The sequence below is a fragment of the Actinomadura meyerae genome, assembly GCF_900188445.1.
In the GTDB taxonomy this organism is placed as follows: Bacteria; Actinomycetota; Actinomycetes; order Streptosporangiales; family Streptosporangiaceae; genus Spirillospora; species Spirillospora meyerae.
The window spans coordinates 1-92,644 of the sequence record NZ_FZOR01000035.1; the positions used below are offsets into that span (position 1 = coordinate 1).

A 92,644-nucleotide genomic window follows, 5' to 3' on the forward strand; every position below is an offset into this window, starting at 1 on the left:
GCAGGGTCGGCAGATCCCGTTGAAGGCACCAGGCCAGTCAGGCGTTGGGCCAGACCCCAGCGGGAGGCGCTCACCTACATCATCACTGTCAGGCGTAGACGCCCTCCAGCCAGGACCGCCACGCGTCCTGCGCCGCGTCCCGCGTCGCGGCGGCGTCCGGCGCGAACCGGTGCAGCGCGATCCCGACCGGCCCGCCCCACGCGTCCCGGCCGAACAGCCGGTACATCGCGTCGTCCGTGCGCAGCCCCGCGAAGTACTCGGTGCGGTAGTCGAGCACGGCCTCGACCGGGCCGGTGCCCGGCGCGTCCACCCGCACCGTGTCGCCCTGCGCGGCGCCGTCGATCCCGAGCGCCTTGACCGCCGCCGCGAACGACCCCTTCTGCATCGACGCCGCCGGGCCCTGGACGTCGGAGTGCACCGCCGTGCGGCCGGTGAAGTGCTCCAGGTACTGGCGCAGCGTGTGCAGGTAGAAGTCGGTGTGCCTGGCGGCGCCGTCGTACTGGTCGTCCCAGTCGCCGGTGAAGATGCCGCTGTGCACGTACCGGACCCACGCGCCGCCGCCCTCGCGCGGCTCGATCCGGTGGTCCAGGACGTTCAGGGTCTGCGGCATGCCGCCGAGGCCGGCGGGGTCCTCCGCGCGGGTGGTCAGCCGCCGCGGCGGGTCCCAGGCCGTGACGGTGCCGACGCCGCCGGCCGCGCCGCCCACGCGGGGCTCGAACTCCATCGGCCACAGCCACGCGCCGGTGCCGGTGGTCACGGCCTCCCACACCTGCTCGGGCGACGCGCCGGTCTCGTACTCGCGGACGATCTCGAATTCCCTGCCCATGGTCCCTCTCCCTGTCCTCAGTTCTCGGTACCGGTGGTCTCGATGCCGGTGGTCTCACCACTGCTCTCGCCGGCGCCGCTCTCGCCGGCGCCGGCCGTCTCGATGCCGCTCTTCAGCGCCGGGTGGAGGGCGATGACGACGCGGTGCGCGCGGCCGCCCTCGGCCGACGCGTCGTGGTACTTGCGGACGAGCGCGGCCACCCCGGCGGCCAGCTCCTCGGCGAACGCGGCCCGGTCGGCCGCGGAGGCGAACCGCACCTCGCCGTCCAGCGCGAACGTCGCCAGCCGCCGGTTCGCCCGCGCCGCGCCCGTGATCAGCGCGCCGACGTCGCGGACCAGCCGCGCCGCCAGGGCCAGCAGCCACCGCGCCGACAGCGCGTCGCGGTGCCGCTCCGGGTCGGGCTGCAGCGTCGCCAGCGCCAGCGGCGAGATGACGTAGGACGCCGCCGTCGCCCGCACCAGCCGCTCGGTCATGTTGCCCTTGCGCCGCTCGCCGACCAGCTCCACCAGGCCGTGCCGCTCCAGCGTCCGCAGGTGGTAGTTCACCTTCTGGCGGGGCAGCCCCACCCGGGCCGCCAGCGCCGCCGCCGACATCGGCTCGCCCAGCTCGGCCAGCAGCCGCGCCCGCATGGGGTCCAGGGAGGCGGCCGCGGCCTCCGGGTCCTCGATCACCGTCACGTCCAGCATGCCTCCATTATGGCTACCGACAAATAGATTTGTCAAGACAGAATCGATTGTCGGACGGGCCGGGGTCGCGGACGATTGCGGGCGTCCTCCCGGGTATCCGTCGCACCATGGCGGTTTCAGCGAAGGACAAGGAGCGGGACGCGCTGCGGCACGCCCTCGAGGAGCGGGTGGACGGAGAGGTCCGGTTCGACCCCGGCTCGCGCGCGGCCTACGCGCACGACTCCTCCAACTACCAGCGGCCCCCCATCGGGGTGGTGGTGCCGCGCGGAGTCGAGGCCGGCGCCGAGGCCGTCCGCGTCTGCGCCGAGCACGGCGCGCCGGTGCTGTCGCGCGGCGGCGGCACCAGCCTCGCCGGGCAGTGCGTCAACACCGCCGTCGTCATCGACTGGTCGAAGTACTGCCGGCGGCTGGTGTCCCTCGACACCGGGGCGCGGCGCGCCATAGTCGAGCCGGGCGCGTGCCTGGACGACCTGAACGCCGAGCTGTCCGGGCACGGGCTGATGGTGGGGCCCAAGCCGTCCACCCACGACACCTGCACGATCGGCGGCATGATCGGCAACAACTCGTGCGGTGCGTCCGCGCAGGCGTACGGGAAGATGGTCGACTCCGTCGTCCGGCTGGAGGTGCTCACCTACGACGGCGTGCGGATGTGGGCGGGGGAGACCGGCGAGGAGGAGTACGCCCGCATCCAGGCGGAGGGCGGGCGGCGCGCGGAGATCTACCGGGCGCTGCGCGAGCTGCGCGACGACGGGCTGGAGGCGATCCGCACCCGCTACCCCGCGATCCCGCGCCGGGTGTCCGGCTACAACCTCGACTCGCTCCTGCCGGAGAAGCACTTCGACGTCGCCCGCGCCCTCGTCGGGTCGGAGTCCACGCTCGTCACCGTGCTGCACGCCGAGATCGAGCTGGTCCCCGTCCCGGCGCACCAGTCGCTGGTCGTCCTCGGCTACGACGACATCGCCCTCGCCGGCGACGCCGTGCCGCGCGTCCTGCCGTCCGAGCCGCTCGCCCTGGAGGGCATGGACGAGCGGCTCCTCGACCTCGCCGAGCGGGACCACCTGGCCGGGCCGCGCGAGGTCGAGGAGATGCCCGGCGGCGGGGGCCGGCTGATGGTCAGGTTCGGCGGCGACACCAAGGACGCCGCGGACGCGCGCGCCCGCGACCTCATCGAGCGGATGGAGAACGGCCCGAACCCGCCGCGGTACACCTTCGTCAGCGACCCCGCCGAGGAGGAGCGGCTGTGGAAGGTCCGCGAGGCCGGCCTCGGCGCCACCGCCTACCCGCCCGGCCGCCCCGACACCCACGAGGGCTGGGAGGACTCCGCCGTCCCGCCCGACCGGCTCGGCGACTACCTGCGCGACTTCCGCGCCCTCGTCCGCGAGTACGGCTACTGGCCCATGGCCCTCTACGGGCACTTCGGGCAGGGCTGCGTCCACACCCGCATCCCGTTCGACCTGGAGGACCCCGAGGGCGTCGCCGCCTACCGCCGGTTCGTCGAGCGCGCCGCCCGGCTCGTCGCCTCCTACGGCGGGTCGCTGTCGGGCGAGCACGGCGACGGGCAGGCCCGCGGCGAGCTGCTGCCGCTGATGTTCGGCGACGAGGTCGTCCGGCTGTTCGAGCGGTTCAAGGCGGTCTTCGACCCGGGGAACCGGATGAACCCCGGCAAGATCGTCCACCCGCGGCGGCTGGACGACGACCTCGACCACCTCGCCTACGGCCCCGCCGAGCCGCGCACGCGCTTCGCCTTCCCCGACGACCACCACCGGTTCACCCACGCCGCCGCCCGCTGCGTCGGCGTCGGCAAGTGCCGCGCCTCCTCCGGCGGCGTCATGTGCCCGAGCTACCGCGCGACGGGGGAGGAGGAGCACTCCACCCGCGGCCGCGCCCGCATCCTGATGGAGATGATGCGCGGCATGCCCGGCGGCACCGGCCCCGGCGGCGGTGAGGCCGCCGTCATCACCGACGGATGGCGCTCGCGGGAGGTCCGCGACGCCCTCGACCTGTGCCTGGCGTGCAAGGGCTGCCGCAGCGACTGCCCCGTCAACGTCGACATGGCCACCTACAAGGCCGAGTTCCTCGCCCACCACTACGCGGGCCGCCTGCGGCCGCCCGCGCACTACACGATGGGGTGGCTGCCGCTGTGGGCGCGCCTGGCAGCGGTCGCGCCCCGCGCGGCCAACACCGCCCTGCACCTGCCGGGCCTCGCCGGCGCCGCCAAGCGCCTCGGGGGCATCGACCGCCGCCGCGACATGCCGCGGTTCGCGGCCGAGCGGTTCACCGACTGGTTCAAGCGGCGGCCCGAACCCGGCCCGCCCGGCGGCGACCGGGTCGTGCTGTGGCCAGACACCTTCACCGACAACTTCCACCCGCACATCGGCGAGGCCGCCGTCCGCGTCCTGGAGGCCGCCGGGTACCGGGTCGAGGTGCCGCCCGTCCCGCTGTGCTGCGGCCTCACCTGGATCTCCACCGGCCAGCTCGGCATCGCCGCGCGGGTCCTGCGCCGCACCGTCCGGGCACTGGCGCCCCGGCTTCGCGACGGCGTGCCCGTGGTCGGGCTGGAGCCGTCCTGCACCGCCGTGTTCCGCGCCGACGCGCCCGAGCTGCTGCACGACGGCCCCCTCGCCGGCGAGGCCCGGCTGCTGCGCGACCGGACCAGGACGCTCGCCGAGCTGCTCGACGAGCGCCAGGTGGAGGCCGGCGGGCCCGCGCCGGGCGCGGCGCACGGCGTCGTCGCCGGGCTCGACACCCCGAAGGTCCGCGCCCTCGCGCAGCCCCACTGCCACCAGCACGCCGTCATGGGCTTCGACGCCGACCGGCGGGTGCTGGCGCGCGCCGGCGTCGACGTGGACGTCCTCGACGCCGGATGCTGCGGCCTGGCCGGCGACTTCGGGTTCGAACGCGGCCACTACGAGGTCTCGGTGAAGATCGCCGAGCAGGGGGTGTGGCCCGCCGTCCGGGACGCCCCGCCCGGCACCGAGGTGCTCGCCGACGGGTTCTCCTGCCGCACCCAGATCACCGCCGGCACCGCCGCGCGGCCCCGCCACCTGGCCGAACTCCTCGCCGAGCAGCTTCCCGCGCGGCGGCGCGGTTGACCGCGCGCGGCGGTCCGGGACGTGTTGGCGCCGCCCGGGCCCGGCCCTGTAGAAAGTGGTCATGGACGAGGACGCCGGCGGGGGCGCGGAGGTCGACGAGGTCACCTCGGCGCTGCTCACCGCCTCCCGGCTGCTGGTGGCGGTCTCGGCCCGGTCGCTGGCCGCCGTCGAGGACGCCGTCACGCTGCCGCAGTTCCGGCTGCTCGTCGTGCTGTCCTCGCAGGGGCCGTCCAAGCTCGTCACGCTCGCCGGGCTGCTGGAGGTCAACCCCTCCACCGCGATGCGGATGGTGGACCGGCTCGCCGCCGCCGGGCTGGTGCGCCGCGAGGCCAGCCCGCGCAGCGGCCGCGAGGTCCGCATCCAGGTGACCGGCGCCGGCCGCGGCATCGTCGACGACGTCACCGCGCGCCGCCGCGCCGAGATCGCCGCGGTCGTCGCCCGCATGCCGGCCGGGCAGCGCCGCGCCCTCGTCGCCGCGCTGCGCGCCTTCACCGAGGCGGGCGGGGAGCCGCCGGTCGGCACCGTCGCGCAGCTCGGCTGGACCTGACCGCCCGGAACGCCGCCCCGACGTCGCCCCGCCCCCGCCGCGCGGGGCGTGCCGCCGGATCCCGTCCCGCCCCGATCGAACCCCGCCGCCGCGACGCGCGTACTGCTGCCGTAACGCCGTTGACCCCGACCGGAAGGCGGTACCGGATGCTCCGCCCCCGACCGCCCGCCGCGGCACCCGCCTGCGTCCTCGCCTGCGTCCTGGCCGCCGCCCTGCCGCTCACCGCCTGCCAGCCCGCCGGCCGCCAGGCCACCGACGGCGCCGCGGTGGCGCCGAAGGCCGGTGACGAGGCCGCGGCCCGGTCCACCGTCACCACCGACTGGGGCCCGCTCGGCCCCGCCGACCGCGACGTCCTCGTGCGGGTCCGGCAGGCCGCGCTGTGGGAGATCCCCGTCGCCCGCCAGGCGCAGCGTCGCGCCGCCCGGCCCGCGACCCGCCGCGCGCTCGCCGCGTCCGCCGCCCGGCACGCCCGCCTGGACCGGCTGAACCGGCAGGCCGCCGCCCGGCTGGGCGTCCCGCTGCCGGACCGGCCCAGCGGCGACCAGCAGAGCTGGATGTCGGAGATCACCGGCAAGTCCGGCAACGACTACGACAAGACGGCCGTCGCGCGGATGCGGATGGCGCAGGGCCTGCTCTACACCCAGCTCGGCGCCGTCCGCGCCGCCACCCGCAACACGCTCGTGCGGCGCTTCGCCGAGCAGGCGCAGCCGCTGGTCAACGAGCAGATGCGGCAGCTGGAGGGCACCGGGTTCGTGACCGGCGACACGCTGCCCGACCCGCCCGCCGTGACCGACCCGCCGCCGCCCGCCCCGCCCGGCGCGAAGGCGTCCGCGGCGCCCGCGGCGACGGCGCTGCCCGGCGCCGGAGGCTGACCGCCTACCGGCCCGGCGCCCCGAGCCGCGCCGGTCCGCCGAGCCGGCCCGTCCCGGGCGGCCCCGGCTCGTCCAGGCGGCCCGGCTCGTCGAGGCGGCCCAGTTCGTCGAGTAGGGCGGTGAGCGTCGCGCCGAGCGGCGCGTCCACCCGCACCAGCGCGTCCGCGTCGCCGCGCGTCGCGCCCCGGTTCACGATCGCCACCGGGACGCCGTGCCGCGCCGCGTGCCGGACGAACCGGTACCCCGACAGGACCGTCAGGGACGACCCGAGCACCAGCATCGCGCCCGCGCCCTCGGTCAGGGCGTAGCAGTCCCGCACCCGGGCCGGCGGCACGTTCTCGCCGAAGAAGACCACGTCGGGCTTGAGCGGGCCGCCGCACCGCTCGCAGCCCACCAGCCGGAACTCCTCCACCGCGGCGTCCTGCAGGACCGCGTCGCCGTCGGGGTTGATCGCCTCCGCGCGCGCCTCGAAACCGGGGTTGGCGGCCCGCAGCCGCGCCTCCAGCGCGGCGCGCGGGCTCCGCGCGCCGCACTCCAGGCACACCACCCGGTCCAGCGCCCCGTGCAGCTCGATCACCCCGTCCGCCCCGGCCGCCTGCTGGAGCCCGTCGACGTTCTGGGTGATGATCCCGGCGAGCAGGCCGCGCCGCTGCAGCTCGGCCACCGCCCGGTGGCCCGCGTTGGGGCGGACCGCCGCCATGTGCCGCCAGCCGAGGTGCCCGCGCGCCCAGTACCGGCGCCGCGCCGCCTCGCTGCCGGTGAACTCCTGGTAGGTCATCGGATGCGCCGGCCGCCGCCGCCCCGTCTCGCCGCGGTAGTCGGGGATGCCCGACTCGGTGGACAGGCCCGCGCCGCTGAGCACCACGACCTCGCCGTCCGCGACCAGATCGGCCAGAAGCCGCAGCTCACCGCCCGCCGTACCCGCCGTGTTCTCCACTACCTCCGTCACCCCTCCATGGTGCACGACCGGGACGGGTGGGGCCGGGGCGAGCGGGGGAGGGGCGCCCGGTGCCGCTGTGGCCCGTGTCACCCGGGTGACAAAAACCGCCGGGAGAATGTGCACGGGGTGGCAAGTTCCCGCGCGCGCCGCCGCGCTAGCTTCCGAACCCCGCGCCCCCCGCGGGAACCCCCCAGACCGCGAGGTGACGGATGACGGCTGAGCAGCGCGCGGACGGGACGCCCCGCGTCGTGGTGACGGGGTTCGGCGTGAAGAGCCCCGCCGGCGGGACGCCCGCCGAGGTGCTCGCGACGGTCCTCGCGGGCAAGTCGCAGGCCGTCCACCTCCCCGAGCTGCTGGAGGCCGGGACCGCGGTGTCGTTCGGCTGCCCCGCCCGCCCGCTGGACGAGGACCGCTACTTCACCCGCCCCGAGCGCCGCCGCCTCGACCGCATGACCAAGCTCGGCGCGGCCGCCGCCGCCGACGCCTTCGCCGACGCCCTCGGTGACGCCGAAGGCCCCGGCGGTGATCCCGCCCGCCGCGGCGTCTACGTGGGGACCGCCGCCGCCGGGCTCGCCTCCACCGTCGCGCTCGGCGGCCACGAGCACGCCGGGACGCTGGAGCGCGTCCCCGTCCCGGCCGTCCCGAGGATCATGCCGAACGCCGTCGCCGCGAACGTGTCCATCCGGCACGGCTGCGAGGGCCCCTGCCTCACCTTCTCCACCGGCTGCGCCAGCGGCGCCACCGCGATCGGCGAGGCCGTCCTCGCCATCCGCGCCGGCCGGATCGACACCGCCGTCGCCGGGGGCGTCGACGCGATCCTCACCCCGTTCGCGATGGCCGCGTTCGCCCGCATCGGCGCGCTCGCCCGCCGCGACCCCTCGCCGCACACCGCCGGCCGCCCGTTCGACGCCGAGCGCGACGGGTTCGTCGTCGGGGAGGCCGCCGCGTTCCTCGTCCTGGAACGCGCCGACCGCGCGGCCGCGCGCGGCGCCCGCGCCTACGGGGAGGTCGCCGGGTACGCGTGCGCCTCCGACGCCGCCCACCTGGTGGCGCCCCGCCCGGACGGGGCCGTCGCCGCCCGGTGCATGGCCGCCGCGCTCGCCGACGCCGGGCTCGACCCCGCACGCGTCGGGCACATCAGCGCGCACGCGACCGGGACCCGCGGCAACGACGGCGCCGAGGCCCTCGCGATCGACCGCTGCTTCGGCGGCCGGACCCCGCCCGTCACCGCCACCAAGGGCGTCACCGGGCACGTCCTCGGCGCCGGCGGCGCCCTGCAGGCGATGGTGGCGCTGCTGAGCGCGGCGGACGGGCTCGTCCCGCCCACCGCCAACTTCGCCGCCCCCGACGCCGAGACCGCGCTGGTGGACGTCGTGCACGGCGAGCCGAGGGCGATCGCGCCCGCCGCGCCCGCGCTGTCGAACTCGTTCGGGTTCGGCGGGCACGACGCGACGCTCGTCCTCACCCCCGCCTGAGCGGCGGCCCTCCGCGCCGGGACGCGCGGCCGGTCAGCCGCCGTCGCCGCCGTGCGGGTTCTCCAGCTGGAAGAAGTTGCTCTGCGAGCCGTCCTTCCTGTGCTCCTGGTAGATGAAGTTCAGCCCGCGCTCGTCGAACGTGCGGAACCAGTCGTCCCAGGAGATGTGCTCCAGCCGCTCCCCGCCGTAGCCGGGGAAGTCGAACAGCAGCCGCCCCGGCCGGCCGCCGTAGTCGCTGCCCGGCACGGTCGACGGCTCGGCGCCGCGCTCGTCCGCCCACCGGCGGATCGCCTCGTGGTCGGTGGTGACCAGGCTCCTGCCGGGCCGCTCCTCGTGCTCGCGCGCCGAGCCGACCTCCTGCTCGTAGCGGTGCTCGCCCTGCACCGGACGCCGCTGCGACTCGCCCATCGCGCTACCCCCTTCATCGCGGACGGTTCTGGCCTGTCCACCCGTCCTACCCGCCCGTCCGGGGCCTAACGGGCGGCGGTGCGGCGGCGGCCGGCGAGCAGCAGCCCCGCGGCGGCGAGCAGGAGCCCCGCGCCGGCGGACACCGGCGGCAGCACGGTCCGCAGCAGCCGGATCTTCGCGGCGCCGTCCGCGGACCGGGCCCGCAGGTCGCGCCGCGACTCCGGGGTCATCCGCAGGGTCATGTCCGCCACGACGAGGCGCCCCGGCCCCCGCCTCGGGCGCAGCGTCGACACGACGTGCTGCCGCTGGTCGATCGGCGCGCCCGTCCGCGGGTCCACCCAGAACGTGCCCTCGGCCCGGTAGTAGCGGTCCACCGGCACGGCCGGGCCGCCCCCGGGACGGCCGAGCAGCTCGGGCGGCACCGCGGGCAGCTCCCCGGCGATCCTCGTCTCGGGGATGCGCTCCGCGAAGCGGTAGACGCGCATTCCGCCGGCGCGCTCCTCGCCCTCGAACTCGACCGGCCAGGCGAGCCGCGTCGCGGTGTCGAACAGCTCCAGGCCCCGCTTGCGGGCCTCCACCGGCCAGAACAGCCCCACGCCCGACTGCCGGACGCCGGTGTCGCCCTCGATCGCCGCGCCGCAGCAGTCGCGCAGCTCCCCGGTACGGCGGTCGAACGCGTACCGCTGCCGCTGCAACTCGATCGTGGTGCCGCGGTCCACGTCCTGAACGACCGTCGTGGAGTCCCACACGACGACGCCGTCATGGGTGGAGCCGGGGTCGCCGCGGACGGTGTTGGTCGCCACGATCGTCGCGCCGGTGCGCGGGACGCCCGCGGGAGCGTCGAAGTAGGAGGCGTTCTCGGCCCTCAGCCGGGTCACCTGGTACACGTCCGCCGGCGCGCCGATCAGCGCCGGGGCGACGTAGAAGCGGGTGAGGGCGCCGGCGCCGAGCAGGAACGCGCCGAGCGCGAGGAGCGAGGCACCGATGATCCGCCGCACTGCCGCCACTGCCGCCTCCCGGCCCGCCGGTGGGACCCGCGATCCCATTCGTCCCGAGTGTCCCGCCGCGCGCCCCTCAGGGGAACAGGCCCGCGCCCTGTCCCGGAAAGGCTGTGCGCCCGCCCGGTGCGGACCGCTCCAGGCGGGGCCAACCCCCTATGACGTGGCGAAGTGAGCTCCAGTTAACGCGCGGGTGACACCCGGGATCCCTTCGGGAAATACGGGCCGCCGAGCATCGGGGTTCATGGGAGCCGACAGCACACCGGACAAGCGGCTGGTCGTCGCCGGGCACGGGCCGGCCGCGCACCGCCTCGTGGAGGCCCTGCGGGAGCGCGACGCCGCCGGGACCTGGACCGTCACCGTGATCGGCGAGGAGCACCGGACCGCCTACGACCGCGTCGCGCTGACGTCCTACCTGGAGGGCGCCGACCTCGCCTACCCGGAGCACGGCGGCGAGGTCGCCGTCCGCACCGGCGAGCGCGTCACCGCGATCGACCGCGCCGCCCGCACGGTCGCGACCTCGGCCGGGGACACCGTCCCCTACGACGCGCTCGTCCTGGCCACCGGGTCGGCGCCGTTCGTGCCGCCGGTCCAGGGCGCGGACCTGCCCGGCGCGTTCGTGTACCGCACGATCGACGACCTCGACGCGATCCGCGCCTACGCCCGCGGCCGGAGCAGCGGCGCCGTCGTCGGCGGCGGGCTCCTCGGCCTGGAGGCGGCCCGCGCCCTGCAGGGCCTCGGGCTGCGCGCCGGGGTGGTGGAGGTCGCGCCGTGGCTGATGCCGCGCCAGCTCGACGAGGGCGGCGGCGCGATGCTGCGCCGCCACATCGAGGGCCTCGGCCTGGAGGTGCGCACGGGCGTCCCCATCCGCGCGCTGGAGCCCGGCGAGGACGGCGCCGTCCGCCGCGTCGTGCTCGAGGACGGCACCGCGGTCGAGGCGGAGGTCGTGGTGTTCTCCGCCGGCATCCGGCCGCGCGACGAGCTCGCCCGCGGCTGCGGCCTGCCGGTGGGGGAGCGCGGCGGCGTCGCGGTGGACGCGTCCTGCCGCACCGAGGACCCCGCCATCTGGGCGATCGGCGAGTGCGCCAGCGTGGGCGGCGCGGCCGGCGGCATGGTGTACGGCCTGGTCGGGCCGTGCTTCTCCATGGCCGAGGTCGTCGCCGACCGGCTCCTGTCGGAGTCGAGCACCGCCGTGTTCGAGGGCGCCGACATGTCCACGAAGCTGAAGCTGATGGGCGTCGACGTCGCCAGCTTCGGCGACCCGGCCGCCGGGCCGGAGTCCGGCGCGCTCGGCGTCACCTACACCGACCCCGTCGCCGGCGTCTACAAGAAGCTCGTCGTCAGCGACGACGCGCAGACCCTGCTCGGCGGCGTCCTCGTCGGCGACGCCGAGTCCTACGGCACGCTGCGCGCCCTCGTCGGCGGGAGCCTGCCGGGCGCGCCCGAGCAGATGCTGTTCGGCGGCACCGAGACCGCCGGCGGCGACCTGCCCGGCGCGGCCGTCATCTGCTCCTGCAACAACGTCACCGCCGAGACCATCCGCTGCGCGATCTCCGAGCACTCCCTGGCCGACGTGCCCGGCGTCAAGGACTGCACCCGCGCCGGGACGAGCTGCGGCAGCTGCGTCCCGCTGGTGAAGCGCATCCTGGACGCCGAGCTGACCGCCGCCGGGATCGAGGTCAGCTGGGCGATCTGCGAGCACTTCCCCTACAGCCGCGCCGAGCTGTTCGACATCGTCCGCGCCGGCCGGGTCACCAGCTTCACCCAGCTCGTGGAGGAGCACGGGACGGGCCGCGGCTGCGACATCTGCAAGCCCGCCGTCGCGTCCATCCTCGCCAGCCTCGGCAACGGCCACATCCTGGAGGGCGAGCAGGCCGCGCTGCAGGACACCAACGACCACTTCCTGGCCAACCTGCAGAAGAACGGCACCTACTCGGTGGTGCCGCGCGTCCCCGGCGGCGAGATCACCCCGGAGCGGCTCATCGTGATCGGGGAGGTCGCCCGCGACTTCGGCCTCTACACCAAGATCACCGGTGGGCAGCGGATCGACCTGTTCGGCGCCCGCGTTGAGCAGCTCCCGGAGATCTGGCGGCGGCTCGTCGACGCGGGGTTCGAGTCCGGCCACGCCTACGGCAAGGCGCTGCGGACGGTGAAGTCGTGCGTCGGGTCCACCTGGTGCCGGTACGGCGTCCAGGACTCGGCCGCCATGGCGATCCGGCTCGAACTGCGGTACCGGGGCCTGCGCGCCCCGCACAAGCTGAAGTCGGCCGTGTCGGGCTGCGCCCGCGAGTGCGCCGAGGCGCAGAGCAAGGACTTCGGCGTCATCGCCACCGAGAACGGCTGGAACCTCTACCTCGCCGGGAACGGCGGCATGCGGCCCCGGCACGCCGACCTGTTCGCCACCGACCTCACCGACGACGAGCTGATCCGCTACATCGACCGGTTCCTGATGTTCTACATCCGCACCGCCGACCGGCTGCAGCGCACCGCGACCTGGCTGGAGTCCCTCGACGGCGGCCTGGACTACCTGCGCGAGGTGATCGTCGACGACCGGCTCGGCATCTGCGCCGAGCTGGACGCCGCGATGGAGCGCCACGTCGCGTCCTACGCAGACGAGTGGCGCGGCATCCTCGACGACCCCGAGCGGCTGCGCCGCTTCGTGTCCTTCGTCAACGCCCCGCGCACCCCCGACCCGAGCATCGCGTTCGAGGTCGAGCGCGACCAGATCAAGCCCCTCCCGCTGGAGGTGAAGCGATGACCGGCACGACCACCGCGCCGAGCGGCGCGAGGACCGGTAGCAGCGGCGGCGGCCGCGTCGTCGTGGTCGGCAACGGGATGGCCGGCTCCCGGCTCGTCGGCGAGCTGCGCGCCCGCGACCCCGACGTCCCGATCACCGTGTTCGGCGCCGAGACGCAGGCCCCCTACAACCGGGTGCTGCTGTCGAACGTCCTCGCCGGGGTCACGCGGCCCGACCACATCGGCCTGGTCGACGCCGCCTGGTACGCCGCCCACGGCGTCGACGCCCGGCTCGGCGTCGAGGTCACCCGCATCGACCGCGCCGCGCGGACCGTGCACGCCTCCGACGGCACCGCCACCCGCTACGGGACGCTGGTCCTCGCGACCGGCAGCACCGCGTTCATCCCGCCGATGCCCGGCCTGCGCGACGGCCTGCCCGAGGGCGCGCAGGTGTTCCGCACGCTGGACGACTGCCGCCGCATCACCGAGCTGGCCGACTCGGCGCGCCGCGCGGTCGTCGTCGGCGGCGGTCTGCTCGGCATCGAGGCCGCCCGCGGGCTCGCCGGCCGCGGCCTGGAGGTCACCGTGCTGCACCTGGCCGGGCACCTCATGGAGCGCCAGCTCGACCCCGCCGCGGGGAAGGTCCTGGCCCGGACCCTCGCCGCGCTCGGCATCGGCACCCGGCTGGAGGCCGACGTCAGGGCCCTGCGCACCGATGGCGGCGCCGTCACCGGTGTCGAGCTGGCGCGGCCGGGCGGCGGCACCGAGATCCTCGGCGCGGACCTCGTCATCCTGTCCTGCGGGGTGCGGCCCGAGGTGTCCCTCGCCCGCGACGCCGGGCTCGCCGTCGGCCGCGCCGTCCTGGTGGACGACGAGCTGCGGTCGGTCACCGACCCGGACGTCCGCGCCATCGGCGAGTGCTCCGAGCACCGCGACGAGGTGTACGGGCTGGTCGCGCCCGCCTGGGAGCAGGCCGGGGTGCTCGCCGGGCTGCTCGCCGGCACCGACCCCGCCGCCCGCTTCACCGGCGCCCGCCAGATCACCCGGCTGAAGGCCGCCGGGATCGAGCTGGCCTCGATGGGGGAGACCCACTTCGGCGACGACGACGAGGACGTCGAGGTCGTCCGGTTCACCGACGCCGCCCGCGGCACCTACAAGAAGGCGGTGATCCGCGACGGCCGGCTGATCGGCGCGATCCTGCTCGGCGAGACCTCCGCGGCCGGGACGCTCACCCGGCTCTACGACCGCGCCGCGCCGCTGCCCGCCGAGCGCCTCGGGCTGCTGTTCCCCGGCATGTCCGCGGCGGCGGAGGCCGAGTCGCCGGTGCGGATGCCGGACGCCGCGACCGTCTGCCAGTGCAACAACGTCAGCAAGGGGGAGATCCGCGCCTGCTGGCAGGCCGGCGCCCGCACCGCCGCCGGCGTCGCCCGCGCGACCCGCGCCGGCACCGGCTGCGGCGGCTGCAAGGACGCCGTCGAAGGCATCCTCGACTGGCTGGACGGCCAGGAGTCCGCCGACGTCGCCTAGCCGGCGCGGCCGCCACGCGGCACGGCGCCGCGGCACAGGACCGTCCCGCCGCGGGCCGCCCGCCGGCGGGACGGGACGCGGCGGGTAGGCTCCGCCGCATGCTCGACGGACGTCCGCTGATCGACGCGCACGTGCACACCGCCCGCCTCCCCACCCTGCCGGCCGCGTGGCGGCGCTGGGCCGAGGAGTTCGGCGCCTCCCACCCCTGGCAGGACCTCTACGACGCCGACGGCGCCCTCGTCCCCGAGCGCGTCGACGCCCACTTCGAAGGGGAGGGCGTCGACATCGCCCTGCTGCTGTGCGAGTACAGCCCGCGCACCACCGGCACCCAGCCCATCGAGGACCTGGAGCCCCTGCTCAAGCACAACCCGCGCCGCTTCAAGCCGATCGCCAACGTCAACCCGCACCTGCACTACCCGATCGACGCCGAGGTGGCCCGGCAGCTGGAGTTCGGCGCCGCCGCGCTGAAGCTGCACCCCGTGCACGGCCGGTTCAGCGTCGCCGACCCCGAGCTGTACCCCGCCTACCAGATCTGCCGCGACGCGGGCGTGCCCGTCGTCGTCCACTGCGGCACCAGCTCCTTCCCCGGCTCCGCCAACCGGTACGCCGACCCCGCCGCCGTCGACGACGTCCTGCGGCTGTTCCCCGGCCTGACGGTCGTGCTCGCGCACGGCGGCCGGGGCTGGTGGTACGACGCCGCCGCGTTCCTCGCGCTGTCCCGCGAGGAGGTGTGGATCGAGCTGTCCGGCCTCCCGCCGCGCCGGCTCCCCGAGTACTACGCCCGGCACGACCTGCGCCGCCTGGCCCGCAAGTTCATCTTCGGCACCGACTGGCCCGGCGTCCCCGGCGTCGCCCGCAACGCCCGCGCCATCGCCGGGCTCGGCCTCGACGAGGAGACCCTCGGCCTCGTCCTCGGCGGCAACGCCCTCCGCGTCTACAAGGGCCTCGCCCTCTGATCTGTCCGTTTCAGCCCATGCTTATCGGAAAGGACCGTTTCATGACCGACCCCGGGCCGTTCACCGAGGACGTCGTGCGGCAGATCACGCGGCACATGAACGACGACCACGCCGCCGACTGCCTCACCATCTGCCGGGCGCTCGGCGGCCGCCCCGGCGCCACCGCGGCCCGCATGACCGGGCTGGACGCCGCCGGGATCGAGTTCGCCGTCACCGACGGCGGGGTGGAGCAGCCCGTCCGGATCCCGTTCAGCGAGCGGCTCACCGAGCGGCCCCAGGTGCGGCATGAAGTCGTCCGGATGACCGAGGAGGCCCGTGCCGCCCTCAGCGGCTGACGCCCGGCGGCTGGACGTTCCCGACGCCCTGTCGGTAAAGTAGCCGACATGGCGTCGGAAAACGAGCTCTTCTCCGCGCGGCTGCGCGCCGCCACCTGGGACGACCACGGCGACAACGAGGGCTCCGCCTACATGAGCGCGCTGGCCGGGGGCCGCCTCGGCCGCGAGGAGTACGCGGCCCTGGTCGCGCAGCTGCACCCCGTCTACGACCTGCTGGAGGAGGCCGCCGACCGGATGGCCGCCGACCCCGTCGCCGGCCGGTTCGACCTGCCCGGCCTGCGCCGCCGCGAGGCGCTCGAGGCCGACCTCGGCTACTTCTACGGGCCCCGCTGGCGCGCCCGCGTCGAGCCGTCCCCGGCCACCGAGCGGTACTGCGCGCGGCTCCGCGAGGTCTGCTTCGACTGGCCCGGCGGGTTCGTCGCCCACCACTACACCCGCTACCTGGGCGACCTGTCCGGCGGGCAGTACATCGGCGTCCAGGTCCGCCGCGCGCTCGACCTCGCCGCCGGCGACGACGGCGTCCGCTTCTACCGCTTCCCCGGCAAGCCCAAGGGCTACAAGGACCGCTACCGCGAGCTGCTCGACACCGCGCCGTGGGACGCCGCCGAGCAGGACGCCGTCATCGGCGAGGTCAAGGCCGCCTACCGGCTCAACGTCGCCATCACCGCCGAACTCGGCGAGCGGCTCCGCCTCAGCGCCGCCTGACCCGGCCCGCGCTCAGTCGCACAAGCCCACCCCACCCGCGAGACACACCGCCCGGGGCCGTTCGGAATCTACAATGTAAAGGCGCCGTCCGCGAACGCCCGCAGCCCCGGCGGATCCAGCACCGTGATCCGGCGCCGGCCGGTGCGCACCAGCCCCGCGTCCCGCAGCACCGCCAGCGCCCGCGCCACCGTCTCGCGGGAGGCGTCCATCCAGCTGCCGAGCTCCTCCTGGGACAGCGGCGGCCCGATCGGCACCGCCCCGCCGGCGCCCGTGGCGCCCTGCCGCGCCGACATGTCCGCCAGGTCCGCCAGCAGGATCGCAAGCCGCCGCGGGCCCTGCGCCGACACGTGCGCCTGAAGCCGCCGGCCGGCGTCGTCCAGCCGCCGCACGAACGTGCCGCTGACCAGCATCCACACTCCGGGATGGGCGTCCAGGAACGCGGTGAACCGCGCCGCGGGCACCAGCAGCGCCCGCACCTGGTCGAGCGCCTGCACCGTCGCCGACCGCTCCCGCCGCCCGAGCACCGCGCTCTCGCACACCAGGTCCCCGGGCCCGCGCACCGCCAGCACCACCGCGTGCCCGTCCGCGCTGGACGCCACGACCTTCGCCCACCCCGACTCGATGACGATGATGTGGTCGGAGTCGTCACCCTGGTAGCACAGCGGCGCCCGCGCCCGGTAGACCCGGGACCGGCCCGCCTCCCGCAGCGCCGCGCGCTCCCGGCCGTCCAGCGCGTCCCAGAACCGGCCGCCGCGCGCCTCGGCCCGCTCGCTCACGGCTCGCGCGCTCACCGCGCACCCTCCCCGGCGCACGCCCGGGTGAACCGGCACCCCCGGCACATGGGGGGAGTGGGGCGGTGAGGCCCAGTGCCGCGGGTACCGGTCGTCTGCATGCGCCCATGACAACCCGTCACCGTCTCGCATGCTGCACGCCGGAGAACGCCGTGTCTGCGTCTTATGACACTTTTGGCGAAACTTGCAGCGAAACCCGCCCGCGCGTTTCGTCGTGGCGGCACCCGAGCCCCCGCAGGGCACGTCGCCCCGCCGCCCTCCGCCCTCCGCCCCCGCCCGGACCGCGCGGATCAGCGGGCCAGGGCGTTCAGCAGGCGGTTGACGGGGCTGCCGAGGTTCCAGCGGTCGGCGAGCTCCACCAGGGCCTCGGCGTCGCGGGGCTCGGCGGGGAGGCGGTCGTCCAGGGCCGCCAGCTCCGGCGCGTCGATGTCGGTGACCACCCGGACCACCGTCTCGGCGGCGGCCAGGTAGTCGCGGGCCGCCGCCATGCGGCGGCGGGCGCCCGCCGGGAAGCCCGCGTCGGTGCCCGCGTCCAGCGCGGCGAGGATGCCCTCGACCGAGCCGAAGCGGGTGACCAGCGCGGCGGCCGTCTTGTCGCCGACGCCCGGCACGCCCGGCAGGCCGTCGCTGGGGTCGCCGCGCAGCGTCGCGTAGTCGCCGTAGCCGCGGCCCGGGATGCCGTACTTGGCCGCGACCTCCTTCTCGCCCATCACCTGCAGGTTCCGGATGCCGCGCGCGGTGTAGAGGACGACCACGGGCCCGCTGTCGTCGACGAGCTGGAACAGGTCGCGGTCGCCGGTGACGATGTCGACCGGCCCCGCGGCGGCGCCGCGCACCGCGAGCGTCCCGATCACGTCGTCGGCCTCGTAGCCGGGGACGCCGGCGCGGGCCAGGCCGACCGCGTCCAGGACCGCGTCGATCACCGGGAGCTGCGCCTCCAGCGCGTCCGGGGTCTGGTCGCCGCCGTCGTCGGCCACCCGGTGCGCCTTGTAGGACGGCAGCGCCGCCACCCGGAACGCCGGCCGCCAGTCGGCGTCCATGCAGCAGACCAGGCGGTCGGGCGCGCGGTCCTGGACGAGGCGCGCGATCATGTCGATCAGCCCGCGCACCGCGTTCATCGGCGTCCCGTCCGGCGCGGTCACCGACTCGGGCACCCCGTAGAAGGCGCGGAAGTACAGCGACGGCGTGTCCAGCAGCATCAACCCGCTCATGGCGCCATGCTCCCACGCGGGTCCGACGCCGCGCCGCCGCGCCGCTCCTGGGATCCTGGTACCGGCCATCGGACAGGACACTGAGAATGGAGACGGGTGTGACAACGGAGTTGTATCCGCCGGAGCGCATCGCCCGGGTGCGGGAGGCGACGGCGGAGGCGGGCCTCGGCGCGGTGCTGCTGACCCCCGGCCCCGACCTGCGCTACGTCACCGGCTACGAGGCGAAGGAGCTGGAGCGCCTCACGTGCCTCGCGGTGCCCGCCGAGGGGGAGCCGTTCCTGGTCGTTCCCCGGCTTGAGCTGCCCGCCGCGCAGGAGTCCCCGGCCGGGGCGCTCGGCATCGAGCTGGTGCCGTGGGACGAGACCGAGGACCCGTACGCGCTGACCGCCGCCCGCCTGCCGAAGGCGGGCAGGGTCGGCGTCGCCGACCGGATGTGGGCGGTCATGGCGCTGCGGTTCCGCGCCGCGCTGCCCGGGGCCGAGCAGGTCGCGGCCGGGCCGGTGCTGCGCGAGCTGCGGATGCGCAAGTCCGCCGCCGAGGTCGCGGCGCTGCGCGAGGCCGGCGCCGCCATCGACCGGGTGCACCGCCTCGTGCCCGGCCTGCTCAAGGCCGGCCGCACCGAGCGCGAGGTCGCCCGCGACATCGCCGACGCGATCATCGCCGAGGGGCACGCCCGCGTCGACTTCGTCATCGTCGGGTCCGGCCCCAACGGCGCCAACCCGCACGCCGAGCCGTCGGACCGCGTGATCCGGCCCGGCGAGCCCGTCGTGGTCGACATCGGCGGGACGATGCCGAGCGGCTACTGCTCGGACTCCACCCGCAACTACTGCGTCGGGGAGCCGCCCGCCGACTACCGCGCCTACTTCGCGGTGCTGGAGGAGGCGCAGCGCGCCTCGTGCGCGGCGGTCCGGCCGGGCGCGACGCCCGAGGCGGTGGACGCGGCGGGCCGCGACATCATCGCCGCCGCCGGGCACGGCGAGCACTTCTTCCACCGCACCGGCCACGGCATCGGCCTGGAGTCCCACGAGGACCCCTACATCGTCGCCGGCAACCGGGAGCCGCTGGAGCCCGGCATGGCGTTCTCCATCGAGCCGGGCATCTACCCCGGCCCGCACGGCGCCCGCATCGAGGACATCGTCGTGTGCACCGAGGACGGCTACGAGCCGATGAACGTCACCGAGCGGGGCCTGGTGGTCGTCGACTGAGCGGTGGTGGCCGACCCGCGCCGTGGCGCGGCGCGGTCAGGCGAGGCGAGGGTGCGGACGGGTTTGCGTCCGCACCCTCGCGGCGTTTCGGACGAGGCGAATCGGGGCGGACCACGGGTCGGTAACGATCTCTGCACCAAATCCGTCAGCGGGCACCGTGCGTGTTGCGGGCGGGGCGCTCCGCCCTGTACCACCTAGATGCATTGTTACGCGGGGGTAAATCGGGTTTCTCCCCCCTGCCGGAGCCGTGCCGTGAATGAAGAGGAGACGCCGTGGCAGAGGTCGACCTGACCAGCGTCGGGAAGGTCTATCCCGACGGCACCCGGGCCGTCACCGACCTGAACCTCCACATCGCCGACGGGGAGTTCCTCGTCCTCGTCGGGCCGTCGGGCTGCGGCAAGACGACCGCGCTGCGGATGGTCGCCGGCCTGGAGGACATCTCCGAGGGCGAGGTCACGATCGGGGGCCGGGTCGTCAACCGCGTCCCCGCCCGCGACCGCGACGTCGCGATGGTGTTCCAGAGCTACGCGCTCTACCCGCACCTGTCGGTGCGCGACAACATCGGCTTCGGGCTGTCGCTGCGCAAGATGCCGAAGGCCGAGATCCGCGCCAAGGTCGACCGCGCCGCCGAGATCCTCGGCCTCACCGACCACCTGTCGCGCAAGCCCCGCAACCTGTCGGGCGGGCAGCGCCAGCGCGTCGCGATGGGCCGCGCGATCGTCCGCGAGCCGCAGGCGTTCCTGATGGACGAGCCGCTGTCCAACCTCGACGCCAAGCTCCGCGTCCAGATGCGCGCCGAGATCGCCCGCATCCAGCGCGACCTCGGCGTCACCACGATCTACGTCACCCACGACCAGACCGAGGCGATGACGCTCGGCGACCGCGTCGCGGTGATGAAGAAGGGCGAGCTGCAGCAGGTCGCGCCGCCGCAGGAGCTCTACGACCGGCCGGCCAACCTGTTCGTCGCCGGCTTCATCGGCTCACCGGCCATGAACCTGATCCACGGCACGCTGTCCGGGGACGCGGCGAACCCGCGACTGGAGATCGGCGGCCAGACCCTGGCGCTGCCGGCCGAGGTGCTGACCGAGCGCCCGGCCCTGGCGTCCCGCCTCGGGAGCGACGTCGTCGTCGGCATCCGCCCCGAGGACATGGAGGACTCCGAGCTCGTGGAGACGCCCGAGGGGTCCCGGCTGTCCTCCACCGCCGACCTCGTCGAGGCGATGGGCTCGGACGTGCTGGTCCACTTCGCGATCGAGGCGTCCCAGGTCGTCACCGAGGACACCAAGGAACTCGCCCGCGACGCGGGGACCGACGTGCTGGGGCACCTGGAGAGCCCCCGCACGGACCTGGTCGCGCGGTTCAGCCCGCGCACCCGCGTGAAGGTGGGCGACCCGGTGACGATCCGCGTCGACACCGGCCGCCTGCACTTCTTCGATATCGAGTCCGGCGCGGCGATCTGGGGATCGGACGCCGCCGGTCCGTCCAGGGAGGATGAAGAATGAGGGTCAGCAGAGTGATGGGGGCCGCCGTCGCGGCGGGACTGCTCCTGTCGTCGGCCGCCGCGTGCGGCGGCGACGACGACGGCGGCGGCGACGGCGCGACGCCGGCCGGCGGGGGAGCCCTCAAGGGCACCACGATCGAGGTCGCCGCGAAGTGGACCGGCGCGGAGGAGACCAACTTCCGCAAGGTGCTGCAGGCGTTCGAGAAGAAGACCGGCGCCAAGGTCAACTACGCCTCCACCGGTGAGAACACCGACGCCTACCTCGGCCCGCGCATCGAGGCCGGCAACCCGCCGGACGTGGCGATCCTGCCGCAGCCCGGCCTGATGCAGCAGTACGCGCAGAAGGGCTCGCTGAAGCCGCTGGCCGACGACGTCGTCACCGAGGTCGGCAACAACTTCGCGCCGTACTGGAAGGAGCTCGGCTCCTCCGGCGGCAAGACCTACGGCGTGATGGTCAAGGCCGCCTACAAGTCGATCCTGTGGTACCGGCCGGACGCGTTCGACGAGGCCGGCGTGCAGCCGCCCGCGGCGTGGGCCGACCTCGTGAAGGCGTCCGGCACGCTGCAGGACGCGGGCAGCACCCCGTTCACCCTCGCCGCCGGCCCGCAGGACTCCTGGACCCTGACCGACTGGTTCGAGAACGTCTACCTGTCGCAGGCGGGCCCGGAGAACTACGACAAGCTCGCCAAGCACGAGATCAAGTGGACCGACCCCACGGTCGGCAAGGCGCTGGAGACCCTCGCGCAGATCTGGGGCAAGCCCGACTACCTCAACGGCGGCGTCGCCGCGGCGACCAAGACCAAGTTCGACGAGTCGGTCACCCAGGTCTTCGGCCAGCAGAAGGCCGCGATGGTCTACGGCGGCGACTTCGCCGCCGCGAACATCGCCACCACCAAGGCCAAGGTCGGCACCGACGCCAAGGTGTTCGCCTTCCCGAAGGCCGGCGACACCGCCCCGGCGATCCTCGGCGGCGACGTCGCGGTCGCGCTGAAGGACGGCAAGGGCGCGCAGGAGCTGATGAAGTTCCTCGCCTCCCCGGAGGCCGGCAAGGTCTGGGCCGGGCTCGGCGGCTACCTGACGCCCAACAAGAACGTCCCGCCGGACGCCTACTCCGACCCGATCGCCAAGCAGCTGATCGGCCAGCTGCAGCAGTCCGGCGACGCCGCCCGCTACGACATGTCCGACCTGGCGCCCGCCGCGTTCGGCGCGACCCCCGGCAAGGGCGAGTGGGAGGCGCTCCGCCAGTTCGTGATCAAGCCGACCGACGTCAAGGGCGCGCAGGCCAAGCTGGAGGCCGAGGCCGCCAAGGCGTACAAGTGACGCGCACGCACAGGGCCGACAAGTAGGGAACCCCCGGAATGAAGGCTCGCAATGAGGAGGTGCCGCCGGCCGCGACGGCCGGCGGCGCCGCCGCCGTCGACGTACCGGCCGCCCGGCGGCCCGGCGCCCGCCGGGGACGCGAGCGGCTGACCCCGCCGTCCTGGCTCGCCCTGACGTTCCTGCTGCCGGCGCTGCTGCTGCTCGGCTTCCTGGTCGTCTACCCGATCGTCTACTCGGTGATCCGGAGCTTCTTCGACGCCTCGGGCGACTCGTTCGTCGGCGTCGACAACTACACCGGGGTCTTCAAGGGGCACAACAACCTCGTCGCGGTCCGCAACACCGCGATCTGGGTGGTGGTGGCCCCGACCATCGTCACCATCATCGGCCTGGTGTTCGCCGTCCTCACCGAGCGGATCCGGTGGGCGACGGTGTTCAAGCTCGTGGTGTTCATGCCGATGGCGATCTCGTTCCTCGCCTCCGGCGTGATCTTCCGGCTGGTGTACCAGATGGACCCCGACAAGGGCGTCGCGAACGCGGCGCTCGTCGCGATCCACGACACCTTCGCGCAGGGCACCACCTACCCGGGCGCCGGGCCGCGCAGCGGCGGCGACGCGCCGGTCCGCGAGGAGGGCGGCGCGGTCGTCACCGCGAACCCCGTCCAGGCCGGGCAGAGCGCGCTCGTCCCGCTGCTGAAGGTCAAGCCGGAGTACCTGCCGAAGGACGCGAAGCCGGCCGCGCAGCCGCCGGCCGCCAAGCCGGGGCAGCTGACCGGGACGGTCTGGTTCGACTTCACCCGCGGCGGCGGAGGGCAGCAGAACACCCCCAACGCGGGTGAGTCCGGCCTGCCCGGCATCAAGGTCGAGGCGGTGCGGGACGGCAAGGTGGTCGCCAAGGCCACCACGGAGGCCGACGGGACCTTCACGATGAAGGACGTCCCCGACGGGACGTACACGGTCCGGCTGCCCAAGGACAACTTCACCGGTGCCTACCGCGGCGCCGAGTGGCTCGGCTCCACCCTGATCACCCCCGCGATCATCGGGTCGTACCTGTGGGTGTGGTCCGGCTTCGCGATGGTGCTGATCGCCGCCGGGCTCGCCGCGATCCCCCGGGACGCGCTGGAGGCGGCCCGGGTGGACGGCGCCACCGAGTGGCAGGTGTTCCGGCGGGTGACGATCCCGCTGCTCGCGCCCGTCCTGATGGTGGTGCTGGTGACACTGGTGATCAACGTCCTGAAGGTCTTCGACCTCGTCTTCATCATCGGCGGCGGCGATCCGAACGCCAACGTGCTGGCGCTGCAGATGTGGACGGTGTCGTTCGGCGGCGGCGGCGACCAGGGCGCCGGCAGCGCGATCGCCGTGCTGCTGTTCCTGCTGGTGCTGCCCGCCATGCTGTTCAACATCCGGCGACTGCGGCAGGAGCGCAAATGAGCACCGCGGTGGAGACCACGAAGGCGCCGGCGGAGGGCGGCGGCGCGGCGGGCGCGCCCCGCCGCGGCATCGCCGCCCGGATCGTCGGCCGGATCGGCGGCGGCGTCGCGCAGGCGCTGCTGGTGCTGATCGCGCTGTTCTGGCTCGTCCCGACGCTGGGGCTGCTGGTGGCGTCGCTGCGCTCCAACGAGGACAACAGCGCCGACGGCTGGTGGAACGTGTTCGCCAAGCCGACGCAGCTGACCATGGAGTCCTACAGCGCGCTGCTGGACAAGGGCGACTTCGTCGACTCGTTCTGGAACACGGTGCTGATCACCGTGCCGGCCACGCTGCTGGTGGTGGTGATCGCCGCGCTGGCCGCCTACGCGTTCGCGTGGATGGAGTTCCCCGGCCGGGACTGGCTGTTCATCATCGTGGTGGCGCTGCTGGTGGTGCCGGTCCAGGTCGCGCTGATCCCGGTCGCCAAGCTGTACGGGGCGATCGAGTTCGGCGGGTTCCAGATGTTCGGCTCGGTCACCGGCGTGGTGCTGTTCCACGTCGCGTTCGGGCTGCCGTTCGCGATCTTCCTGCTGCGCAACTTCTTCGCCGCGATCCCCCGGGATCTGCTGGAGGCGGCGCGGATGGACGGCGGCTCGGAGTGGACGATCTTCCGGCGGGTGATCTTCCCGCTGGGCGGCCCGGCGATCGCCTCGCTCGGCATCTTCCAGTTCCTGTGGGTGTGGAACGACCTGCTGGTCGCGCTGGTGTTCGCCGACACCGAGTCGCAGCCGATGACCAAGTGGCTGCAGTCCCAGATGCGGCAGTTCACCGGCAACATCGACATCCTGGCGCCCGGCGCGTTCCTCTCGCTGATCGTCCCGCTGGTGGTGTTCTTCGCCTTCCAGCGGTACTTCGTCCAGGGCGTCCTCGCGGGCTCGGTGAAGTAGCCGGCCGGGACACGGCGAAGCCCCCACGGCCCGCGCGGGCCGTGGGGGCTTCGCCATGTCCGGGACCGGGCGGCTACTTGCTCAGGTTCGCGGCGCCGTGCCGGGCCGCCGCGTCCGGGTGGCCGATGGCCAGGCCGCTGGACGGGTCGAAGAAGTGCAGCCGGCGGGTGTCGACGGCGAGCTCCACGTCCTGCCCCGGCCGCACGTGCGAGCGGGAGTTGACGCGCGCCGTCCACAGCGCCTTGTTGTCGACCAGGGGGATCGCCATGTCGCCGTCGGCCTCGGCGTCCTCGGCGAGGTCGGCGGTGTCCTTGTGCTCGACCGGCGGCGCGTCGATGGTGAAGATGACGTTGATCTCGCTGCCGAGCTCCTCGGTCACGCTGCTGCGCACCGGCATCGGCGCCCACTCGGGGTTGGCGTGCGCGGCGTCCTCGAAGTCGGACGGGCGGATGCCGAGGATGACCTTGCGGCCGAGGTAGTCCCGCAGGCCGGGCTTGCCGTCCAGGACCGCGGCGGGCACCGGCAGCGTGTACCCGGCGAAGGACACCCGCGCGCCGCCGTCGCCGGTGCCGAGGTCGGCGAGGACGAAGTTCATCGCGGGCGACCCGATGAACCCGGCGACGAACAGGTTGACGGGGCTGTCGAACAGCCGCTGCGGGGTGTCGACCTGCTGCAGGACGCCCTCGCGCAGCACGCACACCCGCGTCCCGAGCGTCATGGCCTCGATCTGGTCGTGGGTGACGTACACGGTGGTGACGCCGAGCCGCTCGTGCAGCTGGCTGAGGGAGGCGCGCATGGACACCCGGAGCTTGGCGTCCAGGTTCGACAGCGGCTCGTCCATCAGGAACGCCTGCGGCTCCCGGACGATCGCGCGGCCCATCGCGACGCGCTGCCGCTGGCCGCCCGACAGCGCGGCGGGCTTGCGGGACAGGAACTGCTCCAGGCCGAGCATCTTGGCCGCTTCGCGGACCTTCGTCTTGATCTCCGCCTTCGGCGTGCCGCGCAGCTTGAGGCCGAACGCCAGGTTCTGCTCGACGGTCATGTGCGGGTAGAGGGCGTAGTTCTGGAAGACCATCGCGATGTCGCGGTCCTTGGGGGCGAGGTCGTTGACGACCCGGTCGCCGATCGAGATCTTGCCGCCGCTGATCTCCTCCAGCCCGGCGATCATCCGCAGCGCGGTGGACTTGCCGCACCCGGACGGGCCGACCAGCACCATGAACTCCCCGTCCCGGATCTCCAGGTCGAGCCCGTCGACGGCCTTGACGCCGCCGCTGTACACCTTGTCGACCCGGTCCAGCACGATCTTGGCCATCGGATCCCCTTCATGGAAACGTTTCCATTACCCCCTGTCGAACAGGGGTTTCACAGCACTGAGAGGAGTAAACATCATGGAATCGTTTCCATGGGAGAACAGCTCCGGATAAGATCATCGAAAACCGGCGAAGCGGGAGGTGACGGGCGGTGCGGCAGGGGCTGGCGACGATCAAGGACGTGGCCGCGGCGGCGGGCGTGGGCATCGCCACCGTGTCGCGGGTGTTCTCCGGCGGCTCGGTGAGCGCGGCCACCCGGGAGCGGGTGCTGGCCGCCGCGGCCGAGCTGGACTATCGGCCGAGCGCCCTCGGCCGCGGGCTGAAGCTGCGCCGCAGCGGCGGCATCGGGCTGATCGTCCCGGACGTCACCGACCCGTTCCGCGCCGAGCTGGTCGCCGGGGTGCTCGCCTGCGCCCGCAGCCTCGGCGAGCACGTCATCGTCGACGCCGCGCACGGCGACCCCGCCCGCGAGGCCGAGATCGTGGAGCGGCTCGTCGCGCAGCGGGTGGACGGGATCATCGCGGTGCCCGCCGGGACCGAGGCCGACTGGCGCGGCGCCGCGCGGGTGTGCTCCAGCGTCGTGTTCGCCGACCGGGTCCTGCCGGGCATGGCGGACGTCCCGGCCGTGCTCGCCGACGACGCGGGCGGCGTCCGGTCCCTCACCGAGTACCTCGCCGGGCTCGGGCACCGGCGCATCGCCTTCCTCGGCGGCGCCCCCGGCACGCCCGCCGGGGTGCGCGAGCGCGCGTTCCGCGACACCCTCGCCCAGCTCGGCGTCCCGGTGGAGGAGGACCTGGTCGTCGCCGCCCGCCCGGCCCGCGACGCCGCCTACGCCGCCGCGGCCGGGCTGCTGCAGCGCCGCGCCGACGTCACCGCGATCCTGGCCGCCGGTCACCTGCTCGGCGAGGCGGCCGTACTGGTCGCCCGCGAGCTGGACCTGCGGGTCCCCGCCGACGTGTCGATCGCGATGGTGGACGACGTGGCGTGGGCGGAGCTGTGCGACCCGCCGCTGACCGCTGTCGCCCGCCCCGGCCACGACATCGGCTACCGCGCCTGCGAGCTGCTGCTGCGCGAGCCCGCCCGGCGGGGGAGGGGCGGCCCGGTGCTGCTGCCGACCGAGCTGGTGGTGCGCGGCAGCTGCGGCCCGCTGCGGCCCGCGCGCCGCTGACGCCCGGAAATCGGCCGATGACGGCCGATCCGTGATCTATGGGGACGCGCGGACGCCCTCCGGCGCGCTAGATTTCCCGGGTGGAGGAGATCGATCGTCAGATCATGGCGCTGCTCGCCGACGACGGGCGGATGAGCTTCACCGATCTGGCCAAGGAGACGGGGCTGTCGGTGTCGGCCGTGCACCAGCGGGTGCGCAGGCTGCAGAAGCGCGGCGTCATCCGGGGGTTCGCCGCGCAGCTGGACAGCGGGCAGATCGGGCTGCCGCTGACGGCGTTCGTGTCGATCAAGCCGATCGACCCGGCCGCGCCCGACGACGCCCCCGAGCGGCTGTCGCACCTCCAGGCGATCGAGGCGTGCCATTCGGTGGCCGGGGACGAGAGCTACATCCTCAAGGTGCGGGTCGCGTCCCCCAACGAGCTGGAGGACCTGCTCCAGAAGATCCGCGCCGCCGCGAACGTCGCGACCCGGACCACCGTGGTGCTCAGCACCCCGTGGGAGGCGCGCCGCCCGCCCCTCTAGCCCGTGCCCTCGCCTGCCCCGGCACGCGGTCGGTCCCGCGGCGCGAAGACCTCCAGGGCCTCCAGGGCGCGGTCGAGGGAGGCGCCCGGGTCGGCTCCGGGGCCGGTCACCTCGGGGTCGAAGTTCAGGTCGACGAACACCTCGGTGACGCCCTGCCCGGCGAGCGCCTCCAGGTCGGCGGCGATCTCCTCGTAGGAGCCGGTGAGGGGCCGCCGGCCCTCCCGGCCGCCGGGCCGCAGCCGCACCGCGCCCCGGCACACGAACCGCAGCGCGCCCGCGTCCCTGCCGGCCTCCTCGGCGGCCTCCCGGACGATGCCGATGGAGCGGCCGATCGCGGACAGGTCGGCGCGGCTGGAGCTGACCCAGCCGTCGGCGAGCCGCCCCGCGCGGCGCAGCGCGGGCTCGGCGGCGCCGCCCAGCAGCACCGGCAGCGGGGACTGCGCCGGCGGCGGCTCCATCACCACCGGCGGGACGCCGTAGAACTCGCCGCGGAACTCGGCCGGGGCGCCGCTCCACAGCGCGCGCAGCACGGCGAGGTGCTCCTCCGCGCGGGCGCCGCGCCGCGCCATCGGGACGCCTGCGGCGGCGAACTCCTCGGGCATCCAGCCGAGCCCGAGGCCGAGGTCGAGCCGCCCGCCGCTGACGCGGTCGAGGGTCGCGGCCTGCTTGGCCAGGACGGGCGGCGCGTAGAACGGCAGGTTCGCGACCGCCACGCCGAGCCGCGCCCGGGTGGTCAGCCCGGCCAGGTAGGCGAGCGTGACGAACGGGTCGGGGACGCTCCGGTAGGTCCGGTCGTCCGCCCCCGCGGGGTTGAGGAGGCGCTGCAGCGTCCACAGCGAGCGGTAGCCGAGCTCCTCGGCCCGCCGCGCCACCGCGGCCTGGTTGCCGGGCGTGGCCCACGCGCCCGATACCGGCACGGCGAATCCGATCAGCATGCCTCTGCCCTCCCGGCCGAACCTTACAACGTCAAGGCCAGCGGCGAGGGCGGCGGCCGCATGCGTCCGGTAAAGCCCCGGCCGCACGGGCGCGGGACGGTCAGGGGGCGGCGGCGATGAAGGCGGCGTTGCCGAAGCCGACCTCGTCGCCGGGCCGCAGCCGGGCCGGCCCGGTCAGCCGCCAGCCGTTCACCCGGGTGCCGTTCATCGACCCGAGGTCGGAGATCATCCACTGGTCGCCGTCCCGGTAGATCTCGGCGTGGAACCGCGAGACGGTGAGGTCGGCGAGGATGAACTGGCAGGCGGGGGCGCGGCCGACGACGATCCGCTTCAGCTCGGCGGGCGGCAGCACGAACCGGGGCAGCCGCGGCGCCCGCCAGGCCGCCTCGATCCGCGCGGTCACCTGCGACACCGACGACACGAGCCCGGTCAGCCGGTCGAGGACGCGGTTCTGCGGGGGGAGGTCGTGCACGATGTCGGCCAGCTCGGCCTGGCTGCGCGCCCGGAGCACCTGGTCGACGCGGCGCTCGAACGTCTCGTCCGACATGCGGCCCTCGGCCACGCGGTCGCTCAGGACGCGCAGGGCCCGGTCCCGCTGCGTGTCGGACGCTCTCACCGGGAATGAGCCCTGACGGTCCATGGCTGTGAGTATCCAGTCCCCATCGTCGGCTGTCCAGAAAGGGCCGCGGGCCCTGGGGGGCGGGCGATCGCCCTCACCCGCCCCCCACCTGTTCGATGGCGGGTCCGCCGCGGAAGTTCGCGGAAGTTCGCGGCGGATGCGGTGTTTCCGGCGCCGGACGCGCGGGGTCAGCGCGACAGCAGGTCGCGCGCGATGTGGGTCACCTGGATCTCGTCGGTGCCGGCGTAGATCTGGAAGGACTTGGCGTCGCGGGCGAGCTGCTCGACGCGGTACTCGCTCATGTAGCCGTTGCCGCCGAACAGCTGCACCGCCTCCTGCGCGACCTCGCTGGCGGCCTGCGCGGCGTACAGCTTCATCGCGGACGCCTCCGCGAGCGTCATGGCGCGGCCCGCCCGCTGCATCTCGATGTGCCGGAACACCAGGTTCTGGACGTTGAGCCGCGCGACCTCCATCTTGGCCAGCTTCAGCTGGATGAGCTGGAAGTCGCCGATGCGCTGCCCCCACAGCTCGCGGGTCCTGGCGTACTCGACCGACAGCTTCAGGCACTCCTCGATGACGCCGAGGGCCATCGCGGCGACGCCGGCGCGCTCGGTGACGAAGTTCTGCTTGGCCGACTCCTTGCCGCCCTGCGAGCCGGAGGTGAGCAGGCGGTCGGCGCCGGCCCGGACGTCGTTGAGGAACAGCTCGCCGGTGGGGGAGGAGTGCAGGCCCATCTTGCGCAGCGGCTTGCTCTGCTCCAGGCCCTCCATGCCCCGGTCGAGGACGAACGTCAGGATCTCCCGGTCGCGGGGGTCGCTCCCGTCGTCGAGCTTGCAGTAGAAGACGATGGTGTCGGCGTAGGGGCCGTTGGTGATGAAGGTCTTGCTGCCGTTGATGACGTACTCGTCGCCGACCTTCCTGGCCGTGGCCTGCATGCCGCCGAAGGCGTCCGAACCGGAGTTGGGCTCGGTGATGGCCCAGGCCCCGACCTTCTCCATGGTGAGCAGCGGCAGCGCCCAGCGCTCCTTCTGCTCGGGGGTGCCGCGCTTCATGATCGTTCCGGCGGCGAGGCCGAGCCCGACGCCCATCGCCGACACCAGGCCGGGCGCGACCTTGCACAGCTCGATGACCGGGATCATGGTCATCGCGGCGCCCCCGCCGCCGGACCGCTCCTCGCCCTCGGACTCGCGCGCCCCGCCCTCGCGCTCCTTGGCGATGCGGGCATGGAAGGACGAGCGCGCCATCTCGTCCATCCCGAACGTCTTGTACAGCCCGCGGAGCAGGTCGTAGGGCGGCAGCTCGCCCGACTCCAGCGCGTCCAGATTGGGCCGGACCTCGGCGTCGATCCAGCCGCGCACCGCGTCCCGGATCATCAGGTCTTCCTCGGACCACTCGATCATGCTCTCGTCCTGCCCCTTCGAACTCCTGCCGGTTGCAGGGCCATCCAAGCAGATGACGCAAGCGAGCGCTTATTGGGGTGGGCGCGGCACCGCGGAGGCTTCGGGGCTAGCCGAACGCGACGATGTCCGCGATCACGCCGCCCTCCGCCGTGAGGCGCTCGGGGGAGGGGCTGTCGTAGACGACGAGCATGCGGGTGCCCGGCTCGTCCAGGACGGCGATGCCCTCGGCGTGGTCGTCGCCGTCGCCGTGCGGCAGCTCGCCCAGCACCTCCAGCTCGGCGGCGGTGACGATCTCGGCGGCGTCGGCCTTCGCCGCGCCCCGCCACCGCACGACGCGCACCGGGCCGTCGAGGTCCATGCTCGGGCCGGTCAGGATGAGCAGGTCGTCGCCGTGCGGGCACAGGTCGCGGATGCCGAGGCCGCCGAGGTCGAGGAAGTGGGTGCGGTACAGGTCGCCGCCGTCGCCGACGGGCAGCGCCCTCAGCCGCCGCGGGTCGTCCGGGTCGGTGCCGGGGCGGATCTCCACCAGCACCGCCCAGCCGCGCAGCACCGGCCCGCGGAAGCCGATGTAGAGGCGGTCGCCGTGCGCGGCGATGCCCTCGATGTCGACGCCGTTGTCCTTGCTCGGGATGGACAGGAACGGCGCGAGGTGCGGGTCGCCCGCCAGCAGGTCGGTGATCGAGTCCTTGCCGAGGCCGAGCACGGCGGCGGTGCGGCCGCCGTCCTCGCGGACGACGCGGGGCAGGCCGTCCTCCCCGGTGACGAGGGGGAGCCGGACGAGGATGAAGCGGTTGTCCTCGCGGACGACGGTGGCCAGCCGCTTGCGGGCCTTGGCGTCGCTCTGCCCCGGCTTGATCTTCTTGCGCTTGAGGCTGTGCGACCCGACGGCCCACAGCCAGCCGTTGGCGCGGCCGAGGCCCTCGATGTCGGCCTCCTCGTCCGCGCCGGCGGGCAGCGGGACGAGGTCGGCGAGCGCGACCGTGAGCTGGTCGCCGTACCCGGTGACGCGCCCGGCGCCGTCCACGGCGGCGGTGAGCCGCTCGATGGTGGCCGTCTCGTCGCCCGCGACCCACAGGCAGCGGCCGTCCTGGCGTACGGCGGACAGATTGGTGTGCGTCTCCGCCTCCCGGCTCTCCAGCCCGAAGCGCAACTCGACCCGGCGTTCCACGATCATGGGGAAATGCTCCCATAACGGCGCGCCCCGACGGGCCGTCCGGGCGGTCCGCAACCGGCCGTCAGGCGTCCCACCTGACGTGCAGCCGCGGTGGCTTCCGGAAGACCAGGCCGTGCGGCCGGGCCGGGCGGTCCGGGTCGAGCCGCAGGCCGGGCAGCCGGTCCAGCAGCGCGGTGAGGGCGGTGCGGGCCTCCAGCCGCGCCAGGTGCGCGCCGAAGCAGAAGTGCGGCCCGTGCGCGAACGCCAGGTGCTCGGCGGCGTTCGCGCGGCGCACGTCGAACCGGTCGGGGTCGGGGAAGACCGACGGGTCGCGGTTGGCGCCCGCGATCGACACCCGGACGAGGTCGCCCGCGCGGACCGCCGCCCCGCCGAGGCGGGTGTCGCGGGTGGCGTACCGGTCGACGACCGACGCCGAGGGCTCCAGCCGCAGCGACTCCTCGATCGCGGCGGGCAGCAGGCCGCGGTCGTCCCGGACGAGCCTCAGCTGGCCGGGGTCGCGCAGCAGGTGCAGCGCGGCGTTGGCGATCATCCCCTCGGTGGTGTCGATGCCGCCGAACATCAGGATCGCGGCGTTCGCCACGACCTCGGCGGTGGAGAGGTCGCGGCGGGCGGCCTCGGCGAGCAGCGACCCGGGGCGGGACGCGGCGACGGCCTCCTCTACCGCGGCGCGCAGCAGCCGGTACGCCTCCCCGGCGCGCGGGGGCGCGGCCCCGCCCGCGGTGATCGCGGACACGGCGTCGACGAAGGAGGCGTACCAGGAGCGGACGGTCTCCGCGTCCACGCCGTACAGGCCGAGGGCCTCGGTGACGACGGCGACGGCGAGCGGGCCGGCGAGCTCGCCGCGCAGCTCCGCCTCGCCCGCCGGCGCCAGCGCGCCGACGAGCCGCCCGGCCTCGGCCTCGACGAACGCGGTGAACCGCTCGCGGGTCGGCGCCGGGCGGAACGGGCGGGAGAACGCGTCGCGGTGCCGGGTGTGGTCGGGCCCGTCCAGCGACAGCATGCTCGGCCCGACGACCTGCGCGGTGGAGAAGCGCGGATCGTCGACCGTGAACGCGGCGGAGTCGCGCATGACGGCCAGCGCGAGGTCGCGGGACGTCACGAGCCAGCCGCCGAGGGCGGGGACGAACGCGACGGGCTCCCTCTCGCGCAGCCGGGCCAGATGGGGGTGCGGATCGTCCTCCAGCTGGGCGATCGTCAGGTCGGAGGTCACCCGCCCGACCCTATGCGCGCCATACCTGATCTACAACGTAAAGGCGCCGGGCCGGTCGGCTCGCGGGACTCGACGGCTCACGCGGCCCCGGAACGTTCCCGCCACCACCGCCGTCCCTCCGCCGGGAGCGTGTAGATCGGGTCGTGGTACTCGTACCGGCGGGTCAGCGCGTCCGGGTCGGACAGCTCCAGGCCGGTGCGGTAGTTCTTCGTCCAGTAGGAGATGCCGCGCTCGCGGTCGTAGTCGGCGAGCTGGTGCACCCACCGCTTGCCGACGTAGGGGACGTCGCAGACGATGCGCGGGGTGGCGAACCCGGGCAGGTACCCCATGATCGCGTGCTGCAGCTCCTGCGCCTCCCAGACGGCGAGCCGCCAGTGCTCGCTGTTGGGGATCATGTCGCACATGTACAGGTAGTACGGCATGATCCCGGCCTCGTCGAGCAGCGCGAACGACAGGTCGAGCAGCGCGGCGGGGGAGTCGTTGACCCCGCGCAGCAGCACGCCCTGGTTGCGGACGTCGCGGATGCCGGTGTCCAGCATCGCGCGGGCGGCCTTCGCGACCAGCGGCGTCACCGACTGGGCGGCGTTGACGTGGGTGTGGATCGCGATCTGGGCGCCGCGCTCGCGGGCCTTGGCGGCAAGGCGCTCCATGCCGGCGCGGACCTCGTCCTGCAGCCAGTGCTGCGGCAGCCCCATGAGCGCCTTGCTGGCCAGCCGGATGTCGCGGATGTTGTCGATGTCCAGCAGCGAGCCGACGAACGACTCCAGCCGCGCCCACGGCATGTTGGCGACGTCGCCGCCGGAGACGACGACGTCGCGGACGCCGGGGGTGCGGCGCAGGTAGTCCAGCATGGCGCCGAGCCGGTCCGGCGGCTTGATGGTGAACTTGTGCTTGTCGACCGCCGGCGTGGAGTTGCCGACCAGGTCCATGCGGGTGCAGTGGCCGCAGTACTGCGGGCAGGTCGGCAGGATCTCGGCCAGCACCTTGGTGGGGTAGCGGTGCGTGAGGCCCTCGACCGCCCACATCTCGGCCTCGTGCAGCGAGTCGCGGGAGGCGTGCGGGTGGGACGGCCAGTCGGTGCGCCGGTCGCTGAACACCGGGAGCATGTAGCGGCGCACGGGGTCGGCGTAGAAGGCCTCGGTGGACGAGGAGTCCATCGTGTTGAGCATCTGCGGGGGCAGCAGCATCGACATCGTGGCGCGCTCGGCCTGGTCGCGCTCCAGGTCGGCGTAGAACGACTCGTCGAGCAGGTCGCCCATGACCTGCCGGAGCTGCCGCAGGTTCTTCACGCAGTGGGCGCGCTGCCACTGCGCCGACTCCCATTCGGCCTCCGTGACGTCCCGCCACCCGGGCAGGCGCCGCCAGTCGGGCTCCTCCAGGGGCCGGCGCCGGTAGAGGTACGGCTGGCGAGCGGTCTCTTCGGACAGGACGGCGTCCGGGTGCAGGGCAGTGGTCATCGTCGACCGCCTCCTAGCCTCACATTGATCGCGCAAAACTCTTGTATGGGCCCGACGTTACGGGAAGACTTTCGATGAAACTAGTGGTGCCCTGAACATCTTGCGCTACACCGGGCGATTTCGGAAGAGAGGCGGGACGGCGATGACCGACGGCGGGGCGGCCCTGACGGGCGGGCGCGCGGACCGGGGGACGGACACGGCGACGGCGGTGGGCCTGCACCGGGTGCTGGAGCCGGCGGGCGTGCTGCCGCAGGCGGCGCACCGCCTCGACACCGACCCGCGGATCCGGCCCGACGAGGTCCGCATCGTCGTCGAGCGCCTCAACCTCGACGCCGCGTCCTACCGGCAGCTGCGCACCGCGCACGGCGGCGACCCGGACGCCGTCCGCGCCGAGGTGCTGCGGATCATCGGCGAGCGCGGCAAGATGCACAACCCCGTCACCGGGTCGGGCGGCATGCTCGTCGGCACCGTCGAGGAGGCCGGCCCGGAGTCGCCGCTCGGCCTGGCGCCCGGCGACCGCGTCGCCACCCTCGTCTCCCTCACCCTCACCCCGCTGGCCGTCACCGACGGCCTCGCCGGCTGGGACGGGCTGTCGGAGCAGGTGCCCGCCCGCGGCCACGCGATCCTGTTCGCCCGCTCCATCGCCGCCGTCCTGCCGGACGACCTGCCGGTCCCGCTGGCGCTCGCCGTCATGGACGTGTGCGGCGCCCCCGCCCTCACCGCCCGGGTCGTCGCCGCCCGCGGCGCCCCGTCGGTCGCGGTGCTCGGCGCCGCCGGCAAGTCCGGCTGCCTGGCGCTGGCCGCCGCGCGCCGCGCCGGCGCGTCCCGCGTGATCGGGCTGGTGCCCACCGCCGAGGAGGAGGACCGCCTCACCGCGTCCCGGCTCGCCGACGCCGTCGTGCGCGCCGACGCCCGCGACCCCGTCGCCGTGGCCGCCGCCATCGGCGAGCCCGTCGACGTCACCGTCGTGTGCGTGGACGTCCCCGGCTGCGAGCACGGCGCGATCCTCGCCACCGCGCCCGGCGGCACCGTCGTGTTCTTCTCGATGGCGACCTCCTTCCCCGCCGCCGCGCTCGGCGCCGAGGGCCTCGCCGCCGACGTCACGATGCTCATCGGCAACGGGTACGTCCCCGGCCACGCCGAGACCGCCCTCGACCTCGTCCGGACGGAACCGGCCGTGCGTGCGCTGTTCACCGCCCGGACAGGCCCGGATTCGGCACAATGACCGGGAACGCCCCGGCAGCGGCGGGGCTCACCCGATCATCGAGGGAGAGAGAATGGCGAGCATCACCGAGGAGCTGCGCGGGCGGGACCCCAAGGAGCGCCGCGCGCAGATCGTCGACGTCCTGGTCGACGCGTTCTCGGACCTGATGGAGCGCAGCCCCGCCGAGTTCCGCCGCCGCTTCCGCAAGATGGCCTCCGACCCGTTCGCGTTCTACCGGGGCAGCGCCTGCCTGTTCTACGCCGACATCGCCGGCGACGACGACCCGTGGGCCGACGAGCGCACCTCCCGCGTGTGGATCCAGGGCGACCTGCACGCGCAGAACTTCGGCACCTACATGAACGACGACGGCGTGTTCGTCTTCGACGTCAACGACTACGACGAGGCCTACGTCGGGCACTTCACCTGGGACGTCAAGCGGTTCGTCGCGAGCCTGGCGCTGCTGGCGTGGCAGAAGGCGATCTCCGACGCCGACATCCGCCGGCTCATCGAGACCTACGTGCGCGCCTACGTCGACCAGGTCCGCACGTTCGCCGCGCACGAGGGCGACGAGAAGTTCGCGCTGACCCTCGACACCACCGACGGCTACGTGCGGGACGTGCTCGTCGCCGCGATGGGCGGCACCCGCATCGGGCTGCTGGCGGAGATGACGGTCGTGGAGGGCGCCGAGCGCCGCTTCAAGGACCGGCCCGGCGTCCGCCGGCTCGGCGACGCCGAACGCGACGCCGTCGAGGCCGCCTACCGGGAGTACCTGACGACGATCCCCGCCGAGAAGCGGTTCGGCAGCCTGACCTACACGGTCAAGGACATCGTCGGCGCGTCCGGGTTCGGCATCGGCTCGGCCGGGCTGTCGGCCTACAACATCCTCGTCGAGGGCAATACCCAGGCGCTGGAGAACGACGTCATCCTGTCGATGAAGCAGGGCAACGTCGCCGCGCCGAGCCGCATCGTCCACGACGAGCGCATCCGCGCCTACTTCGAGCACCACGGGCACCGCACCGCGGTGTCGCGCCGCGCGCTGCAGGCCAACAGCGACCCCTGGCTCGGCCACACCCGCATCGGCGACGTCGGCTACGTCGTGCAGGAGCTGTCCCCCTACGAGGAGGACCTCGACTGGGGCGGCCTCACCGAGCCCGAGGACATGCTCTCGGTGCTGGACGACCTGGGCCGCGCCACCGCCAAGGTGCACTGCGTGTCCGACACCGACTCCGACCACACCCTGGTCGGCTTCCAGGTCGAGGACGCCATCAACGCGGTGATCGGCCCGGACGAGGCGGCGTTCGTCGAGGCGATGACCGGGTTCGGCACCCGCTACGCCGAGATCGTCCGCGACGACCACGCCTACTTCGTCGACGCGTTCCGCAACCACGAGATCCCCGGCCTGTAGGGCCGGGCCGGGCGGCGCGCCCACGCTCGGGGCGCGCCGCCCGGTCAGGCCGCCGCCGGGCGGATCAGCAGCAGTGCGATGTCGTCGTGGCCCTGCTGGTCGGACAGCAGGGCCAGGACGCCGTCGGCGGTGTCCTCCAGCGACGCGGACCGGGAGGCGACCAGCGCCGACGCAAGCCGGGCGATGCCCTGGTCGATGTTGCGCATGCGGCTCTCCACCAGCCCGTCGGTGTAGAACGCGAGGGTGGCGCCCGGCGGGATCCGCGCCTCCAGCTGCTCGTAGGCGGGCGGGTGGTCGGCGTCGGACACCCCGAGCGGCAGCCCCTGCGGGAACGCGAACCGCCGCGCCGTCCCGTCGGGCAGCGCCAGCAGCGGCGGCGGGTGCCCCGCGCACGCCAGCTCGCAGCGCAGCGTCGCCGGGTCGCACACCATGCACAGGCACGTCGCGAACTGGGCGGCGTCCAGGTCCTGGGCGATGGAGTCGAGCCGCTCCAGCACCTCCGCGGGCGGGAACTCGCAGCTCACCAGGGTGTGCGCGGCGACCCGCAGCTGCCCCATCGCGGCGGCGGCGGTGACGCCGTGCCCGACCGAGTCGCCGATCACGACCGCGACCCGGTCGCCGGGCAGCGGGACCACGTCGTACCAGTCGCCGCCGACGCCGCTGCGCGCCGGCCGGTACCGGTGCGCGATCTCCAGGCCGGGCGGGACGGCGAGCCCGGCGGGCAGCAGCCCCGCCTTCAGCGCGGTGGCGGTGCGGTGCTCGCGCCGGTACAGGCACGCGTTGTCGACGCAGGTCGCGGCACGCCCGGCCAGCTCGGCGGCCAGCGCGGCGTCGGCGGCGGCGAACGGCAGCCGGCCGCGCTTGCGGCTGAACACCGCGAACCCCAGCGCCCGGCCCCGCGCCACCAGCGGCACGGCCAGCAGCGACACGTGGTCCAGCAGCCCGTCGATGACGCGGCCGGTGCGCGTGGCCATCGTGTCCTGGACGGCGTCGCCGCCGAACTCGACCATGGCGCCGCCGGTGACGCAGCGGGCGTAGGGGGTGGACGGCGGGTAGACGATGACCTCGCCGACGGGGAACTCGCGGGACCAGTCGCTCGGGTCGTCCTCGGCGAACGCGACCGCGAGGCGCCGCACGACCACCGAGCCGTCGGCCTCCCCGGCGGGCTGGTCGCCGGCCCCGGGGTGGTCGTCGTCGGCGAGGAGCCGCTCCAGCACGTAGATGGCGCCGGCGTCGGCGAACCGGGGGACGGTGACCGAGACGATCTCGCGGGCGGTGCGGTGCAGGTCGAGGGTGGAGCCGATGCGGCGGCCCGCCTCGTTGAGCAGCTCCAGCCCGCCGGCCCAGGGCGGCGACACCGTCAGCACGGCGGAGGTGCCGCCGTCCGCGCACGCGAGCGGGGCGCAGGTGACCGACACGCCGTCGCCCGACAGCGGCAGCACTCCGGACCACGAGCGGCCGGATGCGGCCGTCTTCAGCGCGGCGGCGAGCGGCTCGGCGGCGCCGGGGCGGCCGAGGAGGGCGGGCAGCGCGGCGCCGACCGCCTCCGCGGCGTCGCAGGCGAACAGGCGCGCGGCGCCCTCGCTCCACCCGGTGACCCTGCCGTCGGGGGCGAGCAGGACGATCACCGGCTCGGGTCGTGCGGGCTGTTCGGACATCGGTCCTCGCCGTCCGGTCGCGGGCGCCGCGCGAGACGGGCCGCGTTACGCTGAGTCCGCCCCGCGACTGCACCCCTCGGTCATTAGGGAGACGATGCATGGACTCCGAGTGGATACCACCCGAGGTCGACAGTCGAAGGCCAAGCGTCGCACGGGTCTACGACTTCCTGCTCGGCGGAGCCCACAATTTCGCCTCGGATCGTGACCTGGCGACCGGGCTGCTGCGGGTGGAGCCGCAGGCCCGGGAGCTGGCCAGGGCGAACCGGGCGTTCCTGCGGCGCGCGGTGCGCACGCTGGCCGCGTCCGGCGTGGCGCAGTTCGTCGACATCGGGTCGGGCATCCCGACGCAGGGCAACGTGCACGAGGTCGCGCAGAGCGTGAACCCCGGCGCGCGGGTGGTGTACGTCGACAACGACGACGTCGCCGTGGCGCACAGCCGCTCGATCCTGGCGGGCAACGACCAGGCCGCCGTCCTGCAGGCCGACATGCGGCGTCCGGCCGACATCCTCGCCGACCCGGAGCTGAAGCGGCTGGTGGACCTGTCGCGGCCGGTGGCGTTCCTGCTGGTGGCGGCCCTGCACCTGGTCAAGCCGGAGGAGGACCCGGACGCGATCGTCGCGACGCTCCGCGACGCCGCCGCCCCCGGCAGCCACCTGGTCATCTCGCACCTCACCCACGAGGCCCAGCCCGGCAAGACCGCCGCGATCGGCAAGCTCTACGACCGGGCCAGCTCCCCGGCGGTGGCCCGCTCGCACGCGGAGATCCTGCGGTTCTTCGACGGCTGGGAACTGCTGGACCCGGGCCTGGTGTACGTGCCGCTGTGGCGGCCGGACGAGGGCGAGGCCGTCGAGTCCCCCGAGCGGTTCCTGGTGTACGGCGGCGTGGGCCGCCTCCCCTGACCACCCCGCTCGACCGGACCCCGGCCTGCGGGCCGTTCGGCGTTCGAGTTCGTTCCGGCGGCCCCGGCGCGCCGCCGACCGGCCCGGCTCGCTCGTGCGCGGGCCGGGCCGGGGCCGCGTGCGGGGGTGTCCGGTGCGGGGGTGTCAGCGGGCGAAGGCGATCGCGGTGCCGGCGCTGATCACGACCGCGAGGACGACCAGGACGAGCGAGGTGTCCAGCGGGTCGCGGCGGCGCGGCGGCGCCTTCACCGCCCGCGGTGCCGTGTGCGCCGGCGCCGGGGACGCCCGCTCGGGTTCGCGCTCGGGCGGCGGTGGCGGTGCCGGACGCGTGCGCGGAGGCGGCGGCGGGGCCTGCACGGCCGCCGGGCGGGGCGGCGGCGGTGCCGGGCGCGGCGCGGGTGCGGGGGAGTGGCCGGCCGGCGCGGCGGGCTCGGGCGGCGGTGCCGGGGCCTCGGGCGGCGGTGGTTCCTCGGGCGGCGGCGGTGGTGGTTCCTCCGGTGGCGGCGCGGGCGGTTCCGGCGGCGGTGGAGGCGGCGCCTCCACCGGCGGCGGGGGCGGCGGCGCGGGCTTGGGCGGGTGGCAGGGGGAGCCGCCCTGGCCGGAGCCGGGCCCGATCTCGATGTCGATGCACACGCTGATGACCGGGTGCGGGGTCGGGTCGGCGAGCGCGGCGCCGGGGAAGGCGAGCGCGCCCGCGACCGCGGCGGGCAGCACGGCCAGCAGCGCGGCGGGCCGCGGCGGCAGCGGGCGCATCTCAGCCTCCCGCCCCGGCGCGCACCAGCTCCGCCTGCAGGTGGGTGAACGCCTCCGGGCCGACGGCGAGGGCGCCGTCGAACACATGGGAGATGTCGACGGTCAGGTAGGCCCCGGCGGCCAGCAGCGCCGCCATGATCGACAGCGGTATGAGCGTCGCGCCGCGCGGGCGGGCGCCGGACAGGAACGGCAGCAGCAGCACCGCGGCGCCGGTGAGGAACGTCATCGCGAGGAGCCCGCCCGGCGGGGTCGTCCGCGCGTCGGCGGCGCGCTGGTTGCGGGCGCCGGAGATCTCGCCGAGGTGGTCGAGGACGGAGTTGCGGGCGTCCTTCAGCTCGTCGGAGTCGGCCTTGACGCCCGTGACATAGCGGCGCAGGTCGTCCAGGGTCCGCTGGCCGTCGGCGCTGAGGCGGCCGTGCTCCATCAGCCGCCACTCGGGGCCGCGCACCAGGGCGACGTACCGGCTCAGCTCCGCCCGGACGTGCCGCTCGTCGGGCGCCGGCAGCCGGCCGGCGGCCCAGTACGCCTCGGAGATCGCCTGGGTCTCGGCGTAGGTGTTGGAGCGCGCCGCGTCGGCGGTCGTCCACGGCACCACGATGGCGATGGCGAACGCCAGCAGGAACAGCGCCGACAGCATCGCCCCGGTGTGCGCGGTGGTGGGGCCGTCGGGGTCGGGGTCGTCCACGCCCTTCAGGCGGCGGACGAGCCGGCTCGCCACGAGCACCACGCCGATCGCGCAGGCCGCGGCCGCACAGTAAAGGATCATGCCACTCCCGCGTTGGGCTGTTATCACTGAGGGTGAGTTTAATTTCACGTACGGTCGTTACCGGTGGGTTCGGAGCTGACCGTCACCTGAAGGTGACATGACCGCCCGGACAGGGAAGGTGATCGGTGCGGGCGCGGCCAGGTCGGAGGAATCTGCCGCGACTTCTTGTGAAATACGCTGTTCATGCCGGAAGATCTCCCGTAGTGAACCCGGTATGAAGGATGATTGTTCGGACCGGCCTGAGAGGGGCGGCTGCGTGAGGGGAGACGGCGATGGCGCCGCAGGGAAAGCTGGACCTCGACCCGGAGGCGGTGCGCACCGCCCGGCGGCTCGCCGCCCGCGCGGCCGAGCCGATCATCGAGATGGCGCGCTCCCACACCACCGTCTCGGTTGAGCGGGCCCTGCTGCGCCTGGCCGGCCTCACCGGCGCCGACGCCGACGGGCTGCCGTGGGTCAACCACCTCGCCGACGCCGTCCGCGACCAGGTCGGCCTGGAGCACGGCCTCGCGCTCCCGGTCTGGGACGCCCTGCTGGCGGGCCCGCACGGCTCGCTCGACGACCTGGCGCGGGCCGCCGCCGCCGGACGGGTGAGGTTCCGGCTCCCGTCCGGCACCGACGCCGCCCACGCGCGCAAGGCCGCCGCCGAGGCCGCGCGCGGCGGCATCGCCCGCATCGACCGGCGCCGCGCCGAGCGCGACCGGATGCTGGCCGAGCTGCCCGCCCCCGACAGCGCCGACCCGCCGCAGCCGCTGGTGTACCTGATCGTGGCGACCGGCGACATCTACGAGGACATCCCGCAGGCGCAGGCCGCCGCACGCGAGGGCGCCGACGTCGTCGCGGTGATCCGCTCCACCGGCCAGTCGCTGCTGGACTTCGTCCCCGAGGGCGCCACCCGCGAGGGCTACGCCGGCACCTACGCCACCCGCGAGAACTTCCGGCTGATGCGCGCCGCGCTGGACGACGTGTCCCGCGAGCTCGGCCGCTACGTCCGGCTGACCAACTACGCCTCCGGGCTGTGCATGCCCGAGATCGCCGCGCTCGCCGGGCTGGAGCGCCTGGACATGATGCTCAACGACTGCATGTACGGCATCATCTTCCGCGACATCAACCCCCGCCGCACGTTCATCGACCAGCGGTTCTCCCGGCAGGTCCACGCCCGCGCCGGCATCGTCATCAACACCGGCGAGGACAACTACCTCACCACCGCCGACGCGGTCGACGCCGCGCACACCGTGGTCGTCAGCCAGCTGCTCAACGAGCGGTTCGGGCACGAGGCGGGCCTCGCCGACGCCCAGCTCGGCCTCGGCCACGCCTTCGAGATCGACCCGGCGGTGCCCGAGTCGTTCCGGCTCGAGCTCGCGCACGCCCAGCTCGTCCGGGAGCTGTTCCCCGGCGCGCCGCTGAAGTACATGCCGCCCACCAAGCACATGACCGGCAACATCTTCGCCGGCTACCTGCTGGACGCCTTCTTCAACCTCGCCGGCGTGATGACCGGCCAGTCGATCATCCTGATCGGGATGATGACCGAGGGCATCCACACCCCCTGGCTGTCGGACCGCGACCTCGCGCTGGAGAACGTCCGCTACGTCCGCGACGCCTGCGGGAGCCTCGCCGAGGACTTCGCGCCCCGCCCGGACGGGATGATCGTCCAGCGCGCCCGGCGGGTGCTGGCCGAGTCGGTGGAGCTGCTCGAGCGCGTCGCCGACGACGGGCTGCTCAACGCCATCGCCGAGGGGACCTTCGGCGTCACCCGCCGCCCGCCCGACGGCGGCAAGGGCCTGGACGGCGTCGTCCCCCGCGCCGACGGCTACTTCAACCCCGCCATCGACATCCTCGACACCGAGGACCCGCACGCCGGCGGCACCGCCGGCGCCGCCCAGCAGGAGGTGCCCGCATGACCGTCGAGAGCCCCGGGACCGGCACGCGGATCCCCGCCGAGCCCGCCGACACCCGCCAGGTCATCCGCCCCTACGGCGACACCACGGGCGACGGCATGGTGCAGATGTCGTTCACCCTGCCCGTCCCCGCCGGCAAGCGCGCCGAGGCCGCCGCCCTGCAGCTCGCCGGGAAGATGGGCCTGGACCCCGCCAGCGTCGTGCACGCCAAGCCGATGGGGCCCGACTTCACCTTCTTCATCGTGTACGGCAAGGTGCGGCACCTGATCGACTACGCCTCCATCCCCGCCCCCGAGGAGCGCGCCTACCCGCTGCTGACCTCGCAGGAGGTGAACCTGGCGATCCGCCGCGCGCTGAACCGGCGGCTGGTGGTCGTCGGCGCCTGCATCGGCACCGACGCCCACACCGTGGGCATCGACGCGATCCTGAACGTCAAGGGCTACGCGGGGGAGAAGGGCCTGGAGTACTACCGGGAGATCCAGGTCGTGAACATGGGCGCCCAGGTCACCGTCGAGGAGCTGGTGGAGCGCGCGAAGGCCGAGAACGCCGACGCGGTCCTGGTGTCGCAGGTCGTCACCCAGCGCAACGCGCACCTGCACAACACCAAGCAGATGGCCGCCGCGTTCCACGCCGAGTACCCGACCGCCGTGGCGGGCGGGGTGGGGCGGCCGCTGCTGGTCGTCGGCGGCCCGCGCTTCGACACCGTCACCGAGGCCGACCTCGGCGTCGACCGGATCTTCGGCAAGGGCACCACGCCCGCGGAGGTCGCCAGCTACCTCGTCCACGCCCTGCTGCCCGCCGGCGCCGGCGCCGGCCACGGGGACGACCCCGCGGACGACCACCGGAACGACCACGGAGGCCACGACGATGAGTGATCCGCGCGAGGGGACGACCGTCACCCACCGCCGCTACATCCCCTACTCCCACGCCCACTACGCCGGCGACCTGGTCGACGGCGCCTACGTCCTCGGGCTGTTCGGCGACGCGGCCACCGAGCTGTGCATCCGCACCGACGGCGACGAGGGCCTGTTCGCCTCCTACTCCGACGTCCAGTTCCGCGCCCCGGTCAAGGCCGGGGACGTGCTGGAGACCACCGCCGTGCTGGTCCGCGCCGGGACCCGCAGCCGCGCGATGGAGTTCGAGGCCCGCGTGGTGTGCCGGGGCCGCCCCGACAAGGGCGAGTCGGCCGCCGAGGTGCTGGACGAGCCGATCACGGCGGTCACCGCGACCGGCACGGTGGTGGTCGCCGCCACCGATTTCGCGGATGGCTGATCATGCCGCTGACCTGCGACGACGCGAGTCGCCGCAGAACATGCGGCGGTTGACATGAGGCCGGAAGCCGGTAGTTTTGCAGCAGTCCAGCACGGGACTCACCGATCGGCCGCCCGAGGCGCCGCCGGGCATCGCACCACGACGGGGACGGGGGACCACGCGAGTGGTCCGGTTTCGTGTCCGCCTCAGCCAGTGCGGTGATCCGGGAGCGGGCCCGGGCGGAGCCGCCCGATCGCGCGGGGGGTTGGACCCGGGAAGGGCCCGGACATCCAGTAGAAAACGGAGGCTCGTTCTCACCGCCTGTGGGACGGCTCCGGCCCGACGGATGTCGCGGGCCCTCTTCCGCGTCCGGACCTCCCCGCTCAGGCCCCCCGGCCCCCGTCTCCCCGGCGGCGCCCGCGTTCCCGGCGGCGCCCGCCCGGTCGCCGCGGGCGTCCGCGCCCGGTAGCGTTCCGGGAAGGGAACGAGCGAACGAGGTGGGGACGTGGCCCAGGAGACCCTGCGCGACCGGCCGCCGGCCGGAGGCCCCGGCGACGGCCGGGACGGCGCGCCCGGCGCCGCGGCCCCGTCGGGGCGGTTGAGCCGCCTGCGCGGCGCCCTGCGGAGCGGCGGCCGCGCGGGCTGGCCGCGGACCCTGCTGGCCGTGGCCGCCGGACTGGCCATGTGGCTGGCGTTCCCGCCGCTCGACCTGACCCCGCTGGCCCCCGTGGGCGTCGCGCTGCTCATCCTCGTGCTGCGGGGCCTGCCGGCCCGGACCGGCGCCTGGGTCGCGTTCGTCGCCGGCGCGGCGTTCTTCCTGCCCGTCCTGGAGGGCATCTCCGCGATCGGCCCGGACGGCTGGATCGTCCTCAGCCTCGTCCAGGCGCTGTACTTCCTGCCGCTGGGCGCCGGAATCGCGGTCGTGACCCGGCTGCCCGCCTGGCCGCTGTGGACGGCCGCGCTGTGGGTCGGCGAGGAGCTGATCCGCGGCCGGGTCCCGTTCGGGGGGTTCCCGTGGGCGCGGCTGGCCTTCAGCCAGACCGCCACGCCCCTCACCCCGTACGCGTCCTACGGCGGCGCGCCCCTGGTGACGTTCGTGACCGCGCTGATCGGCGGGCTGCTCGCCTTCGCCGCCGTCGCCGCGCACCGCGCCCGCACCGCCCGCCGGGCCGCCGAGTCCGCCGAGTCCGCGGAGTCCGCGGAGGGGCCGGAGCGCCCGCCCGCGGCGCGCCGGGCGCTGGTCCCGGCCGCGGGCGCCCTCGCCCTCATCGCCGCGCTCACCGGCGGCGGGCTGCTGATCCCCACCCCCGCCTCGGGCCGCCCCGTCACCGTCGCGGTGATCCAGGGCAACGTCCCGCGCCTCGGCCTGGACTTCCTCGGCCAGCGCAAGGCCGTCCTGAACAACCACGTGAAGGCCACCCACGAGCTGGCCGCCAGGGTCCGCGCCGGCGAGCTGCCCCGGCCCGAGCTGGTGGTGTGGCCAGAGAACGCCAGCGACCTCGACCCCTACGCCGAGCCCGAGGCCTACACCGCCATCGACGGCGCGGTGAAGGACGTCGGCGTCCCCGTCCTGGTGGGCGCCCTCACCGACACGCCCGACGGGGAGAAGGTCGAGAACCGCGGCATCGTCTGGGACCCGCGCAGCGGCCCCGGCGACTACTACGTCAAGCGGCACCCCGTCCCGTTCGGGGAGTACCTGCCGTTCCGCGACGTCCTCACCAAGCTGATCACCCGGTTCGAGCGGATCCCCCGCGACTTCGCCAAGGGCACCCGCTCGGGGGTGATGCGGCTCGGCCCGGTCACCGTCGGCGACGTGATCTGCTTCGAGGTCGCCTACGACACCGAGGTCCGCGACGTCGCGGCGGGGGACCTGCTGGTCGTGCAGACCAACAACGCCACCTACGGCCGCACCACCCTGCCGCCGCAGCAGATCGCGATGTCCCGGCTGCGCGCGGTCGAACATGGCCGTACGATCTTGGTGGCCGCGACCAGCGGGATCAGCGCGATCGTCGCCCCGGACGGCCGGATGCTCGACGAGTCGCGCGAGTTCGTGCCCGACATCCAGGTCGGGACCGTCCCGGCGCGCACCGCGCGGACGCTCGCGGACCGGGTGGGCGCGGCGCCGGAGTGGGCGCTGGCGGCGCTCGGGCTCGGCGCCGTCCTCGCGGCGGCATGGACAGCCAGGAAGAACGAGGGGAATTGACACCGATGGAGATCCCAGCCGGCCTGGGCCGGGTGCTCGTGATCATCCCGACCTACAACGAGCGGGACAACATCGAGCGCATCGCCGGCCGGGTCCGCGCGGCCGTCCCGTCGGTGGACGTCCTGGTGGTCGACGACGCGAGCCCCGACGGCACCGGCGAGGTCGCCGACGCCATGGCCGCGGAGGACGAGCAGATCCGGGTCCTGCACCGCGCGGGCAAGGACGGCCTCGGTCCCGCCTACATCGCCGGGTTCCGGTGGGCCGCCGAGCACGGCTACGACGTCATGGTCGAGATGGACGCCGACGGCTCCCACCAGCCCGAGGAGCTGCCGCGGCTGCTGGCCGCGCTGGAGGACGCCGACCTGGTCATCGGCGCCCGCTGGGTCCCCGGCGGGAAGGTGCGCAACTGGCCCAAGCGGCGCGAGGCGCTGTCGCGCGGCGCCAACACCTACGCCCGGCTCATGCTCGGCATCCCCCTGCACGACGCCACCGCCGGCTACCGCGCCTTCCGCGCCGCGACCCTGGCCAAGATCGGGCTGGACGAGGTCGACTCGCGCGGCTACTGCTTCCAGATCGACCTGGCGCTGCGGGCGGTCCGGCAGGGGCTGCGCGTGGTGGAGGTGCCGATCACGTTCGTCGAGCGCGAGCACGGCACCAGCAAGATGAGCCGGGACGTGATGGCCGAGGCGGCGCTGCGCATCACCCAGTGGGGGATGTCCGACCGCGTCGCCAAGATCCGCCCGCCGCGCTGAGGCGCGGGCGCGGACGCGGGGCGCGGGAAACGTTCGGGCGCGTCCCCGCGTTGTTGTTAGGAGAGGCTCACCCGACGCGAAGATGAGGCCATGCCGCTGCTGCTGATCGTCCTCGGAATCCTGGCCGTGCCCGTGCTGGAGATCTTCGTGATCCTCCAGGTCGGCGCCGCCATCGGCGGCTGGGCCACGGCCGGGCTGCTGGCCGCCGAGGCGGTGCTCGGCGCGTGGCTCGTCCGGCGCGAGGGCCGGCGCGCCTGGCGCGCCCTGAACGAGGCCGTCCGCGGCGGCACCCCGCCCGAGCGCGGGCTCGGCGACAGCGCACTGGTCATGGCCGGCGGCATGCTGCTGCTGTTCCCCGGCTTCCTCACCGACGTCCCCGGGCTGCTGCTCGTCCTGCCGTTCACCCGGCCCCTGGCCCGGCGCGTCCTGTCGCGGTCCGCCGAGCGGCGGATGCGGGCGGCCGAGGAGCGCGCCGCCACCGTGTTCCCGCCCGGCCTCGGCGGTGCGGGATTCGACCCGTTCGGCCGCGGGGCGGGGCGTGCGGAGACCCCGCCGGGACCAGTGGTCCGCGGCGAGGTCATCCACGAGGACGGGGCAGAGGACGGTACGCGCCCCGGCGGTGCGGGTCCGGACGGTTCCCGCGGGCGCGTCGTGCGCGGCCACATCGTGAGCGGCGACACGGTGCGCGGCGACGGTGTGCGGGAGGACGACGACACGGCCTCCCGCGCCTGACCGCGCCCCCGGCCGGTCAGGCGTCCCGCAGCACGAACAGCGCCCCGCCCGCCAGCAGCGCGGCCGCCGCGTAGCACGCCAGCACCCCGAGGCCCTCCCACGGCCCGATCGGCAGCCGGTCCAGCCCGCGCGTCGCCTGCACCGCCAGGCCCGCCGTCATCGGCGCGGCCTTCTCCAGCCGCTCCCGCCACTCGCCGGTCGCGGCGAGCCGGGTGAGGACCGGGACGATCCACAGCAGCGCCAGCACCGCGGTGATCGCCGCCGCGGGCTCCCGCAGCGCCGTTCCCGCGCCGAGCGACAGCAGCGCCACCAGCACCAGGTACAGCACCGTGCCGGCCGCGGCCCGCGCCGTCGGGCCGTCCAGCGGGGACAGCGGCGGGTACCCGTTCGCGGCCGTGAACCCGTTGCCGGGCAGCAGGCCGCGCCCCGCCGCCAGCGACGCCAGCACCCCGGCCGTCCCTGCGGCGGCCACCGCGGCCGCGACCACGGCGGCCTTGGCGGCCAGCACCGCGATCCGCCGCGGCACCGCCGCCAGCGTCGCCGCGATGGTCCCGGTGGCGTACTCGCCGCCGACCGCGAGGACCCCGAGGACCACCGCCGCGACCTGCCCGATCTGGACGCCCGACAGCGCCAGCTTGGGCGTGTCCTCCATGCAGCCGCCGGGCGCGGTGCAGTGCGAGGTGTCCACCGACCCGGTCACGGCCGCGCCGACCGCCGCGGTGAGGCCCGCCAGCGCCAGCAGCACCCACCAGGTGCTCGGCAGCGTGCGCAGCTTCGTCCACTCCGCGTGCACCGCCCTCATGCGTCCCGCCGCCCCAGCAGCCACGCCGCGAGCGCCAGCGCCGCGGCGGTGTAGGCGCACAGCACCCCGAAGCCCGCCCACGGCGCGATCGCGGTGTCGAACCGCTCGACCGTCTGCTGGATCGCGAACCCGGCCGCGGGCGTGACCCGCTCCAGCCACCGCGCCGCCGACAGCGGCAGCGCCGTCGCGACGATCTGCGGGACGAGCAGGAGCAGCAGCACCAGCGTGATCGCGGGCGCGCTGCGCCGCACGATCACCGCGACCGCCAGCGAGAACACCGCGATCACCGCGAGCAGCGCGGCCGTGCCGAGGACCGCCCGCAGCACCGCGCCGTCCGACAGCGGCGGCGGCGCCAGGCCGTGCGAGCGCTGCACGGGCCCGGCCAGCAGCACCGCGCCGCCGGCGGCCGCCAGCCCGGCCACCAGCGCCGCCAGGCCCGCCACCACCGCCTTGGCCGCCAGCACCCGGCCGCGCCGGGGGCTCGCCGCGAACGTCGTGCGCAGCATCCCGCGCCGGAACTCGGCCGTCACGAACAGCACGGCCAGCGCGATGATCGCCGCCTGCCCGACCAGCACGCCGGTGAGGGTGGTCTTGGTGATGTCGTCGGCGAACAGGTCGGGGCCGATGTCGCCGGTGCCCTTCAGCGTGAAGGCCCCGCCGTCCCGCGTGCGCCCGTCCGCGTCCGGGGCGGCGGCTGGCCCGCCCGGCGCGTCCCGGTCCCGCCAGGACGCCCCCGGTACCGCCGGGGACACCGCCACGTGGTCGAACGTCGCCCGGGTCTCGCGCTGCTCGCCCGAGATGCTCTCGCCGCCGAACTGGCGCTGCACCTTCACCTCGTCGGGCACGGCCACGACCATCCCCGCCGGCGCCCGCCGCGGCAGGTCCGCCAGGCGCACCGACCCGACCCGGTGCCAGGTCCGGCCGTCCGCCGAGTCGTAGCCCGTCACGACCGCGCCGGAGCGGGCCAGCTTCAGCCAGCGCGGCGCGACGGCCGTCCCTCCGCCGGCGCCGCCGCTCTCGTAGCCGGTCTGCAGCCGGACGCCGTGGCCCGGCGTCACCACCAGCGCCGCGTAGGGGGTGCCGCGCTCGGCGCTGCCGCGGATCATCAGCCCGGCCTTCGCCCAGGCTCCGCCGCCGTCCTGGGCGGCGACCCGCGCGACGATCGCGCCGTCCCCCGCCAGGGGCAGGTAGGTGAAGTGGCCGAGGTCGAACGTGCCCGCCCGGTGCTGCGCCGCGGGCCCGCCGCCCGGCCCGGACGTCTCGGTGCCCGCCGCCGACAGCAGCGCCACCAGCACCGTCAGCAGCACCGCCGCCGGCAGGGTCAGCATCCACCGGGGGACGGTGCGCAGCTTGGTCCACTCCGCGAGCAGCAGGCGCCCGAACCCGTCGCGCGCCTCCTCCTGGACGGTGCTGCGGTACGCCGCGCCCGCCGCGGGCGCCGGGGCGCTCACCGCGCCTCCCCTCCGGTCAGGGCCTGGAACTCCACCGCGTCCCGGGTCAGCTCCATGTACGCCTCCTCCAGCGACGCCCGGTGCTCGGAGATCCCGGTGAACCCCACCCCGGCACCGGTCAGCAGGGCGATGATCCGCTCGGCGGGCAGGTCCGCGACCGTGACCGCGTCCGGTCCCGACGCCGTCACGGTGGCGCCCGCGCGGGCCAGCACCGTCATCGCCTCCCGCCGCTCGGCGGTGCGCACCTCCACCCGGCCACCGGACGCGGTCGCCAGCAGGTCCGCGACGGTGGTGTCGGCGATCAGCCGGCCCCGCCCGATCACCACCAGGTGGTCGGCGCCGCCCTCCAGCTCGCTCATCAGGTGGCTGGACACCAGCACCGCCCGCCCCTCGGAGGCCAGCGACCGCAGGAGCCCGCGGATCCAGGTGATGCCCTCGGGGTCGAGCCCGTTCACCGGCTCGTCGAACATCAGCGCCGGCGGGTCGCCGAGCAGCGCGGCGGCGATGCCGAGCCGCTGCCGCATGCCGAGCGAGAACCCGCCCGCCCGGCGCCGCGCCGCGCCGCCGAGCCCGGTCAGCTCGATCACCTCGTCCACCCGCCGCGCCGGCAGCCCGTTGGCGTGCGCCAGCCAGCGCAGGTGGTCGCGGGCCCGGCGCGCCGGATGCACCGCCGCCGCGTCGAGCATCGCGCCGAGGCGGCACAGCGGCGTCCGCAGCGACCGGTACGGCCGCCCGCCGACCAGCGCCGTCCCGGCGTCCGGCCGGTCCAACCCCATGATCATCCGCATGGTGGTGGACTTCCCGGCGCCGTTCGGGCCGACGAACCCGGTGACCCGCCCCGGTGCGGCCGTGAACGACAGCCCGTCCACGGCGACGGCGGACCCGTACCTCTTGCGCAGGTCCCGCACTTCGATGGTTGCGTCCATGACCCGGCACGCTACGGGCCGCCGCGGGCCCGGGTCGTCCCGCCGCGGAGCCGTCCTGCCGCGCGAGGGACGGGGGACGCGGGGTCCCCCGCACGAGGGACGCCGCCGCGCCGCGGTCCGCGCCACAATGGCGTGCGTGGCGGAGATCGACGGGCGGCACCTGTGGCCGGCGGCCGGCGCCTGCCTGGCCGCGGCGGGCGCGGCCGAGGCCGTCGTGCGCGCGCACGGCTCCGGCGCCGTGCTGCCGCTGGCGATCGCGGTGGACGTGTGCGCGACGCTGCCGCTGGCCGCCGTCCGCGACCGGGCCGGCGCCGCCGCGGCCGCGATCACCGTCGCCGCCGCCGCGGCGTGCGCCCTGCACCGCGGCGCCGCCGTCGCCGCGCTGGCCGCCCTGGCCACCGTGTGGACGGTGCTGGCGCTGCGGCGGATCCGGCGGCGCCGCGCCGCCGCCGCCGCGCTGGCCGCGTCCCGCCGCACGTTCGAGAGCACGCTGCTGGAGCACACCGCGCGCGGCGAGCGCGCCCGCATCGCCCGCGAGCTGCACGACGTCGTCGCCCACCACATCTCGATGATCTCCGTGCAGGCCGAGACGGCGCGGCTCGCGGTCCCGGGCATGCCCGCCGAGGGCGCCGAGCGGCTGCTGGCCATCGGCGACACCGCCCGCACCGCCCTGACCGAGATGCGGCGGCTGCTCGGCGTGCTGCGCGAGGACGCGGGCACCGGACCGGACCGCCGCCCGCAGCCGGGCCTGTCCCAGCTCCTCGACCTGGTCGACCAGACCCGCGAGTCGGGCGCCGGCGCGGTCCGGCTGATCGTCCGCGGGCACGTCGCCGCCCTGGACCCCGGCCTGGAGCTGGCCGCCTACCGGATCGCCCAGGAGGCGCTGACCAACGCGCGCAGGCACGCGCCCGGCGCCGCCGTCGACGTGGAGATCGACTACGCGCCGGACGCGCTGCGGGTGGCCGTCCGCGACAACGGACCCGGCCCCCGGGAGGCGGGCGCGCCCGCCGGGCACGGGCTGCTCGGCATGCGCGAGCGCGCCGCCGCCGCGGGCGGGGAGCTGCGCACCGGTCCCGGGCCGGTCGGCGGGTTCCTGGTCGAGGCCGTCCTGCCGGTGGAGGCGCCGTGACCGTGCGCGTGGTGGTCGCCGACGACCAGGAGGTCGTCCGGGCCGGGTTCGGGGCGCTGCTCGGCACCCAGCCGGACCTGGCCGTCGTGGCGACCGCGTCCGACGGCGCCGAGACGGTGCGGGCGTGCCGCGAGCACCGGCCCGACGTCGTGCTGATGGACGTGCGGATGCCCGTCATGGACGGCATCGAGGCCACCCGCCGCGTCACCGCCGCACCCGACCCGCCGCGGGTGCTGATGCTGACCACCTTCGACCTCGACGAGCACGTCTACGCCGCACTCGTCGCCGGGGCCAGCGGCTTCCTGCTCAAGGACGTCACCGCCGAGCGGCTGTTCGACGCCGTCCGGGTCGTCGCCGCCGGGGACGCGCTGCTCGCCCCGGCCGTCACCCGCCGCCTCATCGGGGAGTTCGCCCGGCTGCGTCCCCGCCCGCCCGAGCCGGACGTGCTGGACGCCCTCACCCCCCGCGAGACCGACGTGCTGCGCCTGGTCGCGGCGGGGCTGTCCAACGGCGAGATCGCCGGCCGCCTGGTGGTGGGGGAGGAGACGGTGAAGACCCATGTCAGCCGGATCCTGCGCAAGCTCGGGCTCCGCGACCGGGTGCAGGCCGTCGTCGCCGCCTACGAGAGCGGCCTCGTCCGGCCCCGCACGGGCGGCTGAGCCGCGCGTCCCCGGCAGGCGGAAGCGTCCCCGGACATGGAAGGGCCCGCACCGGTCGTCCGGTGCGGGCCCTTCCGCCGAAGAACTCTCCCCCGGTCCGCTAGGCGGACTTCCTGCGCCCGGCCCGCAGGATCTCCAGGCGCTCGGCGAGGACCTCCTCCAGGTCCTCGACGGTCCTGCGCTCCATGAGCATGTCCCAGTGGGTCCGCGGCGGCTTGCCCTTCTTGGCTTGGGGCAGTTCGCCGTCGACGCGCAGGGCGGTGGCGCCGCAGTTGCGGCATTCCCAGGTCATGGGCACCTCGGCCTCGGCGGCGAGCGTCACGGTGAACCGGTGGCCCTTCGTACAGGTGTAGTCCACCTCTTGGCGAGGGGCCAGATCGGTGTTGCGATCGTTCTCGTAGCTCGTCGCTCCGAGTCGGGTGCCGCGAAGTGCGCGCTCGGCCATCGTCACGTGCCTCCCAGACGGCTTGCGGTCTTGCCCTGACCAACGCTGAACACCGTGACAAGATTCCCCTCGGCGGGGTGATCCAACCCTGCCGTTTCCGGCCGCGGCCCGCCGCGGCCGCCGGAACCGCGGCCCGCGGCGCTACCCGCGCCCGGCGAGCACCGTGTCGATCAGCCCGTACTCCTTGGCCTCCTCGGCGGTGAAGTACCGCTCCCGGTCCAGGTCGCGGCGCACCGCCGTCGGCTCGCGCCCGGTCGCCTCGGCCAGGATCGCCTCGGTCTGCGCCCGCAGCCGCAGCACCTCCCGCGCCTGGATGTCCAGGTCGGTGGCGTACCCGCGGGACACCTCCATCTCCGGCTCGTGCAGCAGGATCCGCGCGCCCGGCAGCGCCTGCCGGCGGCCCGGCGAGCCCGCCGCCAGCAGCACCGCGGCCGCCGACCCGGCCTGCCCGACGCAGGTCGTCTCGACCTCGGGCCGGACGTAGCGCATGGTGTCGCAGATGGCCAGCATCGCCGTCAGCGCCCCGCCCGGCGAGTTGATGTAGAGGGAGATGGGCCGGTCGGCGTCCATGCCCTCCAGCGCGAGCAGCTGCGCGGTGACGTCGTTGGCGCTGGTGTCGTCCACCGGCGCGCCGAGGAAGACGATCCGGTCCTCGAACATCCGGTTGTAGGGGTTGGTGTCCTTGCGGCCGTAGCTCGTCCGCTCCTCGTACTCGGGGACGAGGTACCGCCGTTCCGCCCTTGTCATGTGCCCACCCGGTCGGTGCTGTCGATGACGTGGTCGACGAAGCCGTAGTCGCGGGCCTGCTCGGCGGTGAACCACCGGTCCCGGTCGCCGTCGGCCTCGATGCGCTCCAGCGGCTGACCGGTGTGGACCGCGGTCAGCTCCGCCAGCGTCCGCTTGAGGTAGAGCGACTGCTCGGCCTGGATCCTGATGTCGGACGCGGTGCCGCCGATCCCGCCGTGCGGCTGGTGCATCATCACCCGCGCGTGCCGCAGCGCGTACCGCTTGCCCCGCGTCCCCGCGCACAGCAGCGTCTGCCCCATGGACGCCGCCATGCCCATCGCGACGGTGGATATGTCGTTCGGGACGAACTGCATCATGTCGTAGATCGCCATGCCGGCGTCGACGACCCCGCCGGGGGAGTTGATGTAGAGCGTGATGTCGCGGCGGGCGTCCTGCGCCGCGAGCAGCAGCAGCTGCGCGTTCACGCGGTTGGCGACCTGGTCGTCGACCTCGGTGCCGAGGAACACGATCCGCTGCGCCAGGAGCCGCTCGAACAGCTGCGCCTCGGCGATCCGCGGCATCTCGGCCACGGCCGCCCGCGACCTTCCGGCGAACGTCTCCGCCCGCCGCCCGCTCCGGTCCTCCGCCATGTGCTCGCGCATCAGCCCTCCTCGAAAGTTGTTCTGTACAGACTGTACATTTTGAGGAGGACGTGCGGCGAGGCCGCCCCGACGACGTTCGCTATAGGATGAATGACGTGGAAATCGCGGTGACACAGGCCCGGAAGATCTTCGCGGAGCTTCTCAATCGGGTCGTCTACGGCGGCGAGGAGGTCGTCCTCACCCGCCATGGCAAGACCGTGGCCGCGATCGTCTCGGCCGAGGACCTGGAGCTCCTGCGCCAGGTCCGGTCGGCCCGGCTGGACCTGTCCCGCGCCGAGATGCCCACCGCGGACGAGGGGGCGCGCGGCATGCCGGAGGAGTCCCCGCTCAGGATCGCGGCCCGGTACCAGGCCCCGGGAAGGCGTCCGGGCTTCGGACGCTGAGCCGCCGGAAGGCGGTCCGGTAGTCGCGCGGGCGCCGTCCGGTGTGCCGGGCGAAGAGGGACGCGAAGGTGCCGGAGTCCCGGTAGCCGACCGCGGCGGCGACGGCGGCGACGGTGCCGTCCGTGGTCTCCAGGAGGTGGCGGGCGCGGCGGACGCGGGCGGCCTGCAGGTACTCCAGCGGGCTCTGCCCGGTCTCCTGCGCGAAGCGGCGCAGCAGCGTCCGGGTGCTGACGTTGAAGGCCTCCGCCAGCGCCGCGAGGTCGTACCGGGCGGCGAGGTTCTGGTCGAGCCACCGCATGACCCTGCGGGAGAACTCGTTCCCCGGCTGGGGGAGGAGACCGGCGTCGACGTAGGGGGCCTGCGACGACCGGGCGTCGTCGACGAGCGCCACCCGCGCGGTCCTGCGCGCCACCCCGGCGCCGCTGTGGCGGCGGATCAGCTCCAGCGCGAAGTCGTACATGGCGCTGAACGCGGCGGTGGTCGTCACTCCCGTGTCGGTGACGACCAGCTGCTCGGGCCGGATTTCGGCGTCCGGGCAGCGCCGTGCCAGCTCGTCCGCGAACAGCCACGCCGTCGTCGCCCGCCGCCGCGCCAGCAGGCCCGCCTCGGCCAGCAGGAACGCCCCGACGCAGATCGCGACGACGGCCCCGCCCGCGGCGGCGTGGGAGCGGATCGCCGCGATCTCGGGGGACAGCGACGCCAGTCTGGCGTCCACGTCGAGGCCGGGCGCGAGTTCGAAGCCGGGCACGACCAGGACGTCGACCTCGCGCAGCGGGGAGGCGGCCAGCACGGTGCCGCCGGACGCGGCGACGCGGCGGCGGGGCGAGACGACCGTCGCCTCGTAGCCGTCGCGGCCGGGGCCGGCGATGTGCCCGGCCATCGTCAGGAGGTCGGGGACGCCGAACACCTCGGACGCGAAGCACTCCGGATACGCCAGCACCCCGACCCGCAACGCGCTCATCCCGCCTCCTGTCCGGTGGCGAGATTACCCTGATAATTGGCGATCCGGCCTATCCCGGTGCGCGGGGGCGGCGGTCCAGGCTTGTCCCCATGAACGCGACCGAAGCGGGTCTCGACGACTCGATCACGGATTTCTCCCGCCGGCGGGTGGACGTCGACGGGGTGGTGAAGACGGTGTACGTCTCCGGGGACGGCCCGGGCGTCGTACTGATGCCGGAGATGCCCGGCATCAGCCCGGACGTCCTGCGGCTGGCGCGGTGGGTGCGGGACGCGGGGTTCACCGTGTACGTCCCCTCGCTGTTCGGCGCCGACGGGGCCTACCCCACGGCCGAGAACGGGCAGGAGGTCGTCCGCCGCGCGTGCGTCAGCGCCGAGTTCCGCGCCTTCGCCGGGGGCGGCACCAGCCCCGTCACCGCGTGGCTGCGCGGCCTGGCGCGGCAGGCGCACGGCGAGTGCGGCGGCCCGGGGGTCGGCGCGATCGGGCTGTGCTTCACCGGCAACTTCGCCCTGACGATGACGCTCGAGCCGTCCGTCATCGCGCCCGTGGTCAACCACCCGTCGCTGCCCCTGGACGACCCCGCGGGGCTCGAACTCGGCGACGAGGACGCCCGCGCCGTCCGGGAGCGCGTCGAGCGGGACGGGATCACGGTCCTGGCGTACCGGTTCGACAACGACCGCTGGTGCACCGGCCAGCGGTTCGCCGCCTACCGCAAGCTGCTCGGCGACGCCTTCGACGGCCGCGTCCTGCCGGGCGGCGCCGCCCGCACCGACCCGCCCCCGTTCTTCCGCGACGTCGTCCAGACCCCGCACAGCGTCACCACCGCCCACCTGGTCGACGAGGACGGCCACCCCACCCTGAAGGCGAGGGACGAGATCATCGCCTACCTGGCCGCCCGCCTGCACTCCTAGGCCTGCACTTCTAGGCGGGGCGGCCGAGTTCCTTGCGGAAGAGGCGGTGGACGTTCTCGCCGAGGATCTTCCGGATGTCGGACTCGGCGTGGCCGCGGCGGACCAGGGCCTCGGTGACCAGGGGCAGGCCGCGCGGGCCGTCCAGGCCGGGGACGACGGCGTTGACGTCGAACCCGGCCAGGCTGCTCAGGTCCTCGCAGCAGGGCGGGGTGAGTTCGAGGCTGACCTCGCGGATGAAGTCGGGGCCGAGGCCGACGTGGTCGATCCCGGCGACGGCCGCCACGTGCTCGATGTGCTCGGCGAGGCGGTCGACGGTGTAGCCGGCGGGGTCGTCGCTGAGGAAGCCCGCGAGGAAGTTGACGCACACGACCCCGCCCGTCGCGGCGATGCCGCGGATCTGGTCGTCGGTGAGGTTGCGGTGGTGGTCGCGCAGCGCCCGGGCCGAGGAGTGGGTCGCCATGACCGGGCGCGTGGCGATCTCCAGGACGTGGGCGACGCCGGCGGCCCCCAGATGGGAGACGTCGAAGATGACGCCCAGCCGCTCCAGTTCGGCCAGCGCGTCGGCCCCGGCGGCCGTCAGGCGGCTGCCCGCGGCGTCCTCACCGCTGCCGTCGGCCAGCGGGGTGCGGCCCCAGTGCGCGATCGAGGCCACCCGCACCCCGAGGCGGTGCACGGTGGAGAACAGTTCGACGTTCGCGTCGAGGCCGGGTGCGCTCTCCAGGGCCAGCACCAGGGCGATCTTCCCGTCGGCCAGCGCCCGGTCGATGTCCTCCCCGTCGAGGCACAGGCTCACCTCGGCCGCGTTGCCCTCGGCGAGGACGTGGGCGGCCTCGATCATCCGCAGGGTCTCGCGCAGCGCCCCCTCCGGGCGGAACCGGTCGTCGATGAAGACGGGCAGGACCTGCAGGTCCACGCCGCCGTCGCGGAGCTGGGGCAGCCAGCGGTCCCGGAAGAACCCGGCCCACTGCGCGGGCGGGCGCGCCGCCACGGCCATCAGCAGGTCGTTGTGGGTGTCGGCGACGACGGCGCGGCGGTGGAGGTCGGCGGGCATGTCGGTTCCCTTCTGGCGGCGTGCGGCCGCGGGTCACGCGTGCGGCTCGGCCTGCGGGCAGGTGCTCTCCGGGGGCGGCAGGTAGGGGCGGAAGTGGTCGGCGACGAGGTCGGCGACGGCGGCGGCGTCGCGGGTGCCGTCGACCTCGATGACGCGGACGCCCAGGCGGCGTGCGGAGCGGACGGCGTCCGCGGCGACGAGGCGGTCGCGCTCGAGGCGGTTGCGCTGGGCGCGGTCGGGGTCGCTGAGGCCGCGCGCGACGGTCGCGGCCCGGGGGAGGGTGCGCAGCTGCCGGTCGCGGAACGCCTCGGTGGGCACCATGACGACCATGCGCTCCGGCGAGCCGGCGACCGGGACGACCAGTTCGGGGCGCAGGCCCCAGCCCTCGGCGATCACGGGGCGTCCGGAGACCAGGGCGCGCAGGTCGTCCAGGGCCCATTCGAACCGCACGGGGAAGCCGGCGAGGGTCTCGGCGGCCATGGCCCGCGGGGTGGTGTCCACCCAGGCGGCCTCGGGGCCGGGGCCGCCGGGCGGTTCGCCGAGGCGGACCCGGCGCGCGACGCGGCGGTCGTTGTGGGCTCGGGCGTCGTGGTAGTCGTAGCGGTACACGGTCAGCCCGTACCGGACGGCCAGCAGCCGCGCCACGGTGGACTTTCCGGCCCACTGCCCGCCGCCGATCCACAGGGCGCGGGCGAGCGTGCCGCACGGGTCCCGGGCGTCGTCATCCGGCATGGGCGTCCTCAGGCGTCGCCGTGGGCCCACAGGCCGCGGGCGGACATGACGCGGCGGAGGGCCAGCAGATCGTCGGTCATGATGCCGTCGACGCCGAGGTCCAGGAGCCGCTCCATGGCGGCGGGGTCGTTGACCGTCCAGGCGTGGACCTGCAGGCCGAGCCGGTGGGCGTGCTCGACGAACGCCTCGGTGACGAACGGGACGGGGCCGAGGCCGTAGGGGACCTGGGCGCACGCGACGCCGGTGGCGGCGAGCCGGACGAGCTTGGCGGCGGGCCCGCCGTAGGACCGGGCGCGCAGCGCCATCACGCCGCGGGGGCCGAGGGCCATGCAGACGTCCCGGTCGGTGAACACGGGGAGGCGCGCGCGCATCTGGGCCAGGCGGCGGGTGGAGAAGGAGGTGATGCACACCCGGTTCCAGGCGTTGGTGCGGTGCAGCGTCGTGGCGAGCGGCCCGATGACGTTGGCGTCCTTGAGGTCGATGTTGACGCGCGCGTCGGGGAAGGAGCCGAGGACGTCCTCCAGGCGGGGGATGGGCTCGGTGCCGGCGATGCGGGCCTTGGCGACCTCGGTGTAGGGGAGCCGGGAGATGGTGCCGGTGCGGTCGGTGACCCGGTCGAGGGTGCGGTCGTGGAAGGCGACGACGACGCCGTCGGCGGTGGCGTGGGCGTCGGTCTCCAGGTAGCGGTAGCCGAGGTCGGTGGCGCGCTGGAAGGCGGCCATCGAGTTCTCCGGGCGCCCGGCCGCGCCGCCGCGGTGGGCGAACGGGATCGGTCCGGGATGGTCGAGGAACTCGTACGAGCGGCGCACCCCTCCGATTATTGCGGACGCGGCGATCACCCTCGACCTTACTACGTAAAGGGCGGGGGCGGGTGGCGCGGTGCTACGGTCGCCCCGCAATCGATCAGCGAAGGAGCGCCGGCATGGCGGACGTGAACGACTACAGGGCGACGTTCGAGCTCGTGGACGTCGACGGCGACGGTTACATCTCCACGGCGGAGCTGAAGAACCTGATGACCAAGCTCGGCCAGGACGTGACCGACACGCGCGCCGTGGAGGTGGTCGTGGCCGCCGACGCCAACCGCGACGGCAAGATCTCCCTGGAGGAGTTCGCGGAGCTGATGGAGCGGACCGCCCGGCCCTGAGGAGCGGCCCGCCCCGGGGGCTCAGCCCGGCAGCCGCCTGATCTTGAGGGCGTTGTCGGTGCGGGTCATGGTGCGCCCGTCCGGGGCGGTCTGGACCCGCTCGTGCTCGCCGCTGAGCAGTACCTCCCACGCGCCGTCGGGCAGTTCGAGCGAGGCCAGCACCTCCTCGGGGGTGGGCAGGTGCACTCCGGCGTGGGCGTCGGGGTCCCAGGGCGGCGGCCCGGCGTGGCCCACGACCAGCAGGACGCCGCCGGGCGCGACGGCCGCGGCCGCCGCGCGCAGGACGCGCTCGCGGGGCAGGGTCGTGGGGGAGTGCAGGAACTGGGCCGAGACGAGGTCGTACTCCCCCTTGGGGAAGGACTCGGCCAGGTCGCGGCGCTGGAAGTCGACGCGGTCGGCGACGCCCTCGTCGCGGGCGTGGCGGGCGGCGCGTTCGACGGCGACGGCGGAGATGTCGACGGCGGTGACGCGCCAGCCCCGCCGGGCGAGCCAGATGGCGTCGGCGCCCTCGCCGCAGCCGAGGTCCAGGGCGGTGTCCGGGGCGAGCCCGGTGACCTCGCGGACGAGGACGGTGTTGGGGTTGCCGCTCCAGATGCGGTCGCTCTCGGCGTAGCGGGAGTCCCAGAACTCCTGGCCGGTGACGGTGTCGTCCATGGGTCGATGGTGTGCGATGACCTCGGGTTCCGGCGAATTCCGTTGCCGTTCCCGCAAAAGCGGCAGGAGCGCGGCGGCTGCCATGGCGGGGGCGGCGGCGAGGGCGTAGGACAGGGGCAGGGGCAGGGCGTCCAGGTACACGCCGGTCGCGGCCGTCCCGCCGGCCGCGCCGAGGTTGAGCGCGGTGTTGACCCAGGCGGCCGCGCGGGTGCGTGCGGCGGGCGGTGCGGCCGCGTCGGCGACCAGGTAGGCGGCGGTCAGGACGGGGCTGATGAACAGCCCTGCCGTGCACGCCGCCGCCGTCAGCACGAGGGTGGACGGGGCGAGGCCGGCGGCGGCGAGGGCGGTGCCGAGCGGGACGAGGAGCGCGGCGATCCGGCGGTGTCCGGGCGGGGTGCGGCTCAGCGCGCCGTAGGCGAGCCCGCCCGCGGCGCTGCCGGCGGCGAGGGCGGCCTCGACCCAGGCGACCGCGGCGGGCTGGTGGTGCTGGCGGGTGAACGCGACGGCGAGCAGGGCGGTGGAGCCGAGGACGACGCCGGTGGCCGCGGCGGCGAGGCACGGGGCGAGCGGGATCGCGGGGCGGCGGGGGCCGGGGCGGTTCGCCTTCGGCCGGGGCCTGACGGCCGGTGAGGTGACCAGCCCGAGGGTGCCGGCGGCGATGAGGGCGGCGCTGAGCGCGATGCCGAACTCCGGGCGGGCGGCCGCGGAGAGCAGCCCGGCCAGCAGCGGGCCCGTGACGAACACGAGCTCTTCGCAGACGGTGTCGAGGCTGTAGGCGCGGCGGAGGAGCGGACCGTCCGGCAGGAGGGTGTTCCAGAGGGTCCGCATGACCACGCCCAGTGGCGGCATGGTGGCGCCGGCCGCGAGGGTGAGCGCGGTGAGCAGCGGCAGGGGCGCGCCGGGGTGCCAGGTGAGGGCGGCCAGGGCGAGCAGTGCCAGGCAGTAGGCGGCGGCCATCGGCGGGAGGGTGCGGCGCGGGCCGTGCCGGTCGATGAGCCCGGCGCGCAGGGGCGACAGGACGGAGACGGTGAAGCCGTTGAGGGCCATGAGGCCGCCCGCGCGGGCGTAGGAGCCGGTGGAGGCGGTGAACGCCAGGGTCAGGGACAGGAAGACCGTCCCGTAGGACAGGCGTCCGATCAGTGCGAGGGAGAAGGTGCGGAAGGCGTGGGGTGCGCGCAGGACGGCAGCGTACGACGGTGCCACGGAAGGTGTTCCTCATCGGGAGGGCCCGGGGGCCGGTTCGGGGGGACGCCGAAGGCCGCCGCGCCGGGGCGGCGGCATCTGGGCGTCCTACGCACGGATGAGGAACTGCACGGGCTGAGCTTAGCGCGCGGGTGCGGGGTGGGCCGGTCAGGTCCGGGTGAGCTGCCACAGGCCGGGGGACCGGCAGGCGCGGGCGAGGCCGCGGATGGTGGCGCGCGCCGGGTCGGGGGCGATCGTGACGGTGAGGCTCATCTCGGCGGTGAGGCGGCCGGGCAGGGACGGCAGCCGGGCGCCGCCGCCGGTGAGCAGGAGCCCGCCGTCGCGGGCGGGGCGGCGCAGCGGGGCGGGCAGGTCGTTCAGCAGGTGCGTGACGCCGCCGGGGATGCGCTCTCGGACGTACTCGGGCAGCCGGGGCGCGTTGTGCCCGGCGGGCCGTTCGGGGGCGTACTGGATGGAGCGTGCCAGGTGGACGCGGCCGCGCATGATGACGGCCATCTCCACGATCCCGGCGCCGATGTCGAGGATGAGGCGGGGCGTGGGGTCGCCGGGGTCGATTCCGGCGCCGATGGCGGCGGCCAGGGGCGCGTCCATGGTGCGGACGGGGCAGCCGGCGGCCGCGCGGACGGCGTTGGCCGCGCGGCCGAGCTGCGCGCCGCTGGCGGCGGCGGGCACGGCGAGCAGGATGTGGCGGAGCCGCAGGCCGGGGCCGGCCTCCTGCAGGGTGCGGCGGGTGAGCCGGGTGCAGGCGCCGGCGTCGGTGACGATGCCGTGCTCGATGGGGCGGGCGGGTGCGGTGCGGCCGGTGCGGCGGCCGGCGGGGGCCCGGACGTGGTCGCCGGCCGCGGAGGGGCGGTCGACGAGCACGTCCAGGGCGGGCACGCTGGCGCGGATGCGGCTGGTGCCGAGGTCGAGGGCGGCGCGGGCGCCGTCCGGTGCCGCCGCGGTGGCGGTCATCACCGCCGTCGCTGCTGGCAGGCCACGCAGCGGCGGGCGTAGGGGATGATCTCCAGGCGGCCTTCGGGGACGGCCTGGCCGCAGTCCTCGCACAGGCCGTAGGTGCCCTGGTCGAGGCGGGCGAGGGCCGCGTCGATCTCTTCGAGGTTGCCCTGGAGGGTGCCGCGGCGGGCCATGGCGGCCTCGTCGGGGGCGGCGGGTCCCTCGCCGTCGAGGAGGCCGAGTTCGGCGATGCGGTCGCGGCGCTCGCGCTCCAGGAGCTCGCGGGCCTGCCGCGCCGCGGCGCCGCCCGGCGGGTAACCGCCGGAGGCGTTGCCGACCGCGCCGTTGACCGCGCCGTTGACCGTCATCGCAATGGGCTCCCTTCGGTCGCCTGGGGTAAATGCGTGGCGAACCTCCACCATGGGGCAAGGGGCTGACGCCCACCATGGGGGCGGGCACCCATTTGCGGGGGGTGCGGGGGTGCAGACGGCCGGGCCCGGGGGGAGCGGGTCAGGCGCTCCATTCGCGGCGGCGGGCCTCGGCGAGGGCGATGGCGGTGGCGACGGCGACGTTGAGGGAGCCGACGCGTCCGATCTGGGGGATGTAGGCGACGGCGTCGGCGGCGGCGAGCAGGGCGGGGGAGCAGCCGTGGTCCTCGCCGCCGACGGCGAGGCAGACGTCGCCGTCGAGGGGGGCGTCGTGCAGGGGGACGGCGTCGGCGGTGAGCTCGACGGCGATGAGGCGCAGGCCCTCCTTGCGGACGGCGGCGGCGGCCTCGGCGGGGGTGCCGGCGTGCTCCCAGGGGACGAGGCGGTCGGTGCCGAGGGCGGTCTTGGCGACGCCGCGGTGGGTGGGGGGAGTGGCGTTGCCGGCGAGCCAGAGGTGCTCGACGCCGAACACGGCGGCGGTGCGGATGATCGAGCCCATGTTGAAGGGCTGGGTGACGGACTCGACGAGCAGTCCGAGGCGGGCTCCGGTGCGGCGGCGCCAGTCGCGGTTGAGGCGCTTGACGTCGGTGGCGCGCAGCTGCCGGCGGCCCGGGGCGGGCTCGGGGGTGCTCTTCGGGTCGCGGGTGGTCATCGGGTGGTGCCTTCCGTGCGGGACGTGACGCGCAGGACGCGGTAGGCGGACCGGGAGGCGATCCGCTCGGTGGGGAAGCCCTGGCCGGTCAGCCACCGCTGGAGGGAGTCGGAGCCGAGGTGCTTCTGGACGACGAGGTGGGCGGTGCCCTCGGGGGTGAGGCGGGGGAGCCAGGTGAGCAGGAGGTCGTGCAGGGCGGCCTTGCCGATGCGAATCGGGGGGTTGGACCAGATCGCGGCGAAGCGCAGCGCGGGGTCGATCTCGTCCCCCAGCATGAACCTTACATTGTCAAGGCCGGCGGCTTTGGCATTGCCCTCCGCGATTTCCAATGCTCGCCGGTTCACATCCACACCCCAGACTTTCCCCGACGGGGAACGCTTGGCCAGGGTGAGGGCGATGGGCCCGTAGCCGCAGCCGAGGTCGAGGAGGTCTCCGTGCCGCGGGGGCGGCGGGACGGTCTCCAGCAGGACGCGGGTGCCGGGGTCGACGCGGTCGGGGGAGAAGACGCCGCTGTCGGTGTCGAGCCGCAGGTGCAGGTCGGGCAGGACGAGGTCGACGGTGCGGCGCCGGCTGGCGGCGCCGGGCCGCTCGGCGAAGTAGTGATCCCCCACGTCCGTCGACGCTATCAGTGCGCGCGCGGCGCCCGGACCGGTCGCGCGGGCGGTCCGGGCCGACCGGCCGGGCGGGCGGGTCGGTCAGGGCAGGCGGGAGAACCAGGCGAGGGAGACGCCGCCGGCGGCGAGGGCGAACAGCAGCGCGATGCCGATGTAGCGGGCGGCGATGTCGCGGTGCTCGATCCGGAAGCCGAGGGAGGTGCCGATGTTGCCGTAGACCTCGTCGAGCTGCCCGGCGTCGGCGGCCTCGTAGGCCTTGCCCTCGGTGCTGTCGGCGAGGGTCTTGAGGGTCTCCTTGTTGACCGAGACGCTGGTGGTCTCGCCCTCGATGTCGACGGTGCCGTAGGGGGTGCCGAACGCGATGGTGGAGACGGGGATGTGGGCGACGCGGCTGGCGTCGACGGCCTCCTGGACGGAGCGTCCGGTGGTGTTGTCCCCGTCGGACAGCAGCACGATGTGGGCGGGCGGCGGGTCCTGGCTGGCCTCGGCGTCGAAGGACCGGACGGCCTGCAGGGAAGTGAACACGGCCTCGCCGATGGCGGTGCGCTTGGCCAGGGCGAGCTGGTCGAGGGAGGCGATGGCGGCGGCGCGGTCGGCGGACGGCGCGGCGACGAGGTTGGCGTTGCCGGCGAAGGCGACGACGCCGACGTTGAAGCGGCGGGGCAGGTCGCCGATGAACTTCTTGGCGGCGGCCTTGGCGGCGTCGAGGCGGCTGGGGGAGACGTCCCTGGCCATCATCGACAGCGACACGTCCACGGCGACCATGATGGTGGCGCGGTCGCGGGGGACCTTGACGGAGGAGGCGGGGCGCGCGAACCCGACCATCATGAGCAGGATCATGATGAGGAACAGGCCGGCGGCGACGTGCCGGCGCCAGCCGGGCCGCCGGGGGGCGACCTGGGAGAGCAGCGCGAGGTTGGTGAAGCGGACGGCGTAGCGGCTGCGGCGCAGCTGCAGGATCGTGTAGGCGGCGGCCAGCAGCGGCAGGAGGCCGAGCAGCCAGAGGCGTTCGGGTGACAGGAAGGTCATGGGCGCACTCCCCCGGTGGTGAAGGACCGTCCTCCGGCGCGGCGCTGGCGGAGGGCGAAGCGTGCGACGTCGGCGATCCAGTCGCGGTCGGTGCGCAGGACGAGGTGGTGGGCGCCGCAGCGGCGCAGGGCGGCGCGGTTGCGCTCGCGCTGGGCGGCGGCCGCGGCGGCGTACCGTTCGCGGGTGCGGCGGCTGAGCACGATCTCGTGGACAGTCCCGGTCTCGGGGTCGGCCATCTCGACGAGTCCGACGTCGGGGAGGTCGAGTTCGCGGGGGTCGATGATCTCGATGGCGAGGACCTGGTGGCGGGCGGCGAGGCGGCGCAGGGGGCGTTCCCAGTCGGGGCGGCCGTGCTGGTCGGCGTCGGCGGGGCCGGTGAGGGGGTCGGTGCCGTCGGGGGCGAGGAAGTCGGAGATGACCACGCGCAGGCCGCGGCGGGTCTGGCCGCGGTCGAGGGAGGTGAGGGCGGCGGCGAGGTCGCGGGGTGCGGCGGGGCCGGTGCGGGCGCCGGGGCCCTGCCCGGCGGACTGGGCGTCCAGGACGGACTGCAGGAGGGCGTAGAGGGCGGCCTTGCCGGTGCGGGCGGGCCAGCGGCGCACGCCGTCGGTGTGCAGGAGGTAGGCGCCGGCGCGGTCGCCGAGGCGGACGGTGAGGAAGCCGACGGCGGCGAGGGCGGCGACGGCGAGGTCGCGTTTGATCATGTTGCCGGTGCCGAAGTCCATGCTGGGGGTGAGGTCGACCAGGGACCAGGCTTCGAGTTCGTGGTCGGCGACGAGGTCGCGGACGTGGGGGGTGGTGGTGCGGGCGGTGACGGCCCAGTCCATGTGGCGGACGTCGTCCTCGCCGGGCTGGTAGAGGCGGGCTTCGGCGAGTTCGGTGCCGGGGCCGGGGATCAGGCCGAGGTGCTCGCCGTTGAGGAGGCCGTCGAGGCGGCGGGTGACCTGGAGTTCCAGGCGGCGCAGGGTGCGTTCGGGGGCGAGGTGGGCGAGCTTGCCTGCGGCGCCGCCGCGGCGGCGCCGTCCGGCGGCGGGGGTTCCGTGGTCGGCGCGCCGCGGGCTCATGCGGTGGTCACCGCCGCGGCTCCGTGGTTCCAGACGACGCGGGGCGGGGGGACGGCGGTGAGGATCTGGGTGATGACGTCGCCGGGGTCGATGCCGTCGGCGAGGGAGTCGAAGGTGAGGACGAGGCGGTGGGACATGACGTCGCGGGCGACGGCGCGGACGTCGTCGGGCAGGACGTAGTCGCGTCCGGACAGCAGGGCGAGGGCGCGGGCGGCGGAGGCCAGGCCGAGGGTGGCGCGGGGGCTGGCGCCGATCTCGATGACGCCGCGCAGGTCGGGCAGGCGGTACTGCTCGGGTTCGCGGGTGGCCATGACGAGCCGGACGATGTAGTCGGCGATGAGTTCGTGGACGGAGACCTCTTCGGCGGCGCGCTGGAGGCCGGCGAGGCGTCCGGTGTCGAGGAGCTGGGCGGCTTCGGGTGGGTCGACGCTCATGCGCTGGAGGATCTGGAGTTCCTCGTGGGCGGCGGGGTGGTGGACGTCGATCTTCATGAGGAAGCGGTCGCGCTGGGCTTCGGGGAGGGGGTAGACGCCTTCGGACTCGATGGGGTTCTGGGTGGCGAGGACGATGAAGGGTTTGGGGAGGGGGTAGGTGGTGCCGCCGAGGGAGACCTGGCGTTCGGCCATGACCTCCAGGAGGGCGGACTGGACTTTGGCGGGGGCGCGGTTGATCTCGTCGGCGAGGACGAAGTTGACGAAGACGGGGCCGAGTTCGACGTCGAACTGCTCGGTGGAGGGGTGGTAGATGCGGGTGCCGACGATGTCGGAGGGGACGAGGTCGGGGGTGAACTGGAGGCGGGCGAAGGTTCCGCCGACGACGCGGGCGAGGGTGCCGACGGCGAGGGTCTTGGCGACGCCGGGGACGCCTTCGATGAGGCAGTGGCCGCGGGCGAGGAGTGCGACGATCATGCGTTCGACCATGTGGTCCTGGCCGACGATGACCTTTTTGACCTCGGTGAGGGTGTTCTGCAGGAGTGCCGCGGCCTCGTCGACGTCGGTGGCGGTGGTCATGGTGGGAGTCCCCTCGCTGTCCCTGGTTCGCTGTCCCCGGTGGGCCTGTGCGTCGGTGCCGGTGGGCGTGTTACGACCCTACGCGATCACTTGTACCCGTTCGTTCGGGATACGTGCGCTCGGGTGGTGATCGGTTCGGGGGTGGGGGTGTGGTTGTTAGTGTTGCGGCCATGTCGAGGCCGTTGCCGCCGGGTGACCCAGTTCAGCTGGGGCCGTTTCGTTTGTCGGCGCGTCTGTCGGAGTCCGCCGCGGGGATCGTGTTCCTGGGGGTGGACGGTGAGGGGCGGCGCGCGAGTGTGGCGGTGCTGAACCGGGGTGCGGCGGGGGATGCCGCGGCGCGGGACCGGTTCCGTGCGGCGATCAACGCGGCGGTGCCGGCGGCGGGTGGTGTGCCGGGCGGGGGTCCGGGTGGGGCCGCAGGTGGGTCGGGTGGTCCGGCGCCGGTGGTGGCGGCGCATCCGGATGGTCCGGCGCCGTGGGTGGCGACGTCGTATGAGCCTGATCGGGTGGGGGCTGAGCGTTTCCTGGAGCCGGTGGTGTTCCAGGGGCAGGGTCGCGGGTGGTGGGGCGGTCGGCGGCGGGGTCCGCAGTTCCAGCCGTACTGGCTGGGGTCGGGTGAGCCGGCGTTGGAGGAGCCGCGGCCGGGGCCGCCGGTGGGTGTGCCGGGTGGGGCGCCGGTGGGGGAGCGTCCGCCGGAGCGGAGTCTGGTGGCGGCGGTGGTGGCGCTGGCGGCGGCGTTGCTGGTGCTGGCGTTGCTGATGGCGGTGCTGTTCGCGTGCCAGCCGACGGCGGAGGAGCCGGCTCCGGCGCCGCCGGAGCCGACGCCGACGTTCCAGCAGCCGTCGCGGCCGCCGACGCCGTCGCGGTCTCCGTCGGGGCCGCCGCGGTCGCCGACGGGTCCGCCGTCGCCGTCGCCGTCGGCTTCGGGTGGGGATGACGGCGCGCCGCTGTGACGGTGTGAGTGTGGTGTGAGTGTGACGGTGTGAGCCGCCGGGTTGTGGCCGGTGTCCGCTGCGCCCTGTTGTGGCCAGGTTTTGGCGTTGCGCGGGCGGGTGCGGGGCGGTGAGCATGGACGGATGGTGGAGAGTCTGCTGGCGTTCGCGGGCGCGGCGGTGCTGATCGCGATGGCGCCGGGGCCGAGCACGGTTGTGATCATGCGTGAGTCGGTGCGGTCGGGGCGTCGCGGAGGGTTGGCCGTGGTGCTGGGGAATGAAACGGGTGTGCTGGTGTGGGGGCTGGCGGCGGCGGTGGGGTTGTCGGCGTTGCTGGTGGCGTCGCGGTTGGCGTATGACGGGTTGCGGGTGGCGGGTGCGGTGGTGCTGGTGTGGTTCGGGGTGCGGGCGTTGTGGCGCGCGCGGCGTGGCGGTGGTGCGTCCGGTGGGGTGGTGGAGGAGTCGCGGGGTGTGGAGGGGGCGGGGTTGTCGGGGCGGCGGTGTTTCCGGTTGGGGTTGGTGACGAATTTCGCGAATCCGAAGGCGGGGGTGTTCGCGGTGTCGTTCCTGCCGCAGTTCGTGCCGGGCGGGTGGCCGGTGGGGTGGACGCTGGTGGGGTTCTCGGTGCTGTGGGCGCTGATCGACTTGCTGTGGTACGCGGTGGTGGTGTGGGTGGTGGGTGCGGCGCGCCGGGTGCTGGGGCGGCCGGGGGTGCGGCGGCGGCTGGAGCAGGTGTCGGGTGTGGTGCTGGTCGGGTTGGGGGTGCGGCTGGCGGTGGAGGCGCGCTGACCCCGCTGGGCGGTATGCCTTTTTTGGCACATTTTCATGATCACTTTTGCCGGTGCGGGCCGTAGCCTGGGGCGATGACCGCACTGGATGACCTCGCCGGCCGGTACACCGACGAGTTCGCCGCGCTGGATCCGTGCCTGGCCGCCGTGATGGGGATCGCGGGGCAGGAGGGGCGGCTGACCGACTACGGCCCGGACGGGGCCGCCGCGCGCGCCGAGCTGTCGCGGCGGACGCTGGCGGAGCTGGCGCGGGTGCCGGTGGAGGGGGAGGCGGGCCGGGTCGCGGCCGCGGTGCTGCGGGACCGGCTCGAGGTGGAGGTGGCGCTGGACGAGGCGGGGGTGCGGGAGTGGCTGCTGGACACCACCGACGGGCCCGTCCAGCGGCTGCGGGTGGCGGTGGAGCTGCTCGACCAGGGGGCCGGCACCGACTGGGAGGCGGTGCGGTCGCGGCTGGGGGCGCTGCCGGGCGCGCTGGCGGGGCTGCGGGTGTCGCTGGAGCGGGCGTGCGGCCGGGGGCGGGTCGCGGCGCGGCGGCAGGTGCTGCGCAGCGCGCGCGAGTGCGCGGAGTTCCCGGCGTATGTGGCGGGTCTGGTGGCGCGGTACGGGGAGGGTCCGCTGGCGGGCGCGCTGGGGGAGGCGGCGCGGGCGGCGTCGGCGGCGCTGGCGGGGTTCGCGGAGTTCCTGACGGGGGTGCTGGCGGCGCGGGCGCCGGAGCGGGACGCGCTGGGCGCGGACCGGTACGCGCTCGGGGTGCGGGAGTTCCTGGGGACGGAGCTGGACCTGGCGGAGACGTACGCGTGGGGCTGGGAGGAGCTGGCGCGGGTCGAGGCGGAGATGGCGGGGGCGGCGGCGGAGATCCTGCCGGGTGAGCCGCTGCCGGCGGTGATGGCGGCGCTGGACGCCGATCCGGCGTACCGGGTGGTGGGGGCGGAGGCGTTCCGGGGGTGGATCCAGGAGCTGGCGGACGGGGCGATCGCGGATCTGGACGGGGTGCACTTCGACATTCCGGCGCCGCTGCGGCGGATCGAGTGCCGGATCCCGCCGGTGGAGTCGGGGATCTACTACCTGGCGCCGGCGGAGGACCTGTCGCGGCCGGGGACGGTGTGGTGGACGGTGGAGGACCCGGCGGCGGAGATCGTGACGTGGTCGGTGCCGACGACGATGTTCCACGAGGGGGTGCCGGGCCACCACCTTCAGCTGGGGGTGACGGTGCTGAACCCGCGGCTGAACCGGTTCCAGCGGGTGGCGAGCGAGCTGCACGCGGGGCACTGCGAGGGGTGGGGGCTGTACGCGGAGCGGCTGATGGACGAGCTGGGCCACTACGCCGATCCGGCGCACCGGCTGGGGATGCTGGCGGGCGGGCAGCGGTTCCGGGCGGCGCGGGTGATCCTGGACATCGGGCTGCATCTGGAGCTGCCGATCCCGAAGGGGGCGGGGTTCCACGAGGGGGAGCGGTGGACGCCGGAGCTGGGGTTCGCGTTCCTGCGGTCGCGCAAGGGCCCCGATCCCGATTCGGCGGTGGCGTTCGAGATCGACCGGTACCTGGGGCGTCCGGGGCAGGCGATCGCGTACAAGCTGGGGGAGAAGGTGTGGCTGGAGGCGCGGGAGGAGGCGCGGCGGCGCGCGGGCGCGGGGTTCGATCTGAAGGAGTTCCACCGGCGGGCGCTGGATCTGGGGCCGATGGGCCTGGACCGGCTGCGCGCCGAGCTCGCGGCGGTGTGAGCTGGACGGTGCGTGAGCTGGACGGTGCGTGAGCTGGACTGCGGGTGCGTGAGCTGGACTGCGCGGGCCGACTGGTGCGCGGGCCGGGCGGCCGGCGCGGGCTAGACGGTTCCGGTCGGGTTGACGCCCGGCCCGACGGGGGCGCCGAGGGCGTCGGCGCCGGTCTCGCGCAGGCGGCGCCACCGGCCGCCGGTGGTGGTGGCGGCGCCCGGTGCCTCGGCGGGCGGTTCGTCGGGTGTGACGGCGATATGGCAGGCCCTGGGGTCGCCGTCGTCCAGGACGCTCTTGGTGTAGTCGGGCGGCCACCGCAGCAGGATGCGGCGTCCGCAGCTGGGGCAGGCCCATTCCTCCATCCCGGATTCCTGGGTGCGGACCATCCGCATCTCGTGGGTCCTGTGCACGGCGGTGGCCCCTCCTTCCGCTCTGGGCGGCGTGTGCGGAAATCTCCCTTGAGTGTGTGATTTCCCACGTCAAAGGCGCTAAACGGGGTGGGCAAGCGTCTTTAAGGACGGGTTTTCACCGGGGGCCGGGGCCGTCCGGAACGCCGGTGAGGGCGCGGTGGACGGCGGCGCCGATCTCGGCGATCGCCTCGGCGGGCCGGCGCGCGAACGCGCCCCAGCCGAGGAAGCCGTGGTCCAGTCCGGTGCCGGGGACGAGGGTGACGGGGACGCCGGCGGCGCGCAGCCGCTCGGCGTGCCGCTCGGCCTGCGGGCGGAGCCGGTCGTGCTCGGCGGTGGCGATGACGGCCGGGGGCAGGCCGGCGGGGTCGGGGTCCAGCAGCGGGGAGACGTCGGGGCGGGTGCGGTCGGTGCCGCGCAGGTAGGCGCGCAGGGCGCGGTCCACGCCGTCGCGGGGCGGGGCGAGGCCGTCGGGGTCGGGCAGCGGCGGCGGCACCTCGCGCAGGTCCAGCGCCGGGTACAGCAGGACCTGCAGGACGGGCCGGTCCGGTCCGGCGGCGCGCAGGACCCCGGCGGCCGCGGCGGCGAGCTGCCCGCCCGCGCTGTCGCCGGCGACCCCGATGCGGCGCGGGTCCAGGCCGAGCGCGGCGGCGTGGCGGACGGTCCAGCGGACGGCGGCGACGGTGTCGTCGAGCGCGGCGGGGAACGGGTCCTCGGGCGGGCGCCGGTACCCGACCGACAGCCACGCGACGCCGCTGGCGGCGGCCAGGGCGCGCACGACCGGGTCGTAGGAGTCGACGTCGCCGAGCACCCAGCCGCCGCCGTGCAGGTACACCAGCGCGGGGGCGGGGCCGTCCCAGGCGGGCCGGTAGAGCCGGGCGGGCAGCGGCCCGGCGGGGCCGTCCACGGCCAGGTCGGTCACGGCTCCGGCGGGCGGGCGCGGGGAGCGGGCGAGGTCGGCGGCGTGCGCGCGGCGCGCCGCCTCGACACCGTCACCCGCCTCGTCGCCGTCGGTGCCGTCTTCGGCGAGGCGGCGGCGCAGGAACGCCAGGTACTCCGGATCGCGGCCCGTCACACCGCGCAGCCTACGGCCCGGCGGGCGGGGCGGGCGGGTGGCGGGCCGGGAGGAAAACCTGTTGGGGGCGGACGTCGCGGGTTACTAGGATCGGGCGCATGTGTGCCGTCACTGACAGCGCGGCGCGGGTGATGGCCGCAGCCGCCTACGTCCGGCTCCGCGGCCGCCGCCCCGTCCTGGACCCGCGGGTGCGCGCCGCCTGATCTCTCCGCCGCCGTGCGGTGCCGTTCCGCGGTGCCGCGGCCGCGGCGAGCGCGCGCGAGCGCACCGGCCGTCCAGGGCACGCCGATGCCCCTGACGATCCTGGGCGGGCTCCGCCGCGCATCCCGGCACCCCGTGCTCCGGCACCCCGTGCTTCCGCGCCGTGTTCTGCCGCGCCGCACCGCCGTGTGCGCGCGTGCGGCCCGCCCGCCGGCCCGCCGTGGCCGGGAGCCGAGGACGGCCGCCATCACTTCCCGAAACCGATCCACCGCTCGCGGGCGCGCGCGCCGCGAGCTGTCCCAGAACTTCCTCGCCGACCCGGGCGTCATCGCCCGGTACGCCCGGCTGGCCGCGCCCGGCGGGCTGGTCGTGGAGGCCGGCGCGGGCGACGGCCGCATCACCGCCGCGCTCGCCGCGCGCGCCGACCGGGTCATCGCCTACGAGATCGACCCGGTGCACGCGGCGCGGCTGCGGCGCCGCGGGCTGCCGGGCGTGGTCTGCGTGACCGGCGACTTCCTGGCCGCGCGCCCGCCGCGCGAGCCGTTCCGGCTGGCCGGGAACATCCCCTACGCGGCGACGTCGGCGATCGTGGCGTGGGCGCTGGAGGCGCCGTCGCTGCGGGCGGCGACGCTGATCACGCAGCGGGAGTACGCGCGCAAGCGCACCGGCGACTACGGCCGGTGGAGCCTGCTGACGGTCCGGACGTGGCCGCGGTTCGCGTGGCGGCTGGGCGAGCGCATCCCCGCCGACCGGTTCCGGCCGGTGCCGCGGGTGGACTCGGCCGTGCTGCACCTGGAGCGGCGGCCCCGGCCGCTGCTTCCCCCGGCGGCGATGCCGGCGTACGCGCGGTGCGTGGAGCTGGGGTTCACCGGCCGGGGCGGCACCCTGCACGCCTCGCTGCGGTCGGCGTATCCGCGGCGGCGGGTGGACGCGGCGTTCCGCGCCGCGGGGCTGCCCCGCGGCGCGGTGGTCGGTCACGTCCACCCGGACCGGTGGCTCGACCTGGTGCGCGTGCTGCACGGGCTGGAGTGACCGGCCGCCGGGAACGCAGGGCTCGGGGACGCGGGCGGGGGAGCGACGGGGGGACGGCGCGGGCCGGGATAAATGCGTTGCGGCCGCGGCGCGGCGGGGCAGGCTGATCAGGCGGCCGCTCCGGCGGGCGCCGCGGCGGCGCACCGGGCCGCCATCCCCCCGCGGGTTCGATTCCCGCCGGCGTCTCCGATCCCGTCCCCGCTGTCACCCTGGGGGCGGGATCCCGCGCGCTCAGGGGGCGGCGGGCAGGGCGCCGGCGATGCAGTCCAGGACGCGGTCCAGGCCGTAGCGGAACTGCTCGTCGGCGGTCATGTGGGGCAGCCGCGCGTCGAGGACGAGGCGCTCGAACATCGGGTACCGGCCGCTGGCGAGCAGCTCGCGGACGTAGGGGCCGCTGCGCATCATCCAGCGCTCGGGGGTCATGCCGCTGTCGCGGGTCTCGCGGGACCAGTCGATCTCGCTGCGGACGGCGCGCTCGACGTAGCCGTTGAGCATGTCCAGCAGGACCATCATGTCGTCGACGGGGATCCCGACGTCCAGGGCGCCGAAGGCGAACTCCAGCATCCGCAGCCGGTTGGGGCCCATGGTGGCGCGGGTCCGGTGCAGGCCGGCGAGCCACGGGTGGCGCAGCCACACCCGGCGGGTGGCGCTGGCCAGCCGGGCCAGGTCGGCGCGCCAGTCGCCGGTGGGCCGCTCGGGCAGGTCCATCTCCAGCAGGACGTGGTCGTCCATCAGGTCGAGCAGGTCGTCGCGGGAGGGGACGTAGCGGTACAGCGACATGGCGCCGGTGCCGAGCTCGGCGGCGATGCGGCGCATGGAGGCGGCCTCCAGCCCGTCGGCGTCGGCGATGCGGATCGCCGCCTCGGTGATCTGGGCGCGGCTGTAGGCGGGGCGGGGGCCCCGGCCCTGCCGCTCCGGGACCGACCAGATGCTGACGTGCTGCTCGCCGGCTGCCACCGAACCTCCTCGCGGGTCGTACCGAGCATCCTAGTTGCGTACGACGTACCCAGTTGTCTACCGTGAGATGCGTACACCGTACCCAGAGGAGTTGCCGTGACCGGTGAACCGATCGTCGCCGCCGAGGCGCTGCGCAAGCGCTACGGCACCACCCAGGCCCTGGACGGCCTCGACCTGGCCGTCCCCGCCGGGACCGTCTGCGGGGTCCTCGGCCCCAACGGCGCCGGCAAGACCACCGCCGTGCGGATCCTGGCCACCCTGGCCGACGCCGACTCCGGGCACGCCCGCATCGCCGGGTTCGACGTCGCCCGCCACCCCGACCAGGTCCGCGCCCGCATCGGCCTGGCCGGCCAGTACGCCGCCGTCGACGAGAAGCTCACCGGCCGCGGCAACCTGCGCCTGTTCGGCCGCCTCTACCACCTGCCCCGCCGCGAGGCCCACCGCCGCGCCGACGAGCTGCTGGAGCGGTTCGGGCTCGCCGACGCCGCCGACCGGCAGGTCGCCGGCTACTCCGGCGGCATGCGCCGCCGCCTCGACCTGATCACCAGCCTCATCCTGCGGCCCCAGGTGCTGTTCCTGGACGAGCCCACCACCGGCCTGGACCCCCGCAGCCGCGGCGAGATCTGGGACGCCGTCCGCGGCCTGGTCGCCGACGGCACCACCGTCCTGCTCACCACCCAGTACCTGGACGAGGCCGACCGGCTCGCCGACGACATCGCCGTCGTCGACCACGGCCGCGTCATCGCCACCGGCACCCCCGACCGGCTGAAGGCCTCCATCGGCGACCGCCTCGACGTCGTCCTGGACGACCCCGCCGACGCCGGCGCCGCCGCCGGCGTCCTGCACGCCCTCACCGGCGCCCACCCCGCCCTGGACGGCCCCCGGCTCTCGGTCCCGCTGCCCGACCGGGCCGTCCGCCTCGCCGACGTCGTCCGCGAACTCGACCGCGCCGGAGTCGCCGCCGCCGACGCCGGGATCCGCCGCCCCACCCTCGACGAGGTGTTCCTCCGCCTCACCGCGACACCCCGCACCGACCCCGGCACCGACCCCGGCACCGCCGAAGCCGCCGCCGGCGCGCCCGTGAAGGAGACCGTCCGATGACCGCCCTCACCGCCCCCGCCCCGCCCGCGGCGCCCGCCGACCGCGCCGCACGGATCCGCTGGGCCGTCGCCGACGGCCTCACCCTCATCGGCCGCGAACTGTCGCGGATCCGCCAGGAACCCGGCGAGCTCATCGCCGCGCTGATCTTCCCCGCCGTCATGGTCGTGCTGTTCGGCTACGTGTTCGGCAGCGCCATCGCCGTCCCCGGCGGCGGCGACTACCGCGAATACCTGATGCCCGGCCTGTTCGCCATGGTCACCTTCACCTCCACCATGGCCGTCACCCTGCGCGTGGCCACCGACGCCTCCCGCGGCGTCATGGACCGGTTCCGCTCCATGCCCATGGCCCGCTCCGCCGTCCCGTTCGGGCAGACCGGCGCCGAGATCCTCCACGGCGTCCTCGGCATGCTCATCATGGCCGCCGCCGGCCTCCTCGTCGGATGGCGCGCCCACAACGGCCTGTGGTCCACCCTGGAGGCGTTCGCGCTGCTGGCCCTCATGCGGTACGCGCTCAGCTGGGCCGGCTGCTACCTCGGCCTGGTCGTCCGCAACGAGCAGACCGCCGACCAGCTCATCCCGCTGGTGTTCCCGGTCACCATGCTGTCCAACTCCTTCGTCCCCACCGGCGGCATGCCCGCACCGCTGCGGATCATCGCCGAATGGAACCCCGTCAGCGCCCTCACCGGCGCCTGCCGCGACCTGTTCGGCAACCCCGGCGCACCCGCCGCCGGCACCGCCTGGCCCCTCGCCCACCCCGTCGCCGCCACCCTCGGCTGGGCGCTGCTCCTGCTGGCGGTGTTCGTCCCGCTGTCGGTGCGCACCTACCGCCGCCGCGGCCGCTGAACCCCCGGCGACCGCGGACTCCCAGCGACCGCGGACCCGCGGCCCGCGGCGGACACCCCGCCGCGGGCCGCGGGCGCACTCACACCCCGAACGGCGCCGGGTACCGCACCGTCCCCGACGGGACCGGGCCCGGCCCGTCCAGCACCAGCGCCATCAGCGCCTCGTCCGGCACCTCGAACGCCACGCCCACGCCCAGCGCCGACGCCCGCCCGAACCCGAACCGCGGGTAGTACTCCGGATGCCCGAGCACCACCACCAGCCGCTCACCGCCGGACGCCGCGCGCCGCGCCGCCTCCGCCAGCACCGCCCGGACGACCGCGCCGCCCGCACCGCGCCGCTGCCACCGCGGCGCCACCGCCACCGGAGCCAGTGCCAGCGCCGCACCCCCGCCGGGCCCGGCCGGGTCGCCGACGTGGCAGCGGGTCGCCAGCGCGTACCCCGCGATCCGCCCGTCCGGGTCCTCGGCCACCATCGACAGGCCCGGAATCCACGCCGCGTCACCGCGCAGCGCGTCCACCAGGTCGGCGTCGATGGGCGTGGGGAACGCCGCCGCCACCACCGCGCGAACCTGCGCCGCGTCACCGGGCCCCTCGGGCCTCGTCGTCCACATCATCGGTCCCGCCCCCGCTCCCGGTACATCCGCCGCTGCTCCTTCTTGATCGTTTTCCATCGGTTCTCGTGTTCGGCGCGCAGCCGCGCGTCGCTGCGCGAGGCCGCCCACGCGTTCTCGCGCAGCAGCCGCCGGTAGCTGTCGAGGCGGCGCCGCGGCAGCGTCCCGTCCTCGACCGCCGCCAGCACCGCGCAGCCCGGCTCGGTCTCGTGCGCGCAGTCGGCGAACCGGCACCCGGCGGCCAGCTCCTCCACGTCGGCGAACGTGCGCTCCAGCCCGGCCGACGCCTCGACCAGCCCGACGCCGCGCAGCCCCGGCGTGTCGATCAGGACGCCGCCGCCCGGCAGCGGCAGCAGCTCCCGCCGCACCGTGGTGTGCCGGCCCTTGCCGTCGGCGGCGCGGACCGCGCCCGTCGCCAGCGCGTCCGCGCCCAGCAGCGCGTTGCCCAGCGTGGACTTGCCCGCGCCCGACGGCCCGACCAGCACCACCGTCCCCGACAGGACGGCCCGGACCGCCTCGACGCCGTCGCCGGTCGCGGCGCTGCACGCCACCACCGGCACGCCCGGCGCCGCCGCCGCGGCGTCGGCCTCGGCCGCGGCGGTGTCCGCGACCTGGTCGGCCTTGGTCAGCACCACCACCGGCCGGGCGCCGCTCTCCCAGGCCAGCGCCACCAGCCGCTCGATCCGGCCCGGCGCCGGCCGGGCCGCCAGCGACACCGCGACCGCGACGGTGTCGACGTTGGCGGCCAGCACCTGGCCGCGCGAATCACGCCCCGCCGACGCCCGCGCGATCGCGGTCCGGCGCGGCAGCAGCGCCGCCACGACCGGGCGGCCGCCCGGGCCGCCGGGGCGCAGCGCCGCCCAGTCGCCCGTGCACGGCACCGGACCGCCGTCCGGCCCGGCCGCCGACGACGACGCCCGCGGCACCGACGCCCTGACCGGGCCGTCCTCGGTGACCGCGTCGCACAGGCCGCGGTCGACCGCGGCCACGCGCGCGGGCACCAGACCCGCCGCGCGATGAGAAGTGAACTCGTTCTCCAGGTCCTCGTCCCAGCCGTAGGCGGCAAGAGGGGACGAGTCCGCGAATGCGGAGGACAATGCAGTGGAACCCTTCACGTGAGATTCAGGGCCCCGGCGTGCGGACACCGCGAAGCGGCGAGACGCGCGATCACGGGATCAGAGCGGGATCAGATCCGGCTCAGCCGGCGGCCCTGGGGATGGGGACGGGCTGGATGCTGCGGGCAGCAGCCACCGCGGCGACGGCCATACATCCCCACCTCCTCACGCTCACGCGCGACGCTACCGCCCCCGCCCCGCACCGCGCCACCGGTTTTCCGGCCCGGCTCCACCGCCCGGCCCGTACCGGCCCGGCGCATCCGCGGCGGTCGGCGGGACGGGCACCGGCCCGCGCCGGTTATGGTGAATTCGGGGCGGATCGCGATGAGGGGCGTGGCCGTGGACGACACAGACCGGCTGAACGGCAAGGACCACGACGGCGAGGACCCGGACCGCGGGAATCCGGGCGGCGGGCACCGGGACCGCGACCGCACCGGCCCGCCCGGGCGGGCCGGACGCGCCGACAGCGCCGCCGCGCGGCGGCTGGAGGAGGTCTTCGACGCGCTCGCGCCCGCCGCCGAGTCCGCGGCGCGGCTGGCCGCGCAGGCCGGCGACCCCTTCCGCACCGCCGCCCGGGACGCCGCCGCGCTCGCCGCCGACCGCATCCTGGAGCAGGCGTCCGGCACCCCCGCCATGCGCGCGATCGAGAACGCCGCGCGGGAGGCCGCCGTCCGCGCCGCGCGCGGCGCCGCCGAACGCGCCGTCACCGAGGCCCGCGCCGCCGCCGCGGCCAACCCCGCCACCGCCGGCGCGTTCGAGGCCGCCACCGCCGCGATGACCCTCGCCGAACAGGCCGTGCGGCACCCCGCCGCGGCCGCCGCGCGCCGCTTCGCCGTCCGCAGCCCGCTGGCCCGCGACCTGGCCGAGGCCGCCCGCGACCTGGCCGGGCGGACCGCGTCCGCGCCCGCCGTGCAGATCGCCACCCGGGCCGTCGTGGACGCCGCGATCGACACCGCCGCCGACGCCGCGACCGAGGCCGCGATGACCGCCGGCCGCGACATCGTCACCCGGGTCGTCCGCGACACCGCCGAGCAGGCCGCCCGCGACCTGGCCGCCGCGCTGCGCGACACCGCCCGCGAGACCGGGCTGGCCGCCGAACTGGGCCCGCTCGCCGCCCGCGCCGCCGGATCCGGGACCGTCCGCGCCGCCGCCGACCTGCTCACCGCCGCCGCCGGCAGCCAGCTCGCCCGCACCGCCCGCGACCTGGCCGCCCGCGCCGCGACCCGCGCCGCCTCCGCCGCGATGGAGGCCGCCCTGCGCGAAGTGCTGCGCGACGCCCTCCGGCTCGCCATGCGCGAGCGGCTGCGCGGCATGATCCTGGAGATCTCCCGCGACATCGTCGTCGACGTCGCCAAGACGACCTGGACCACCGCCACCCGCCCCGCCGCCACCACCGCCACGGCGTCCGGGAAGGTCGAGGAGACGGGGAAGGCCGGGGAGACGACCGTCGTCACCGCGACCGTGGTCGTCGAGACCGCACCCGCCCCCGAAGACACCGCCCCCCGAACCGAGGCCCCCGAGACCCCGGCCCCCGAGCCGCCGGCCCCCGAGCCGCCGGCCGGGCGGCCGCCCGCCGAGCGGGCCCGCGACGCGCAGGCCCGCGATGGCGGCGACGTGTGGGCCGAGGTGACCGCCGAAAGCGCGGCCGACCGCCCGCCGCACGCCTGAACCGCCGCTCAGAAGATCCTGAGAGAACCATGAGAAACCACCGCCGGTGCACGGGCCGCCACCGGCGCTGTCTACCGTGAGTGCATGGAGCCCGGCACCCAGGACGGCGGACCCGCGCGGATACTGGTCGTCGACGACGAACCCGCCGTCCGCGAATCACTGTCCAGCAGCCTGGAGTTCGAGGGGTACCGGGTCGCCGGCGCCGCCGACGGCGTCACCGCCCTCGACCAGGTCCAGCGCCAGACCCCCGATCTGGTCGTCCTGGACGTCCTCATGCCGCGCATGGACGGCCTGACCACCTGCCGGCGGCTGCGCGCCCTCGGCGCCACCATGCCCGTCCTCATGCTCACCGCCCGCGACATGGTCGGCGACCGCGTCACCGGCCTGGACGCCGGCGCCGACGACTACCTCGCCAAACCCTTCGAGCTCGACGAGCTCCTCGCCCGCGTCCGCGCCCTGCTGCGCCGCGCCGCGATGAACACCGCCGCGGCCCGCACGAGCGCCGGCGCCGGCCAGGGCGTCCTGGCGTTCGACGACCTGCGCATGGACACCCGCACCCGCGAGGTCACCCGCGCCGGACGCCCCGTCGAACTCACCCGCACCGAGTACATGCTGCTGGAGATGTTCCTCGCCCACCCCCGCCAGGTCCTCACCCGCGAGCAGATCCTGGAGACCGTCTGGGGATTCGACTTCGAACCCGCCTCCAACTCCCTGGACGTGTACGTGATGTACCTGCGGCGCAAGACCGAGGCCGGCGGGCTGCCGCGGCTGGTCCACACCGTCCGCGGCGTCGGGTACGTGCTGCGGACGGCGGCGTCCCCATGACCGGTCCCGGCGGCGGGACCCGCGCCCGCGTCGCCCGGCGGCTGACCCTGCGCGCCCGCATGGCGCTGCTGACCGCCGCGGCCGTCGCGCTCGCCGTCGCCGCCTGCGCCACCGCCGGGTGGCTGCTCACCCGCAACCAGCTGTACCGGGAACTGGACCGGCGCCTGGCCGCCACCTCCGGCGGCCCGCCCGGGGCGCCCGGCGCGCCCGACCACGACGGCCCGTTCCGCGGCCGCACCGCCCGGCAGGTCCAGGCCGCCCTGGCCGCCTGCACCGACCGGCCCACCGCCGCGCTCAACGCCCTCCCCGGCCCCTGGGAGATGATGCAGGTCGTCGCCGCCGACGGCCGCCGCTGCACGATCCCCGGCGCCGGCGCCCTGCGCGTCACCGACGCCGACACCGCGGTCGCCCGCGGCGAACGCGGCCACGCCTACCACGACGGCACCGGCGTCACCGCCGCCGGCACCGGCGTCACCGCCGCCGGCACCGACGACCACGTCCGCGTCCTCACCCGCGGGTACCGCACCCCCGACGGCCGCACCGCCGCCGTCTCCTACGCCCTGTCCCTGGACGAGGTCGAAGGGCCGCTCGGCAACCTCGCGCTGCTGCTCACCGCCGTCACCGCCCTCGGCGTGCTGGTGTCGGCCGGCGCCGGCCTCATGATCGCGCGGGCGTCGCTGCGGCCGGTGGACGAGCTCACCGGCGCCGTCGAGCACATCGCCCGCACCGAGGACCTCGCCACCCGCATCCCCGAGGAGGGCACCGACGAGATCGCCCGGCTCGGCCGCTCCTTCAACAGCATGACCGCCCAGCTCGCCGCGTCCCGCGAACGCCAGCAGCAGCTCATCGCCGACGCCGGCCACGAACTGCGCACCCCCCTCACCAGCCTGCGCACCAACATCGACCTGCTGCTGCGCGCCGAGGCCACCGGCCGCGACCTGCCGCCCGCCGCCCGCACCAACCTGCTCACCAGCGTCAAGGCGCAGATGCTGGAGCTGTCCAGCCTCGTCGGCGACCTGCTGGAACTGGCCCGCCCCGCCGAGGCCCGGCCCGTCCAGCAGACCGTCGCGCTGCACGACGCCGCCGGCCGCGCCGTCGAACGCGCCCGGCTCCGCGGCCCCGGCCTCACCATCGACGCCGCGATCGAGCCCTGGTACGTGCTCGGCGACCCCGCCTCCCTGGAACGCGCCGTCGTGAACCTCCTCGACAACGCCGTCAAGTTCAGCCCGCCCGGCGGCACCGTCACCGTCGCCCTCACCGGCGGGGAACTCACCGTCCGCGACCACGGCCCCGGCATCCCCGCCGGCGACCTCCCGCACGTGTTCGAGCGGTTCTGGCGGTCCCCGTCCGCGCGGAGCCTGCCCGGCTCCGGCCTCGGCCTGTCCATCGTCGCCCGCGTCGTCGCCGAATCCGGCGGCACCGTCGCCCTGGACCCCGCCCCCGGCGGCGGCACCCTCGCCCGCGTCCACCTGCCCGGCACCCCCCGGCCCCCCGACTGACCGCCCCGACCGGCCGTCCCCGCCGCTGATTCTCATCCGGCCTTCATCGGCGGCTCACCGGCTTCCCACGGCCGCGCCCGAACCTCGGTTCCCATGAGTCACCTCATCACCGACGGGGGCACGCCCGCCGCGCCGACCCCGCCCCCGCCCGAGCACCGGCGGCGGGGGCGGCTGGTCGAGGTGGTCGTCCCCGTCCACAACGAGGAACGCGTCCTGGCCGCCAGCGTTCACCGCCTCCACGGCTACCTGGCCGCCACCTTCCCCTACCCGTTCCGCATCACCGTCGCCGACAACGCCAGCACCGACGGCACCCCCGCGATCGCCGCCGACCTGCAGGCCCGGCTCGCGCACGTGCGCGCCGTCCGGCTGGAGGAGAAGGGCCGCGGGCGGGCGCTGCGGCACGTGTGGAGCCGCAGCGACGCCGACGTCGTCGCCTACATGGACGTCGACCTGTCCACCGACCTGGACGCGTTCCTGCCGCTGGTCGCGCCGCTGATCTCCGGGCACAGCGACCTGGCCATCGGATCGCGGCTCACCCGTGGCTCCGCCGTCGTCCGCGGACCCCGCCGCGAGGCCGTCTCCCGCTGCTACAACCTGCTGCTGCGCGCCGCGCTCGCCGCCCGCTTCACCGACGCCCAGTGCGGCTTCAAGGCCGCCCGCACCGAGATCGTCCAGGCGCTGCTGCCCGCCGTCGAGGACGAGGCGTGGTTCTTCGACACCGAGCTGCTGCTGCTCGCCGAACGCAACGGGCTGCGCATCCACGAGGTCCCCGTCGACTGGGTCGACGACCCCGACTCCCGCGTCGACGTGCTCCGCACCGCCCGCGACGACCTGCGCGGCATGGCCCGCGTCGCCCGCCGCATCCTCACCGGCGCGTTCCGCGCCCCCGTCGCCCGCCCCGCGCCCGCCCTGCCCGCCGGGATGCGGCGGCAGCTGCCCGCCTTCGCCGCCATCGGCGCCCTCAGCACCCTCGCCCAGCTCGCCCTGTTCCTGCTGCTGCGCCCGGCCATGGGGCCGCTGTGGGCCAACGCGGTGTCGCTGACCGCCACCACCATCGGCAACACCGCCGCCAACCGGCGCTTCACCTTCGGCGTCACCGGCACCCGCCGCGCCCTGCGCCACCAGCTCGAAGGCGGCGCCGCGTTCCTGCTCGGCCTCGCCCTGTCCACCGGCGGCCTGGCGCTGCTGCACGCCGCCGCGCCCGGCGCGTCCCGCGCCGTGGAGATCGCCGCGCTCGTCACCGCCAACGCCGCCGCCACCCTGGCCCGGTTCCTGCTGATGCGCGCCTGGATCTTCCACCCCCGCCGCCTCGACCCCCGCACCCGCCCCCGCGGGACAGGACGGCACGACGACCCCGTCCCCGCGGCCGGGGACGGCACCGAAGGGACCCCGTCATGACCGCGCCCGCCACACCGCCCCCCACCGCGCCCGCCGGCCCGCCCGCCGGGTGGGCCGGCACCGCCGCGGCACGCCGCGCCCGGCGGCTGCTCCTGGGACCCGGCGAAGACCCGCGCTGGGCGCGGCCCGCGCTGTGGGCGGTCCTCATCGCCGCCGCGGCCCTGTACGCGTGGGGGCTCGGCGAGTCCGGACACGCCAACGCCTACTACTCCGCCGCCGTCAAGAGCGGCACCCAGAGCTGGAAGGCGTTCTTCTTCGGCTCCCTGGACGCCGGGTCCTACATCACCGTCGACAAGCCGCCGATGGCGCTGTGGGCCATGGGGATCAGCGCCCGGATCCTCGGGTTCGGGACGTGGAGCCTGCTGCTCCCGCAGGTCGCCGCGGGCGTCGCCGCCGTCGCCGTCGTCCACGCGACCGTGCGCGGCGCGTTCGGGCACGCCGCCGCCGTCACCGCCGCGGCCGTCCTGGCCCTCACCCCGATCACCGTCGCGATCAACCGCGACAACAACCCCGACACCCTGCTCGTGCTGCTCATGGCCTGCGCCGCCTGGGCCGTCCAGCGCGCCGTCGCCACCGGGCGGGCCCGGCCGCTGCTGCTCGCGGCGTTCCTGACCGGCTGCGGCTTCAACACCAAGATGCTCCAGGCGTTCCTCGTCGTCCCCGCGTTCGCGCTGGCCTACCTGATCGCGGCCCGGCCCGGGCTCGGCAGGCGGGTGCTGCACCTGCTCGCCGCGGGCGCCGTCCTCGCCGCGTCCTCGCTGTGGTGGGTCCTGGCGGTCGACCTCGTCCCCGCCCGGTCCCGCCCCTACATCGGCGGCAGCACCGACGGCACCGCCTGGGACCTGGTCATCGGCTACAACGGCTTCGGCCGCATCCTCGGCCAGACCGGCGGCCCCGGCGGCCGCGGCGGGCCCGGCGCAGGCCCGGGCGGAGGCCCGGGCGGGGGGTTCGGCGGGGAGCCCGGCGCCGGGCGGCTGTTCAACGACATCATCGGCGGCCAGATCTCCTGGCTGATCCCCTTCGCCGTCCTCGCGCTGGCCGCCGGGCTGGTGCTGCTGCGGCGCCGTCCCCGCACCGACCCCGCCCGCGCCGCGCTGATCCTGTGGGGCGGATGGCTCGCCGTCCACTACACCGTCTTCAGCTTCGCCCAGGGCACCTTCCACCCCTACTACACCACCGCCATGGCCCCCGCCGTCGCCGCGCTCACCGGCGCCGGAGCCGTCCTGCTGACCGGCGCCCACCGGCGCGGCGCCGCAGGGACGCAGGTCCTGGCGGCCGGGATCGCCGCCACCGGGGCGTGGGCGTTCCTGCTGCTGGACCGCACCCCCGGCTGGCACCCCTGGCTGCGGTGGGCGATCGCCGCCGCCACCGTCCTGGCGGTCGCCGCGCTCCTGGCCGGACGCCTCGTCCCGCGCGCCGGGACCCGCGCGACCGCGGCCGGGCTCGTCCTGGCCGCCGCCGCTGCACTGGCCGGGCCCGGCGCCTACGCCGCGTCCGCCTCCTCCACCATCGTCAACGGCACCAACCCCCTCGCCGGGCCCGCGACCGGCCGCGGCTTCGGCATGCCCGGCGGCCGCGGCGGCCCGCCCGCGATCCCCGGCGGGCGCGGCATGCCGGGCGGGCCCGCAGGCGCCCCCACCGGCGCGCCCGGTGCGCCCGGAGGTTTCGGAGAGCCCGGCGGTCTCGGGGGGCGGCGGCCTCCCCGGCAGAACGGCACCGGCCCGGACGCACCCGCCCCCGGCGGCCCCGGCCAGGGCGCGCGCGGGCCGCGCGCCGCGGGCCCCGGCGGATTCGGCGGGCGGATCGACGAGCAGATGATCGCCTACCTGGAGAAGAACCAGGGCGGCGCGACCTGGCTCGTCGCCGTCTCCTCCGCCCAGGAGGCGGCCTCGATCATCCTGGCCACCGGGCGGCCCGCCATCGCCATGGGCGGCTTCACCGGCGCCGACCCCGCCATGACCACCGGAAAGCTCCAGTCCTACGTCCGCGACGGCAAGCTCCGGTACATCCTGCTCGGCGGACGCATGGGCCCCGGCGGCGGCGACTCCTCCGTCACCGCCTGGGTCCGGCGGCACGGCACACCCGTCGACCCGAGCCAGTACGGCGGATCCACCACCGCCACCACCGTCGGCGGCACCGTCCTGTACGACCTCACCTCCCGGTGACCGGCGTGATGTAGTGGGGAAGGAGAACGGCACCGGCGCCGCCGAGGCCGCGCCGACCAGGCAGCCGACCGGACAGGGGGAGTGGGCCGATGGCCGACACGCTCGACGACGACGCCGTCGCGGAACGCCTGCGCGGCCTGCCCGCCTGGCACCGCGACGGCGACGCGATCCGCCGGCGGGTGCGGGCGCCGGAGTTCCTCACCGGGATCGACATCGTCACCGACGTCGCCCGCGCCGCCGAGGACGCCGACCACCACCCCGACATCGACATCCGCTGGCGGACGCTGACGTTCACGCTGTCCACCCACAGCGCCGGCGGCATCACCGGCAAGGACTTCGCCCTCGCCGCCGCGATCGACGAGATCGCGGCCCGGCACGGCGCCGAGTAGGCCGCCGTGGCCGTCCAGGTCGCGGTGTGCGGGCCCGGCGAGTGCACCGAGCGCGAATGGGACCTCGCCTACGAGACCGGGCGGCTGCTGGCCGCGCGCGGCGCGGTCGTGGTGTGCGGCGGGCTCGGCGGGGTGATGGCCGCCGCGGCGGCCGGTGCCCGCGCCGCCGGCGGGATCACCGTCGGGGTGCTGCCCGCCGCCGACCGCGCCGCCGCCGGGCCCGACCTCACCGTCGCCGTCCCCACCGGCCTCGGGCAGGCCCGCAACAACGTGGTCGTCAACGCCGCCGACGCCGTCATCGCCGTCGGCGGGTCCTGGGGGACGCTGTCGGAGATCGCGCTGGCCATGCGCGCGGGGCGGATCCCCGTCGTGCAGCTCGGCGGGTGGCAGGTCCACGACCAGGACGGGCGGCCCGCCGGGGGGATCGTCCACGCCGCCGACCCGGCCGCCGCCGTCGACGCCACCGGCCTGTGGAGCTAGCCGCGCCCTGCGGGTCGGCGGGCCGGGTCAGTGGGCGGAGAAGCCGCCGTCGACGAACAGCGACTGGCCGGTGACGTAGCCCGCCGACTCCGACGCCAGGAACACCGCCGCGCCCGCGAAGTCCTCCGCCAGGCCGTTGCGGCCCGTCATGGTCCGCTCGGCGAGGGCCCTGACCTTCGCCGGGTCCTCCGACAGCCGCGCGTTCAGCGGCGTCATCACGAACCCCGGGACCAGGGTGTTGGCGGTGACGCCGCGGCTCGACCATGCCTCGGCCTGCGACCGGGCCAGCGCCACCAGGCCGGCCTTGGACACCCCGTAGGCGCCGCTGGTCACCGACGCGCGGAACGCCTGCTGCGAGGCGATGTGGATCAGCCGGCCGAAGCCGCGCTCGGCCATCCCCGGCCCGAACCGCTGCCCGAGCAGGAACGGCGCGTCCAGGTTCACCGCCATCGTGGCGTCCCACACCGGCGGGCCGAGCTCGTCCATCGGCGGGCGCAGGTTCACCGCCGCCGCGTTGACCAGGATGTCGGGCTCCCCGAACGCCGCCGCGGCCGCGTCGGCGGCCTCCGCGACCGCGTCCCGCGAGGCCAGGTCCGCGCTGACCGACGCCGCCCGGCATCCGCGGCCCCGCAGTTCGGCGACCGTCGCGGCCAGCTCGGCCTCCCGCCGCGCGACCACCACGACCGACGCGCCGGAGCGGGCCAGCGCCACCGCGATCGCCCGGCCGATCCCGGAGCTGCCGCCGGTCACCACCGCGACCCGGCCCTCCAGCGAGAACAGTTCCGACAGGTACCCGGCAGGGGAGGTCCGCTCGCTCACGATCGTGGAGTCTACGGTCCCGGCGGTGCGCCGCCCTCCCCGCCGCCGTCGCCGTGCTCGACGTGTTCGCCGTGCTCGCCCCCGTGCTCGCCGCCGTCCTCGCCGCCGTCCTCGCCGCCGGTGCGGCGGCGGTCGCGCCAGACCACCACGGCGATCACCGCGACCACCACGAACGTCGGCACGAAGAACGGCACCGCCGTGATGAGCGGGTGGGTCGCCAGGACCCCGTCCGCGGCGCTCACGCGTCCCGCTCCCCGGGCAGCAGGCGGGCGATCCGCGCGACGCCCCAGCCGAGCGCCAGCACCAGCACCAGGGTGCACGCCAGCACCACCGCCGAGCACAGCGCCCACAGCCAGCCCGGCACGTCGGTCTTCAGCTCCCGCTGCAGGATCGAACGCTCGCTCTGCACCTGGCGGGTGAAGCGCTCGGTGGCCGGCACCGGCCCGGCGCCGATCGCCGGGTCGGCGGGCAGGTAGACCGGGACACCGGCCAGGGTCCGGCCGTCGTGCAGCCGGATCAGCGTCTTCCAGTCGCCGTGCAGCGGCATCGGCGCGCTCGTCCGGTACACGCCGGCGCGTTCGCGGACCAGGTGGTCGACGTGCAGGCCCTTGCCCTGCCAGCCGGTCACCGTCAGCCATGCGGGCCCGTCGACCGCGCCGGCGGGGGAGAACTCCACGCGGGCGGAGGCGGTGCGGTGCGCGGCGTCGCCGCGCACGTCGGTGAGGGTGACCGTGGCGGTCCGGCCGTCCGGGACGTCGATGACCAGGCCGTTGGCGACCGCCGCCGACACCGCCAGGATCGCGGCGGCGAACAGCCCCCGCGCCACCGCCGGGCGCGGGAACCGGCCCGCCAGGCCCTCGGCCAGCAGCGCCCCGCACAGCCCGCCGGCGACGCCGCCGGCGACCGCCATGAGCATGCCCTCGGCCAGGATGTCGGGCGTCCACGGCAGCCGGAACGCCGCCTGCCCGTAGGCGTACTCGGCGCCGAACCCGGCCGTGCCGATCAGCAGCCCCGACACCGCGCCGGCCGCCAGCGGCCGCCGCGCCAGCAGCAGCGCCGCGGCCTCCACGCACACCGCCTCGGCGGCGTACAGCGGCACCGCCGCCCACAGCTCCCCGATCACCCCGGCGACCACGACCGACACCCCGCCCCGCACCAGCATGTAGAACGCGACGGCGGCGAGCGCGGAGCCGCGCCCGGCCCACAGCCGCACCGCGACCAGCGCGCAGCCCGCCGCCAGCGCGATCAGCAGCGGCTGGTGGACGAGCCGGAACTGCGGCACCCCGAAGTCGTACTCGGCCTGGAACACCGACAGCCCGATCAGCAGCCCGCCGCCGAGCATGCAGCGGCGCGCGTAGCGGACCCAGCCGGGCGGGCCGCCGGCGCCGGGGCGGGCGCGGCGGCCCTCCCGCTCCAGGACCATCATCGCCACCAGCGACAGCCCGGCCCCGCCGATCAGCATCAGGTGGGTGGGGCCCCACAGCGTGACGTCCTGCCCGAAGATGCGGTGCCACACGTCGTCGAGGGGGAAGCCGAGCAGCGCGTAGAACCCGGCGGCGGCCAGCAGCACGCCGCCGGCGGGCGCGTACCAGTCCCGGGTGACGCGCACCGCGGCGGCGCCGGGCCGCTCGCCCTTGGGCAGCACCACCGCCAGGACGCCGGAGGTGAAGATGCCGAACAGGCCGACCAGGATGGGGTAGTGCGCGGCGTTGGCCAGCGGCCCCTCGTCCCGGCCGTGGGAGATGTGCAGGGAGATGTCCCAGTACATGCCGAGGAGCGCGACGAGCAGCGACACCAGCGCGACCTGCAGCGGCAGCGCCGCCCAGCCCGCCGTGCCGCGGCCGGGGCCCCGCTCGGCCTGCCGCGCGAGCCGGGCCAGGACGGTGAGGCGGCCGGTGCGGTGCCCCCATCCGAGGACCAGCAGCACGGCCGTGAGCGCGGCGGCGCCGGCGGAGGCGATGATGATCTGGTCCAGGGCCGCGCCGCCGGCCGGTTTCGCCGGCGCCTGCCCGGCCAGCCGCAGGGCCGCCGCCGCGGCATCCGCTCCCGCGCCCGTCATGTGCTCCACCACCGCTGCTCCTCGCCGCAGGAACCAGAACAGAAGGGGGCGAACACCACCTTCCGCGACGGAGTATGCCATCTTGGAATGTGTCATTGTCTAGTGTCACAATCTGTGGTTTGCGACACCGGGACGAGAGGAGCGCCATGAGGCTGCGGACCATCGCGGCGGCAGCGGCGTTCGCCGCGGCACTGGCGGCGGCGGCCGGATGCGGGGAGCCCGCCGTCCCCGACACCGCCACGCCCGGCACGGCGGCCGCACCCGGGGCGTCCGGCTCCTCCGGGACGCCGGCCGCGCCCGCCGGGGGGACCGCGCCGCGGGTCGTGCGCGTCGCCGTCACCGTCACCGGCGGCAAGCCGCGCACCGCGCACCGCCGCGTGAAGGTCCCGCGCGGCGCGGTCGTCGAGATCACCGTCACCGGCGACACCGCCGAGGAGTTCCACCTGCACGGCTACGACCGGGAACTGAAGATCACCCCCGGGCGCCCCGCCGTGCTGCGGTTCACCGCCGGCATCCCCGGGGTGTTCGAGGCCGAGCTGCACCGCTCCGGCGCGCCCGTCCTGGAACTGCGGGTCGGCTGAGCGTGACCGGCGCCCTCCACGCCCTCGCCGCCGCCTCCGCCGCCTGGCCCGTCCCCGAGCACGGTCCCGTCCTGGCGCACGGCCTCGGCGGACGCACCGACCTGCCGCTGGACGGCGCCGCCGCCATCGCCGGCGGAGGCATCGCCGTCGCGGCCTCGTTCGCCGCGCTCACCGCCGCCTGGAAGCGGCCCCGCCTGCACCCCGCCGCCGGGCGCCCGCTCCCGGCCGCGCTCGCCCGCGCGCTGGACGCCCCCGCCCTCACCGCCGCCGGGCGGGTCCTCGCCCTGGCCGCGGCGGCGCTCGTCGTCGCCGTCGCGTTCGCCGGGCCGCCCGGCGCCGACGCCAACCTCGCGCCGTGGGCGCTGTACGTGACGTTCTGGGTCGGGCTCGTCCCCGCCAGCGTCCTGCTCGGGCCCGTCTGGCGGCGCGTGAACCCGCTGCGGACCCTGCACGCCGCCCTGTGCCGCGCCACCCGCACCCCGCCCGGCGGGCGCCGCGCCCTGCCCGCCCGCCTCGGGTACTGGCCCGCCGCCGCCTGGCTCACCGGGTTCGTGTGGCTGGAACTGGTCGCCCCCCACCGCTCCGACCCGCGCCTGGTCGGGACGCTCATCCTCGCCTACGCGGCCGCCAACCTCGCCGCGGCCTGGTGGTTCGGGCGCGACTGGTTCACCCGCGGGGACGGCTTCGAGGCCTACGGAACCCTGCTGGCCCGGATGTGCCCGATCGGCCGCCGCCCCGACGGCGCCCTGGTGTGGCGGACGCCCCTCACCGGCCTGATGACCGGCGCCGCCGAACCCGGCCTCACCGCCACCGCGTGCGTCCTCATCGGCTCCACCGGCTTCGACGGCATCACCCGCACCACCTACTGGCGCGACAACGTCGACCCCGCCGACGTCACCGCCGGGACCCTCGGCCTCGCCGCCGCCGTCACCGCCGTCGCCGCCCTCTACGTCGCGGCGCTGCGCCTCAGCGCCCGCCTCACCGGCCAGGACCCGGCCGCCCTGCCCGCCCGGTTCGCCGCGACGCTGCTGCCCATCGCGCTCGGCTACACCCTGGCCCACTACTTCTCGTTCTTCGTCCTGGAAGGGCAGACCACCGTCATCCTCGCCAGCGACCCCTTCGGGGCGGGCTGGAACCTGCTCGGCTCCACCGGCAACCGCGTCGACTACGACCTCGCCGGGCCCACGCTCACCGCGCAGGTCCAGGTCAACGCCATCGTCCTCGGCCACATCGCCGGGACCATCGCCGCGCACGACCTCGCCCTGCGCGGCCCCGGCCCGGCGGCGCGCGGTCAGCTGCCCATCGCCGCCGTCATGGTCGCGCTCACTTGCGCCGGCCTGTTCGCCCTGCTCAGCGGCTGACCGCCCGCCCCCGGACGGCGGCCCGGCTCTGAAGGGCGGCGGTCAGGTCGCGAAGCGCCAGCGCGCCGCGCCGTACGGCTCCACCGTGCTCAGCGCCACCACCGTGTGGAACACCAGCCGGTACAGGTGCCACGGCGGCGGCCCGGCGCTCTGCGCGCTGTAGGGGGCGGTGAAGGCGTCCCCCTCGACCCGCGCGGGCCAGCCGCCCTCCCGGTAGGCCGCCGCGACCGGCTCCAGCACCGCCGGGTCGGTGACGCGCTCCGCCGTGCCCTCCAGCACCACGTCCCCGCCGGCCGTGCGGACCGACAGGGTGCAGGCCGGGTTCGCCGCCAGGTTCCGCGACTTGCGGGTGCCCGGCCCGCTGACGAAGAACACCTCCCCGTCGCGCCACAGCGGGCCGATCCCCGCCGAGTGCGGGCGCCCGTCCGGGCGGACCGTGCCCAGGAACGCCGCCGTCTCCGGCTTGGGCAGCGCCGCCACGAGCGCGTCCCGGACGTCCCGCCACACCAGTTCCGGGCTGCCGTAGATGTCGAGGTTGCGTGCCTCGACGGGTTCGCGGTCGGTGGTCATCGTCGTCCTCCTTCGGCCGGGCCGTCACCCGGGACCCTCTCCCGGGCCGCCTCGACATGCAGACCGCGCGGCCCGCCCGAACTCATCGGCCGCCCGGCGACTCCCGGGTGGAGCGTTCCCTAGGGTGGAGCCCATGGCCCCTTCCATCGCCACCGCCGACCGCGTCGGCCGCGCCGAACTGCTGGAGTTCCTGCGGCCCCGCCACCGCGCCCTGCTGTCCACCGCCCGCGCCGACGGGCGCCCGCAGATGTCCCCGGTGACCTGCGGCGTCGACGACCAGGGGCGCGTGGTGGTATCCACCTACCCCGAGCGCGCCAAGGCCCGCAACGCCCGCCGCGACCCGCGCGTGTCGCTGTGCGTGCTGTCGGACGACTTCAACGGCCCCTACGTCCAGGTCGACGGGACCGCCGAGGTCATCGACATGCCCGACGCCGCCGACGCCCTCGTCGACTACTACCGGTGCATCGCCGGGGAGCACCCCGACTGGGACGAGTACCGCGAGGCGATGCGCCGCCAGGACAAGTCCCTGATCCGCGTCACCATCGACCGGTGGGGCCCCATCGCCACCGGCGGGTTCCCCGCCCGCCTCGCCGACGCCGACTAGCCCCAATGCCGGGAAGTTAAGGGTCTTCGGCTGTTGTCGAGTTGGTCGGGGTGAGGATGTCGATGGCGATGGTGGCCTGGTAGGTGGTTCG

Annotated in this window: 90 protein-coding genes; 46 read left to right on the forward strand and 44 right to left on the reverse strand. The window is 75.4% G+C overall.

The annotated features are described in order from the left end of the window. Positions 1–88 precede the first annotated feature (88 nt). Complete coding sequence (locus CHF16_RS28835; protein ID WP_089329290.1) at positions 89–826, reverse strand: SRPBCC family protein; 738 nt, start codon at positions 824–826, stop codon at positions 89–91. 17 nt (positions 827–843) lie between these two features. Beyond that, positions 844–1,512 carry an ArsR/SmtB family transcription factor gene (locus tag CHF16_RS28840; protein ID WP_089329291.1) on the reverse strand — a complete coding sequence of 223 codons (669 nt, stop codon included), beginning with the start codon at positions 1,510–1,512 and terminating at the stop codon, positions 844–846. Between the two features lie 107 nt (positions 1,513–1,619). Between CHF16_RS28840 and CHF16_RS28845 the strand changes: the two genes are divergently transcribed. The 3 genes from CHF16_RS28845 (at position 1,620) to CHF16_RS28855 (ending at position 6,023) form a co-directional block, all read left to right on the forward strand. Next, the gene (locus CHF16_RS28845; RefSeq protein WP_089329292.1) at positions 1,620–4,604 is read left to right on the forward strand and encodes an FAD-binding and (Fe-S)-binding domain-containing protein; all 2,985 of its coding nucleotides are present in this window, start codon (positions 1,620–1,622) and stop codon (positions 4,602–4,604) included. 61 nt (positions 4,605–4,665) lie between these two features. After that, complete coding sequence (locus CHF16_RS28850) at positions 4,666–5,151, forward strand: MarR family winged helix-turn-helix transcriptional regulator (RefSeq protein ID WP_089329372.1); 486 nt, start codon at positions 4,666–4,668, stop codon at positions 5,149–5,151. A 146-nt stretch (positions 5,152–5,297) separates the two neighbouring features. Further along, on the forward strand, positions 5,298–6,023 hold the full coding sequence (locus tag CHF16_RS28855) for a DUF4142 domain-containing protein (RefSeq protein WP_089329293.1): 726 nt from the start codon (positions 5,298–5,300) through the stop codon (positions 6,021–6,023). A 4-nt stretch (positions 6,024–6,027) separates the two neighbouring features. Here CHF16_RS28855 and CHF16_RS28860 read toward each other — a convergent pair whose 3' ends face one another. Next, the gene (locus CHF16_RS28860; protein WP_245869417.1) at positions 6,028–6,972 is read right to left on the reverse strand and encodes an NAD-dependent protein deacetylase; all 945 of its coding nucleotides are present in this window, start codon (positions 6,970–6,972) and stop codon (positions 6,028–6,030) included. A gap of 200 nt (positions 6,973–7,172) precedes the next feature. Here CHF16_RS28860 and CHF16_RS28865 point away from each other — a divergent pair, with 200 nt between their 5' ends. Further along, positions 7,173–8,438 (forward strand): beta-ketoacyl-[acyl-carrier-protein] synthase family protein, encoded by a 1,266-nt coding sequence (locus tag CHF16_RS28865; RefSeq protein WP_089329295.1) that lies wholly within the window; start codon positions 7,173–7,175, stop codon positions 8,436–8,438. Positions 8,439–8,471: 33 nt separating this feature from the next. On the opposite strand, the gene CHF16_RS28870 is transcribed toward CHF16_RS28865, so the two are convergent. Together CHF16_RS28870 and pgfA are read right to left on the reverse strand one after the other, a co-directional pair. Continuing rightward, positions 8,472–8,846, reverse strand: a complete 375-nt coding sequence (locus CHF16_RS28870; RefSeq protein ID WP_089329296.1) for a hypothetical protein — start codon at positions 8,844–8,846, stop codon at positions 8,472–8,474. A 65-nt stretch (positions 8,847–8,911) separates the two neighbouring features. Then, the gene (gene pgfA / locus CHF16_RS28875; protein WP_179271753.1) at positions 8,912–9,853 is read right to left on the reverse strand and encodes a cell envelope lipid trafficking protein PgfA; all 942 of its coding nucleotides are present in this window, start codon (positions 9,851–9,853) and stop codon (positions 8,912–8,914) included. 235 nt (positions 9,854–10,088) lie between these two features. On the opposite strand from pgfA, the gene nirB reads away from it, so the two are divergent. The 5 genes from nirB (at position 10,089) to CHF16_RS28900 (ending at position 16,103) form a co-directional block, all read left to right on the forward strand. After that, positions 10,089–12,602, forward strand: a complete 2,514-nt coding sequence (gene nirB / locus CHF16_RS28880) for a nitrite reductase large subunit NirB (RefSeq protein ID WP_089329298.1) — start codon at positions 10,089–10,091, stop codon at positions 12,600–12,602. Then, positions 12,599–14,107, forward strand: a complete 1,509-nt coding sequence (locus tag CHF16_RS28885) for an FAD-dependent oxidoreductase (RefSeq protein ID WP_089329299.1) — start codon at positions 12,599–12,601, stop codon at positions 14,105–14,107. Before nirB ends, CHF16_RS28885 begins: the two co-directional genes overlap by 4 nt. 98 nt (positions 14,108–14,205) lie before the next feature. Beyond that, positions 14,206–15,063 carry an amidohydrolase family protein gene (locus CHF16_RS28890; RefSeq protein ID WP_089329300.1) on the forward strand — a complete coding sequence of 286 codons (858 nt, stop codon included), beginning with the start codon at positions 14,206–14,208 and terminating at the stop codon, positions 15,061–15,063. A gap of 41 nt (positions 15,064–15,104) precedes the next feature. Then, a complete protein-coding gene (locus CHF16_RS28895) occupies positions 15,105–15,398 on the forward strand; it encodes a DUF2470 domain-containing protein (protein ID WP_089329301.1) in 294 nt (97 codons plus the stop codon). 48 nt (positions 15,399–15,446) lie between these two features. After that, entirely contained in the window at positions 15,447–16,103 is a 657-nt protein-coding gene (locus tag CHF16_RS28900) for a biliverdin-producing heme oxygenase (RefSeq protein ID WP_089329302.1), read from the forward strand. 68 nt (positions 16,104–16,171) lie between these two features. Here CHF16_RS28900 and CHF16_RS28905 read toward each other — a convergent pair whose 3' ends face one another. Then, positions 16,172–16,894 (reverse strand): Crp/Fnr family transcriptional regulator, encoded by a 723-nt coding sequence (locus CHF16_RS28905; RefSeq protein WP_245869420.1) that lies wholly within the window; start codon positions 16,892–16,894, stop codon positions 16,172–16,174. Between the two features lie 290 nt (positions 16,895–17,184). Then, on the reverse strand, positions 17,185–18,105 hold the full coding sequence (locus tag CHF16_RS28910; protein WP_089329304.1) for a 5'-3' exonuclease: 921 nt from the start codon (positions 18,103–18,105) through the stop codon (positions 17,185–17,187). Between the two features lie 98 nt (positions 18,106–18,203). On the opposite strand from CHF16_RS28910, the gene CHF16_RS28915 reads away from it, so the two are divergent. From CHF16_RS28915 to CHF16_RS28935, 5 genes are all read left to right on the forward strand, one after another. Beyond that, on the forward strand, positions 18,204–19,310 hold the full coding sequence (locus tag CHF16_RS28915; RefSeq protein WP_245869423.1) for a M24 family metallopeptidase: 1,107 nt from the start codon (positions 18,204–18,206) through the stop codon (positions 19,308–19,310). A gap of 272 nt (positions 19,311–19,582) precedes the next feature. After that, complete coding sequence (locus tag CHF16_RS28920; RefSeq protein ID WP_089329306.1) at positions 19,583–20,812, forward strand: ABC transporter ATP-binding protein; 1,230 nt, start codon at positions 19,583–19,585, stop codon at positions 20,810–20,812. Next, positions 20,809–22,131: an ABC transporter substrate-binding protein gene (locus CHF16_RS28925; protein WP_089329307.1), complete on the forward strand. Its 1,323-nt coding sequence runs from the start codon at positions 20,809–20,811 to the stop codon at positions 22,129–22,131. The genes CHF16_RS28920 and CHF16_RS28925 overlap by 4 nt, the downstream gene beginning before the upstream one ends. A 38-nt stretch (positions 22,132–22,169) precedes the next feature. Beyond that, the gene (locus CHF16_RS28930) at positions 22,170–23,558 is read left to right on the forward strand and encodes an ABC transporter permease subunit (RefSeq protein ID WP_089329308.1); all 1,389 of its coding nucleotides are present in this window, start codon (positions 22,170–22,172) and stop codon (positions 23,556–23,558) included. Continuing rightward, a complete protein-coding gene (locus tag CHF16_RS28935) occupies positions 23,555–24,484 on the forward strand; it encodes a carbohydrate ABC transporter permease (protein ID WP_089329309.1) in 930 nt (309 codons plus the stop codon). Before CHF16_RS28930 ends, CHF16_RS28935 begins: the two co-directional genes overlap by 4 nt. A gap of 73 nt (positions 24,485–24,557) precedes the next feature. Here the strand turns inward: CHF16_RS28935 and CHF16_RS28940 are convergent, their stop codons facing one another. Then, a complete protein-coding gene (locus CHF16_RS28940) occupies positions 24,558–25,796 on the reverse strand; it encodes an ABC transporter ATP-binding protein (RefSeq protein WP_089329310.1) in 1,239 nt (412 codons plus the stop codon). A 149-nt stretch (positions 25,797–25,945) separates the two neighbouring features. On the opposite strand from CHF16_RS28940, the gene CHF16_RS28945 reads away from it, so the two are divergent. Both CHF16_RS28945 and CHF16_RS28950 read left to right on the forward strand, forming a co-directional pair. Next, a complete protein-coding gene (locus tag CHF16_RS28945; protein ID WP_089329311.1) occupies positions 25,946–26,962 on the forward strand; it encodes a LacI family DNA-binding transcriptional regulator in 1,017 nt (338 codons plus the stop codon). Positions 26,963–27,042: 80 nt separating this feature from the next. Further along, positions 27,043–27,483: an Lrp/AsnC family transcriptional regulator gene (locus tag CHF16_RS28950; protein ID WP_089329312.1), complete on the forward strand. Its 441-nt coding sequence runs from the start codon at positions 27,043–27,045 to the stop codon at positions 27,481–27,483. Here CHF16_RS28950 and CHF16_RS28955 read toward each other — a convergent pair. The 6 genes from CHF16_RS28955 to CHF16_RS28980 form a co-directional block, all read right to left on the reverse strand. Further along, on the reverse strand, positions 27,480–28,418 hold the full coding sequence (locus CHF16_RS28955) for a TIGR03619 family F420-dependent LLM class oxidoreductase (RefSeq protein WP_089329313.1): 939 nt from the start codon (positions 28,416–28,418) through the stop codon (positions 27,480–27,482). The genes CHF16_RS28950 and CHF16_RS28955 overlap by 4 nt on opposite strands. A 100-nt stretch (positions 28,419–28,518) precedes the next feature. Continuing rightward, positions 28,519–29,034 (reverse strand): DUF1707 and FHA domain-containing protein, encoded by a 516-nt coding sequence (locus tag CHF16_RS28960; protein WP_342750137.1) that lies wholly within the window; start codon positions 29,032–29,034, stop codon positions 28,519–28,521. Positions 29,035–29,225: 191 nt separating this feature from the next. Beyond that, a complete protein-coding gene (locus CHF16_RS28965) occupies positions 29,226–30,437 on the reverse strand; it encodes an acyl-CoA dehydrogenase family protein (RefSeq protein WP_089329315.1) in 1,212 nt (403 codons plus the stop codon). Positions 30,438–30,543: 106 nt separating this feature from the next. Next, positions 30,544–31,611, reverse strand: coding sequence for a DUF3616 domain-containing protein (locus CHF16_RS28970; protein ID WP_089329316.1), 1,068 nt, complete (start codon positions 31,609–31,611; stop codon positions 30,544–30,546). A gap of 61 nt (positions 31,612–31,672) precedes the next feature. Then, positions 31,673–32,821 (reverse strand): cytochrome P450, encoded by a 1,149-nt coding sequence (locus CHF16_RS28975; RefSeq protein WP_245869425.1) that lies wholly within the window; start codon positions 32,819–32,821, stop codon positions 31,673–31,675. 77 nt (positions 32,822–32,898) lie between these two features. After that, on the reverse strand, positions 32,899–34,278 hold the full coding sequence (locus CHF16_RS28980; protein WP_089329317.1) for a KamA family radical SAM protein: 1,380 nt from the start codon (positions 34,276–34,278) through the stop codon (positions 32,899–32,901). Positions 34,279–34,420: 142 nt separating this feature from the next. Between CHF16_RS28980 and kdd the strand changes: the two genes are divergently transcribed. Together kdd and CHF16_RS28990 are read left to right on the forward strand one after the other, a co-directional pair. Further along, positions 34,421–35,503: an L-erythro-3,5-diaminohexanoate dehydrogenase gene (kdd, locus tag CHF16_RS28985; RefSeq protein ID WP_089329318.1), complete on the forward strand. Its 1,083-nt coding sequence runs from the start codon at positions 34,421–34,423 to the stop codon at positions 35,501–35,503. A gap of 52 nt (positions 35,504–35,555) precedes the next feature. Further along, positions 35,556–36,887 (forward strand): DUF2252 domain-containing protein, encoded by a 1,332-nt coding sequence (locus tag CHF16_RS28990; protein ID WP_089329319.1) that lies wholly within the window; start codon positions 35,556–35,558, stop codon positions 36,885–36,887. A 44-nt stretch (positions 36,888–36,931) separates the two neighbouring features. Here the strand turns inward: CHF16_RS28990 and CHF16_RS28995 are convergent, their stop codons facing one another. Beyond that, complete coding sequence (locus CHF16_RS28995; RefSeq protein ID WP_143228160.1) at positions 36,932–38,545, reverse strand: SpoIIE family protein phosphatase; 1,614 nt, start codon at positions 38,543–38,545, stop codon at positions 36,932–36,934. Positions 38,546–38,643: 98 nt separating this feature from the next. Between CHF16_RS28995 and CHF16_RS29000 the strand changes: the two genes are divergently transcribed. Continuing rightward, entirely contained in the window at positions 38,644–39,444 is an 801-nt protein-coding gene (locus CHF16_RS29000) for an SAM-dependent methyltransferase (RefSeq protein ID WP_089329321.1), read from the forward strand. 144 nt (positions 39,445–39,588) lie between these two features. Here CHF16_RS29000 and CHF16_RS29005 read toward each other — a convergent pair whose 3' ends face one another. Together CHF16_RS29005 and CHF16_RS29010 are read right to left on the reverse strand one after the other, a co-directional pair. After that, the gene (locus CHF16_RS29005) at positions 39,589–40,197 is read right to left on the reverse strand and encodes a hypothetical protein (RefSeq protein WP_089329322.1); all 609 of its coding nucleotides are present in this window, start codon (positions 40,195–40,197) and stop codon (positions 39,589–39,591) included. A 1-nt stretch (position 40,198) separates the two neighbouring features. Continuing rightward, positions 40,199–40,963, reverse strand: a complete 765-nt coding sequence (locus CHF16_RS29010; protein ID WP_089329323.1) for a bestrophin-like domain — start codon at positions 40,961–40,963, stop codon at positions 40,199–40,201. A 272-nt stretch (positions 40,964–41,235) separates the two neighbouring features. Between CHF16_RS29010 and kamD the strand changes: the two genes are divergently transcribed. The 6 genes from kamD (at position 41,236) to CHF16_RS29040 (ending at position 47,796) form a co-directional block, all read left to right on the forward strand. After that, the gene (gene kamD, locus CHF16_RS29015) at positions 41,236–42,861 is read left to right on the forward strand and encodes a lysine 5,6-aminomutase subunit alpha (protein ID WP_089329324.1); all 1,626 of its coding nucleotides are present in this window, start codon (positions 41,236–41,238) and stop codon (positions 42,859–42,861) included. After that, a complete protein-coding gene (kamE, locus tag CHF16_RS29020; RefSeq protein ID WP_089329325.1) occupies positions 42,858–43,733 on the forward strand; it encodes a lysine 5,6-aminomutase subunit beta in 876 nt (291 codons plus the stop codon). Before kamD ends, kamE begins: the two co-directional genes overlap by 4 nt. Further along, on the forward strand, positions 43,726–44,130 hold the full coding sequence (gene kal / locus CHF16_RS29025) for a 3-aminobutyryl-CoA ammonia lyase (protein WP_089329326.1): 405 nt from the start codon (positions 43,726–43,728) through the stop codon (positions 44,128–44,130). Before kamE ends, kal begins: the two co-directional genes overlap by 8 nt. 484 nt (positions 44,131–44,614) lie before the next feature. Next, positions 44,615–46,312 (forward strand): apolipoprotein N-acyltransferase, encoded by a 1,698-nt coding sequence (lnt, locus tag CHF16_RS29030; RefSeq protein ID WP_245869428.1) that lies wholly within the window; start codon positions 44,615–44,617, stop codon positions 46,310–46,312. 5 nt (positions 46,313–46,317) lie between these two features. Next, positions 46,318–47,064 (forward strand): polyprenol monophosphomannose synthase, encoded by a 747-nt coding sequence (locus CHF16_RS29035; RefSeq protein WP_089329327.1) that lies wholly within the window; start codon positions 46,318–46,320, stop codon positions 47,062–47,064. Positions 47,065–47,154: 90 nt separating this feature from the next. After that, positions 47,155–47,796, forward strand: a complete 642-nt coding sequence (locus CHF16_RS29040; protein WP_089329328.1) for an FxsA family protein — start codon at positions 47,155–47,157, stop codon at positions 47,794–47,796. A gap of 16 nt (positions 47,797–47,812) precedes the next feature. On the opposite strand, the gene CHF16_RS29045 is transcribed toward CHF16_RS29040, so the two are convergent. Genes CHF16_RS29045 through CHF16_RS29055 form a run of 3 tightly spaced genes read right to left on the reverse strand, consistent with a single transcriptional unit; the run spans position 47,813 to position 50,975 of the window. Then, positions 47,813–48,598 (reverse strand): ABC transporter permease subunit, encoded by a 786-nt coding sequence (locus tag CHF16_RS29045; RefSeq protein ID WP_089329329.1) that lies wholly within the window; start codon positions 48,596–48,598, stop codon positions 47,813–47,815. Next, positions 48,595–50,049, reverse strand: a complete 1,455-nt coding sequence (locus CHF16_RS29050) for a DUF1349 domain-containing protein (protein WP_089329330.1) — start codon at positions 50,047–50,049, stop codon at positions 48,595–48,597. Before CHF16_RS29050 ends, CHF16_RS29045 begins: the two co-directional genes overlap by 4 nt. Next, positions 50,046–50,975 carry an ABC transporter ATP-binding protein gene (locus CHF16_RS29055; protein WP_089329331.1) on the reverse strand — a complete coding sequence of 310 codons (930 nt, stop codon included), beginning with the start codon at positions 50,973–50,975 and terminating at the stop codon, positions 50,046–50,048. The genes CHF16_RS29050 and CHF16_RS29055 overlap by 4 nt, the downstream gene beginning before the upstream one ends. Before the next feature lie 136 nt (positions 50,976–51,111). On the opposite strand from CHF16_RS29055, the gene CHF16_RS29060 reads away from it, so the two are divergent. After that, positions 51,112–52,104, forward strand: a complete 993-nt coding sequence (locus CHF16_RS29060) for a sensor histidine kinase (protein ID WP_218826887.1) — start codon at positions 51,112–51,114, stop codon at positions 52,102–52,104. Then, positions 52,101–52,763: a response regulator gene (locus tag CHF16_RS29065; RefSeq protein ID WP_089329333.1), complete on the forward strand. Its 663-nt coding sequence runs from the start codon at positions 52,101–52,103 to the stop codon at positions 52,761–52,763. The genes CHF16_RS29060 and CHF16_RS29065 overlap by 4 nt, the downstream gene beginning before the upstream one ends. A 100-nt stretch (positions 52,764–52,863) precedes the next feature. Here the strand turns inward: CHF16_RS29065 and CHF16_RS29070 are convergent, their stop codons facing one another. The 3 genes from CHF16_RS29070 to CHF16_RS29080 all read right to left on the reverse strand — a co-directional run bounded on the left by CHF16_RS29070 (position 52,864) and on the right by CHF16_RS29080 (position 54,515). Further along, a complete protein-coding gene (locus tag CHF16_RS29070; protein WP_067802035.1) occupies positions 52,864–53,208 on the reverse strand; it encodes an RNA polymerase-binding protein RbpA in 345 nt (114 codons plus the stop codon). 141 nt (positions 53,209–53,349) lie between these two features. After that, positions 53,350–53,955 (reverse strand): ATP-dependent Clp protease proteolytic subunit, encoded by a 606-nt coding sequence (locus CHF16_RS29075; RefSeq protein ID WP_089329334.1) that lies wholly within the window; start codon positions 53,953–53,955, stop codon positions 53,350–53,352. Continuing rightward, positions 53,952–54,515 carry a ClpP family protease gene (locus tag CHF16_RS29080; RefSeq protein WP_089329375.1) on the reverse strand — a complete coding sequence of 188 codons (564 nt, stop codon included), beginning with the start codon at positions 54,513–54,515 and terminating at the stop codon, positions 53,952–53,954. Before CHF16_RS29080 ends, CHF16_RS29075 begins: the two co-directional genes overlap by 4 nt. Positions 54,516–54,682: 167 nt before the next feature. Between CHF16_RS29080 and CHF16_RS29085 the strand changes: the two genes are divergently transcribed. Further along, the gene (locus CHF16_RS29085) at positions 54,683–54,979 is read left to right on the forward strand and encodes a type II toxin-antitoxin system Phd/YefM family antitoxin (protein ID WP_089329335.1); all 297 of its coding nucleotides are present in this window, start codon (positions 54,683–54,685) and stop codon (positions 54,977–54,979) included. On the opposite strand, the gene CHF16_RS29090 is transcribed toward CHF16_RS29085, so the two are convergent. Then, positions 54,924–55,940, reverse strand: coding sequence for a GlxA family transcriptional regulator (locus CHF16_RS29090; RefSeq protein WP_089329336.1), 1,017 nt, complete (start codon positions 55,938–55,940; stop codon positions 54,924–54,926). The genes CHF16_RS29085 and CHF16_RS29090 overlap by 56 nt on opposite strands. An 89-nt stretch (positions 55,941–56,029) precedes the next feature. Between CHF16_RS29090 and CHF16_RS29095 the strand changes: the two genes are divergently transcribed. Continuing rightward, complete coding sequence (locus tag CHF16_RS29095; protein WP_089329337.1) at positions 56,030–56,848, forward strand: dienelactone hydrolase family protein; 819 nt, start codon at positions 56,030–56,032, stop codon at positions 56,846–56,848. Positions 56,849–56,858: 10 nt separating this feature from the next. Here CHF16_RS29095 and CHF16_RS29100 read toward each other — a convergent pair whose 3' ends face one another. Genes CHF16_RS29100 through CHF16_RS29110 form a run of 3 tightly spaced genes read right to left on the reverse strand, consistent with a single transcriptional unit; the run spans position 56,859 to position 59,440 of the window. Beyond that, a complete protein-coding gene (locus CHF16_RS29100) occupies positions 56,859–57,899 on the reverse strand; it encodes a dipeptidase (protein ID WP_089329338.1) in 1,041 nt (346 codons plus the stop codon). 33 nt (positions 57,900–57,932) lie between these two features. Beyond that, on the reverse strand, positions 57,933–58,631 hold the full coding sequence (locus CHF16_RS29105; protein WP_089329339.1) for a hypothetical protein: 699 nt from the start codon (positions 58,629–58,631) through the stop codon (positions 57,933–57,935). A gap of 8 nt (positions 58,632–58,639) precedes the next feature. Further along, positions 58,640–59,440: a glycerophosphodiester phosphodiesterase family protein gene (locus tag CHF16_RS29110; protein ID WP_089329340.1), complete on the reverse strand. Its 801-nt coding sequence runs from the start codon at positions 59,438–59,440 to the stop codon at positions 58,640–58,642. 113 nt (positions 59,441–59,553) lie between these two features. Between CHF16_RS29110 and CHF16_RS29115 the strand changes: the two genes are divergently transcribed. After that, a complete protein-coding gene (locus CHF16_RS29115; protein ID WP_089329341.1) occupies positions 59,554–59,775 on the forward strand; it encodes an EF-hand domain-containing protein in 222 nt (73 codons plus the stop codon). Between the two features lie 21 nt (positions 59,776–59,796). On the opposite strand, the gene CHF16_RS41005 is transcribed toward CHF16_RS29115, so the two are convergent. The 8 genes from CHF16_RS41005 to CHF16_RS29160 all read right to left on the reverse strand — a co-directional run bounded on the left by CHF16_RS41005 (position 59,797) and on the right by CHF16_RS29160 (position 67,362). Continuing rightward, positions 59,797–61,632: an SAM-dependent methyltransferase gene (locus CHF16_RS41005; RefSeq protein WP_218826889.1), complete on the reverse strand. Its 1,836-nt coding sequence runs from the start codon at positions 61,630–61,632 to the stop codon at positions 59,797–59,799. A gap of 147 nt (positions 61,633–61,779) precedes the next feature. Then, positions 61,780–62,586 (reverse strand): rod shape-determining protein, encoded by an 807-nt coding sequence (locus CHF16_RS29130; protein WP_089329342.1) that lies wholly within the window; start codon positions 62,584–62,586, stop codon positions 61,780–61,782. Then, positions 62,586–62,936, reverse strand: coding sequence for a TraR/DksA C4-type zinc finger protein (locus CHF16_RS41575; RefSeq protein WP_179271754.1), 351 nt, complete (start codon positions 62,934–62,936; stop codon positions 62,586–62,588). Before CHF16_RS41575 ends, CHF16_RS29130 begins: the two co-directional genes overlap by 1 nt. 142 nt (positions 62,937–63,078) lie before the next feature. After that, positions 63,079–63,648 (reverse strand): TrmH family RNA methyltransferase, encoded by a 570-nt coding sequence (locus CHF16_RS29140; protein WP_089329344.1) that lies wholly within the window; start codon positions 63,646–63,648, stop codon positions 63,079–63,081. After that, complete coding sequence (locus CHF16_RS29145) at positions 63,645–64,259, reverse strand: class I SAM-dependent methyltransferase (protein WP_089329345.1); 615 nt, start codon at positions 64,257–64,259, stop codon at positions 63,645–63,647. Before CHF16_RS29145 ends, CHF16_RS29140 begins: the two co-directional genes overlap by 4 nt. Positions 64,260–64,343: 84 nt before the next feature. Next, complete coding sequence (locus tag CHF16_RS29150; protein WP_089329346.1) at positions 64,344–65,291, reverse strand: VWA domain-containing protein; 948 nt, start codon at positions 65,289–65,291, stop codon at positions 64,344–64,346. Then, positions 65,288–66,352 carry a DUF58 domain-containing protein gene (locus CHF16_RS29155; RefSeq protein ID WP_089329347.1) on the reverse strand — a complete coding sequence of 355 codons (1,065 nt, stop codon included), beginning with the start codon at positions 66,350–66,352 and terminating at the stop codon, positions 65,288–65,290. The genes CHF16_RS29150 and CHF16_RS29155 overlap by 4 nt, the downstream gene beginning before the upstream one ends. Then, entirely contained in the window at positions 66,349–67,362 is a 1,014-nt protein-coding gene (locus CHF16_RS29160; protein ID WP_089329348.1) for an AAA family ATPase, read from the reverse strand. The genes CHF16_RS29155 and CHF16_RS29160 overlap by 4 nt, the downstream gene beginning before the upstream one ends. Before the next feature lie 170 nt (positions 67,363–67,532). Between CHF16_RS29160 and CHF16_RS29165 the strand changes: the two genes are divergently transcribed. From CHF16_RS29165 to CHF16_RS29175, 3 genes are all read left to right on the forward strand, one after another. Further along, on the forward strand, positions 67,533–68,315 hold the full coding sequence (locus CHF16_RS29165; RefSeq protein WP_089329349.1) for a hypothetical protein: 783 nt from the start codon (positions 67,533–67,535) through the stop codon (positions 68,313–68,315). 123 nt (positions 68,316–68,438) lie between these two features. After that, the gene (locus tag CHF16_RS29170; RefSeq protein WP_089329350.1) at positions 68,439–69,083 is read left to right on the forward strand and encodes a LysE family translocator; all 645 of its coding nucleotides are present in this window, start codon (positions 68,439–68,441) and stop codon (positions 69,081–69,083) included. A gap of 74 nt (positions 69,084–69,157) precedes the next feature. Continuing rightward, positions 69,158–70,804, forward strand: coding sequence for a DUF885 domain-containing protein (locus tag CHF16_RS29175; RefSeq protein ID WP_089329351.1), 1,647 nt, complete (start codon positions 69,158–69,160; stop codon positions 70,802–70,804). Positions 70,805–70,905: 101 nt separating this feature from the next. On the opposite strand, the gene CHF16_RS29180 is transcribed toward CHF16_RS29175, so the two are convergent. Continuing rightward, positions 70,906–71,205 carry a hypothetical protein gene (locus CHF16_RS29180; protein ID WP_143228161.1) on the reverse strand — a complete coding sequence of 100 codons (300 nt, stop codon included), beginning with the start codon at positions 71,203–71,205 and terminating at the stop codon, positions 70,906–70,908. A 115-nt stretch (positions 71,206–71,320) separates the two neighbouring features. After that, positions 71,321–72,277, reverse strand: a complete 957-nt coding sequence (locus tag CHF16_RS29185) for an alpha/beta hydrolase (protein WP_089329353.1) — start codon at positions 72,275–72,277, stop codon at positions 71,321–71,323. 288 nt (positions 72,278–72,565) lie between these two features. On the opposite strand from CHF16_RS29185, the gene erm reads away from it, so the two are divergent. Further along, positions 72,566–73,510 (forward strand): ErmE/ErmH/ErmO/ErmR family 23S rRNA (adenine(2058)-N(6))-methyltransferase, encoded by a 945-nt coding sequence (erm, locus tag CHF16_RS29190; protein ID WP_089329354.1) that lies wholly within the window; start codon positions 72,566–72,568, stop codon positions 73,508–73,510. 231 nt (positions 73,511–73,741) lie between these two features. On the opposite strand, the gene CHF16_RS29195 is transcribed toward erm, so the two are convergent. Further along, the gene (locus CHF16_RS29195) at positions 73,742–74,467 is read right to left on the reverse strand and encodes a TetR/AcrR family transcriptional regulator (protein ID WP_089329355.1); all 726 of its coding nucleotides are present in this window, start codon (positions 74,465–74,467) and stop codon (positions 73,742–73,744) included. Between the two features lie 96 nt (positions 74,468–74,563). Here CHF16_RS29195 and CHF16_RS29200 point away from each other — a divergent pair, with 96 nt between their 5' ends. After that, the gene (locus CHF16_RS29200; protein ID WP_089329356.1) at positions 74,564–75,568 is read left to right on the forward strand and encodes an ATP-binding cassette domain-containing protein; all 1,005 of its coding nucleotides are present in this window, start codon (positions 74,564–74,566) and stop codon (positions 75,566–75,568) included. Continuing rightward, entirely contained in the window at positions 75,565–76,410 is an 846-nt protein-coding gene (locus tag CHF16_RS29205) for an ABC transporter permease (protein WP_089329357.1), read from the forward strand. The genes CHF16_RS29200 and CHF16_RS29205 overlap by 4 nt, the downstream gene beginning before the upstream one ends. A 79-nt stretch (positions 76,411–76,489) precedes the next feature. Here the strand turns inward: CHF16_RS29205 and CHF16_RS29210 are convergent, their stop codons facing one another. Both CHF16_RS29210 and rsgA read right to left on the reverse strand, forming a co-directional pair. Then, on the reverse strand, positions 76,490–77,020 hold the full coding sequence (locus CHF16_RS29210; RefSeq protein WP_245869432.1) for a GNAT family N-acetyltransferase: 531 nt from the start codon (positions 77,018–77,020) through the stop codon (positions 76,490–76,492). After that, the gene (gene rsgA, locus CHF16_RS29215) at positions 77,020–78,117 is read right to left on the reverse strand and encodes a ribosome small subunit-dependent GTPase A (protein ID WP_089329359.1); all 1,098 of its coding nucleotides are present in this window, start codon (positions 78,115–78,117) and stop codon (positions 77,020–77,022) included. Before rsgA ends, CHF16_RS29210 begins: the two co-directional genes overlap by 1 nt. Before the next feature lie 357 nt (positions 78,118–78,474). Here rsgA and CHF16_RS41960 point away from each other — a divergent pair, with 357 nt between their 5' ends. The 7 genes from CHF16_RS41960 (at position 78,475) to CHF16_RS29250 (ending at position 86,559) form a co-directional block, all read left to right on the forward strand. After that, positions 78,475–79,803, forward strand: coding sequence for a hypothetical protein (locus CHF16_RS41960; protein ID WP_143228162.1), 1,329 nt, complete (start codon positions 78,475–78,477; stop codon positions 79,801–79,803). Between the two features lie 84 nt (positions 79,804–79,887). Continuing rightward, on the forward strand, positions 79,888–80,628 hold the full coding sequence (locus CHF16_RS29225; protein WP_089329361.1) for a response regulator transcription factor: 741 nt from the start codon (positions 79,888–79,890) through the stop codon (positions 80,626–80,628). Beyond that, positions 80,625–82,127 carry a sensor histidine kinase gene (locus tag CHF16_RS41965; protein WP_089329362.1) on the forward strand — a complete coding sequence of 501 codons (1,503 nt, stop codon included), beginning with the start codon at positions 80,625–80,627 and terminating at the stop codon, positions 82,125–82,127. The genes CHF16_RS29225 and CHF16_RS41965 overlap by 4 nt, the downstream gene beginning before the upstream one ends. A 93-nt stretch (positions 82,128–82,220) precedes the next feature. Next, the gene (locus tag CHF16_RS29235; RefSeq protein WP_089329363.1) at positions 82,221–83,525 is read left to right on the forward strand and encodes a bifunctional glycosyltransferase family 2/GtrA family protein; all 1,305 of its coding nucleotides are present in this window, start codon (positions 82,221–82,223) and stop codon (positions 83,523–83,525) included. Continuing rightward, positions 83,522–85,690 (forward strand): glycosyltransferase family 39 protein, encoded by a 2,169-nt coding sequence (locus CHF16_RS41970; protein ID WP_089329364.1) that lies wholly within the window; start codon positions 83,522–83,524, stop codon positions 85,688–85,690. Before CHF16_RS29235 ends, CHF16_RS41970 begins: the two co-directional genes overlap by 4 nt. Positions 85,691–85,779: 89 nt before the next feature. Continuing rightward, the gene (locus CHF16_RS29245) at positions 85,780–86,079 is read left to right on the forward strand and encodes a 4a-hydroxytetrahydrobiopterin dehydratase (protein ID WP_089329365.1); all 300 of its coding nucleotides are present in this window, start codon (positions 85,780–85,782) and stop codon (positions 86,077–86,079) included. A 6-nt stretch (positions 86,080–86,085) separates the two neighbouring features. Next, positions 86,086–86,559: a TIGR00725 family protein gene (locus CHF16_RS29250; RefSeq protein ID WP_089329366.1), complete on the forward strand. Its 474-nt coding sequence runs from the start codon at positions 86,086–86,088 to the stop codon at positions 86,557–86,559. Positions 86,560–86,586: 27 nt separating this feature from the next. Here the strand turns inward: CHF16_RS29250 and CHF16_RS29255 are convergent, their stop codons facing one another. From CHF16_RS29255 to CHF16_RS29265, 3 genes are read right to left on the reverse strand one after another with little or no spacing between them, the layout of a single operon-like run. Then, a complete protein-coding gene (locus tag CHF16_RS29255; RefSeq protein WP_218826890.1) occupies positions 86,587–87,378 on the reverse strand; it encodes an SDR family NAD(P)-dependent oxidoreductase in 792 nt (263 codons plus the stop codon). Between the two features lie 11 nt (positions 87,379–87,389). After that, complete coding sequence (locus CHF16_RS29260; RefSeq protein WP_089329368.1) at positions 87,390–87,620, reverse strand: hypothetical protein; 231 nt, start codon at positions 87,618–87,620, stop codon at positions 87,390–87,392. Continuing rightward, positions 87,617–89,437, reverse strand: coding sequence for a hypothetical protein (locus tag CHF16_RS29265; protein ID WP_179271755.1), 1,821 nt, complete (start codon positions 89,435–89,437; stop codon positions 87,617–87,619). Before CHF16_RS29265 ends, CHF16_RS29260 begins: the two co-directional genes overlap by 4 nt. A 146-nt stretch (positions 89,438–89,583) precedes the next feature. Between CHF16_RS29265 and CHF16_RS29270 the strand changes: the two genes are divergently transcribed. Both CHF16_RS29270 and CHF16_RS29275 read left to right on the forward strand, forming a co-directional pair. Next, a complete protein-coding gene (locus CHF16_RS29270) occupies positions 89,584–90,018 on the forward strand; it encodes a hypothetical protein (protein WP_089329369.1) in 435 nt (144 codons plus the stop codon). Positions 90,019–90,020: 2 nt separating this feature from the next. Further along, the gene (locus CHF16_RS29275; RefSeq protein WP_245869434.1) at positions 90,021–91,379 is read left to right on the forward strand and encodes a hypothetical protein; all 1,359 of its coding nucleotides are present in this window, start codon (positions 90,021–90,023) and stop codon (positions 91,377–91,379) included. Between the two features lie 42 nt (positions 91,380–91,421). Here CHF16_RS29275 and CHF16_RS29280 read toward each other — a convergent pair whose 3' ends face one another. Then, positions 91,422–91,949 carry a pyridoxamine 5'-phosphate oxidase family protein gene (locus CHF16_RS29280; protein WP_089329370.1) on the reverse strand — a complete coding sequence of 176 codons (528 nt, stop codon included), beginning with the start codon at positions 91,947–91,949 and terminating at the stop codon, positions 91,422–91,424. A 133-nt stretch (positions 91,950–92,082) separates the two neighbouring features. Between CHF16_RS29280 and CHF16_RS29285 the strand changes: the two genes are divergently transcribed. Beyond that, positions 92,083–92,553, forward strand: a complete 471-nt coding sequence (locus CHF16_RS29285; protein ID WP_089329371.1) for a PPOX class F420-dependent oxidoreductase — start codon at positions 92,083–92,085, stop codon at positions 92,551–92,553. The last annotated feature ends 91 nt before the right edge of the window (positions 92,554–92,644 follow it).

Coding starts and splice junctions, on each gene's coding strand:
- CHF16_RS29150 (WP_089329346.1), bottom strand. CDS start 65,291: ATGACCTTCCTGTCACCCGAACGCCTCTGGCTGCTCGGCCTCCTGCCG.
- kamD (WP_089329324.1), top strand. CDS start 41,236: ATGGCGCCGCAGGGAAAGCTGGACCTCGACCCGGAGGCGGTGCGCACC.
- CHF16_RS29070 (WP_067802035.1), bottom strand. CDS start 53,208: ATGGCCGAGCGCGCACTTCGCGGCACCCGACTCGGAGCGACGAGCTAC.
- CHF16_RS29245 (WP_089329365.1), top strand. CDS start 85,780: ATGGCCGACACGCTCGACGACGACGCCGTCGCGGAACGCCTGCGCGGC.
- kdd (WP_089329318.1), top strand. CDS start 34,421: ATGACCGACGGCGGGGCGGCCCTGACGGGCGGGCGCGCGGACCGGGGG.
- CHF16_RS28995 (WP_143228160.1), bottom strand. CDS start 38,545: ATGTCCGAACAGCCCGCACGACCCGAGCCGGTGATCGTCCTGCTCGCC.
- CHF16_RS29080 (WP_089329375.1), bottom strand. CDS start 54,515: ATGCCGCGGATCGCCGAGGCGCAGCTGTTCGAGCGGCTCCTGGCGCAG.
- CHF16_RS28935 (WP_089329309.1), top strand. CDS start 23,555: ATGAGCACCGCGGTGGAGACCACGAAGGCGCCGGCGGAGGGCGGCGGC.
- CHF16_RS29000 (WP_089329321.1), top strand. CDS start 38,644: ATGGACTCCGAGTGGATACCACCCGAGGTCGACAGTCGAAGGCCAAGC.
- CHF16_RS28885 (WP_089329299.1), top strand. CDS start 12,599: ATGACCGGCACGACCACCGCGCCGAGCGGCGCGAGGACCGGTAGCAGC.
- CHF16_RS28940 (WP_089329310.1), bottom strand. CDS start 25,796: ATGGCCAAGATCGTGCTGGACCGGGTCGACAAGGTGTACAGCGGCGGC.
- CHF16_RS28890 (WP_089329300.1), top strand. CDS start 14,206: ATGCTCGACGGACGTCCGCTGATCGACGCGCACGTGCACACCGCCCGC.
- CHF16_RS41965 (WP_089329362.1), top strand. CDS start 80,625: ATGACCGGTCCCGGCGGCGGGACCCGCGCCCGCGTCGCCCGGCGGCTG.
- kal (WP_089329326.1), top strand. CDS start 43,726: ATGAGTGATCCGCGCGAGGGGACGACCGTCACCCACCGCCGCTACATC.
- CHF16_RS28840 (WP_089329291.1), bottom strand. CDS start 1,512: ATGCTGGACGTGACGGTGATCGAGGACCCGGAGGCCGCGGCCGCCTCC.
- CHF16_RS28835 (WP_089329290.1), bottom strand. CDS start 826: ATGGGCAGGGAATTCGAGATCGTCCGCGAGTACGAGACCGGCGCGTCG.
- CHF16_RS29130 (WP_089329342.1), bottom strand. CDS start 62,586: ATGACCGCCACCGCGGCGGCACCGGACGGCGCCCGCGCCGCCCTCGAC.
- CHF16_RS29265 (WP_179271755.1), bottom strand. CDS start 89,437: ATGACGGGCGCGGGAGCGGATGCCGCGGCGGCGGCCCTGCGGCTGGCC.
- CHF16_RS28870 (WP_089329296.1), bottom strand. CDS start 8,846: ATGGGCGAGTCGCAGCGGCGTCCGGTGCAGGGCGAGCACCGCTACGAG.
- CHF16_RS28865 (WP_089329295.1), top strand. CDS start 7,173: ATGACGGCTGAGCAGCGCGCGGACGGGACGCCCCGCGTCGTGGTGACG.
- CHF16_RS29040 (WP_089329328.1), top strand. CDS start 47,155: ATGCCGCTGCTGCTGATCGTCCTCGGAATCCTGGCCGTGCCCGTGCTG.
- CHF16_RS29100 (WP_089329338.1), bottom strand. CDS start 57,899: ATGCCCGCCGACCTCCACCGCCGCGCCGTCGTCGCCGACACCCACAAC.
- CHF16_RS28990 (WP_089329319.1), top strand. CDS start 35,556: ATGGCGAGCATCACCGAGGAGCTGCGCGGGCGGGACCCCAAGGAGCGC.
- CHF16_RS29270 (WP_089329369.1), top strand. CDS start 89,584: ATGAGGCTGCGGACCATCGCGGCGGCAGCGGCGTTCGCCGCGGCACTG.
- CHF16_RS29175 (WP_089329351.1), top strand. CDS start 69,158: ATGACCGCACTGGATGACCTCGCCGGCCGGTACACCGACGAGTTCGCC.
- CHF16_RS29210 (WP_245869432.1), bottom strand. CDS start 77,020: ATGTGGACGACGAGGCCCGAGGGGCCCGGTGACGCGGCGCAGGTTCGC.
- CHF16_RS28970 (WP_089329316.1), bottom strand. CDS start 31,611: ATGATCGTGGAACGCCGGGTCGAGTTGCGCTTCGGGCTGGAGAGCCGG.
- CHF16_RS29005 (WP_089329322.1), bottom strand. CDS start 40,197: ATGCGCCCGCTGCCGCCGCGGCCCGCCGCGCTGCTGGCCGTGCTGCCC.
- CHF16_RS29160 (WP_089329348.1), bottom strand. CDS start 67,362: ATGACCACCGCCACCGACGTCGACGAGGCCGCGGCACTCCTGCAGAAC.
- CHF16_RS29090 (WP_089329336.1), bottom strand. CDS start 55,940: ATGAGCGCGTTGCGGGTCGGGGTGCTGGCGTATCCGGAGTGCTTCGCG.
- CHF16_RS28910 (WP_089329304.1), bottom strand. CDS start 18,105: ATGAGCGGGTTGATGCTGCTGGACACGCCGTCGCTGTACTTCCGCGCC.
- CHF16_RS28980 (WP_089329317.1), bottom strand. CDS start 34,278: ATGACCACTGCCCTGCACCCGGACGCCGTCCTGTCCGAAGAGACCGCT.
- CHF16_RS29085 (WP_089329335.1), top strand. CDS start 54,683: ATGAATGACGTGGAAATCGCGGTGACACAGGCCCGGAAGATCTTCGCG.
- CHF16_RS41575 (WP_179271754.1), bottom strand. CDS start 62,936: ATGACGGTCAACGGCGCGGTCAACGGCGCGGTCGGCAACGCCTCCGGC.
- CHF16_RS28855 (WP_089329293.1), top strand. CDS start 5,298: ATGCTCCGCCCCCGACCGCCCGCCGCGGCACCCGCCTGCGTCCTCGCC.
- CHF16_RS28925 (WP_089329307.1), top strand. CDS start 20,809: ATGAGGGTCAGCAGAGTGATGGGGGCCGCCGTCGCGGCGGGACTGCTC.
- CHF16_RS28850 (WP_089329372.1), top strand. CDS start 4,666: ATGGACGAGGACGCCGGCGGGGGCGCGGAGGTCGACGAGGTCACCTCG.
- CHF16_RS29285 (WP_089329371.1), top strand. CDS start 92,083: ATGGCCCCTTCCATCGCCACCGCCGACCGCGTCGGCCGCGCCGAACTG.
- CHF16_RS29045 (WP_089329329.1), bottom strand. CDS start 48,598: ATGAGGGCGGTGCACGCGGAGTGGACGAAGCTGCGCACGCTGCCGAGC.
- CHF16_RS29105 (WP_089329339.1), bottom strand. CDS start 58,631: ATGCCGGATGACGACGCCCGGGACCCGTGCGGCACGCTCGCCCGCGCC.
- CHF16_RS29280 (WP_089329370.1), bottom strand. CDS start 91,949: ATGACCACCGACCGCGAACCCGTCGAGGCACGCAACCTCGACATCTAC.
- CHF16_RS29115 (WP_089329341.1), top strand. CDS start 59,554: ATGGCGGACGTGAACGACTACAGGGCGACGTTCGAGCTCGTGGACGTC.
- CHF16_RS29205 (WP_089329357.1), top strand. CDS start 75,565: ATGACCGCCCTCACCGCCCCCGCCCCGCCCGCGGCGCCCGCCGACCGC.
- erm (WP_089329354.1), top strand. CDS start 72,566: ATGCCCCTGACGATCCTGGGCGGGCTCCGCCGCGCATCCCGGCACCCC.
- CHF16_RS28895 (WP_089329301.1), top strand. CDS start 15,105: ATGACCGACCCCGGGCCGTTCACCGAGGACGTCGTGCGGCAGATCACG.
- CHF16_RS29140 (WP_089329344.1), bottom strand. CDS start 63,648: ATGACCACCCGCGACCCGAAGAGCACCCCCGAGCCCGCCCCGGGCCGC.
- nirB (WP_089329298.1), top strand. CDS start 10,089: ATGGGAGCCGACAGCACACCGGACAAGCGGCTGGTCGTCGCCGGGCAC.
- CHF16_RS28965 (WP_089329315.1), bottom strand. CDS start 30,437: ATGATCGAGTGGTCCGAGGAAGACCTGATGATCCGGGACGCGGTGCGC.
- CHF16_RS29170 (WP_089329350.1), top strand. CDS start 68,439: ATGGTGGAGAGTCTGCTGGCGTTCGCGGGCGCGGCGGTGCTGATCGCG.
- CHF16_RS28955 (WP_089329313.1), bottom strand. CDS start 28,418: ATGCTGATCGGATTCGCCGTGCCGGTATCGGGCGCGTGGGCCACGCCC.
- CHF16_RS29075 (WP_089329334.1), bottom strand. CDS start 53,955: ATGACAAGGGCGGAACGGCGGTACCTCGTCCCCGAGTACGAGGAGCGG.
- CHF16_RS29235 (WP_089329363.1), top strand. CDS start 82,221: ATGAGTCACCTCATCACCGACGGGGGCACGCCCGCCGCGCCGACCCCG.
- CHF16_RS29035 (WP_089329327.1), top strand. CDS start 46,318: ATGGAGATCCCAGCCGGCCTGGGCCGGGTGCTCGTGATCATCCCGACC.
- CHF16_RS41970 (WP_089329364.1), top strand. CDS start 83,522: ATGACCGCGCCCGCCACACCGCCCCCCACCGCGCCCGCCGGCCCGCCC.
- CHF16_RS29165 (WP_089329349.1), top strand. CDS start 67,533: ATGTCGAGGCCGTTGCCGCCGGGTGACCCAGTTCAGCTGGGGCCGTTT.
- CHF16_RS29225 (WP_089329361.1), top strand. CDS start 79,888: ATGGAGCCCGGCACCCAGGACGGCGGACCCGCGCGGATACTGGTCGTC.
- CHF16_RS29155 (WP_089329347.1), bottom strand. CDS start 66,352: ATGAGCCCGCGGCGCGCCGACCACGGAACCCCCGCCGCCGGACGGCGC.
- CHF16_RS29055 (WP_089329331.1), bottom strand. CDS start 50,975: ATGGACGCAACCATCGAAGTGCGGGACCTGCGCAAGAGGTACGGGTCC.
- CHF16_RS28930 (WP_089329308.1), top strand. CDS start 22,170: ATGAAGGCTCGCAATGAGGAGGTGCCGCCGGCCGCGACGGCCGGCGGC.
- CHF16_RS28900 (WP_089329302.1), top strand. CDS start 15,447: ATGGCGTCGGAAAACGAGCTCTTCTCCGCGCGGCTGCGCGCCGCCACC.
- CHF16_RS29095 (WP_089329337.1), top strand. CDS start 56,030: ATGAACGCGACCGAAGCGGGTCTCGACGACTCGATCACGGATTTCTCC.
- CHF16_RS28845 (WP_089329292.1), top strand. CDS start 1,620: ATGGCGGTTTCAGCGAAGGACAAGGAGCGGGACGCGCTGCGGCACGCC.
- CHF16_RS29010 (WP_089329323.1), bottom strand. CDS start 40,963: ATGATCCTTTACTGTGCGGCCGCGGCCTGCGCGATCGGCGTGGTGCTC.
- kamE (WP_089329325.1), top strand. CDS start 42,858: ATGACCGTCGAGAGCCCCGGGACCGGCACGCGGATCCCCGCCGAGCCC.